Annotated in this window: 104 protein-coding genes, 1 other RNA gene and 1 pseudogene (2 of these 106 cut by a window edge); 55 read left to right on the top strand and 51 right to left on the bottom strand. The window is 31.8% G+C overall.

Annotated elements, in window-relative coordinates:
- The 13 genes from V7P59_RS05475 to V7P59_RS05415 all read left to right on the top strand — a co-directional run.
- On the top strand, positions 1-2,139 hold the 3' portion of the coding sequence (locus V7P59_RS05475; protein ID WP_333809146.1) for a hypothetical protein. Its footprint begins 39 nt before the window's first position; 2,139 of the gene's 2,178 nt are visible here — the last part of the coding sequence; its start codon lies beyond the left edge, outside the window; the stop codon is at positions 2,137-2,139.
- Positions 2,140-2,186: 47 nt separating this feature from the next.
- Positions 2,187-3,269, top strand: coding sequence for an XkdF-like putative serine protease domain-containing protein (locus V7P59_RS05470; protein ID WP_333809145.1), 1,083 nt, complete (start codon positions 2,187-2,189; stop codon positions 3,267-3,269).
- Between the two features lie 2 nt (positions 3,270-3,271).
- Positions 3,272-3,790, top strand: a complete 519-nt coding sequence (locus V7P59_RS05465) for a hypothetical protein (protein WP_333809144.1) — start codon at positions 3,272-3,274, stop codon at positions 3,788-3,790.
- 39 nt (positions 3,791-3,829) lie between these two features.
- A complete protein-coding gene (locus tag V7P59_RS05460) occupies positions 3,830-4,729 on the top strand; it encodes a hypothetical protein (protein ID WP_333809143.1) in 900 nt (299 codons plus the stop codon).
- Positions 4,730-4,799: 70 nt separating this feature from the next.
- On the top strand, positions 4,800-5,345 hold the full coding sequence (locus V7P59_RS05455; protein WP_333809142.1) for a hypothetical protein: 546 nt from the start codon (positions 4,800-4,802) through the stop codon (positions 5,343-5,345).
- 14 nt (positions 5,346-5,359) lie between these two features.
- Positions 5,360-5,560 carry a hypothetical protein gene (locus V7P59_RS05450; RefSeq protein WP_333809141.1) on the top strand — a complete coding sequence of 67 codons (201 nt, stop codon included), beginning with the start codon at positions 5,360-5,362 and terminating at the stop codon, positions 5,558-5,560.
- A gap of 93 nt (positions 5,561-5,653) precedes the next feature.
- A complete protein-coding gene (locus tag V7P59_RS05445) occupies positions 5,654-5,980 on the top strand; it encodes a hypothetical protein (protein ID WP_333809140.1) in 327 nt (108 codons plus the stop codon).
- Positions 5,980-7,089: a hypothetical protein gene (locus tag V7P59_RS05440; RefSeq protein ID WP_333809139.1), complete on the top strand. Its 1,110-nt coding sequence runs from the start codon at positions 5,980-5,982 to the stop codon at positions 7,087-7,089. Before V7P59_RS05445 ends, V7P59_RS05440 begins: the two co-directional genes overlap by 1 nt.
- Positions 7,089-7,574, top strand: coding sequence for a DUF6712 family protein (locus V7P59_RS05435; RefSeq protein WP_333809138.1), 486 nt, complete (start codon positions 7,089-7,091; stop codon positions 7,572-7,574). Before V7P59_RS05440 ends, V7P59_RS05435 begins: the two co-directional genes overlap by 1 nt.
- A gap of 118 nt (positions 7,575-7,692) precedes the next feature.
- On the top strand, positions 7,693-9,213 hold the full coding sequence (locus V7P59_RS05430) for a hypothetical protein (protein WP_333809137.1): 1,521 nt from the start codon (positions 7,693-7,695) through the stop codon (positions 9,211-9,213).
- Positions 9,213-9,464: a hypothetical protein gene (locus tag V7P59_RS05425; protein WP_333809136.1), complete on the top strand. Its 252-nt coding sequence runs from the start codon at positions 9,213-9,215 to the stop codon at positions 9,462-9,464. The genes V7P59_RS05430 and V7P59_RS05425 overlap by 1 nt, the downstream gene beginning before the upstream one ends.
- Positions 9,465-9,467: 3 nt before the next feature.
- Complete coding sequence (locus V7P59_RS05420) at positions 9,468-9,653, top strand: hypothetical protein (protein ID WP_333809135.1); 186 nt, start codon at positions 9,468-9,470, stop codon at positions 9,651-9,653.
- A 46-nt stretch (positions 9,654-9,699) separates the two neighbouring features.
- Positions 9,700-9,882 carry a hypothetical protein gene (locus V7P59_RS05415; protein ID WP_333809134.1) on the top strand — a complete coding sequence of 61 codons (183 nt, stop codon included), beginning with the start codon at positions 9,700-9,702 and terminating at the stop codon, positions 9,880-9,882.
- A 24-nt stretch (positions 9,883-9,906) separates the two neighbouring features.
- Here the strand turns inward: V7P59_RS05415 and V7P59_RS05410 are convergent, their stop codons facing one another.
- Positions 9,907-10,224: a hypothetical protein gene (locus V7P59_RS05410; protein WP_333809133.1), complete on the bottom strand. Its 318-nt coding sequence runs from the start codon at positions 10,222-10,224 to the stop codon at positions 9,907-9,909.
- 193 nt (positions 10,225-10,417) lie between these two features.
- On the opposite strand from V7P59_RS05410, the gene V7P59_RS05405 reads away from it, so the two are divergent.
- Entirely contained in the window at positions 10,418-11,071 is a 654-nt protein-coding gene (locus V7P59_RS05405; RefSeq protein ID WP_333809132.1) for a hypothetical protein, read from the top strand.
- Here V7P59_RS05405 and V7P59_RS05400 read toward each other — a convergent pair whose 3' ends face one another.
- On the bottom strand, positions 11,072-12,904 hold the full coding sequence (locus tag V7P59_RS05400; RefSeq protein WP_333809131.1) for a site-specific integrase: 1,833 nt from the start codon (positions 12,902-12,904) through the stop codon (positions 11,072-11,074). It lies immediately after the preceding gene.
- 129 nt (positions 12,905-13,033) lie between these two features.
- On the opposite strand from V7P59_RS05400, the pseudogene V7P59_RS05395 reads away from it, so the two are divergent.
- A pseudogene (locus V7P59_RS05395) lies at positions 13,034-13,984 on the top strand (YifB family Mg chelatase-like AAA ATPase); the annotation flags it as partial.
- Between the two features lie 45 nt (positions 13,985-14,029).
- Here the strand turns inward: V7P59_RS05395 and V7P59_RS05390 are convergent.
- The 3 genes from V7P59_RS05390 to panB are packed head-to-tail and all read right to left on the bottom strand — an operon-like array spanning position 14,030 to position 16,911.
- Positions 14,030-15,382 (bottom strand): hypothetical protein, encoded by a 1,353-nt coding sequence (locus V7P59_RS05390; RefSeq protein ID WP_333809130.1) that lies wholly within the window; start codon positions 15,380-15,382, stop codon positions 14,030-14,032.
- Positions 15,383-15,394: 12 nt separating this feature from the next.
- The gene (locus tag V7P59_RS05385; RefSeq protein ID WP_333809129.1) at positions 15,395-16,090 is read right to left on the bottom strand and encodes an RluA family pseudouridine synthase; all 696 of its coding nucleotides are present in this window, start codon (positions 16,088-16,090) and stop codon (positions 15,395-15,397) included.
- Positions 16,091-16,092: 2 nt separating this feature from the next.
- Complete coding sequence (gene panB, locus V7P59_RS05380; protein WP_333809128.1) at positions 16,093-16,911, bottom strand: 3-methyl-2-oxobutanoate hydroxymethyltransferase; 819 nt, start codon at positions 16,909-16,911, stop codon at positions 16,093-16,095.
- A 128-nt stretch (positions 16,912-17,039) separates the two neighbouring features.
- Here panB and nhaD point away from each other — a divergent pair, with 128 nt between their 5' ends.
- The 3 genes from nhaD to V7P59_RS05365 are packed head-to-tail and all read left to right on the top strand — an operon-like array spanning position 17,040 to position 19,823.
- The gene (nhaD, locus tag V7P59_RS05375) at positions 17,040-18,326 is read left to right on the top strand and encodes a sodium:proton antiporter NhaD (RefSeq protein ID WP_333809127.1); all 1,287 of its coding nucleotides are present in this window, start codon (positions 17,040-17,042) and stop codon (positions 18,324-18,326) included.
- A gap of 11 nt (positions 18,327-18,337) precedes the next feature.
- The gene (locus V7P59_RS05370; RefSeq protein ID WP_333809126.1) at positions 18,338-18,772 is read left to right on the top strand and encodes a nuclear transport factor 2 family protein; all 435 of its coding nucleotides are present in this window, start codon (positions 18,338-18,340) and stop codon (positions 18,770-18,772) included.
- Positions 18,773-18,779: 7 nt separating this feature from the next.
- Positions 18,780-19,823 (top strand): porin, encoded by a 1,044-nt coding sequence (locus tag V7P59_RS05365; RefSeq protein WP_333809125.1) that lies wholly within the window; start codon positions 18,780-18,782, stop codon positions 19,821-19,823.
- Here the strand turns inward: V7P59_RS05365 and V7P59_RS05360 are convergent.
- Positions 19,798-20,178 carry a ribosomal maturation YjgA family protein gene (locus V7P59_RS05360; protein ID WP_333809124.1) on the bottom strand — a complete coding sequence of 127 codons (381 nt, stop codon included), beginning with the start codon at positions 20,176-20,178 and terminating at the stop codon, positions 19,798-19,800. The genes V7P59_RS05365 and V7P59_RS05360 overlap by 26 nt on opposite strands.
- A complete protein-coding gene (locus tag V7P59_RS05355) occupies positions 20,178-21,593 on the bottom strand; it encodes an L-serine ammonia-lyase (protein ID WP_333809123.1) in 1,416 nt (471 codons plus the stop codon). Before V7P59_RS05355 ends, V7P59_RS05360 begins: the two co-directional genes overlap by 1 nt.
- 142 nt (positions 21,594-21,735) lie before the next feature.
- Here V7P59_RS05355 and V7P59_RS05350 point away from each other — a divergent pair, with 142 nt between their 5' ends.
- The 3 genes from V7P59_RS05350 (at position 21,736) to V7P59_RS05340 (ending at position 25,427) form a co-directional block, all read left to right on the top strand.
- Positions 21,736-22,635 (top strand): EamA family transporter, encoded by a 900-nt coding sequence (locus V7P59_RS05350; RefSeq protein WP_333809122.1) that lies wholly within the window; start codon positions 21,736-21,738, stop codon positions 22,633-22,635.
- A gap of 144 nt (positions 22,636-22,779) precedes the next feature.
- Positions 22,780-24,666: a molecular chaperone DnaK gene (gene dnaK, locus V7P59_RS05345; RefSeq protein ID WP_333809121.1), complete on the top strand. Its 1,887-nt coding sequence runs from the start codon at positions 22,780-22,782 to the stop codon at positions 24,664-24,666.
- Between the two features lie 125 nt (positions 24,667-24,791).
- Positions 24,792-25,427 carry a hypothetical protein gene (locus V7P59_RS05340; RefSeq protein ID WP_333809120.1) on the top strand — a complete coding sequence of 212 codons (636 nt, stop codon included), beginning with the start codon at positions 24,792-24,794 and terminating at the stop codon, positions 25,425-25,427.
- 58 nt (positions 25,428-25,485) lie between these two features.
- On the opposite strand, the gene V7P59_RS05335 is transcribed toward V7P59_RS05340, so the two are convergent.
- A complete protein-coding gene (locus V7P59_RS05335; protein WP_333809119.1) occupies positions 25,486-27,921 on the bottom strand; it encodes a zinc-dependent metalloprotease in 2,436 nt (811 codons plus the stop codon).
- A gap of 278 nt (positions 27,922-28,199) precedes the next feature.
- Here V7P59_RS05335 and V7P59_RS05330 point away from each other — a divergent pair, with 278 nt between their 5' ends.
- The 3 genes from V7P59_RS05330 (at position 28,200) to V7P59_RS05320 (ending at position 30,128) form a co-directional block, all read left to right on the top strand.
- Positions 28,200-29,150, top strand: a complete 951-nt coding sequence (locus V7P59_RS05330) for an NAD(P)H-dependent flavin oxidoreductase (RefSeq protein WP_333809118.1) — start codon at positions 28,200-28,202, stop codon at positions 29,148-29,150.
- Between the two features lie 34 nt (positions 29,151-29,184).
- Entirely contained in the window at positions 29,185-29,574 is a 390-nt protein-coding gene (locus V7P59_RS05325) for a hypothetical protein (protein WP_333809117.1), read from the top strand.
- Positions 29,575-29,657: 83 nt separating this feature from the next.
- Complete coding sequence (locus V7P59_RS05320; RefSeq protein WP_333809116.1) at positions 29,658-30,128, top strand: hypothetical protein; 471 nt, start codon at positions 29,658-29,660, stop codon at positions 30,126-30,128.
- 49 nt (positions 30,129-30,177) lie between these two features.
- On the opposite strand, the gene V7P59_RS05315 is transcribed toward V7P59_RS05320, so the two are convergent.
- On the bottom strand, positions 30,178-31,221 hold the full coding sequence (locus V7P59_RS05315) for a glutaminyl-peptide cyclotransferase (RefSeq protein ID WP_333809115.1): 1,044 nt from the start codon (positions 31,219-31,221) through the stop codon (positions 30,178-30,180).
- An 88-nt stretch (positions 31,222-31,309) separates the two neighbouring features.
- Between V7P59_RS05315 and ffs the strand changes: the two genes are divergently transcribed.
- From ffs to fsa, 5 genes are all read left to right on the top strand, one after another.
- An RNA gene (gene ffs, locus V7P59_RS05310) (signal recognition particle sRNA small type) lies at positions 31,310-31,407 on the top strand.
- A gap of 68 nt (positions 31,408-31,475) precedes the next feature.
- Positions 31,476-32,474, top strand: a complete 999-nt coding sequence (locus V7P59_RS05305) for an enolase C-terminal domain-like protein (RefSeq protein ID WP_333809114.1) — start codon at positions 31,476-31,478, stop codon at positions 32,472-32,474.
- A 37-nt stretch (positions 32,475-32,511) separates the two neighbouring features.
- The gene (locus V7P59_RS05300; protein ID WP_333809113.1) at positions 32,512-33,315 is read left to right on the top strand and encodes an SDR family oxidoreductase; all 804 of its coding nucleotides are present in this window, start codon (positions 32,512-32,514) and stop codon (positions 33,313-33,315) included.
- A 36-nt stretch (positions 33,316-33,351) separates the two neighbouring features.
- Complete coding sequence (locus V7P59_RS05295) at positions 33,352-33,852, top strand: hypothetical protein (RefSeq protein WP_333809112.1); 501 nt, start codon at positions 33,352-33,354, stop codon at positions 33,850-33,852.
- A 135-nt stretch (positions 33,853-33,987) separates the two neighbouring features.
- Positions 33,988-34,644 (top strand): fructose-6-phosphate aldolase, encoded by a 657-nt coding sequence (gene fsa, locus V7P59_RS05290; RefSeq protein WP_194096922.1) that lies wholly within the window; start codon positions 33,988-33,990, stop codon positions 34,642-34,644.
- Positions 34,645-34,706: 62 nt separating this feature from the next.
- Here fsa and V7P59_RS05285 read toward each other — a convergent pair whose 3' ends face one another.
- A complete protein-coding gene (locus V7P59_RS05285; protein ID WP_333809111.1) occupies positions 34,707-36,110 on the bottom strand; it encodes a TlpA family protein disulfide reductase in 1,404 nt (467 codons plus the stop codon).
- Between the two features lie 156 nt (positions 36,111-36,266).
- Here V7P59_RS05285 and V7P59_RS05280 point away from each other — a divergent pair, with 156 nt between their 5' ends.
- The 6 genes from V7P59_RS05280 to V7P59_RS05255 all read left to right on the top strand — a co-directional run bounded on the left by V7P59_RS05280 (position 36,267) and on the right by V7P59_RS05255 (position 41,601).
- Positions 36,267-37,886 carry an ABC-F family ATP-binding cassette domain-containing protein gene (locus V7P59_RS05280; protein WP_333809110.1) on the top strand — a complete coding sequence of 540 codons (1,620 nt, stop codon included), beginning with the start codon at positions 36,267-36,269 and terminating at the stop codon, positions 37,884-37,886.
- A gap of 94 nt (positions 37,887-37,980) precedes the next feature.
- Positions 37,981-38,520: a bifunctional pyr operon transcriptional regulator/uracil phosphoribosyltransferase PyrR gene (gene pyrR / locus V7P59_RS05275; protein ID WP_333809109.1), complete on the top strand. Its 540-nt coding sequence runs from the start codon at positions 37,981-37,983 to the stop codon at positions 38,518-38,520.
- 44 nt (positions 38,521-38,564) lie between these two features.
- The gene (locus tag V7P59_RS05270) at positions 38,565-39,494 is read left to right on the top strand and encodes an aspartate carbamoyltransferase catalytic subunit (protein ID WP_194096931.1); all 930 of its coding nucleotides are present in this window, start codon (positions 38,565-38,567) and stop codon (positions 39,492-39,494) included.
- A gap of 30 nt (positions 39,495-39,524) precedes the next feature.
- Positions 39,525-39,857 (top strand): ribonuclease Z, encoded by a 333-nt coding sequence (locus V7P59_RS05265; RefSeq protein ID WP_333809108.1) that lies wholly within the window; start codon positions 39,525-39,527, stop codon positions 39,855-39,857.
- A 73-nt stretch (positions 39,858-39,930) separates the two neighbouring features.
- A complete protein-coding gene (locus V7P59_RS05260; RefSeq protein WP_333809107.1) occupies positions 39,931-40,836 on the top strand; it encodes a ribonuclease Z in 906 nt (301 codons plus the stop codon).
- Between the two features lie 108 nt (positions 40,837-40,944).
- Positions 40,945-41,601, top strand: coding sequence for an HAD family hydrolase (locus V7P59_RS05255; protein ID WP_333809106.1), 657 nt, complete (start codon positions 40,945-40,947; stop codon positions 41,599-41,601).
- Here the strand turns inward: V7P59_RS05255 and V7P59_RS05250 are convergent.
- The 4 genes from V7P59_RS05250 to V7P59_RS05235 all read right to left on the bottom strand — a co-directional run bounded on the left by V7P59_RS05250 (position 41,598) and on the right by V7P59_RS05235 (position 45,683).
- The gene (locus V7P59_RS05250; protein WP_333809105.1) at positions 41,598-43,058 is read right to left on the bottom strand and encodes a cryptochrome/deoxyribodipyrimidine photo-lyase family protein; all 1,461 of its coding nucleotides are present in this window, start codon (positions 43,056-43,058) and stop codon (positions 41,598-41,600) included. The genes V7P59_RS05255 and V7P59_RS05250 overlap by 4 nt on opposite strands.
- A gap of 58 nt (positions 43,059-43,116) precedes the next feature.
- Complete coding sequence (locus V7P59_RS05245; protein ID WP_333809104.1) at positions 43,117-44,403, bottom strand: cryptochrome/photolyase family protein; 1,287 nt, start codon at positions 44,401-44,403, stop codon at positions 43,117-43,119.
- A 77-nt stretch (positions 44,404-44,480) separates the two neighbouring features.
- Positions 44,481-45,179 carry an SDR family NAD(P)-dependent oxidoreductase gene (locus tag V7P59_RS05240; RefSeq protein WP_333809103.1) on the bottom strand — a complete coding sequence of 233 codons (699 nt, stop codon included), beginning with the start codon at positions 45,177-45,179 and terminating at the stop codon, positions 44,481-44,483.
- Positions 45,180-45,218: 39 nt separating this feature from the next.
- Complete coding sequence (locus V7P59_RS05235) at positions 45,219-45,683, bottom strand: SRPBCC family protein (protein ID WP_333809102.1); 465 nt, start codon at positions 45,681-45,683, stop codon at positions 45,219-45,221.
- Between the two features lie 134 nt (positions 45,684-45,817).
- On the opposite strand from V7P59_RS05235, the gene V7P59_RS05230 reads away from it, so the two are divergent.
- Positions 45,818-46,669, top strand: a complete 852-nt coding sequence (locus V7P59_RS05230) for a DUF2911 domain-containing protein (RefSeq protein ID WP_333809101.1) — start codon at positions 45,818-45,820, stop codon at positions 46,667-46,669.
- Positions 46,670-46,714: 45 nt separating this feature from the next.
- On the opposite strand, the gene V7P59_RS05225 is transcribed toward V7P59_RS05230, so the two are convergent.
- From V7P59_RS05225 to V7P59_RS05195, 7 genes are all read right to left on the bottom strand, one after another.
- Positions 46,715-48,400: a sodium:solute symporter gene (locus tag V7P59_RS05225; RefSeq protein ID WP_333809100.1), complete on the bottom strand. Its 1,686-nt coding sequence runs from the start codon at positions 48,398-48,400 to the stop codon at positions 46,715-46,717.
- A 112-nt stretch (positions 48,401-48,512) separates the two neighbouring features.
- On the bottom strand, positions 48,513-50,960 hold the full coding sequence (locus V7P59_RS05220) for a PIG-L family deacetylase (RefSeq protein ID WP_333809099.1): 2,448 nt from the start codon (positions 50,958-50,960) through the stop codon (positions 48,513-48,515).
- 84 nt (positions 50,961-51,044) lie between these two features.
- Positions 51,045-51,581, bottom strand: coding sequence for a mechanosensitive ion channel domain-containing protein (locus tag V7P59_RS05215; RefSeq protein ID WP_333809098.1), 537 nt, complete (start codon positions 51,579-51,581; stop codon positions 51,045-51,047).
- Positions 51,565-52,158, bottom strand: a complete 594-nt coding sequence (locus V7P59_RS05210) for a Maf-like protein (protein WP_333809097.1) — start codon at positions 52,156-52,158, stop codon at positions 51,565-51,567. Before V7P59_RS05210 ends, V7P59_RS05215 begins: the two co-directional genes overlap by 17 nt.
- Positions 52,151-53,068 (bottom strand): geranylgeranylglycerol-phosphate geranylgeranyltransferase, encoded by a 918-nt coding sequence (locus V7P59_RS05205; protein ID WP_333809096.1) that lies wholly within the window; start codon positions 53,066-53,068, stop codon positions 52,151-52,153. The genes V7P59_RS05210 and V7P59_RS05205 overlap by 8 nt, the downstream gene beginning before the upstream one ends.
- A 219-nt stretch (positions 53,069-53,287) precedes the next feature.
- Positions 53,288-53,815 (bottom strand): KdsC family phosphatase, encoded by a 528-nt coding sequence (locus tag V7P59_RS05200; protein WP_333809095.1) that lies wholly within the window; start codon positions 53,813-53,815, stop codon positions 53,288-53,290.
- Positions 53,799-54,557, bottom strand: coding sequence for a Rossmann-like and DUF2520 domain-containing protein (locus tag V7P59_RS05195; RefSeq protein WP_333809094.1), 759 nt, complete (start codon positions 54,555-54,557; stop codon positions 53,799-53,801). The genes V7P59_RS05200 and V7P59_RS05195 overlap by 17 nt, the downstream gene beginning before the upstream one ends.
- A gap of 147 nt (positions 54,558-54,704) precedes the next feature.
- On the opposite strand from V7P59_RS05195, the gene V7P59_RS05190 reads away from it, so the two are divergent.
- On the top strand, positions 54,705-57,062 hold the full coding sequence (locus tag V7P59_RS05190; RefSeq protein WP_333809093.1) for a DUF7619 domain-containing protein: 2,358 nt from the start codon (positions 54,705-54,707) through the stop codon (positions 57,060-57,062).
- An 80-nt stretch (positions 57,063-57,142) separates the two neighbouring features.
- On the opposite strand, the gene pheT is transcribed toward V7P59_RS05190, so the two are convergent.
- Positions 57,143-59,572 carry a phenylalanine--tRNA ligase subunit beta gene (gene pheT, locus V7P59_RS05185; protein ID WP_333809092.1) on the bottom strand — a complete coding sequence of 810 codons (2,430 nt, stop codon included), beginning with the start codon at positions 59,570-59,572 and terminating at the stop codon, positions 57,143-57,145.
- Between the two features lie 267 nt (positions 59,573-59,839).
- Between pheT and V7P59_RS05180 the strand changes: the two genes are divergently transcribed.
- On the top strand, positions 59,840-61,345 hold the full coding sequence (locus tag V7P59_RS05180; RefSeq protein ID WP_333809091.1) for an aldehyde dehydrogenase family protein: 1,506 nt from the start codon (positions 59,840-59,842) through the stop codon (positions 61,343-61,345).
- A 76-nt stretch (positions 61,346-61,421) separates the two neighbouring features.
- Positions 61,422-61,802: a DUF779 domain-containing protein gene (locus tag V7P59_RS05175; protein WP_333809090.1), complete on the top strand. Its 381-nt coding sequence runs from the start codon at positions 61,422-61,424 to the stop codon at positions 61,800-61,802.
- 1 nt (position 61,803) lies between these two features.
- Here the strand turns inward: V7P59_RS05175 and V7P59_RS05170 are convergent, their stop codons facing one another.
- From V7P59_RS05170 to V7P59_RS05130, 9 genes are all read right to left on the bottom strand, one after another.
- Positions 61,804-62,364 (bottom strand): hypothetical protein, encoded by a 561-nt coding sequence (locus V7P59_RS05170; RefSeq protein WP_333809089.1) that lies wholly within the window; start codon positions 62,362-62,364, stop codon positions 61,804-61,806.
- Between the two features lie 3 nt (positions 62,365-62,367).
- Positions 62,368-63,291, bottom strand: coding sequence for an AraC family transcriptional regulator (locus tag V7P59_RS05165; RefSeq protein WP_333809088.1), 924 nt, complete (start codon positions 63,289-63,291; stop codon positions 62,368-62,370).
- Positions 63,292-63,355: 64 nt separating this feature from the next.
- Positions 63,356-64,369, bottom strand: coding sequence for a proline iminopeptidase-family hydrolase (locus tag V7P59_RS05160; protein WP_333809087.1), 1,014 nt, complete (start codon positions 64,367-64,369; stop codon positions 63,356-63,358).
- Complete coding sequence (locus V7P59_RS05155) at positions 64,366-64,851, bottom strand: hypothetical protein (protein ID WP_333809086.1); 486 nt, start codon at positions 64,849-64,851, stop codon at positions 64,366-64,368. The genes V7P59_RS05160 and V7P59_RS05155 overlap by 4 nt, the downstream gene beginning before the upstream one ends.
- Positions 64,852-64,905: 54 nt before the next feature.
- Entirely contained in the window at positions 64,906-65,769 is an 864-nt protein-coding gene (locus V7P59_RS05150; RefSeq protein ID WP_333809085.1) for a bestrophin family protein, read from the bottom strand.
- 89 nt (positions 65,770-65,858) lie between these two features.
- Positions 65,859-67,163: a TolC family protein gene (locus tag V7P59_RS05145; RefSeq protein ID WP_333809084.1), complete on the bottom strand. Its 1,305-nt coding sequence runs from the start codon at positions 67,161-67,163 to the stop codon at positions 65,859-65,861.
- Positions 67,164-67,166: 3 nt separating this feature from the next.
- Positions 67,167-70,253 (bottom strand): efflux RND transporter permease subunit, encoded by a 3,087-nt coding sequence (locus V7P59_RS05140; RefSeq protein ID WP_333809083.1) that lies wholly within the window; start codon positions 70,251-70,253, stop codon positions 67,167-67,169.
- A gap of 37 nt (positions 70,254-70,290) precedes the next feature.
- The gene (locus tag V7P59_RS05135) at positions 70,291-71,349 is read right to left on the bottom strand and encodes an efflux RND transporter periplasmic adaptor subunit (protein ID WP_333809082.1); all 1,059 of its coding nucleotides are present in this window, start codon (positions 71,347-71,349) and stop codon (positions 70,291-70,293) included.
- Between the two features lie 162 nt (positions 71,350-71,511).
- Entirely contained in the window at positions 71,512-74,052 is a 2,541-nt protein-coding gene (locus V7P59_RS05130; protein WP_333809081.1) for a DUF559 domain-containing protein, read from the bottom strand.
- A 180-nt stretch (positions 74,053-74,232) separates the two neighbouring features.
- Here V7P59_RS05130 and V7P59_RS05125 point away from each other — a divergent pair, with 180 nt between their 5' ends.
- Positions 74,233-76,311, top strand: coding sequence for a M1 family metallopeptidase (locus V7P59_RS05125; protein ID WP_333809080.1), 2,079 nt, complete (start codon positions 74,233-74,235; stop codon positions 76,309-76,311).
- Between the two features lie 32 nt (positions 76,312-76,343).
- Here V7P59_RS05125 and V7P59_RS05120 read toward each other — a convergent pair whose 3' ends face one another.
- A complete protein-coding gene (locus V7P59_RS05120) occupies positions 76,344-76,868 on the bottom strand; it encodes a DUF7935 family protein (protein WP_333809079.1) in 525 nt (174 codons plus the stop codon).
- A 307-nt stretch (positions 76,869-77,175) separates the two neighbouring features.
- On the opposite strand from V7P59_RS05120, the gene V7P59_RS05115 reads away from it, so the two are divergent.
- Both V7P59_RS05115 and V7P59_RS05110 read left to right on the top strand, forming a co-directional pair.
- Positions 77,176-79,503, top strand: a complete 2,328-nt coding sequence (locus tag V7P59_RS05115; protein WP_333809201.1) for an ATP-dependent helicase — start codon at positions 77,176-77,178, stop codon at positions 79,501-79,503.
- Positions 79,504-79,557: 54 nt separating this feature from the next.
- Entirely contained in the window at positions 79,558-80,178 is a 621-nt protein-coding gene (locus V7P59_RS05110) for an L-threonylcarbamoyladenylate synthase (RefSeq protein ID WP_333809078.1), read from the top strand.
- Between the two features lie 50 nt (positions 80,179-80,228).
- Here V7P59_RS05110 and V7P59_RS05105 read toward each other — a convergent pair whose 3' ends face one another.
- The 3 genes from V7P59_RS05105 to V7P59_RS05095 form a co-directional block, all read right to left on the bottom strand.
- Entirely contained in the window at positions 80,229-81,065 is an 837-nt protein-coding gene (locus V7P59_RS05105; protein ID WP_333809077.1) for an OmpA/MotB family protein, read from the bottom strand.
- A 70-nt stretch (positions 81,066-81,135) separates the two neighbouring features.
- Positions 81,136-82,131, bottom strand: coding sequence for a glycosyltransferase family 2 protein (locus V7P59_RS05100; protein WP_333809076.1), 996 nt, complete (start codon positions 82,129-82,131; stop codon positions 81,136-81,138).
- 88 nt (positions 82,132-82,219) lie between these two features.
- Entirely contained in the window at positions 82,220-82,663 is a 444-nt protein-coding gene (locus V7P59_RS05095) for a type I restriction enzyme HsdR N-terminal domain-containing protein (protein WP_333809075.1), read from the bottom strand.
- A 62-nt stretch (positions 82,664-82,725) separates the two neighbouring features.
- Between V7P59_RS05095 and holA the strand changes: the two genes are divergently transcribed.
- The 4 genes from holA (at position 82,726) to V7P59_RS05075 (ending at position 88,041) form a co-directional block, all read left to right on the top strand.
- Positions 82,726-83,730, top strand: a complete 1,005-nt coding sequence (gene holA / locus V7P59_RS05090) for a DNA polymerase III subunit delta (protein WP_333809074.1) — start codon at positions 82,726-82,728, stop codon at positions 83,728-83,730.
- A 79-nt stretch (positions 83,731-83,809) separates the two neighbouring features.
- A complete protein-coding gene (locus V7P59_RS05085) occupies positions 83,810-83,992 on the top strand; it encodes a CAL67264 family membrane protein (RefSeq protein WP_133606598.1) in 183 nt (60 codons plus the stop codon).
- A gap of 77 nt (positions 83,993-84,069) precedes the next feature.
- Positions 84,070-85,761 carry an energy-dependent translational throttle protein EttA gene (gene ettA, locus V7P59_RS05080; protein WP_333809073.1) on the top strand — a complete coding sequence of 564 codons (1,692 nt, stop codon included), beginning with the start codon at positions 84,070-84,072 and terminating at the stop codon, positions 85,759-85,761.
- Between the two features lie 81 nt (positions 85,762-85,842).
- Positions 85,843-88,041 carry an ATP-binding response regulator gene (locus tag V7P59_RS05075; protein WP_333809072.1) on the top strand — a complete coding sequence of 733 codons (2,199 nt, stop codon included), beginning with the start codon at positions 85,843-85,845 and terminating at the stop codon, positions 88,039-88,041.
- 11 nt (positions 88,042-88,052) lie between these two features.
- On the opposite strand, the gene V7P59_RS05070 is transcribed toward V7P59_RS05075, so the two are convergent.
- Together V7P59_RS05070 and V7P59_RS05065 are read right to left on the bottom strand one after the other, a co-directional pair.
- Positions 88,053-89,306, bottom strand: a complete 1,254-nt coding sequence (locus tag V7P59_RS05070; protein ID WP_333809071.1) for a DEAD/DEAH box helicase — start codon at positions 89,304-89,306, stop codon at positions 88,053-88,055.
- Between the two features lie 71 nt (positions 89,307-89,377).
- Positions 89,378-90,409, bottom strand: a complete 1,032-nt coding sequence (locus V7P59_RS05065; RefSeq protein ID WP_333809070.1) for a formimidoylglutamase — start codon at positions 90,407-90,409, stop codon at positions 89,378-89,380.
- A gap of 119 nt (positions 90,410-90,528) precedes the next feature.
- On the opposite strand from V7P59_RS05065, the gene V7P59_RS05060 reads away from it, so the two are divergent.
- Complete coding sequence (locus V7P59_RS05060; RefSeq protein ID WP_333809069.1) at positions 90,529-91,407, top strand: hypothetical protein; 879 nt, start codon at positions 90,529-90,531, stop codon at positions 91,405-91,407.
- 57 nt (positions 91,408-91,464) lie between these two features.
- On the opposite strand, the gene crcB is transcribed toward V7P59_RS05060, so the two are convergent.
- Together crcB and hutI are read right to left on the bottom strand one after the other, a co-directional pair.
- Positions 91,465-91,842, bottom strand: a complete 378-nt coding sequence (gene crcB, locus V7P59_RS05055; RefSeq protein ID WP_333809068.1) for a fluoride efflux transporter CrcB — start codon at positions 91,840-91,842, stop codon at positions 91,465-91,467.
- A 1-nt stretch (position 91,843) separates the two neighbouring features.
- Complete coding sequence (hutI, locus tag V7P59_RS05050) at positions 91,844-93,079, bottom strand: imidazolonepropionase (protein WP_333809067.1); 1,236 nt, start codon at positions 93,077-93,079, stop codon at positions 91,844-91,846.
- A gap of 72 nt (positions 93,080-93,151) precedes the next feature.
- On the opposite strand from hutI, the gene corA reads away from it, so the two are divergent.
- Complete coding sequence (gene corA, locus V7P59_RS05045) at positions 93,152-94,222, top strand: magnesium/cobalt transporter CorA (RefSeq protein WP_333809066.1); 1,071 nt, start codon at positions 93,152-93,154, stop codon at positions 94,220-94,222.
- On the opposite strand, the gene fumC is transcribed toward corA, so the two are convergent.
- Positions 94,219-95,604 (bottom strand): class II fumarate hydratase, encoded by a 1,386-nt coding sequence (fumC, locus tag V7P59_RS05040; RefSeq protein ID WP_333809065.1) that lies wholly within the window; start codon positions 95,602-95,604, stop codon positions 94,219-94,221. The genes corA and fumC overlap by 4 nt on opposite strands.
- A gap of 128 nt (positions 95,605-95,732) precedes the next feature.
- Between fumC and V7P59_RS05035 the strand changes: the two genes are divergently transcribed.
- Positions 95,733-95,903 carry a hypothetical protein gene (locus tag V7P59_RS05035; RefSeq protein WP_008258162.1) on the top strand — a complete coding sequence of 57 codons (171 nt, stop codon included), beginning with the start codon at positions 95,733-95,735 and terminating at the stop codon, positions 95,901-95,903.
- 72 nt (positions 95,904-95,975) lie between these two features.
- Here V7P59_RS05035 and V7P59_RS05030 read toward each other — a convergent pair whose 3' ends face one another.
- Together V7P59_RS05030 and arsC are read right to left on the bottom strand one after the other, a co-directional pair.
- Entirely contained in the window at positions 95,976-98,426 is a 2,451-nt protein-coding gene (locus tag V7P59_RS05030; RefSeq protein WP_333809064.1) for an outer membrane beta-barrel family protein, read from the bottom strand.
- A gap of 75 nt (positions 98,427-98,501) precedes the next feature.
- Positions 98,502-98,843 (bottom strand): arsenate reductase (glutaredoxin), encoded by a 342-nt coding sequence (gene arsC, locus V7P59_RS05025; RefSeq protein WP_333809063.1) that lies wholly within the window; start codon positions 98,841-98,843, stop codon positions 98,502-98,504.
- A gap of 65 nt (positions 98,844-98,908) precedes the next feature.
- Here arsC and V7P59_RS05020 point away from each other — a divergent pair, with 65 nt between their 5' ends.
- Positions 98,909-99,835: a CPBP family intramembrane glutamic endopeptidase gene (locus tag V7P59_RS05020; protein WP_333809062.1), complete on the top strand. Its 927-nt coding sequence runs from the start codon at positions 98,909-98,911 to the stop codon at positions 99,833-99,835.
- Positions 99,819-100,874, top strand: coding sequence for an AMP-binding protein (locus V7P59_RS05015; RefSeq protein WP_333809061.1), 1,056 nt, complete (start codon positions 99,819-99,821; stop codon positions 100,872-100,874). Before V7P59_RS05020 ends, V7P59_RS05015 begins: the two co-directional genes overlap by 17 nt.
- Before the next feature lie 83 nt (positions 100,875-100,957).
- Here V7P59_RS05015 and V7P59_RS05010 read toward each other — a convergent pair whose 3' ends face one another.
- The 6 genes from V7P59_RS05010 to prfB all read right to left on the bottom strand — a co-directional run bounded on the left by V7P59_RS05010 (position 100,958) and on the right by prfB (position 108,867).
- Entirely contained in the window at positions 100,958-101,380 is a 423-nt protein-coding gene (locus tag V7P59_RS05010) for a DoxX family protein (protein ID WP_333809060.1), read from the bottom strand.
- A gap of 100 nt (positions 101,381-101,480) precedes the next feature.
- Entirely contained in the window at positions 101,481-103,100 is a 1,620-nt protein-coding gene (locus V7P59_RS05005) for a M1 family metallopeptidase (RefSeq protein WP_333809059.1), read from the bottom strand.
- A 70-nt stretch (positions 103,101-103,170) separates the two neighbouring features.
- Positions 103,171-104,838, bottom strand: coding sequence for an RluA family pseudouridine synthase (locus V7P59_RS05000; protein ID WP_333809058.1), 1,668 nt, complete (start codon positions 104,836-104,838; stop codon positions 103,171-103,173).
- A 70-nt stretch (positions 104,839-104,908) separates the two neighbouring features.
- Entirely contained in the window at positions 104,909-106,552 is a 1,644-nt protein-coding gene (locus V7P59_RS04995; RefSeq protein ID WP_333809057.1) for an acyl-CoA carboxylase subunit beta, read from the bottom strand.
- A 94-nt stretch (positions 106,553-106,646) separates the two neighbouring features.
- Positions 106,647-107,645, bottom strand: coding sequence for a UDP-3-O-(3-hydroxymyristoyl)glucosamine N-acyltransferase (gene lpxD, locus V7P59_RS04990; RefSeq protein WP_333809056.1), 999 nt, complete (start codon positions 107,643-107,645; stop codon positions 106,647-106,649).
- Positions 107,646-107,771: 126 nt separating this feature from the next.
- Positions 107,772-108,867 (bottom strand): peptide chain release factor 2 gene (prfB, locus tag V7P59_RS04985; protein ID WP_333809055.1). Its coding sequence is split into 2 segments (ribosomal slippage): positions 107,772-108,803 and positions 108,805-108,867, totalling 1,095 coding nucleotides; the frame shifts between segments, so codons are not numbered across the junction.
- 165 nt (positions 108,868-109,032) lie between these two features.
- On the opposite strand from prfB, the gene V7P59_RS04980 reads away from it, so the two are divergent.
- Both V7P59_RS04980 and V7P59_RS04975 read left to right on the top strand, forming a co-directional pair.
- Positions 109,033-110,058 carry a threonine aldolase family protein gene (locus V7P59_RS04980; RefSeq protein ID WP_333809054.1) on the top strand — a complete coding sequence of 342 codons (1,026 nt, stop codon included), beginning with the start codon at positions 109,033-109,035 and terminating at the stop codon, positions 110,056-110,058.
- An 86-nt stretch (positions 110,059-110,144) separates the two neighbouring features.
- Positions 110,145-110,918, top strand: a complete 774-nt coding sequence (locus tag V7P59_RS04975) for a sulfite exporter TauE/SafE family protein (RefSeq protein WP_333809053.1) — start codon at positions 110,145-110,147, stop codon at positions 110,916-110,918.
- Here the strand turns inward: V7P59_RS04975 and V7P59_RS04970 are convergent.
- On the bottom strand, positions 110,911-111,234 hold the full coding sequence (locus tag V7P59_RS04970) for a YbaB/EbfC family nucleoid-associated protein (RefSeq protein ID WP_333809052.1): 324 nt from the start codon (positions 111,232-111,234) through the stop codon (positions 110,911-110,913). The two genes, V7P59_RS04975 and V7P59_RS04970, sit on opposite strands and share 8 nt — an antisense overlap.
- Positions 111,235-111,374: 140 nt before the next feature.
- On the opposite strand from V7P59_RS04970, the gene V7P59_RS04965 reads away from it, so the two are divergent.
- Together V7P59_RS04965 and V7P59_RS04960 are read left to right on the top strand one after the other, a co-directional pair.
- Positions 111,375-113,435: a S9 family peptidase gene (locus V7P59_RS04965; protein ID WP_333809051.1), complete on the top strand. Its 2,061-nt coding sequence runs from the start codon at positions 111,375-111,377 to the stop codon at positions 113,433-113,435.
- 138 nt (positions 113,436-113,573) lie between these two features.
- Entirely contained in the window at positions 113,574-114,614 is a 1,041-nt protein-coding gene (locus V7P59_RS04960; RefSeq protein WP_333809050.1) for a PLP-dependent cysteine synthase family protein, read from the top strand.
- Positions 114,615-114,663: 49 nt separating this feature from the next.
- Here V7P59_RS04960 and V7P59_RS04955 read toward each other — a convergent pair whose 3' ends face one another.
- On the bottom strand, positions 114,664-115,113 hold the full coding sequence (locus V7P59_RS04955; RefSeq protein WP_333809049.1) for an SRPBCC family protein: 450 nt from the start codon (positions 115,111-115,113) through the stop codon (positions 114,664-114,666).
- Positions 115,114-115,195: 82 nt separating this feature from the next.
- Positions 115,196-115,343: the 3' end of a hypothetical protein gene (locus V7P59_RS04950; RefSeq protein ID WP_333809048.1), read on the bottom strand. Its footprint extends 383 nt past the window's final position; the window shows 148 of its 531 coding nt (coding positions 384-531); its start codon lies beyond the right edge, outside the window — the gene reads right to left on this strand; the stop codon is at positions 115,196-115,198.

The raw sequence follows: 115,343 nt of genomic DNA, 5'->3' as shown, positions 1-115,343 counted from the left end.
GCGGACAAAGCAGCACAAGGAATATCAAACATAAAAAAAGACCTCAGAGAAGCTAATATGGCTTTGATTGAGGCGCAAACTACATTTGGGGATTACTCACAAGAAGCAGTTAATGCTGCTAAAAAAGTAGCAGAGTTAAAAGATAGAATTCAAGAAGCTAGAGAAACTGCTGCATTATTCGACCCCGGCCAAAAATTTCAAGCATTTACAGGAGCATTAAACGCAGTAGCAGGTGGATTTTCAGTTGTTACTGGTGCAATGGGTGCATTAGGTACTGAATCAAAAGAAGTAGAAGAAATGCTTCTTAAAGTGAATTCAGCAATGGCGCTTACAACAGGTTTAAGTGCAGTTGCTGATTCAGCTAAAGATTTCAAAAGATTAGGGTCAATTGCATCATCATCATTTTCTTCAATACAAACTGCTGCAAAATCAGCTTTTACAGGTATTAAAGGTGGTATTGCTGCTACTGGTATCGGTATTTTTTTAATTGCATTAGGTGCAATTGTAGCTAACTGGGATGATATAAAAAAATCCGTAACGAGTGCATTTCCTGCATTAAATAATATTGGTAACGTATTTAATAAGATTAAAGAAATAGCATTTGGTGCAGGTGAAGTAATTAAGTCTTATGTATTAGCTCCATTCAAAGCATTAGGTAAAGTATTCCAAGGAGATTTTAAGGGAGCTTTCAATGAGATGAAGAACGGGTATAATGTCGTTGGTAATTATGAAAGGGGTGCCGCAAAAGAGAGACAAGCTCAAGCTGATGATGCAGCAAGAATAAAGTTAGAAAAACAAATTGCTGCAAATGAAAAGTCTCTAGAAGTTCAAAAAGCAGCAGGTAAAGATACTTACAATGCAGAGTTAGCAATCTTAAAACAGAAGCAAAAACTTTATAAAGATGATAAAGAAAAGTTGGCGGAAGTTCAACAAGATATACTTGTATTAACAGCACAACACAATAAGAAGTTAGCAGATGAAAAAAAAGCTGCTACTGATAAAGCCAATGCAAAAGCAGAAGCTCAAAGACAAAAAGATGAAGCAGAGAGAAAAGCTAATGAAGAAGCAAGGATAAATGCAATTAAAACACTTAATCAACAAGTTGAAGATTTAGAAGATGATACTGCTCAAAAGAAGTTAAAAAGACAAAAAGATAGAGAATGGGCAGAAATTGAATCATTAAAAGATAAAACTGATGATGAAATAAAAATACTTACAGAAGCACATGAAAAGAAATTCAAATTACTTAAAGATGCTTTAGACAAAGAAGAAAAAGCAAAGGATGAAAAAGAGAAGAAAGAACTACAAGCTCAATTAGATAAAACCGAAAAGGAAATTCAAAGTGAGATAGATAGGACTAAACAAAAGAGAACTCTTAATGATGCTCATAACCTTGAAGAGCTAAATGCAATATATGCTCAATTACAAGCTGAATTAGATGCTAAACAAGAAGCTTTAGTTAAAGAGTTTCAACAGAAACAAGAAGCTGACTTAAAAGCTTATGAAGCAGAATATGGTAAAGATGCAGGTTACTATGCTCTAAAAGAAGAACAAGGTAAACAGTTACAAGATTTAGTTACTGCGCAAGGTCAGGAGGATGTAAACTTAAAACAACAATTCTCTGAAGCAAAGGGAAAGATTGATGATTTAGAAGAAGAAAAGCAAAAGAAAAAAGTTGCTGCTATTGGACAAACTTTAGCAACTGCTGCTCAACTATTAGGAGAGCATACTCTTGCAGGTAAAGCACTTGCTATTGCTGCTACAACTATAGATACATTTCAATCTTCTGTTTCAGCATATAAAGGTATGGTGGCTGCTATACCGGGTCCAGTTGGTGTAGCTGCCGGTGCTGTTGCTGCTGCTGCGGCAGTTGCTACAGGTTTAGCTACTGTTAAGAAGATTGTTTCTGTTAAAGTACCCGCTAAGGGTGGTGGGGGGGCTTCTCCAGCCGGTGTACCATCAGCACCACCAAGACCAAGTGTATCATTCACAAATACACCACAAACACAAGTTGCAGACTCTATTAATGAAGCAGCTCAAAACAGGAATTCTCAACCTGTGAGAGCTTATGTAGTATCAGGTGATGTTACTACAGCACAATCACTTGATAGAAATAGAATAAGCAGTGCAACATTCTAATTTGATTCTTAAACCAATCAAATAATAAAAATCAGATTATATAATATATGGAAAAGAAACTACCACGTTTTGAGCTTCTATTTGATGAGGAATCAATGGAAGGAGTTTATGGAGTTTCATTAGTATCTGACCCTGCAATTCAAATACAGGCAGTGAAATTTTCAAAAGAGCAAATAGAACTATCAAAAGAACAGATAGATGTATTGCTTTCTAAAGGAGAACAAATTGATACTAAAGAATGGCTTTTAATTGATGAAAAAGTAGTTGAAGATGAAAGTGTTTATGCTCTTGATTTATCAGCAATAACTCCAACTGATGGTGATTCAATTCAAGATAATGAGATATTCAAAATTAGGTACAGTTATGCACCTAAATCTACATCGAAAAACAGTAGAGATTTTTGTGTATCGATGATAAATGCTAATGCTGTTTATAGAAAAGAGGATTTAGTTAGTTCAAATGCTAATAAAGGTTTTGGTGCAGGTGGTTCTGATACTTACAACATATTTCTTTATAAAGGTGGTGTTAACTGCAAACATTATTGGCAGCGTAATATTTACTTGAAAAGAAACAACAAAGAAATGACTTTGTTTGAAGCTCTTCAATACATAGGTAAACTTGATAAAGAGAATCAAAAGAAAGTAAAGTTTGAACAAAATCCTGATGAAGTAAGACAGGTAGCATCAGCAGATAATAACTATTGGAAATTATCTACTGAGTTAAGAGATATTAAGATGAGTTCAGAGGAAAAAAGGATTTTAACAAGTCCAGTTTTATTACCTGAACAAGATATATATAGAAATTTTGATGGTCAAGAGTGCAATGTTTATTTCAGTGCAGAAACTATTGAAAGATTACAACAAAATTTCTTCAAAAATCACTATCAAACTAACTCAACATTTGAACACAAAGAATTATTAGAAGGTGTTTACTTTTTTGAAAGTTGGGTAGTAAAAGACCCGAAAAATGACAAAGCAAATTCATTAGGGTTTAATGTTCCAGTGGGAACTTGGATGATGTCTATGAAAGTAGAAAATCAACAAATATGGGATGAATATGTAAAGACTGGTAAAATCACAGGTTTTAGTATTGATTCAAGATTAGGTGTTGATACAAAAAAGAAAATATAAAGATGAAAAGAAGCTATTCAAAAGTTAAGGAAATAGTAATGAAACAAATTCTTTTAGCAGGTGAGTTAAATGAATTTAAGATTGATGAAAACTTAACTGTTTATGCAGATTCATTAGAGCAAGATATGGTTGTATTTGATGTAGATAACAATCCATATTCTAATCAAGAATTCACATTTGAAGGTAAAGTTTATAAAACTGGTGATTCAGGTGAAATTGTTTCTATTGAAGATGTAGAAGCAGAAGATACAGCAGATGTAGAATCAACTGATGTACAAGCAACAGAAGCGACTACACAAGATGCTCCAAATGCTGAATTAGAAGCAGCTAACAAAAGAATTGATGAATTGGAAGTTGAAAATCAAGCATTAAAAGCTGAGTTAGAAACTTTGAAACAAGAGGCAGTTCAGTTAGCGTCTCAACCACAAACACAAGGTATTAATTTATCAAATATCTCAACTGAAGAAGTTGAAAAACCAAAAACAACTCTTGGTGTAATCAGAGAAGTTTTAAGTAAATAATAGTTTAACTATTAAAAAAAAATAATATGAAAAATATAAATGGCAACAACTGTAAACATTACAAACAGCTTCAAGGGTACAGACAAAAAAGAGTTATTCCTTGAAATTTACAAACAAGCAGACACCTTAAATAAAAACTTAATTACTGTTTCAACAGGTGTAATTGGTTCTTACTACTTACCAACTTTATCATTCTCACCAGAAATGAGATTAGTTAGTGGTTGTGGGTGGAATCCAACAGGAACAGCAACATTAGCTGAGAAAGAAATCATAGTTAAAAAATATGAGTTCTCTTCTGAATTATGTAAAGAACAATTCTACAAAACATTCCAAGCACAAAATGAAGGTTTATTTTCAGCACACGCTGAAGTACCTCAAACAATTGAAGAAGCATTTCTTTCTTTAATGATTAGTGCAATCGGTGAAAAAATCGACTATGAAATTTGGCAAGGTGCAGGAACAACTCACTCTTTTAGTGGTTTAATTCCTCAATTCGTTGCTGATTCAACAGTACAAAAAGTAGCAGGTGCTACAGCAATTTCAGTTTCAAATGTTACTGCTGAAATGTCAAAATTAGATGATTTAGTTATTCCTGAATTAGATGGTGCTAATGACCTTGTATGGGTTGTATCTAGAAATGTAGCTAAAGCATACAAAAAAGCTCAAAACTCAATGGGTATTAATACTACTGTTGGTGATAAAGAACTTGACTATATGGGTACAAGATTAGAAGTAGTTAATGGTTTACCTAACAACTTTATGGCAGTATATGAAGTTAAGAATCTACACTTAGCTTGTGGTATTGGTAGAGAAGAAGAAGAAATCAGAGTTACTGATTCTGATGCTGTAAACTTTGATGGAATCCTTAAATATCAAGCTAAACTTTTAGCAGCAGTAGGTTATGTTGATGGTTCAAGAATCGCAATCTACAAAGGATAAAAAATAGAATAGTAGAGGTGGTATATGAACTATACCACCAAACTATTCAGAAAAAATAATTAACTAAAAAATGGCATTATGTGAAAGCATTAATAAATCAAGAAATGTTCATTGTAATACAGGTTTCTCAGGGGTTCAAGCTGTTGGTTTTCTACCTAAAATAAATGGTGGTTTAACTTTAACTGCCGGAGATGTTTTTGAAGGAACAGGTATGACAGGCTCAGTATATAAATTCTTCTTAAAGAATGATGCAAATACTTACTCTGAGGAAATTGCAGCAGATGAAAATACAGGAACTGTTGTTTACAATGGAACTTTAACACTTACATTACCTGTATTAGATAGAGAAACAAGAGACCAAGTAAAATTACTTGCAATGGGTCAATCACACGTTTTTATTGAAATGTATGATGGTAAAAAATTACTAATGGGAGCTGAGTTTGGTGCATCATTAACAGGTGGTACAATTGCTACTGGTGGTGCTAGAACTGATATGAGTGGTTATACTTTAACTCTTACTTCAAAAGAAAGACGTCCTATAGTATTTGTTGGAGCAACAGGTTCAACAATTTACAATTCAGCAATCAACTTAACTGGTATGATTACACCACAATAAAATAATTAATAGTAATGACTGGATACTATGAAATAAAGAATTTTACAATAGACATAAATGATAAAATCATTGAAAAACAAATGATTGTTTTCTTTGATTTAGAAGGTAAAGAATTGACAAGAGAAATATTCATTAACAGTGATGAGTTTATTTTTGATGAAAATAGCCAATTGAGATTCATTAGAATTTATGATAATATAGATAAGATAAAGTAAATCTTTTGAAAACCCCCTTTTAATTAAAAGGGGGTTTTCTTTTTTTAATATATACTAAATAAATCAAACCAATAAAAACTGATTATATAATATATGAAGGTGATAGTAAAACATAACGATAAGTATTATTTAGAAGTGATTCCAAGGTTCTACTTTGTCAATAATCTAAATGTAATTATTCGTGAACCTATCACTAATGAAATTGCTTCAATTGAAACAGAAGCAATAATTGAAAGTGGTCTAATCTCGATTGATTTGAAAGACTTTATACCATCAAATGATGTCAAGTACTCAGTAGTAGTTAAACATCTAACCAATGATTCAGAAATGATAATTTGGAATGGTCAAGCACTCTATACTGAAAAGGATAGACAGGATTATTCACTGAATAATTCAGATGAAAATAAGCTAAGGTTTTAATGCAAATAGATGTAATAAACTTAAATAATTATGTATTACCAAATGTAGTAGTAAATGTAGGAACAAAGTTCATTTTGAACGGTGATAACAATTCTTTCTTCAAATACATAGAAGAAAGATATAATGGTTCACCAACCAACGCAGGTATAATAAAATCTTATGTTAATTATATCATAGGTCAAGGACTTTCAGACAGATCCGGAATTAATGTAAATAAATATATTTCTAAAACTGATTTAAGATTAATATGTAATGACTTCAAATTATATGGTCAATATGCAGTTCAGGTAATTTGGTCACAAGGTTCTAAAATACTAAAAGAAGAACCAAAACCACTATTAATAAAACATATTCCAGTTAACAAAATTGGTTTTAATCAGGATAGAATGGGTAACATAGATGGTTACTGGTATTCATTCGACTGGGAAAATAAAGCAAGATATAAACCACAGTTATTTCAAAAATTCGATGGTATCTATAAAGACAATCCTATTGAGATTTTCTATGTAAAAAGTATTTCAAGTCAACCATATTTTGCAACCCCTGATTACTTATCAGGATTGCAATATGCTCATTTAGAAGAAGAACTTTCTAATGCAGCAATTAACCACGTTTTGAATGGATTTTCTGCAGGTAAAATTATAAATGTAATTGGCGGTTCAAATCCATCAGAGGAACTTAAAGAAGAGTATAGAAGACAAATTCTCTCAAAACTTACAGGTTCAAATAACACAAATAAAGCAATTATATCATACTCAAATGGTATAGAAGGTGGTGAGATTAAAGTTGAAAATCTTGAGCCGACACAATATGATGAAATATTTACAAACTTCACTGAATTAGCTGAAAGAAAAATATTCGCAGCTCACTCAGTTACAAACCCAATTCTTTTTGGTATTCGTGATGGTTCTGGATTAGGTTCAAATAAAGATGAAATGATACAAGCATTAAAAACATTATATCAGTCTAATATCAATCCAATGAGAGAAGTAATTATTGATGGATTAGAATATGTATTAAAATTCATAGAACCTAATATTCAATTAGAGTTTAAGGACTTTGAAGATTTAATAGTTGATTCAACTACACAAAATAATCCAGTACAATAATGAATGATTTATTACTTATAAGAACAGGAACTAACCTAATGAATAGATTAACTGTTATTAATGGGAATGTTGATGTTGATAAACTATTACCATCAATATGGACAGCTCAAATAACAGATATTAAAAGAATACTTTCTACTGATTTATACAACAAAATTCTTGCTGATTTTGATAATGATTCTTTAGATGGTGAGTACTTAAAAATATATGATGAATATGTATCACCGATGTTAATATTCTATTCAACTTCTGACTTTATAATGAAGAACTCAATTATAGTAGGTAATGGTGGTAATTTCAAACACAAACCTGATAATGGTGAAATAGCTGATTATAAAGAAGTAGATAGATTATCAAAATATTATCGAGAAATGGGCGCACATTTTGAAATTGGGTTTTATGAGTATATGAAAAATATAACATTACCTGAATATAAAAGAGATTGTGTCGATATAAACACATTCAAATTACCCTGGTATTTATAATGAAAGAAGAAGTTAAAACTAGAAAGTCTAAAATAAAAAAAGACTTAATAATTAAGCTTTTACAATTTGTAAAAGATAAAGATGATTCAAAGGAATCAAAGAAAAAATAATAATATGAATGGAAATTATCAATGTTAGTTATCCTAATGATGGGTTAGGTGATAAGCTAAGAGATTCAATGGTTAAAGTAAATGACAATTTTAATGAGTTATTAGGTTTAATAAATTCATTAGATTTAAGTATATCAGGTATTACTGGATTAGATGATGCTCTTAACACAATTAGCGCATCAATTACTGGATTACAATCTCAAATAAATACTCTAGATAGTAATCATACTACTGATATATCAACAATTAATTCTAATGTAATTACAATAAATTCAAGCATTGCAACTATCAATGATTCAATAGCTGATATTATAAACCAATTAGAACCACTTTTAGAATACAATGAACCTGAAACACTTCAAACAGTTACAAATAGAGGAATGACTACAAGTAATTCAATTACTATAGGGGGAATGAAAATATATGACAGTGTTGCAGATTTTTATAGTGAAATATCTGTTAATGATGGAGTATTTAGTGTTGACGCTTATCAAGGTAGACTGCTTAATTGTGAATATGGTTATTTTTACTTTAAGAATACTGATGGTTATCTATCAAATATTAGTAACGCTTCTTTAACTTCTAATAGATTATATACTTTACCAAATAAGTCAGGAACATTTGCACTATTAGATGATATTGTTGCACCTACTTTACAATCGACTTTATTGGATTCAAATTTAGGTACAAGATTAACACCAATTAGTTCTACTATAAATGGATTTAATTTGAATAAGTCAGTAAATGGTTCAGTTGGATTTGTAGTTAAAAATACTGATGGTACTGGTAATGGGGCAATTGCATCAGTTAGTGTAGGAGGTACAGGTTCATACTATGAAAATGGTTTATCATTAACCTATTATGGTGGTGGATATTATATACCTTCATTAAGAAAAACAGGTGGTTTATATTCTACACAAGATTTCAATTTCTTGAATGTGAACAATTCAAAAATAGACTTCAAAACAGGTACTACAATATCTGATGTTACTTCAAAATTTTCTATCTCAGGTGGTGGTACAGTTTCAATAGGTGTTACACCTTTAACTGACAACTCAGTAGTAAAAGGATTAGCAAGAAAATCTAATGGTGATTTAGTTGAATTTGATAGAACCTGTTTCTTTACACAGGTTTTTATGCATGGTAGTGTTTCACCATTAGATAATACAACTTATTATATTGGTAATTTTCCTGATTTATCACCCAATACATCTAATTCAATAACTCGAAGAATTCATTCACAAGGTAAAGGTTATGTTAGTTCAGTTTCAATAGCTATAAATATTGGTGGTACAATTGGTTCAACTGAAAATTCAACTTTTGAATTACATAATTTAACTCAAGAGACTTTTGTAAAAATTACAAGTCAAGCAGTTCATAATACAGATAGTCTTATTCTTTATACATTATCATCAAACTTAAATGTAAAAGAGGAAGATGAATTACAAATTAGATGGATTACTCCAGCTTGGGTTACTAATCCAACTACAGTTAGACAGAGATTTACAATAAAAATTAATATAGTTTAATGGATGCTCAAATAGTATATTGGATAGGTGGTATTTTAATTTCAATAATTGGTTATTTTCTAAAAACTACAATGGAAGATTTGAAAAAAGTAAAAGAAATGACAATAGAGAATAAATCAAAAATTGACTTAGTTGATAATAATCATAGTCATTTGAATGATAGATTTGATTTGTTATATGATGCTGTAAAAGATTTGACTTCTGAGATAAAGAATCTGTCAAAAGAATTGTCAAAAAAAAAAGATATTTAATGAATGAAGCGAGTATATAAAGAGGGTTTAATTACAACACTTTTAGGTGTTTTTATCATTGTATTTGCAGGTCTGATGATTTATCAAGGTAAATCTACTGTAAGTGAAATGAGTGGTTGGTTAGCAACAGGACTACTTTTTTTAAGAAGTAAAGATTCTTTAATTGGAATTCCAAAAAATGATGAATAATATAATGAATAAAGCAAATAAGAGTTGTGATTTATTTAATATAAAAATGTGGGAGTTAGAACTTCTTTTAGAACCATGGGAACTTGGAGCTTTATTAAGAAATGAGAAGAAAAGTTTTGAAGTGGATGTTATGTTAGATAATATGTTAGAATATTATGTTGAAGAAGAAAAGTATGATTATGCAATAATAATTAGAGATGAAATTAATAGAAGAAAGAAATTAAAATAACCACTTATAAAAGTGGTTATTTCTTTATTGAGCTTTATAATTTTCTGTCTCGTAATAGAAAGGATTATTATCTATCATTGTTGCATAATCAACCTGCCATCTATTAGTACCACACTCTTCTTTGTATGTAGAACCATCAGAATTTAGTCTATAACCACTCGATACCCAAGTAGTATCATAAGGAGTTCCTTCATAAGTAGTATGTACTCTATATCTAGTGATTAAACAATCACACATATTTACAGGTGTTGGAGTAGGTTCTTCTGATACTGGTGAATCATCATTTGAGCAAGAAATAAAGATTGTTGATAATAAGGCAAGGGTTAAAATTTTTGTTTTCATAAGTTTTGTTTTTTATTGTTATTTATTAATGTTTCAAGTTCATTTTTAGAAAGTATGGATTTTTTAAGGCAACCTAAGGAATTCCGCTTAACCCACCTAATTAAACCGATTCCACCTACTTTTCTATAAAAAATCCACTCTTGTAAAAAAGTGTTTTCAGGAGATTATATATACAGAAAATAAAAAGTTTAGTATGTATAAAAAGAAAAACACAAAGCAGTTTAATTATGATTCAGAGTGGGGTACTTATTGGGAATTTGAGACTATACCATTTATAGAAAACTATTTCAATAAAGTTTTAGAACCAAAGGGTAAAAAGTTAATTTTCTTAAATGAGAATATGAGTAGAAAGGTATCAGAGCTTAAAGAATGGGATATGAAATATGCGATTATAGACACTTTCACCAATCAGATATTAAAGACTATCACTTTTGAAATTAAAGCTGATAAATACGATAAAACAGGTAATTTGATTTTTGAAAAAACTTGTAGTAAAAAACTAAGTGGTGTCTTTGCTACCAAAGCTGATTACTTTGTTTACTATTTACCAAGATATACTAATGATAATTTCTACTTAGTAAAGCCAAAAGACCTAATAAATCTGATTAATGAAAAATTCTCAAGTTGTATTAATTATGGTGGTGGAGATGGTGGTAGAGTAGTATCTTACTTGGTAAGTAAGAATACATTTGATGAAGAATATACAAGCAATAAATCCTGTAAACTTCTAACCTGTAATCTTGAAATACCAAGTAAGTTTGGTGTCAATAAGTTTGAAGAAAAAAAATGCTATACCTACTACTCAGAGGGTAAAATGAAGAAATATGATGATGATTTAGATTTCTAACTATAAGTTATCCATATAATCAACAATCTCTTTATTCAAGTTATCTACTCTCTTACCTGTAAACTTTGATACATACCCTTGTGTGGTTGATAAATGTTTATGACCAAGTGAGGTCATTAAATCAAATAAGTTTAAGTTAACACCTATCTCTATCATCAAAGATGTGTATGAATGTCTTGCAAGGTGTGATGTCAATGGTTTGTTGATTTTACACTGTTCACCAACTACTTTTAATAGTCTATTGTAATAAACTCTTTTACCAACGAATTTTGAATATTGAAGCTTACTCATTGAATAAAAATCATCATCTATATCTGTAAAATCATTATCATCTAACAAAGGAAATACAAATGATTTTTTAGTGTCTTTATGACTACTTAAATACTCTACAATATCCTTGAATAGTATGTAGTTTTTTGTTTTATATTCATTTGATGCTTCCTTAATTTTTTTGTTTTCATCAAGTATTTTACTTCTCAAAACTTCAACTAATGATTCAAGATAATTTATTTTTTTATCAGTCGAGATAAGTGAATTTAGTTCTTGTTCAAACTTCACTGAATCACTGATTTTAACTTTCTTACTAAGTTCTAGTTTTCTACTTTCAATAATCTTCAATACTTCATTAACTGAAACGTAATATTCAATATGATTATTTTCTAACCTTTTAGCTTTTGACTTATTAGTTCTTGGAATAATAGTAGTACTATCTTTAACAACTATTGACTTAAAATCTAATTTGAACTCAGTTATCAAATCAGAATCAATCTCAACCCCAAATGCTACATCATCAATATCATTATTGGTTTTATAGTGCGAAAGTCCAGACCTTAATGCTCCAATTCTGCTATACCACATTGAACTATATGGATAAAGTAAATGCTCAGGTAATTTATCAACCGGAACATACTTCAATAAGTAATCCATTGTATTGAAGTTCACCATTAAATCAATGAATGATTTTACTTTAACCATTCTCTTTTTTATTCTAATCTGTTCATCTGAAATATAGAAATCCTGCCACCTTAAAGTAATTAAATCAGATACACGTATTCCTTGAGAAAACAACTGAAATAGAAAAAAGTTTCTAACATCTTCAATAGGTAAGTGATTTGAATATTTTGGAGTGTTTAGAACTGATAAGTCAGGTAATGGAATTCCAAACTTCTTACCACTTCTATAAACTTCATTCAGTGGAGTACTTATGATTTTCTTCAAATCTTCTTTGTTTAATACATCAATATCAGTCTCTATGAGTTCATTCTTAATTAAATCAAATGGATTGACCTCATAAGTATAAATCTTTTCTTTATCTGCTTTTGAAGTAAATGCTTTAAGTGCTTTGAACTTATAGAATATAGAATTGTTTTTATTCTTTCTAACCTGAATCATATACTTTTTTAACCCTTCTAAATATTCTTGAGTAATCTCAGAAAACTTTACATCAGATACATTGAACTTATAATTATTGTAGTCAATAATAAGATTCTTTAAGTTTTGATATTTCTCTTTAGTGCCAATATTACCAGTTACATTATCTTCAATTACCTTAGTCATAAAATCAACAAAGGATTTCTTATCATCATTTAGAAACTTAATCTTATTACCTTTCTTTTTTGCTTGGTCTAGTTTAGATTCAATTTCATCATTATATCTTTTGTGGTCAACAAAAGATGCTCTCATTCTTTGAGTATTTGGATTGAAATGTTTTTTTTCAACTGGTTCAAGCGGTAAACTTTTTAATACTGTCTTACCTGCAATTCTTGATGATAATCTAATATAACCTAATTTATCACCTGACTTCTTTGCTTTCCAAATTACCTTAACGCTCATAAATTTATTTTTATTGGTGTCTTAAAAGTGTCTTACTTTTTTTGTAAAGATATATGTTTTTACTGAAAAATGAAATATGTAAAGTCTTGTAAATAAAGGTATTTATCAACAGGTGTTATTTATTAATTCGATGTCAAAGGTCAGGAAGGTATAAAAAGATGTATGGAGATTGCGGCTGCAGGTGGTCATAATATTATTTTAATTGGACCTCCAGGTTCAGGAAAAACTATGTTAGCTAAACGCTTGCCAAGTATTTTACCTCCTATGACGATGCGGGAAGCATTAGAAACCACTAAAATTCATTCTGTTGCTGGTAAGACAAAAGATGTCGGTTTGATGGCACAACGTCCCTTTAGAAGTCCGCATCATACGGCTAGTTCCGTTTCCTTAGTTGGTGGAGGAAGTTATCCACAACCTGGAGAAATTTCATTAGCACACAACGGTGTTTTATTTTTAGATGAACTTCCCGAATTCAAACGCGAAGTTTTAGAAGTTATGCGTCAACCATTAGAAGATAGAGAAGTAACGATTTCTCGTGCTAAATTTACGATAACTTATCCATCTTCATTTATGTTAGTAGCAAGTATGAACCCGAGCCCAGGTGGTTATTTTAATGATCCCAATGCGCCTGTTAGTTCTACTCCTCAAGAAATGCAACGCTATTTAAGTAAAATTTCTGGACCTTTATTAGATAGAATTGATATTCATATTGAAGTTACACCCGTTCCGTTTGAAAAATTGACTGAAACTCGTAAAGCAGAAAGTAGTGCAGCAATAAGGGAAAGAGTAACAAAAGCAAGACAAATTCAATCGTGCCGTTTTGAAAATTTAGAACATATTCATTATAATGCCCAAATGAGTAGCAAATTGATTCGTGAATTTTGTGTTTTAGATGAGGTTTCACTTCAGTTACTTAAAACTGCTATGGAACGTTTGAATTTATCCGCTAGAGCTTATGATAGAATTTTAAAAGTTTCAAGAACGATTGCGGATTTGGAGAATTCAGAGAATATACAATCGCATCATATTGCAGAAGCCATTCAGTATAGAAGTTTGGATAGGGAAGGGTGGTTAGGATAAAAATAAAAGCGCCCAAATATTAGTAATTGGGCGCTTCTTCATTTTTTATATTCCAAATCTAAGTCCTAAGTATAAATCAGCTTGTTTTCCGCTATCAGCTAAAGCGGTGAATACGCTATTAGAACCAATGAAAAATCCAGCTAATCTAAAACCAATTCCACTGGTGAAGCCTGAAATTTCATTAGATGCTAATGGAGCATAAGCTTCAAACCATTTGGCAGAAAATCTCGGAATTAAAGTATAGGAATTTTGAGTCGTAATGAAGTCACTTTTACTATCGTCACTTACTTTTTGATTGATACTTGCCGTAACAAACCATTTTTTGGTTAATCTAACATCAGCATAAGCATTAATTACAGTTGGTAATTTTACGCTATAATCAGCTGTACTCGAGGTAGATTGAAAATAAGCTGAGTTTGCAGGATCATTTAATATAGCTTCAATTTCCGTTAAACTTTCAGCATTTTCAAATTGATTCAAATCTAAACTTTCAAAATTATCAACATTTAATATATAGTTTTTACTTAAGTTATTGTCAGATTTAAACGTCATTGAACCTATATTTTTTACTGAAAGTCCAGTATTTAATCTGTAACTACTTGCATCATTCTCGTCTTTCCATCTATAGTTTACCGCTAAATCAGCTGCAAAACCATTAATACCTTGAGAGAAAAATTCATTGTAATTTCCTTGATCGTTATAATCATTTGCTAAAACGCCAGCATAAGCAATATTAATATTAGCAGAAGCATTTACTAAAGAAATATCACCAAAGTTATTTACAATTGTACCATTCAAATTAGTAGCAGAAAAGTTTGCATATGCACCTGGAAATAACAAACGCAAGTTAGTTCCTACATTTACTTTATGTTTAGGTAAATCAATTATATTTCTTGCAATTGTAAAATCTAATTCGCCCCAAGTTGTAGCATTTAAACGTTGATTATCATTTGAGGAAATTTCAGTTTGAGAAAAGAAATTACTCAAGTTTCCATTTTGAATAGCATCTCCTAATCTTGAATCAACATTGATTACATTGGCTTTTATATTGGCAACTGAACTAATTCCAAATCCCCATTTTTGATATTTAAAAGCAAATGATGGACCAAGAATTTGGCTATCTAATCTTAAATTTACAGTTTCATTACCTTCAAATATTTTTTCTTCTAAATTGTCTCCACTAACTAAATCACTGAATGTTAATTTGTTATTTGCCATTCCAATGGAAAAGTTGAATGCATTAATTTCAAATTTAGTATTCATATTTGCTAATTCAGCAGGATTATTAGTTGCGTTAAGTAAACCGCCTCTTTTTGAAGTAGAAATACCACTAAAATGTTCTTGTGAGAATAAGAAAGTTGAAGAAAGCAATGATAATGAGAGAATTAAATTTTTCATAGGGTATAGTTTTTAAAGTGAATTCCAAATAGCATCTTTAGGTGTACTCGCATTAAAAATAAGAATTTCTTTTGACACAGGATGAGTTAGAACTAATTTTTTTGCATGTAAATGAATGCCACCATCAGGATTACTTCTGTCAAATCCATATTTTAAATCACCTTTAATTGGGCAACCAATGGCTTGAAGTTGCGCTCTAATTTGATGGTGTCTTCCCGTATGCAAATCAATTTCTAACACAAAATAATGGTCTAATTTTTTTATGATTTGATAACTTAAACTAGCTTTTTTACTTTCGGGAACTTCTTTTAAATGAGCTTTTGAAGTATTATTTTTAGTATTTCGTTTTAAGAAATGAACTAGCGTATCTTTTTCTTTGGGAGGACAATTTTTAACTATTGCCCAATATGTTTTTTGTGTTTCTCTATTTTTAAAAGTCTCATTCAAACGAGTTAAAGCTTTTGAAGTTTTAGCAAAAACCACTATTCCAGTTGTGGGTCGATCTAAGCGATGTACTACACCTAAGAAAACGTCTCCAGGTTTATTGTATTTTTCTTTAATGTATTCTTTAACTACATCAGAAAGGGGTTTGTCTCCAGTTTTATCGCCCTGAACAATATCGCCAACACGTTTATTGATGACAATAATGTGATTGTCTTCGTGAAGAATTTGAAGGTTGTCTTTTGTAGAAATTTCTTTAGTAGACACAATTAATATTGTTCGTTTGCATTAGGGAAATCTTGCGATTTTACATCCGTAACATATTGTCCGATGGCCTGAGTCATTTGCTCATATAAATTCAAATAACGACGTAAGAATCGAGGGCTAAATTCATTATTCATCCCTAACATGTCATGAATTACTAAAACCTGACCATCAACACCGCTACCAGCACCAATTCCAATGACAGGAATGGAAATGCTTTTTGCTACTTTTTCTGCTAATTTAGCAGGAATTTTTTCTAATACTAATGAAAAACAGCCTAATCTTTCTAGCATTTTTGCATCTTCAATTAGTTTTTCAGCTTCTGCATCTTCTTTTGCTCTAACGGTGTAAGTCCCAAATTTATAAATAGATTGTGGAGTTAATCCTAAATGCCCCATAACAGGAATTCCGGCATTTAATATCTTTTTAATAGAATCTTTAATTTCGCTTCCCCCTTCTAACTTAACTGCGTGCCCACCACTTTCTTTCATAATTCGAATAGCAGAACGTAAAGCTTCTTTAGAATCTGATTGGTAACTTCCGAAAGGTAAATCTACTACCACTAAAGCTCTCTCACATGCTCTTACCACACTTGATGCGTGATAAATCATTTGGTCTAATGTAATAGGAAGTGTTGTTTCATGTCCAGCCATAACATTACTCGCAGAATCACCTACTAAAATAACATCAACACCAGCTGAATCAACAATTTTTGCCATTGTAAAATCGTAAGAAGTTAACATAGAGATTTTCTCTCCATTTTCTTTCATATCGATTAATGTTCTTGTGGTAATTCGTTTGTAATCCTTTTTAGCTACTGACATGTTTTTTTGTATTTAAAAAGCAAAGGTAATAAATGTTATTTGCTTTTTATAAATCAAAAAAATATTTATCAAATATTAAATTAATGTTAAATTAATGTTTTAATTTAGTGGCGTTAAAATTTAAAATAATGATACCAACACTGCTGCTTGTTGCTTTAATAGGCTATTTACTTGTAATTTTTGAATCTCCAATACGAATTAATAAAACAATTACGGCAATTTTAACAGGAGCATTATGTTGGGTAGTTTTGGCAGTCTTTCACACAGGAGAACATCATGAAGTTTCTGAAAAATTAATTGCTTATTTTGGTGAAATTTCGGGCTTGTTAATTTTTCTTCTTGGAGCAATGACAATTGTTGAATTAATTGATTTACACAAAGGGTTTACTGTTATTACACACCGTATTAGAACAAAATCTGTTTTAAGATTGCTTTGGATTGTGGGTATAGTTACTTTCGTATTGTCGGCACTGCTTGATAATTTAGCTACAGCAATTATTATGATTACACTATTAAAAAAGTTAATGCCTAAAGGAGAGATTCGAATGACATTAGCAGGAATAGTAGTAATTGCGGCAAATGCTGGAGGTGCTTTTAGTCCAATAGGAGATGTTACTACTACCTTATTATGGATTGGAGGACAAGTAAGTGCGCTAGGAATTGTTACCATACTTTTATTTCCTTCAATTATGGTGTTATTGGTTCCTTTGATAATTGCAAGTTACAGAATGAGAGGTTTTGCTGTTTTAAGAGCCCAAATTTCTATGGCAGATGCTATAAGAGAGGAAAAGATGAAAGGAAGTTTGAGTGTTTTTTTAGCAGGTGTCTTCGGATTAGTTATGGTACCAGTTATAAAAACAATTACAGGTTTGCCGCCTTTCATAGGAGTCTTAATTTCTTTAGCTTTTGTTTCCCTTGTGTCGATAAATTATCATAGAAATAAACCTCAAGAAGAAAAAGACAGATACTCAGTTGCTTCTGCGTTAACTAAAGTTGATGTAAGTTCTATTTTATATTTCATGGGAATTCTATTGATGGTTTTTGCCCTTCAAGAGGCTTCGATTCTTTCAAAAATGGCACAGTTTTTAGATGAAAATTTACCTAATACAAATGCTATGATTGTTGCAATAGGAGTGTTATCTTCTATTGTAGATAACGGAAGTTTAGTAGCAGCAACTCAAGGAATGTTTTCATTAGCAGATTTTCCTATGGATCATTCATTGTGGGAGTTCATTGCTTTGTGTGCAGGTACTGGTGGTAGTATGTTAATAATAGGTTCTGCTGCTGGTGTTGCTATAATGGAAAAAGAAAAAATAACTTTTATGTGGTATTTAAAAAAAATTACACCACTAGCAATAGCAGGTTATATAGCTGGAATTGTAACGTATTTAGTAATTGGGCTACTAATTCATTAAAATTAGAAACAATGAAAAAAATACTATTCTTTATTGCGTTAGGATTTGTAAATCTTATTTCGGCTCAAGAAACTAATCCTAAAAAAGTGGTGGATGATTTTTTTACGGCTTTTCATGCCAAAGATACCGTTGCTTTAAAACAAATTTGTCATCCCGAAATTGTAATGCGAACTATTGCTAATACAAAGGAAGGTAATAAATTAGTTGCCGACAAGTTTGACGATTTCTTAAAATCAATAGCTACAATTCCTGCCAATTTGAAGATTTTTGAAAAGCTTATTGATTATAAAGTTGAAATTGATGGTAATTTGGCTCATGTATGGACACCGTATGAATTTTACATCAATGATAAGCTAAGTCATATAGGTGCTAATGCTTTTACCTTGTATAACGATAATGGAAAATGGCAAATTATTCATTTAATTGATACAAGAAGAAAGAAATAAACCTTAAATGAGATTTTTTTTAATTCTAATATTATTTCCATTTGTTCATTTTTCTCAAGAAAAAGATTCTTTAAAAATTAAAGTTTCTGGTTTTTTAGAAACGTATTATTCTTATGATTTTAGCAATCCAACTACCGATGCTAAACTTCCATTTACTTATAATTACAACCGTCATAACGAGTTTAATGTAAACAATGGATTAATTCGTACCCAATTAGAATATGGTAAGACCTATGCGTCAATTGCAGTACACGCAGGAACTTATGTGGACGATAATTATGCTACTGAAGATATTAAATTATTTAGCGAAGCCTATGTAGGGATGTATTTGAATGATAACAAAAAATCATCAATTGAAGTTGGAATTATGCCCAGTTATATCGGATTTGAATCGGCAATAACCGCTACTAATTTGACTTTAACGCGTTCTATTTTGGCAGAGAATTCACCTTATTTTATGACCGGAATCAAATATAAGTATGAACCAAATGACAAATGGAGTTTTTCAGGGTTAGTAACTAACGGTTGGCAACGCATTCACAAACCACAAAAAGATGTTGCTCCAGCTTTAGGAACTCAAATTGTATACAAACCTTCAGAAAAAACTACATTGAATTGGAGTACTTTTATTGGAAAAGAGTTTTATGGAACCGAATTAGCGATGCGTTATTTTAGTAATTTATATTGGGATAATACTTGGAATTCAAAATGGCGTACAATTTTAGGATTTGATTTTGGAATTCAAGATAGCGCTACTTCAAATGATGAACATTTGTATTGGATGAGTCCAGTTTTAATTGCGCAATATTCGATTAATTCCAAATGGCAAACTGCAGTTAGATTTGAATACTATCAAGATGAAGATAATGTGATTATTGCCACTTCAGATGCATTTAAAACATCTGGTGCTTCTGTAAATTTTGATTATTTGCCCAATACGAAACTAAAATTAAGAACTGAAGCTCGCTATTTCGATTCTAAATATCCTATTTTCTTTGATAATAAATCAAATAATTTTTTCGTTACTACGAGTTTGAGTTTTGAGTTTTAATGAACTTCCAATCGATTAGAAAAGCTAGTAAAGTTCCAATTACATAGCAAAGTAAATCCAACCAAAGAAAACCTTGTCCCAAAATATAATGGCCTAAAGTGGTTTTACGAATGGCAATTAACCATTCAATTTGTACTAATTGTAAAAATTCGATTCCAAAACAAAAAAGTAGAGAGAATAGGAGTGAAGTTGATTTTTCCGATTTTATAATTAAAAATCGAAATCCGAAATAAGTTAAAACCGCATATAAAACATCTCCAATAAACAGAGGTATAATAGTTACTTTTCTTGAAAGAATTCCAAGAATCATAACCAATAAAATAATGATAAAATAATTGAGTCGATTGCTTTTCATTAACAATCTGCCATATTTACTGCAACCGCTAAACCACCTTCAGAAGTTTCTTTGTATTTCGAATTCATGTCTTTAGCGGTTTGCCACATGGTATTTACCACTTTGTCTAATGGTACTTTAGCATGTAAAGCATCAGTTTCTAACGCTAATTCGGCTGCATTGATGGCTTTAATTGCACCCATGGTGTTTCTTTCAATACATGGAATTTGAACTAAACCACCAATTGGATCACAAGTTAATCCTAAATGATGTTCCATAGCAATTTCAGCTGCCATCGTAACTTGAGCTGGAGTTCCTCCCATTAATTCACACAAAGCCGCTGCTGCCATAGCACTTGAAACTCCAATTTCTGCCTGACAACCGCCCATTGCTGCTGAAATAGTGGCTCCTTTTTTGAAGATAGAGCCAATTTCTCCTGCAACCATTAAAAATTGTTTGATTTCTTTTTCTCCTGCTTCGTGATTTTCGATTACTAGATAATACATTAAAACAGCTGGAATAACTCCCGCACTTCCATTAGTTGGAGCAGTAACCACACGACCCAACGAAGCGTTTACTTCATTCACTGCTAAGGCAAAACAACTTACCCATTTTAAAATCTGACGAAATTTAACTTCGGTTTGTCTGATGATTTGCAACCAAGAATAGGGATCTTCATAAGGTAATACACCAATTAAATTTTTGTGCATATCATAAGCTCTTCGCTTTACATTTAAACCTCCTGGCAGAATTCCTTCTGAATGACAACCAATATACATGCATTCTAACATCGTATCCCAAATACGAAGCAATTCATTGTGAATTTCTTCTTCACTACGCATGGTTTTCTCGTTTTCATAAACGATTTCAGATATTTTCTTGTTTTCGGAAGCACAAAAAGCTAAAAGATCGTCTGCTTTTTCCACAGGAAATGGGAAAGTATGTAAAATTTCTTCTTTATGATGGTCTTCTTTTTCTTTTACTACAAATCCACCACCAATAGAATAATAGGTTTCGGAATAGGTTTCAGTATCGGTTTTAGCTGTAAAAGTTAACCCGTTAGCATGAAAAGGTAAAAAGTTTCTATTGAAAACAATATCGGTTTCAAAGCAAAATGGGATGATAATTTCATTACCTAGGAAAATTTCTTTCTTATTCTTGATAGCTGAAATAATCACATCAATACTTTCAACAGGAATATACTCTGGGTCAGCACCGCTCAAACCTAACATTACTGCTAAATCTGTTGCATGACCTTTTCCAGTTAATGATAACGAACCATACAAATCTACTTTGACACCAATTATGTTATCAATTAGGTTGCGATTGCGCAGTTCTTTTAAAAATTGTTCGGCAGCTCGCCATGGCCCAAGGGTGTGAGAACTCGAAGGTCCAACACCAATCTTTAACATATCAAAAACAGAAATACATTCCATACCTAAAAATAAATTTAACCTTAGCAAATATAGTGAAATTATGCAACACGAATGAAAGCTGAATTGTTATATATCATTTGAATTAATAACATAAAATTAGGATTCGATTCTTTATTTTTTTGTTCATTTGCATAAAAAAATAATGCCTGTAAATAAATTCTTTTTATCTGCTTTATCAGCTTTTATCATTTGGGGATTTTTTAGTTTAGCTTTAAAACCTTTAACAGATTATCCTTCTTTAGATATCTTATTCTTTAGAGTTTTCATTGCTACGGCTTTCTTATTGATAATCAATTTGTTCTTTAGAAAAGCGGTTGTGGTAGAAGCGAAGAAAACATTTAAAGAACTTTCAAAGAAAAAACAAAAATCAGCAATAGTTATGACGGTTGTTGGTGGACTTTTATTAGTCTTGAATTGGTTTTTATTTATCTATGCAGTGAATCATGTGAGTTTGCAATCCGCTTCGTTTGCCTATATTATTTGTCCAATTTTGACAACTGTCTTAGCTTTTATTTTGTTGAAAGAAAAAATCGATATTTGGCAATGGATTGCAGTAGGATTGTGCGTCATTAGTTGTATAATTTTATCCTATGGAAATTTAAAAGATTTAATTTATAGTGTAATTATTGCCTTGAGTTTTGGTTTTTATTTAGTTTCCCAAAGAAAGAATAGTGATTTTGATAAATTCTTAATTTTAACTATTCAAATGGTGATTTCTTCGATTATACTGTTACCGTTTTATCCTAGTTATGGTGGAGCAGTTCCAACCGAATTTTTGTTTTATTCTTTGCTTTTAATCATTGTAATCGTCTTCACGATTATTCCTTTATTCCTTAATCTGTATGCGTTAAAAGGATTAAATTCTTCAACTGTTGGCATCTTAATGTACACCAATCCATTGATTCATTTCTTTTTAGCGATTTTTTATTTTAAAGAATCAGTTTCTGTTGCCCAAGTTATTTCTTATTCTTTAATTTTAATTTCAATAGTAGTTTTTAACATGACTGCTTTTAAAAATTTACGACATAATAACGTTAGATAAATACAATAAAACGTCATTTTGTCAGTATGTTGCGCCTGACAAAAGAGGTTTTCTGTCAATTTTCTTATTTTTTTGTAATGGCACAATCATTGAATTATAGTCACCGAGTTTAAAATTGAAATTTAAAATCTAACAAGTATAAAAATGAGCAAAATTATTGGAATCGACTTAGGAACAACCAACTCATGTGTGGCTGTTATGGAAGGTGGAGAACCTGTTGTAATTGCAAACGCAGAAGGTAAAAGAACTACACCATCTGTAATTGCTTTTGTGGAAGGTGGCGAAATTAAAGTTGGAGATCCGGCAAAAAGACAAGCAGTAACTAATCCTACAAAAACGATTGCTTCTGTAAAACGTTTCATGGGTAATAAGTATTCTGAAAGTGCAAAAGAAGCTTCAACTGTAGCTTACAAAGTGGTAAAAGGAGACAACGATACACCTCGTGTTGATATCGATGGTCGTTTATATACCCCACAAGAATTGTCTGCAATGACACTTCAAAAAATGAAAAAAACAGCTGAAGATTATTTAGGTCACTCTGTTTCTGAAGCAGTTATTACTGTTCCAGCATACTTTAACGATGCACAACGTCAAGCTACAAAAGAAGCGGGTGAAATTGCAGGTTTAAAAGTAATGCGTATTATCAATGAGCCTACTGCGGCAGCTTTGGCTTATGGATTAGACAAACAAGGTAAAGACCAAAAAATTGCAGTTTATGATTTAGGAGGTGGTACTTTTGATATTTCTATCTTAGAATTAGGAGATGGAGTTTTCGAAGTATTATCTACAAACGGAGATACACACTTAGGAGGAGATGATTTCGACCAAGTAATTATCGATTGGTTAGCTAACGAATTCAATGCTGCAGAAGGTGTTGATTTACGTAAAGACCCAATGGCTTTACAACGTTTAAAAGAAGCAGCTGAGAAAGCTAAAATTGAATTATCAGCTTCTACTCAAACAGAAATCAACTTACCATACGTTACGGCTACAGCTTCTGGACCTAAACACTTAGTACAAACGTTAACAAGAGCTAAATTTGAGCAATTAGCAGAATCTTTAGTAAAACGTTCAATGGAGCCAGTGGCTAAAGCGTTAAAAGATGCTGGTTTATCAGTTTCTGATATTGACGAAGTAATCTTAGTAGGTGGTTCAACACGTATCCCAGTTATTCAAGAGCAAGTAGAGAAATTCTTTGGTAAAAAACCATCAAAAGGTGTAAATCCTGATGAAGTTGTAGCAATTGGAGCTGCTATTCAAGGTGGAGTTTTAACAGGAGATGTTAAAGATGTATTGTTATTAGATGTTACGCCACTTTCGTTAGGTATTGAAACTATGGGAAGTGTGATGACAAAATTAATTGAAGCAAATACTACTATCCCAACAAGAAAATCGCAAGTTTTCTCAACAGCTGCAGATAACCAACCATCGGTAGAAATCCATGTGTTACAAGGAGAAAGACCAATGGCAAATGATAACAAAACAATTGGTCGTTTCCATTTAGATGGTATTCCACCAGCACCAAGAGGAGTTCCTCAAATTGAAGTAACTTTCGATATCGATGCTAACGGTATTATCAAAGTTTCTGCTACAGATAAAGGAACTGGAAAATCGCATGATATTCGTATCGAAGCGTCTTCAGGATTAACTCCAGAAGAAATCGAAAGAATGAAAAAAGATGCTGAAATGAATGCTGAAGCAGACCGTTTAGCAAAAGAAAAAGCAGATAAATTAAACGAAGCTGATTCTATGATTTTCCAAACAGAGAAACAATTAGGTGAGTTTGGAGATAAATTATCTGACGCAAATAAAGGAGCTATTGAAAGCGCTTTAACTGAATTAAAAGCAGCTTACGAAACAAAAGATATTGCAACTATTACTCCTGCTTTAGAGAAAATCAATGAAGCATGGAAAAATGCATCAGAAGAAATGTACAAAGCACAAGCTGAAGGTGGTGCTACACAAGCGGAACCTCAAGCAAATGCTACCGGAGATCAAACTCAAGATGTAGATTTCGAAGAAGTGAAATAAAGTAAAAGGTACAAGTGTTAAGTACATAGACTAAACCGAATCAATTTTGATTCGGTTTTTTTATTTAACACGGTTCACATTGTTTTTTTTGTATATTAGGAACTTAATTTAACAACCTAACTATTATGAAAAAACTATTTTTACTTCTTGTTTTATTAGTATCAACTGCAGGAATGGCACAAAAAACTAAAGCAAAACCCGCAGCAAAAGCAACACCAAAAAATGTAGTACTAGCTACTTCTGACAATGTTTCAGCAGAAATTATTTCTGAAAAATCAGGAAAAAGACTTGTATTATTTGTAAAATCAGAAGGAAAAATAGATACTTTAGAAGTTAAAAATCTTGAAAAATCAGATTTTAAACCTACAACAATCACACTAAAAAATTTTACAACTCAAGGGAAAAAATTCTATCATTTGAATTGGACAGAAGAGATAAAAATTGATACCAAGATAAAAAAAGAAAATGGAGTAGTAGTTGAAGACCAGCTTTGGGATACCGAGACTAAAACATTGTTAATAGGAAATTCATACAAGTCATCTCATATTAAAGAAACTGTTTTTCTAGATGCAAATAAAACGGCTTCTCATGATGTTGAAAAAAATAGAAACGAAGGTTTTGAATTTACTTTAAACGCCGATGGAAGTTTTAATTTAAAAACTAAAACTCAAAATAGTACTTATGTATATAATACAGCAACAAGTAAGTATGAAATTAAAAGTGCCCCAAAAACAGCACCTGCCACAAAAAAGAAAAAGTAATATTTATGTAAACAAAAAGGGATAACATTATGTTATCCCTTTTATTTTGAACCCTTATTTATTTTGGTTTCATAGCGTTTTCAATACGCGCTACTAAATCATTTAAGTGGAATTTAGTTAATCGATCAGATGAACTAGCTTGCTTTAATTGATTTTTCAATTCATTTAATTGACCTCTAGCAATTGAAGGAATATCAGTATCTGCTAAAACAATTCTTCTGCCATTAAAGAAAGTTACATTTGTTTTCTCGGTTGACATTGTTTCAATTAATTTAGAAACAAACAATTTCTGTAAATTTCTGCGGTAAATATCAATAGGAGCATTTGTTTTTATTTCAGAGAAAATGCCGTTTCTTAAATCACTCATTAATTCATCTACGGAATAATTAACTTTATTTTGAGAAGAAGTTTCTAATAAACGAACTAATCTATCTCCAGATAATAAGCTTGATAGAGTACCATCCTGAATTGATTTTACAGCTTCAACACCGTTTTCAGGTCTAATTTTAGATAAAATATTTTGATCTAATAGCCATTTTGGTGTTTTGAATAATTGTTCATTTAAAAACGCTACTGCATCATTTTGTATTGTAGAAGGAACTACTTCATATATGTTACCTTCCATATCATATGTTTTTGGTGTTTCATAGATTCCTCCAACATTTTTAGTAACATGACCCATGTAACGTCTATATTGCCCAGTTAAAGAATTGTATAATCCATTTAATTCTTCATAATCTTCACCATTCTCTTTACTCCATTCAATTAAGTTAGGTAAAATGCGTTTTAGATTTTTGATTCCATATTCTGATGCTTTCATTGCATTGTCACCTAAATCTTCCGTTTGATATCTTGGATCATATGGATTTGTTTCAGTACCAAACCATAAACGACGATTTTTATAAGCTTCTTTTGTCATTTCATTTAACAATGCTTTCTCTTCTTTTTCGTCTTTTGCACCGTTGAAATAAGAATAACCCCATTTAATAGCCCACTTGTCATAATCTCCAATTCTAGGAAATAAATCTGTTACTCCATCTTCTGGTTGCGCTACATAATTAAAACGAGCATAATCCATAATAGAAGAAGTATGACCATTTTTTTTCTGGAATTCTTTATCGCGAAGTTTTTCAACTGGTGTTGCATAACTAGCTCCCATGTTATGACGAAGTCCTAGTGTATGACCCACTTCATGAGCTGCCACAAAACGAATTAATTCGCCCATTAGTTTATCGTCAAACTTTTTATTTCTTGCTTTTGGATCTACTGCAGCAGTTTGGATTAAATACCAATCACGTAATAAACTCATAATGTTGTGATACCATCCAATATGACTTTCCATGATTTCTCCAGTTCTTGGATCGTGAACATTTGGTCCGTACGCATTTTGAATTTCCGCAGCAAAATAACGTAATACCGAAAAACGAGCATCTTCTAAACTCATTGTTGGGTCGTTTTCTGGCCAATATTCACCGCGAATAGCGTTTTTCCATCCAGCAAATTCAAAAGCTTCTTGCCAATCATCAATACCTTGCTTGATAAAAGGTTTCCATTTATCTGGAGTAGCAGGATCTAAATAATATACAATTGGTTTTTTAGGCTCGATAAGTTCACCACGTTTTTGTCTTTCAGCATCTTCCGCATTTTTAGGTTCTAAACGCCATCTTACCGCAAAAATATCGGTTTCTGCTTTATGAGAATCTTCTTCAAAAACATCATATCCATTTGCAAAATATCCAACTCTTTTATCAAAAGCACGTTTACGCATTGGATTTTCTGGAAGTAAAATAAAAGATGTGTTTAATTCCATTGTTACCACACCAGCATCTAATCCTGCAGGTAAATCAACTCCAATTTTTGGCATTGGATTTCTGGAAAGTTGTGGAGCAATTGTTGAAAAAGTTTTAGTAGTTCTAATTTCGGTATTAATTGGGAAACTTTTTATGAATTGAATAAACGATTTGTCTTTTTGAAAAGCTTGAATACTCAATAATTGCTTATTTATCGAATTTAAAGAGAACGTTTGTAAATCAGAATCAAACGCTGCTGTCATATCAATTACACTTGCGATATTGTTTTTACCTGATGCATCTTTTTTATAAGCCAATACATCATAAATTCCAATAATAGGATCGGCACTTGAATTTTTTACTGATTTTGTGATTGGTTTGTCTTCATCTGGTGTCATAATTACATAAGTAATAGAACGCAAGATAATGGTATTGTTTTGACCTTTCTCAAAACGTACTACCTGACGATTTACTTCTTCACCACCAAAAATTCCACCACCAGCTGGTGTTCTAGAATATCTAGTAATGGTCATAATTTCTTTTCCAATTAAAGAATCTGAAATTTCAAAAAGGTATTTTTCACCTACTTTATGAACATCAATAAGTCCATTTTGTGTTACAGCAGTTGAATCAATTACTTTTTTATAAGGTTTAGGTTCTTTTTTCCCATCTGGTTTCTTAGCATCTGTAGCTACGGTTTCCATTTTGGGTTTGTTTGTTACTTTCTTTTTGCTCTTTGTGGCACTGCAAGAAAATAGAAATAGTACCAAAATACTACTTAGGAGTGTCAGTTTGTTTTTCATTATTTATGTTAGTTTGTCCAAATTTATTTGAAATCAGTATTTTTTCTTACTATATTAAGTTTTTATTAAGAATTTTAACATTTTAATTCTTAGTCAATTATCTTAATTTGACTTAATTTTATTTTATATGCACGCATAGTATTTATTTTTTTGTATATTTGATTTTAAATTCAATACTAATGGAAAAACAATCGCTGACTTCGCTTTTACAAATTACACATCCCATTATTATGGCTCCAATGTTTTTGGTGTCGAATACTAAAATGGTTATAGAGGGGATGAAAAGTGGTGTAGCAGGATGTATTCCAGCATTGAATTATAGAACTTTAGACGAATTGAAAACGGCTATTCACGAATTAAAAGTTGCAAAAGTTTCAGGAGGAAGTTTTGGTTTTAATTTAATTGTAAATAAATCAAACGTAAAATATAAAGAGCAATTACGAGTTTTGTGTGATGAAGGTGTGGATTTTATTATTACATCTTTAGGCTCGCCAGAAGAAACTATCAAGGAAGCGCATAAAGTTGGAATTAAAGTTTTTTGTGATGTTACCGATTTAGCTTTCGCCAAAAAAGTAGAAAGTTTAGGTGCTGATGCTTTAATTGCGGTAAACAATCAAGCGGGAGGACACAGAGGCAATATTGATCCAGAAACTTTGATCAAACAATTAAATGAAAATACTTCATTACCCGTAATTTCAGCAGGTGGAGTAGGTAATAAAGCTGATTTAGATAGAATGTTAAGTTATGGAGCAGTTGGAGTTTCTGTTGGAAGTCCGTTTATTGCATCAAATGAAGCAAATGTATCTCAAGAATACAAACAAGCTTGTGTAGATTATGGCGCGAAAGATATTGTAATGACGGAAAGAATTTCAGGAACACCTTGTACAGTTATCAATACGCCTTATGTTCAAAAAGTAGGAACCAAACAAACTTGGTTAGAAACTTTATTAAACAAAAATAAAAGTCTAAAAAAATGGGTTAAAATGATTCGTTTTTATATTGGAATGAAAGCTACTGAAAAAGCGGCAACACAAGTAACCTATAAAACCGTTTGGGTGGCAGGACCAAGTATTGAAGATACAAAAGCTATTTTGCCCGTTGCTGCAATTGTAGCTAAACTAGTTAACTAGTCAATTTATATATACATTTGTAAAAATAATTCCAATGAAAAGAGTCGCTCATTATATCATAACTTCATTAACCGTTTTAATTTTCGGTTATCTGTTGTTGCATAGTAATGATACTTCGACTATTTCTCAACCTCTAAAAAAGGAATCTACAAAAGAAATTTCGCTTCATTTTAATCAAGGAAAAATTGATTTTAATCAGGAAGGAATTCAAAAAGAATCCTTATCATTAAAAACGAATCAAAATTATTCGGGTTCAAGTGAAATTATTAGAAAGCAAATTCCTTCTTTTTTATTACCAACTTCTGTAATTCAATTGGAGTTATTCAATAAAAATAGTTTCGAAGTTTTCTTTGTAAAAAAGAACCTTTTATATCTGTTTTTCAATACATCTAGAATCATATTTCCGTTTCATTATTTCTGGTAAAATTTATTTTAAGTTTCGCTAATCCCTTGTAAATATTATACCTGGGAAATTTTATTATGCACATAATTTAAAATAAATTCAAAATGGATACTACCAACACTATTATAGGAATCGTATTTTTTTCATTAATTGTTATTCCTATTTTCATTATCAATAATAATATTAGAAAAAGAAAAAATCAATTATTAAACACGTTAAACGAATTATTATCTGACAAAAACACTAAGTTTTTAGATACCGATTTTTGGTCAAACAATTCAGGAATTGGATTAAAAGGTGATATTTTAGCTTTCTTTAGAAAAGGTGAAGAAGCCCAAGTTAATGAGGTTGTTGATTTAAGAGAAGTTAAAAAATGTGCTTTAGTTCAATTTGATAAACATGGAAACGTTCCAAAAAACAACCACGAAATCAACAAGCTAGCATTGTATTTAACTTTAGATAATCATAAAGAGATCAATTTAATTTTCTTTCATGCTGATGCTAAAAATTTCATCATCGGAGAAGAATTTAGAATTGCAAAAAAATGGTTTGATATTATTACAAGTAAAATCTAAAAGTAAAAAAGCCTCAGAAATGAGGCTTTTTTTTGTATTTCGAGTAAAATTATTCAACTACAATTTCAAATGTTTTATCCCAATTTTTACCTGTTACAAAATACGTTTTCGTTGCAGGATTGTAAGCAATTCCATTTAAAACATCTATTTCTGCATGTTTTGTAACTTTTGTTTTTAATTCGCTTAGATTAATAATAGCTTCGATAGAACCATTCTTAGGATTTATAATAGCAATAGCATCTTTTTGATACACATTTGCCCATATTTTTCCATTAATCCATTCCATTTCATTAACGGCTTCAATTTTAGCACCGTTTGTATATACATTAATGAAATCTTCAACTTTTAAAGTTTCAGGATTTAAAATATAAATTCTTTCAGTTCCATCACTCATATAAAGTTTTTCACCATCATTCGTAATTCCCCATCCATCCATTTCGTAAGGAAATGTTTTTTCTAATTTAAAAGTTTTGGCATCGTAAACAAATCCTGTTTTTTCTTTCCAAGTTAATTGATAAATTTTATCTTTCAAAACCGTAATTCCTTCACCAAAAAACTTGTCTTCTAACTTAATTTGTTCGGTTACTTTCCCAGTTTTATAATCGGTTTTTCTTAAAGTAGATTCTTTGTATTGTCCCGTTCCTTCTAATAAAACACCATTGTAGAATTCAAATCCTTGTGTGTAAGCATTAATGTCATGCGGATATGTATTGACAATTTTATAATTCAAAATCTTTGGTTCTGCACTCGCATAAATAGAAAATCCAGAGGTAATGTCAATATTTTTTCCTTCAAAGTAAACTAATGCTTTAATTGTTTGGTTACCCAATTTCTGATTACTCAATGCAAAAGGTAATTTTTCGTTTCCTTTTACCGAACCAATTTTAACTTCGTTAATGTAGTAAACAACTGAATCAATCGTTTTATTTTCTTTGTTTTGTAAGACCAAATCAATACTTTCTTCTAGCTTAAGAATTGGTTTTATAGTAGGATTTTCAATCGAAAATAAATTTTTTAATGCATTTTCATCTTCTTTACATGACGTAGAAATTACGCCTAAAACTATGAAAGCGAATAGCTTAACTTTTAACATGGTTGAAATATTTAATAAGGTAAATATACAATGATTTTTTATACTCACAATTGCCTTGCAAAAATATAAAAAGGTTGTATATTTGCACCGGCAAGTCCTACACGACCAGCTCCTGCAGACTCCTCCAGGGTGGGAACACAGCAAAGGTATGTGGTTGTAGCGGTGCGATGTAGGTCGCTTGCCATTTTTTATTTCTCTTGAATTGTGGTCCCGATTGTTCGGGATTTTTTATTTTTACACCAATTCTAATTCCTATGCAAATATCTTGGCAAATTGTTCGCTTACAACTAAAAGAAACGTTTTCAATTAGTTATGGAAGTTACTCGTTTAGAGAAGCCTTAATTGTTTCGCTTTCCAATTACGGAAAAATAGGCTTTGGAGAATGCACAGCCATTGATTATTACGGAATTAATTTATCCGATTTCACTAAGAAATTAGTCGAAATTCAAACTCAAATTGAAAAACAATCTATAAAGCATCCTTCCGAATTTTATACGTTTTTGGAAAATTTACAATTGCATTCTTTTTTACGTTCGGCTTTAGATTGTGCTTATTGGGATTTATTTGGAAAGTTAGAAAACAAAAGTTTCATGGAATTAAATTCTATTGAAGTAACACAATTGCCAGAGTCTTCTATCACAATAAGTGTGGCATCCATTGAAGAGCAACTGCAAAAAATAGCAAAATCCGATTGGAATAAATTCAAGATAAAATGGAATCATTACGATGGGAAAGCGTTGGATTTATTACTGAATTGTGAAAAAGAAATTGCTTTAGATGCTAACGGAAGTTTCTCAATTTCTGAATGTCAACAACTGGAAGAAAATCCGTCATCAGCTCAATTTACTTACATTGAACAACCGATGAAAATCGGATTTTCAAATTATTCACATTTGAATGCTTCCAAATTTGCGAATTGGATGGCTGATGAAGATTGCCAAGAACAAACCAAACTTTCCGATTTAAAATCACATTATAAAACCATCAATATCAAATTAGTCAAAACGGGTGGATTGACTCCAGCTTTACAATTAATTAAAGAAGCACGAGCAAACGATTTCAAAATCATGATAGGTTGCATGACCGAATCTACCGTAGGAATTTCTGCTGGAGCAGTTTTGGTTCCGTTAGTGGATTATGTCGATTTAGATGGCGCGAATTTAATTGCTAACGACATCGCTTTTGGAAGCGCCATCGAAAAAGGAAAAGTGTTGCTTTCAGAGAAAGTTGGGTTAGGAATTTCCTTGAAATAATTTAAAGCCGTATTTTCGCACTATAATTCACACTAAAATGAGTAAAGTAGTATTAATTACAGGTGGTTCATCAGGAATTGGGAAATCAATTGGCGAGTTTTTGCAACAGAAAGGTTTTGTGGTATATGGTACAAGCCGAAATCCTGAAAAAATCACGAATTCGATATTTCCATTAGTAGCTTTGGATGTTCGCGATAAGCAAAGTATTGTTAATTGTGTTACCGAAGTGATTCAAAAATCAGGACGATTGGATATTGTAATTAATAATGCTGGTGTTGGAATAACTGGTCCTATTGAAGAAATTCCAACAGAAGAAATCCGAAATAATTTTGAGACGAATTTATTTGGACCAATCGAAGTGATGAAAGCGGTTTTACCTCAAATGCGAGAACAAAAATCGGGTTTGATTATTAATATTACTTCTATTGCTGGCTATATGGGATTGCCTTATCGTGGGATTTACTCGGCTTCAAAAGGCGCATTAGAATTAATTACCGAAGCGTTGCGAATGGAAGTAAAATCATTTGGAATCCAAATTACAAATGTAGCTCCAGGCGATTTTGCTACCAATATTGCTGCAGGGCGTTATCATGCTCCAGTTATCAAAGGTTCGGCCTACGAAGTTCCTTATGGAAACACCTTAAAAGAGATGGATTCGCACGTAGAAAGCGGTAGTAACCCAAACGAAATGGCAGAAGCAATTTTTTCTATTATCCAAACAAAAAATCCTAAAGTGCATTATAAAGTTGGAGCTTTTTTACAGAAATTCTCTATTGTTTTAAAACGTATTTTGCCTGATACGATGTATGAAAAAATGTTGATGAAGCATTATAAGTTGTAGTTCATTAAGTTTATTTCAAATTTAAGGTATTCAAAAATGGAAGATAGATTTTTATGTCCGAATTGTCAAGAAGTAGAATATTTTTTTGATGGCGAAAAATTAAGATGTCCAAAGTGTAATCAAAACGATTTTGAATCTGCTTTACATCAAAGTGAAGGAAATATAGAATATCAAAAACTCTCAAAATTAAGCAACCCTTTTTTCGAATTAGTTTTTGGTGAAATATACGATTGTGATGTTATTTATAATGGTAAAATTGAAAAAACAGCTATTGTTCCAATAAATTCAAATCCAAAATTCAATCAATTGTTTTTTCTTTTTGATATAAATTATTGTGAACAAAATAATCCTAAGATTGTTGAGACTTTAAAGAAAAAAACTTTTTCAGAGCTTTGGGATTTAGATATAAAGCACAAATTATTTGATAAATTTGATTGTTCAATAATTATAGGTTCAACAAGTGATGAAAATTCAATTATGAGTTATGATGGTTGGATTTTTAAAAATTTTCAAAAAAAGAATCAATATAACTTCTAAATCTATTTACGTTTAAACTTTTGAACTTGTCCTTGCCCTTGAATATGGAATTTTTTATTCGTACTTTTGTCAACACAATTAATCCTGAGCTTGTCGAAGGACAAAACAACACACAATACTTTAAAATTTAAAAAAATGAAATTTTTTATTGACACAGCTAATTTAGAGCAAATTAAAGAAGCACAAGAATTAGGAATTTTAGATGGAGTTACTACAAACCCATCGTTAATGGCTAAAGAAGGCATTACAGGAAAAAACAATATCCTAAAACATTACGTAGACATTTGTAACATTGTTGACGGTGATGTAAGTGCAGAAGTAAATGCAATGGATTTAGAAGGTATGATTAGAGAAGGTGAGGAGTTAGCTGACTTACACGAACAAATCGTTGTGAAATTACCTATGACTAAAGAAGGTGTTAAAGCTTGTAAATATTTCTCTGATAAAGGAATTAAAACAAATGTTACTTTAGTATTCTCAGCTGGTCAAGCTTTATTAGCGGCTAAAGCTGGTGCTACTTATGTTTCTCCTTTCTTAGGAAGATTAGATGATATTTCAACTGACGGATTAAATTTAATTGAAGAAATTAGAGATATCTATGATAACTATGGTTTTGAAACGCAAATTTTAGCAGCTTCAGTGCGTCATACCATGCATGTTGTAAATTGTGCTAAAATTGGTGCAGATGTTATGACAGGACCTTTATCATCAATTACTGGATTATTGAAACATCCATTAACAGATATCGGAATCGCTCAGTTTATTGCAGATTACGAAAAAGGAAATAAATAATTTTTCAAGTATATAAAAAAAGCGTTCTGATTAGAACGCTTTTTTTATGATTATAATTTATTTTATTTCAAATTCTGTTCAAAATTCACATCAAACAAATTGGCAAACCCGTTTTTAATAGTTCCATCTGCATTTAAGATGATAATTCTGTGAATTTTTGTAATTACCCATTGTTTTCTGATAGTTTCAAAGTCTACAGCATGAAGTTCTTTTGCACCTTTGAAATTATATTTTCTCATGGCATTTTCCCAATTGATTTTAGAATCATTCACATTCACTGCCACAAATTCATACTCTGGATATTTGGCTCTTAAATCATTAATTTTCTTGTGTGAAGCTACAAAATGGGATTCTGCATGACTAGTCCAAAAGAATAAAATAGTTGGTTTTTTTATGATGTTATTAATATCAACAGGTTGGTTTGCAGTATCAATCAAATCGATTTTAGGTAAACGATTACCCACTTTCAAATTCTGAACCGAATTGTATATTTCTGTAATTTCTTTTTTGTTTTTATCGTCAGTAGTTAATTGTAAGTAACGCTCAATAAACTTCTGATTGTTGTACATATTTTGGTCTTGTAGCAAATACATCATTGCCACGTTATTCAATACAACGTTTTTGACTTTTTGATTTTTAATTAAAGTATCGGTAATATTTAACTTTTCAATATTGTTTTCTAACGAATTTTCATTTAAGTCCAGATGATCTTTTTGTAAAGAAACGTTATTCAACATTACACTTACATATTTAATAAATGGAGAATAATTCGTTAATAATGCATTTTCAAAATCAACATCCTTTCTATGTTCGTAATAATTTGATGGTAATTTAGTTCTAATATTTTCACCAGTTCTAAATTGGTGAGCATAAGGATAAATCTCTTTTTTTGTAATGTGATGAAAATTTAAGCAAGCTTTAGCCACTACATCAAAGTTTTCATCCCAACCAATTTCAGCTTTGCGTTTTAAATAAAATGATTTACGAATGGCAAAACTTGAGTCAATATTTTTAATAAAGCTTTTTACATCCTTATCAAAATTGTCATACATTTTATCTTTGTCGGCTTCATTTTTCAAATACAATTCCATTAAGAAATTATTTTTCTCATCGCCACGACCACAAAAAACAACTGAGTTATCAAAATCAAATGTATTTACTCTGACCATCAAACTATCATTTTTATCAAAGTACACATATTGATATTCAGGATTGTGCTTAAAGGTATATAATCCGGGAGCTAATGAATCAAATTTATGCATGAAACGATTGTTTTTATCTAAATAAATCGTATCAATAACTTCATCGTCTTTTAAAAACAATACAAATTTTTCTTGAGGATTCAAGATTTCTCCACCAAAATATGCCACGTAATCATCTTCTTTAAAGACCTTTTTACATGAAGTCAAAGTTGAGAAAAGGGCGATAGATAGGGGTAAAAAATATTTAATGTAATTTTTAATCATGCATTTGATTATTAATTCAGAAACAAATGTATCAGATATATTCAAATCTAGTTGTTAATGTACAGTTAAAATAAACCTATATTAATTCTAAATTAAAGTGTTCAAAAATCTACTATTTTTAGTACTTTTGCAACAATTTTAATAAAAAAATATAAAATGTTAACAGTTTCAAACTTATCGGTTCAATTTGGAAAACGAGTTTTATTCGATGAAGTAAATACCACTTTCACTCAAGGAAATTGCTACGGAATCATTGGAGCCAATGGTGCTGGGAAATCTACTTTCATGAAAATTATAGCTGGCGAAATGGAGCCTACCTCTGGTAGAGTTATTCTTGAACCAGGAAAGCGTATGTCGGTTTTAAACCAAAATCACAATTTATTTGACGAATATACAGTTTTAGATACTGTAATGATGGGAAATAAAGTATTACATGCAATTAAGGCGGAAATGGATGCTTTATATGCTGATTATACAGATGAAAATGCCAATAGAATAGGAGAGTTACAATTACAGTTTGACGAAATGAACGGTTGGAATGCAGAGAGTGATGCTGCAACTATGTTATCAAACTTAGGAATTGGTCCAGAGTATCATTACACTATGATGGCTGATTTGGATGGTAAACTTAAAGTTCGTGTGTTATTAGCGCAAGCATTATTTGGAAATCCAGATGTATTGATAATGGATGAGCCTACTAATGACTTAGATTTTGAAACCATTGGTTGGTTAGAGAATTTCTTAGCTAATTATGAAAATACCGTTTTAGTAGTTTCTCACGACCGTCACTTTTTAGATGCCGTTTGTACCCACATTTCAGATATCGATTTTGGAAAAATTACCCATTATTCAGGAAATTATACATTTTGGTACGAGTCTTCACAATTAGCGGCTCGTCAGAAAGCACAACAAAATAAGAAGGCTGAAGAGAAAAAAGCAGAATTAGAAGAGTTTATCCGTCGTTTTAGCGCTAACGTTGCCAAATCGAAACAAGCAACTTCTCGTAAAAAAATGATTGAAAAATTAAATTTAGACGAGATTAAACCTTCTAGCAGAAGATATCCAGCCATCATTTTTGAAACCGAAAGAGAAGCCGGAGATCAAATTTTAAATATACAAAACTTAGCAGCTTCAGTAGAAGGTGAAACCTTGTTTAAAAATGTAGATTTAAACATGGCTAAAGGGGATAAGATTGTTGTTTTCTCAAAAGATTCAAGAGCTACAACTGCTTTTTATGAAATTTTGAACAATAAAATGACTCCTGATGCTGGTACATTTGATTGGGGTATTACCACTACACAATCGTATTTGCCAGTAGATAATCATGAATTTTTTGACGGTGTAGATTTGAATTTAGTGGATTGGTTACGTCAATGGGCAAAAACTGAAGAAGAGCGTGATGAAGTTTATGTTCGTGGATTCTTAGGAAAAATGATTTTCTCAGGAGAAGAAGCCTTAAAAAAATGTAATGTATTATCTGGAGGAGAAAAAGTACGTTGTATGTTGTCTCGTATGATGATGATTAGAGCTAACGTTTTAATGCTAGATGAACCAACGAATCACTTAGACCTTGAGTCAATTACGGCTTTCAATAACTCGTTGAAGAATTTTAAAGGTTCAGTTTTATTTACAACACATGACCACGAGTTTGCGCAAACAGTTGCTAACAGAATCTTAGAGTTAACTCCAAACGGTGCTATTGACAGATACATGACATTTGATGAATATCTAGAAGATGACAAAATCAAAGAATTAAGAAAAAAAATGTATTCTTAACATCAATCCCGTTGCTATTTTTAGTAACGGGATTTTTTTTACAATACGATTGCTATTAGAAATATAAATTCTAAATTTGTACAAACAACACACTATGAGTCAAAAAGTTTTGCTCACTTCAAAAGAAGTACACATTATCTTACACCGATTAGCTTGTCAACTAATTGAAAATCATTTAGATTTCTCCAATACTGTTTTAGTAGGATTACAACCAAGAGGTAAATATTTAGCGGAAAGAATTAAACAAATTCTGGAATCGGACTATAATATTTCTAATATTCAATTGGGATTTTTAGATATTACTTTCTTTCGCGATGATTTCAGAAGAGGCGAAAAACCTTTGGAAGCTAACAAAACCCAGATAAATTTCTTAGTTGAAGATAAAAAAGTAGTCTTTATCGATGACGTTTTATATACCGGAAGAAGCATCAATGCGGCTTTAACTGCAATACAATCTTTCGGAAGACCATCAGAAGTAGAACTTTTAACACTTATCGATAGAAGATTCAGCCGACATTTACCAATTCAACCTGATTATAGAGGAAGACAAGTGGATGCCATAAACAATGAAAAAGTAATTGTAAAATGGCAAGAAAACGATGGAGAAGATGCCGTTTATTTGGTAACAAAATAATTTAACAATAAACACTAACTACAAACAACAAACAACCAAAATAAATGAAAGAATTATCAGTAAATCATTTAATCGGAATAAAATATATTACCAAACAAGATATTGATTTAATTTTCGAAACGGCCGACCATTTCAAAGAAGTTATCAATCGACCTATCAAAAAAGTGCCGTCTTTGCGAGATGTTACCATTGCCAATATTTTCTTTGAGAACAGTACTAGAACCAAATTATCTTTCGAATTAGCTCAAAAAAGACTTTCAGCAGATGTGATTAGTTTTTCGGCAGCGCAATCTTCGGTTAAAAAAGGAGAAACTTTGATTGATACCGTAAACAACATTTTATCTATGAAAGTAGATATGGTGGTGATGCGTCACAGTAGCCCAGGAGCGGCTCATTTTTTGTCGCAGAATATTGGAGCAAGTGTTGTAAATGCTGGAGATGGAGCTCACGAACATCCAACGCAAGCCTTATTAGATAGTTTTACGATTAGAGAAAAACTAGGCGATGTTGGTGGTAAGAAAATCGTAATCGTAGGCGATATTTTACACTCAAGAGTAGCGTTATCCAATATTTTCGCACTTCAAATGCAAGGAGCAGAAGTAAAAGTATGCGGACCAAAAACATTAATTCCTAAATACATTGAATCTCTTGGTGTAACAGTGGAACCAAATCTTCGTAAAGCTTTAGAATGGGCAGATGTAGCGAATATGTTACGTGTTCAAAACGAACGCTTAGATGTGAGTTATTTCCCTACGACTAGAGAATACACCCAACAATACGGTGTTACCAAAGAATTATTAGATTCACTAAACAAAGAAATCGTAATCATGCACCCAGGACCAATCAACAGAGGAGTGGAGATTACTTCTGATGTTGCCGATTCACAACAATCGGTGATTTTGGAGCAAGTAGAAAATGGAGTTGCCGTTCGTATGGCAGTGATTTATTTATTGGCAAGTAAGATTAAAAATTAGTATCTTAGCATAAAATCAGAAATTCAACAAATGAAAGTCGATCAAAAAGGACATACTACTATCATTAAAGATACACAAAATAATGTAGAGGCTTTTGTGGAAAAGTTAACTAATGAATATCATGCGTTTCAAAATCAAAACTTGATTTTAGATGTATCGCAAGATAAAGCCATTTCGAATGCCGATTTGTCTCATTTCAAAGAATTAGCTAAAACGCATAAAAAAGCTAAAAAATCAATGATTGTGGTAACTGATTCAGTTGATTTTAATAAAGTTCCTAGTTATTTAAACGTAGTTCCTTCTGTCTTAGAAGCCCACGATATGATTGAAATGGACGAAATTGAACGCGATTTAGGATTTTAATGATGGATGCTGGGTGATGGAAGTTTGAAGAAAAACTTGAAACCTGAAACTTGAAACCTGAAACTTTTTAACCTTGAAACTACAAATACTCGGTTGTTACGCAGCCACTCCACGAACCATAACGAATCCCACCTCACAAGTTTTAGACATAAAAAATCATATGTTTTTAATCGATTGTGGTGAAGGAACGCAAGTGCAATTGCGCAAGCATAAAATCAAGTTTTCTCGCATTAATCATATTTTTATTTCGCATTTACATGGCGATCATTTTTATGGACTAATCGGTTTGATTTCGACTTTTATGTTGTTAAATCGAGAAAACGATTTACATATTTATGGTCCAAAAGGAATCAAAGAAATTATTTTATTACAATTGCGAGCCTCGGGTTCGTTTACGGGTTATAATTTGTATTTTCACGAATTAGAATCGAAAGAAAGCGAGGTCATTTTTGAAGACGAAACCGTAATTGTAAAAACGATTCCATTAAATCATCGTGTTTATACGAATGGATTTTTATTTCAAGAAAAGTTAGGAAAACGCCATTTGAATATCGAAGCGGTTGCAAAATACAAAATCGAAAAAGTGTATTTCGATAAAATCAAATCAGGTGGTAATGTAACTTTAGATTCAGGTGAAGTGATTGCCAATGAATTGCTTTCGTTTCCGCCAGATGCGCCTATGAGTTATGCGTTTTGTAGCGATACTTTGTATGATGAATCTATCGTTCCGATTATCAAAGATGTTGATGTGTTGTATCACGAATCTACTTTCTTAGATTCTGAAATGCAATACACCGAAAAAACCAAACACGCAACAGCAAAAGAAGCTGCTAAAATTGCAAAATTAGCCAATGCTAAAAATTTAATTCTAGGACATTATTCTACACGTTACGGTTCTATTGAACCTTTTAAAACAGAAGCACAAACTATTTTTGAAAATGTGCTTTTGGCGGATGATGGTAGAGAATTTGAATTCTAATTTCCAATGATATAAGAAGTAGGAACACTGATTGGAGAAATTTTAAAAATTATAATGATTTTTTAAATCTGTGTTCCAAAAAAAAGTTTAGATTTTAAAGATTAAAAAATGATACAAACTGTAATCTTCGATATGGATGGCGTAATTGTAGATACCGAACCGGTACATCATTTTGCGTATTACCAACATTTTAAAGAATTAAGCATCGAAGTTTCAGATGAAATGTATCGTTCATTTACGGGTAATTCTACTCGAAATATTTTTCAGAAATTAAAATCACAATTCGATTTGCAGGAAGATGTAGAAGATTTAATCTTAAGAAAACGCCATTTGTTTAATGAAGCTTTTGATTTGAAAGAAGATTTGTATTTGATTGAAGGTGTAGAAGAATTAATCAAAGATTTACATTCAAATGGAATGCAGTTGATTGTAGCTTCTTCGGCTTCAAATGTTACAATTAACAGAGTATTCAATCGTTTTAATTTGCATCAATATTTTACACATATTGTATCAGGTGAAGATTTTCCGAAGTCAAAACCGCATCCAGCTATTTTTGAACATGCTGCGAGTTTATCAGTTGCGCCAAAAGAAAATTGCATTGTAATTGAAGACAGCACAAACGGAATTCAAGCCGCAGTTTCAGCAGGAATTTTCTGCGTTGGTTACGATAGTTTTCATTCTAAAGACCAAGATTTATCCAAAGCAAATATCATTATTCGAAATTTCAACGAATTAAATTTTGAGAAAGTGCGTGATTTGAACTAACTCATTTCTTGATCGTGCAGCGTATGTTTCGCTAAAATGCGCTTACTATCTTTTTTAACTGATTCATTTTTTCGCATCGACCAAAAGAAATCGCTCGAAAACTTTCTGGCTTCTTCCAAGTTTACAATAGGATTCGGATAATCTCTTCCCAATTCAAATCCATACAGCATAGATTCAATTGGTGTTAATTTCCAAGGTTCGTGAATAAATTCTGCTGGAATATTCGCTAATTCTGGCACCCATTTTTTGATGAAATTTCCATCCTCATCATGTTCGTATGAATTTTTAACCGGATTATAAACTCGCAACGTATTTATTCCTGTTACTCCAGCTTGCATCTGAATTTGAGGATAGTGAATCCCAGGTTCAAAATCTAAAAATTGTTGGGCTAAATGCGGACTACAATTTTGCCAAGGTTGGAACAAATGGTGCGTGTAAAATGACACAACTAAAGCACGCATTCTAAAATTCAAATAACCCGTTGTATTCAAACACCGCATACAAGCATCAACTAACGGAACACCTGTTTTTCCGTTTACCCAAGCCTTATGATATTTTTCATTAATTCTTTGATTCAAATTGCGATAACCTTTATTTACAGCGATAAATTCCATCGAACATTCCATTTCAAACTTTTGTATGAAATGGGCTTGCCAACGTAATCGAGAAGCAAAATTAGAAATCTGACGCTTGAATTTTCCTTGCTGATGCAATTCCCAAGCTTTGGTATACACTTGTCTAACCGATAAATTTCCCCAAGCAATATAAGGCGATAAACGACTACAACCTTTTCTGGCTAGTTCAGGTTTTGAAATGTGACTGCTGTAATTTTGAACGCGTTCTTCAAAAAAAGATTTCATATAGCGTAAAGCCGTTGGAACACCACCTTTCTGAAAATTCGGATTATGAACTGTTTTTATGGATGGAATTTCGAAATGATTTTCTAGTTCTTCAATCTCAATATACTTGACAAAACTTCTTGATGTAGGCTGAAACGGAAGACAATCTTTATCCATAAAATCATACCAATCTTCTTTCCAAGTCTTTCGGTTTTTGATGCCACGAATAACACCATTTGTGATGTATTCGTTCCAAATAATTCCTTTACTTTTTAATAGTTTAGCTACTGCTAAATCTCTATCAAAAGTTAATTTAATTCCAGTTTCTTGATGCGAGTAAACAGTAGTGATAGTAATAAGTTGGGATAATTTTTCAAAAATATCAACTGCTTCGCCTTGAACAATTAAGATTTGAGTGTGATATTTTAAAAGTTCTTTTTGCAAAGCTTCTAAAGATTGTTTTATAAAATCAAAATGACGTTGACTGTAATGATAATCTTTCATCAACGAAGGTTCAAAAATGTAAAGCAATAATGTCTTCCCAGAAGTCGATAAGGCTTCATGTAAGGCTTCATGATCGTGCAAACGCAAATCTCTCTTGAACCAAACAATTTTCATTTTAATAGGTTTGTGGTTTATTGTTAGTAGTTTATTGTTTTAACAAACTTTAAATTAATTAACCAACAGCTTCTTTGTAGACTTTGAGACATTTTTCACGTGCTTCTTTATGGTCTACGATAGGTTTTGGATAATATTGAGTTTCTAATTCAGGAACCCATTTTTTGATGTATTTTAAGTCTTTATCAAACTTTTTGATTTGCTCTGTTGGGTTGAAAATTCGGAAATAGGGAGCAGCATCAACACCAGAACCAGCAGCCCATTGCCAATTTCCAACGTTACTCGCCATTTCATAATCTAAAAGGTTTTTAGCAAAATAAGCTTCGCCCCAACGCCAATCGATTAGTAAATGTTTGCATAGAAAACTGGCTACAATCATACGAACACGGTTATGCATGTGACCCGTTTTATTTAATTCACGCATTCCAGCATCAACAAAAGGATAGCCAGTTTTTCCTTGACACCATTTTTTGAATTTTTCTTCATTATTTTCCCATTGAATAGAGTCATATTTTTCTTTGAAACTTTTGTTAGATGTATACGGAAAATGCCATAAAATTTGCATGAAAAATTCGCGCCAAATCAATTCGTTCCAAAAGGTTTCGTTCTTTTCAGCAATAGCTTTTCCAATCATTTTTCGAATGGAAACTGCTCCAAATCTGAGATAAATTCCCAAATAAGAAGTTTTATTCATAGCTGGAAAATTTCGAGTAGCTTCGTAATTCTGAATTAAACTTTCCGAAACATCATAAGGCGTGACTTTAATTTCAGATTTTTCAAAACCAATGTCAGTCAACGATAAAAAAGGGTAGGAGTGTTTCATAATCTTATTCAATTTTTCTTCGGATGGATAATGAACTAATTTTATTTTCTTAAAATTCTCTTTCCATTTTTTCGAATATGGTGTGTAGACAACATAAGGACTTCCATCGTCTTTCACCACTTCACTTTTTTCAAAAATTACTTGATCTTTGGAAGTTAAAAATGAAATTCCATTAGAAACAAACAACTGATTTATTTCCTTGTCACGCATGCGAGCATAAGGTTCGTAATCGTGATTGGTATAAACTGAAGTAATTTTATTTTCGGAAATTAGTTTTTCGAAAATTTCAATGGGTTTACCATGAAAAACCGCTAATGATTTTCCGTGTTTCTTTAATTCCGATTGAATTTTCTCTAATTGTTCGTGTATAAAACTAACACGAGCATCATTTTTTGGTAATTGCGATAGAATGTTTTCATCAAAAATAAAAATAGGTAAGACTTCTTCATTATTATTTAAAGCATGAAAAAATCCCACATTGTCATCTATTCTTAAATCGCGTCTAAACCAAAAAATGTTCATGTTTGTTTATTTGTTTAAAGTTTCAAGTTTCAGGTTTCAAGTTTTAGGTTTGATTTTTAAACTTGAAATTGAACTAGTTATCCGTTTACTAATAATGTTGACATTCCACCATCTACATGGAAAATTTGTCCCGAAATCCAACTGCTTTTATCACTTAATAAAAAAGTTGCCATTTGTGCACTGTCTTCTGGTTTTCCAAATCGTTTTAATGGATGGCGCTCGGCTGATTTTTCTTGTTTTGTTTCGTTATTCAAGAATTTATCGGCTAATGGCGTATCCGTTAATGATGGCGCAATTACATTTACTCTGATTTTTGGTGCATATTCTGCTGCTAATGCTTTTGCAAAACCTTCAATCGCACCTTTTGAAGCGGCAACACTAGTGTGAAATGGCATTCCCATCGTTGCGGCAACACTACTAAATGCTACGATGCTCGCTTGTTCTGATGCTAATAGATTAGGCAAAACAGATTGAATAACTTTAACCAAACTTAGGAAATTAATTTGTAAATCGGTTTCAAAAGCCTCTGGTTTTAGTCCTTTGAAAGGCCTTAAGTTGATGCTTCCCGGACAATATACCAAGCCATCAATTACAGCAGGTAATTTAGAAGTATCAATGGTATCAGTAGTTGCATCAAATGCAATATGAGTTGCGTTAACATCGGCTAAATTTTCGTTACTTCTTGAAGCGATGTAGACATTATTTTCAAATTGTAATTCTTTCGCTATGGCTAATCCAATTCCGTAAGAACCGCCAATTAATAGTATATTTTTCATGGTATTTACTTTTTATTAGAGACGCGATAAATCGCTTCTTTACTCAAACTCTCCGAACAATTCGATTAATTTTTTTCTTCGGTACTCAAAAATTTCATTCAATTTTGGTTTAACTAAAATAGGATGAACTAGTTGTCCTAAGATTCCCATAGGTACTTTATAATCTACAATATCTTCCATTTCTACACCACCAGGAATTTCTTTGATAAAATGTTTGTGATGCCATAAAGCATAAGGACCAAAACGTTGTTCGTCTACAAAATACTGTTTGTCTACCACGTGAGTTATTTCTGTAACCCATTTAGTTGGAATTCCTAAAACTGGTGTTACAATATATTGAATAATTTGTCCTGGAAACATGGGTCTGTCAGCTCCTGAAAGAACTTTAAATCCCATGTAGTCGGGAGTAATTAATTGTAGGTTTTTAGGGTCAGATAAAAGTTCCCACGCTTTATCTATACTAATTGGTAAATTTTGTTTGGTATGTAATCGGTAAATTTTCATTTTCTTATTTTTGGTAAAATTACAAATTTGTTTAAACTTTTTAAATTTTAATTAAACAAAGTTTAATCATTTAAGTATAAATTAACATTTGATTTCCTTACAATTTGTAAATTTGAAAATCAAAAACTAAACCTATGAGAAAAATTATTGTCATGTTGGCTGTAGTACTAGCCAATTTCGTTGTGGAAGCGCAAGTTAAAACGCCTCAATCAAGTCCTTTAGCTAAAGTTGAACAAGTGGTAGGATTAACTACAGTTCAAGTAGAATATTCACGTCCGAGTGCTAAAGGAAGAACTGTTTATGGAGATTTAGTTCCATTTGGGAAAATGTGGAGAACAGGAGCTAATGCAAATACCACTATTTCATTTAGTGAAGATGTTAAAATTGGAGGAAAAGACTTAAAGAAAGGAAAATATGCTTTATTCACAACTCCAAAAGCAGATAGCTGGGATATAATTTTTTATTCTGATACAAACAATTGGGGCTTGCCAGAAAAATGGGATGACGCTAAAGTTGCATTAAAGATTACGGTTAAACCTGAAACATTAGCAAAACCAGTAGAATCTTTATCGATTTTCTTGAATAATTTAACTAATGATTCTGGTGTTATTGAGTTAGCATGGGAAAGAACCATGGTGACTATTCCATTTACGGTTCCTACTCAAGAAATGGCTATGAAAAGTATAGAGAAAACGTTAGCAGGTCCTTCTGCTTCTGATTATTTTTCTTCTGCTCAATATTATTATCAATCAAATGGAGATTTAAATAAAGCTCTAACATGGGTTAATTTAGCTGTAACTAATTCTCCAAAAGGTCAAGATGTTCCTTTTTGGTATTTGAGATTAAAATCGTTAATCCAAGCTAAAATGGGTGATAAGAAAGGTGCTATTGCTACTGCTAAAGAATCTTTAGCTTTATCTGTGAAAGCAGGTAATGCAGATTATGAAAAGATGAACAAAGACAGCATTGCTGAATGGTCAAAATAAAATTTTAAAATTAACTAAAAAGTCCCGAATAATTTCGGGACTTTTTTATATATCTACTTTGTTAAATACTTTTTGAAGTACTAGTGATAAGCCAATAGTTAAAAGCGCTCCAATGAAATTCAACCATAAATACCCAACAATATCTAAGTAAAAAATATAGAAAATAGTTAATTGACTAATGCATGCTGCAATAAAAACTGCTTTTCCTTTTACGTAGTTAATGTAGAATCCAATTAAGAAAATACCTAAAACGGTTCCGTAGAATATAGAACCAATGATGTTAACCAATTGAATTAAGTTTTCAAATAACGAACTTATACAAGCAAAACCAATAGCCACAATTCCCCAAAAAAATGTAAAATATTGTGTTGCATAAACATATTGTTTGTCTGATTTAACTTTTACATTTCGTTTGTAAATATCAATGGCAGATGTGGCTGCCAAAGAATTTAATCCTGAAGCACTTGAAGACATGGCTGCACTGAAAATTACCGCTAACAATAATCCTAAAAGACCTTTAGGCAAGTAATTTAAAATGAAATAAAGAAAAACATAGTCTTTATCATTAGTTTCGGTTTTGCCATCAACTTTAGAAATTACTTTTTTAGCGTCTTCTCTTAAATCTTTTTCCTTAAGTGAAAGCGCTACCATTTGTTTTTTTAGTATTGGATTATCATACTCATTATGTTTTAGTTGCTCAATGTAAATTTGATTAACAATTTTTTTATCGGTGTTGATTTGGGTTAACTTTTGTTCTAAATGTTCATAATCGGTTTTGTATTCTGAAGCTTTTACTTTTTCAACATTAGTTGGGTTAAAATGTAATGGAGCATCATTAAATTGAAAGAAAACAAATACCAAAACTCCGGTTAAAAGAATAAAAAACTGCATCGGGACTTTTAAAATTCCGTTCATGATTAATCCCATTTGACTTTCTTTTACTGATTTTCCAGATAAATAACGGCCTACTTGTGATTGATCTGTTCCAAAATAGGACAGCATTAGGAAAAATCCACCAGTAATACCGCTCCAAAAAGTATAGCGTGTTTCAGGATTGTAAGAGAAATCTAGAATATTCATTTTACCATTAGCACCGGCTATATGAAGTACATTAGAGAAATCCACTTCATGAGGTAGATTTGTTAATATGTAAAAGAAAATGATAAACATTCCCGACATAATGACAAACATTTGTTGTTTTTGTGTAACGTTTACAGCTTTGGTTCCTCCTGTAACAGTATAAACTATTACCAAAATTCCAATGATAATATTTAACAAATTAAGATTCCAACCTAATAATGCTGATAAAATAATAGATGGAGCATAAATCGTAATTCCCGTTCCTAATCCCCTTTGAATTAAGAATAAAATGGCAGCTAGTGTTCGCGTTTGAATATTAAATCGTTGTTCTAAATATTCGTAAGCTGTGAAGACTTTTAATCGATGATAAATAGGTATAAATGTATACGCAATAACAATCATTGCTAATGGAAGTCCAAAATAAAACTGCACGAAGCCCATTCCGTCATGATAAGCTTGGCCTGGTGTAGATAAAAAAGTTATGGCACTGGCTTGAGTTGCCATAACAGAAATTCCAACAGTGAACCAAGGTGTTTGATTATTATCTAAAAGATAATCTTCAACATTGGCGCTGCCTTTGGTTTTCATTACACCATAAACAACAATAAAAAATAGGGTAGTGGATAATACAATCCAATCTAAAATTTCCATATTAGGTGTAGATTTCCATTATTAAATAGAAAATAAGTATATAGATAGCATTTAGTATTAAAACAATGCTATAACTTTTTTTCCATTGATGTTTATTTTTGTTCATATTTCTTTATTTATCTAAAGCTATCAAATTGGCAAATATTCTATAAGCTCCACTTACACCTTCTGGTAATTCTCTGAAGAAACTTAAACCAGTATAAATATAATTTCCTTTTCCATGTTTAGCAATTACTAAGCCACCAGTTTTACTTGGTTCTCCTTCATCATTTGATGCTAAAATAGGAATAAATTCGTTACTCCACTTGTTAGGATAGTATAATCCTTGTTCTTGAACCCAACCCTCGAAATCTTTTTCAGTAATTTTATTGGGTTGATTGAGTACTTTATGATTGGGTTGTAAAAAGGTAACTTTTGCTTTTTCATCGGTTACACGATCTCTTGATAACTCAAGATTGTAAGGCGCTATCTCTTTAGTAACCAAATTATTCGTTGTGTTATATTGAACAATTAAATTACCACCATTGGCTACATAATTAAACAATATTTTGTTTTTATATTTCAGTTCATCAATAACATTAAATGCTCTAATTCCAAGAATTACAGCATCAAACGGTTTTAAATTATCAGGGGTTATTTCGCCTGCATTCAAATTTGTAATCTGAAATCCTAAGTTTTCTAAATTTTTGTTTACTTCATCTCCAGCCCCCATGATATAGCCGATATTTTTTCCTTTTGTTGCAATATCTAATTTTACAACTTTTGATGTTGATGTTACTAAAATTGTTTGTTTTGGAATATGGGGGTATTGAATGGTTATCAACTCTTTATCTAAAATTCCGTTTGAAGTGGTAATTTGGGCAACCAATTTTGATGTGATTTCAGCTTTTGTTGGATATATCTTAAAGGTGAATTTACGTTCTTCATTTTTAGCATCAATTGTAAAGGGAATTTCTTTAGGTTCCATCTTCCAATCTTGAGGAATTGCTAATGACAATTTTCCAGAAGCGTTTGCTTTATGAGCTTTAACTTTTACAGTTATTTCTTTAGGTTGAGTGGAGTTGAATATGATTACTTTTGGCTCGATTGTAGCGGTAAATTCTGGTAAAATCGTAAAAGGAACATACGTTTCGCCATCATCAGGATTGTTGAATTTATAGCAAATGTTCTTTACGAATTCGATTGTTTTTCCTTCGATTTCAATAGTAAAAATAACAGGAAATGAAGTTGAAATTTCGGGTAAAATGCGAATGGATTTATCAGAAACACGATACATTCCATCGGTTTGTTGTTCTTTTAACCAAAACAAATTAGAATAGTCAACCGCATTTCCAACTACAACATCTTTGTATTGAAAACTTACTTTTTCGTTATTTTTTAAAGGTTTATTCTGCGTTTGATTTTTGATATTCAAAGCATTAACAGAAATCAATTTCACATTCGATTGACTGCGATTGATTACTTCAAGTTGTAGATTAAATTTACTGTCTTTTGTAATTGTCTCTGTATCAGCAATAGCTTCCATAAACAAACCGCTACAAGCTTCAATAATTTTGATAATTTGGGTTGATTTGATTTCTCTCCAATGTGTATCTTCTAATTTCTGAATCAAGTCATACGCTTTTATCAAGTTAGGAATATGAACGGATGGATTTCCAAAGTTGAAATTCTTTTCTATTTCATATAAAATTTTACCAATTTCATTTCCTCCCTTAACTCGATTCCAAGAAGTATCGATGCCTTCAAAAAGATTAGTATTGCTTGGTAAATCACCTTTTAGTAATTCTAAATATTCGATTTCATCGCCTCGTGTTCCCAAAGTTCCAAAACCTTGGCATTTGTGTTGGCTTCTACTTAATGCGGCAATTTCATTGTTGCTTTTTCCTTTTAACGGATAAAAGACATTGGAATTAATGGCAAGTAATTTTGATTTATCAGCAGCATCAAACGCTTCCTGACTTCCATAAAACCACCAAGAAGTATTGAAAAAGATGCGTTTTGGTTGGTATTTTACTAAATCATATGCTTCCAAACTTAACATAGCAGAAGCAGTATGATGTCCGTGCGTAGTCCCAGGTGTGTTGTGAGCAAAACGATTTATAACAATATCAGGGCGAAACGTTTCCATTACTTGAATAACGTCTTCCATAACTTCGTTTTTGTTCCAAATGGCAAAGGTTTCATTCGGTTCTTTTGAAAAGCCAAAGTCGTTAGCACGTGTAAAAAATTGTTCGCCTCCATCAATTCTTCTTGCTGCTAATAATTCTTGAGTTCTTATTGCTCCCAGTTTTTCTCGTAATTCAGTTCCAATTAAATTTTGTCCACCATCGCCTCGCGTTAACGATAAGTAAGCGGTTTGTGCATGATAATGATTAGAAAAATAGGTAATAAGTTTTGTGTTTTCATCATCTGGATGAGCGGCAACATACAATACTTTTCCTAAGAAATTCAGTTTTTGAACTTGCTCATATATTTCGACCGCATTTAATTTTTGTGGTGTTTGAGCCCAAATTGTAAAGGAAATAAAAAATATAATAATTGAAGTTATGCTTCGATTCATTGCTATTGTTTTGTTTCAAAAATAAGGAAATAAAAAAAAGGAAGTTTTAATAGCTTCCTTTTTAACAGTTTTTTATAGGTTGATTTAATCAAAAAATTCTTTTTCTTCAATTGTTTTATAAATAACTGAAATTCCTTTTTGCATTAATAAATTATTAGGATATGTAATCATTTCTCCATCACTTGTTTTAAGCACAATATAAAAAGCTTTGATATCATCAATTTCACCTTCTACAGGAACATCTTTGTCTAAAATTTTAATTCTATCCCCAATTTTAAACGGATACGAAAAAAAGATAATTATTCCCGCAGTTATGTTACTTAGAATTGACCATTGGGCAAAGGAAGCAACACCTACAACTGCAAAAACCGAAGAAATGAAAAGTAAAATTTGATCTTTTTTAACTCCCCAAATAATGGTAATAGAAATCAAGGCTAAAATTCCAAGCAGTAAATTAATGTATTTGATAATTAGATTAGTACGATGTTCTAAAACTTCGTTTAATCGGGCAAAACGTTTTACAACTTTAGCAATACTAATTCGTAAAGCTATGTAAACTATAAAAACTACTAGAGTTGCAATTTCTTCGTGTAAATACGGATTATCAATTAGTTTCAGCATAGTTCATTAATTTTTGAAATAACATTTCTGTGGGTAAACCTACAACATTTGTATAGGAACCTTCAATTTTTGAAATTCCGATTAATCCAATCCAATCTTGAATTCCGTAGCTTCCTGCTTTATCAAATGGTTTATAATTCTCTAAATAATATCGAATGGCTTCATCTGATAATTCACTAAAAGTCACTTTAGTTACACAATGAAAAACTTCTGTTTTTTCTGTCGATTTCAAACAAACTGAAGTGATTACTTCATGTGTTTTATTGGCTAATTCTTGCAACATGGTAAATGCCTCAGAATAGTTTTTTGGTTTGCCTAAAGCTTTTCCGTTTAACCAAACAATTGTATCGCTAGTAACTAAAATATCGTTTTCTTTTAGTTCGTTTTCAAATGCATTTGCTTTTAATTCGGCTAAAAAATTTGTTATTTGTTCTGCTTGTAAATGTTCAGGATAAATTTCTTCAATTTCTTTTAATCGAATGGTATAATGTAAATCCATTTCCTTGAAGAATTGCTGTCTTCTTGGCGAACCCGATGCCAGAATGATATTAATTCTATTTAATTTTTCTTTAAGCATGTTTCAAATTGAATACAATTAGAGCAATCGAAATAATTCCGAAGAACAACACTAATTTTAAAACCAAACTTAAATGATGAAACTCATTTTTTTGTTTAGCATTAAGTAATTTTACCCCAAAATAAATTAACGGTCCTACAATTAAAATCATAGTGTAATACACCACATAGTCTAATTCAAATAGGTTTACTTTTAAATAATAAGCTAAAATTGCAATTGCAACAAGCGTTAAGGTTCCTACAATAATTTTAGTTTTTTGAATTCCAATTGCTATGGGTAAAGTATTGATTCCAGTTTGATAATCACCATCTATATCTTCCATGTCTTTAACCATTTCACGAATTAAATTAATGATAAAAGCAAAAATAGCATAATCGATTAGAATGCTAAAAATTTCGCCCATTCTGCTTCTATTTGCTTCATCAGTTGCTGGAAAAACATCGAATAACGCAATGATTATAATACTTATTGAAAGGAGTAATGCTACTACAATATTTCCTAAAACAGGAATTTGTTTCAAATTGGTAGCATACACATACAATAAAGTAGCCACTAAAATAAACATGGATGCAAAAGTAGGTTTGTAAATTACATTCGAAAGATAAAATCCAATTCCAACCCCCACAATAGTTAAACCAATGTACCAATTATATGCTACTGATTCTGAAATGGAAACCCCTACTACACGATTTTGTGGTTTTGCAATTTCATCTGTATCTTGATCCATTATATTATTAATGACATAGCCACCCGCTGCGATACAAACAGTTGAAATGATTAACAAAATGTAATTAAAATCAGTTAAGGCTAAATAGATATTTGATTCTTTTAAAAATAAAAAGCGAAATACCAATTGCATAAAGGCAAGCATCAATAAATTTTGGTATCGAATTAATTTTAAGTATTTCATGTTTGTTTTTTTTGTTTCAAGTTTTTAGGTTTCAGTTTTTTTGGAACACAGATTAAAGAAATTTTTTAAATCTCTTATGAACTTTTATTGAAGTAAAATATAACTTAAATTTTACTTATATGTTTTAATTTTTGTTTCAAGTTTTTACACACAGTTTAACAGAGTAGGTTTGGCGTGCTTTGCGAAAATTCTTTGCGCCCTTTGCGTTAAAATAAACTTTTAATCAAACTTTGCATCAAAATGTTCCATCCATTTTCCTTGTACTTTCATCACTTGTTCGATGACATCACGAACGGCTCCTCTTCCGCCTTCTATGTGCGAAATATACTTAGAGATGCCTTTGATTTCAGGAACTGCGTTTTGTGGACATGTTGGTAATCCTACTAATTTCATTACATGATAATCAGGAATATCGTCACCCATATATAACACGTTTTCTGGTTGGATATTATAAATATCGGTAAATTCTTTGAACGTTTCTACTTTATCAGAAACACCAAGATGAATATCAGTAATCCCCAAATTTCTCAAACGAACACGAACTCCTTCGTTACTTCCGCCTGATATAATACAAACAGTGTAGCCATTTTCGACAGCGGCTTTCATGGCATAACCATCTCTAATATTCATGTTGCGAAGCATTTCGCCTGTTGGGGTTACGTGAATGGTTCCGTCGGTTAACACACCATCTACGTCGAAGATGAAAGTGGTTATTTGGTTCATGAGTTCTTTATAACTTTTTGACATGTTGTATCGATTGTGTAAGTAATTGATATAGGTTTTTATATTCTGGATTTTCTAAGAAATCTAAATGTTTTTCAATGGTTTTGGTGTCATTTCGCAATGCTGGACCTGTTTGTGCTTCTTTTGGAGAAAGTTCCAGGATTTTATGAGCTGTTTCCTGAATTAACGGATGCAACACTTCAAAAGGCACCTTGTTTTCATCGCAAATTTCATTTCCAATTTGGTACAAATGATTCACAAAATTACAAACAAAAACAGCTGCTACATGCAAACTTTTGCGTTGTTCCGAAGTAATTCTAACTACTTTTTGTGAAATGCAATTGCCTAATTTCTCTAAAAGTTCATAATCGGTTTCATTTTCAGCTTCTAAACAAATCGGAATAGGAGTGAAGTCGATTTCTTTTCCTTTTGTAAAGGTTTGAAGCGGATAAAAAACACCTTTTCTATTTTTATCATTCAAAACCGAGATATTTGACGAACCCGAAGTATGCACCACCAAACGATTTTGAAAAGGTAACTGTGATGAAACTTCTGCAATTGCATTATCCGAAACGGAAATAATATATAAATCTGCTTCCGTAATTTTTTGATAATCAGATGTAATTTTTTCTTCAGGGAGTAAATGCGATAAATGACTTGGATTACGAGCAAAGGCTTGTACCAAATCAACTTCTTTACTTTGTAACAACACCTGAATTAAGTGTTGCGCCACATTTCCTGAACCTATTAAAACTACTTTTATCATGGGGTAAAAATAGTGAATTTTAAATTCACTTTATTGAAAAATAGGACAGGTTTGTGAAACCAATTAATTATATTTTTTTAACGCAACCTTTTCATGAAAAAGTAATCTTATGAGAAAGAATCTTTATATTTACTAAAAATACATTGTATGAAAAAAATCTACATCATTATCGTTATATTTTGTTTTAGCTTTTTAAATGCTCAGATAGTCAATATTCCTGATTCAAATTTTAAAGCTAAATTATTGTCTGCTAATCCAAATAATACAATAGCTGCTACTCAAATTTCTGTTTTAGGAAACCCTTTAACTCATAATATAGTTGATGTAAATGGAGATGGAGAAATTCAAATTTCAGAAGCACAAGCAATTTTGTATCTTAATGTTAGTGATTCTAATATTAGTAATCTAACTGGAATTGAGCAATTTTCAAGTTTAATCACATTATATTGTAGTAGTAATCAATTGCAAAACATTAACCTTTCTCAAAATACAGCATTAAAAAACTTTAATTGTTCAAATAATCTTTTAACCAATTTAGATATTTCTGTAAATCAACAGTTAATAAATTTTAATTGTTCAAATAATCTACTTTCGAATTTAAATATTTCTCAAAATACAAATTTGGAAAATTTAAATTGTTCTTTTAATCTGTTGTCAAGTTTAAATGTTTCTCAAAATATAGCTTTAAAATCGATTAGATGCGAGAATAATCAATTGTCAAACATTAATATTGCTCAAAATTCTATTTTAGAGAATTTTAGATGTAATAACAATCAATTGACAAGTTTAGATGTTTCTCAAAACAATCTATTGAACAGCCTGATATGCAATAATAATCAAATTACAAATTTAGATGTGTCTAATTTACAATACTTATGGTCACTTTGGTGTAACAATAATCAATTGACTAGTTTAGATGTATCCAATAATAATAATTTAAGTTTATTACTTTGTCATACCAACAATTTATCTATTTTAAATATCAAAAATGGCAATACAGTTGAATTTGATTTTTCTAATTTAAGTTTTGATTCCAATCCTAATTTAGAATATATCTGTGCAGATGAGGAAGATGTTTTTTATGTAAATCAAAGAATAATTAGTTATGGTTATTCTTCAACATGTCATGTTAATTCCTATTGTTCATTTACCCCTGGTGGAGAATTTTTTGAAGTAGTAGGAAATGCAAAATTTGATATTAATAATAATGGTTGTGATGTTACAGATATTAATTGTCATAATTTAAGATTTAATATATCTAATTCATTTGTAAATGGTTCAATTATTACTGATGTAACAGGAAATTATTACATTCCAGTTCAAGCAGGAAATCACACGATAACTCCAAATCTTGAAAATCCTAGCTATTTCAATGTTTCACCAACTAGTTTTACAGCAAATTTCCCAACACAGACTAGTCCATTAAATCAAAATTTCTGTGTAACTGCTAATGGTGTTAAACATGATGTTGAAGTTGTACTGATTCCTACAGTTCCTGCACGTCCAGGTTTTGACGCTACTTATAAATTGGTTTATCGTAACAAAGGAAATCAAGTGGAGAATGGAAGCATATCTTTAACTTTTGATGATGCAAGATTAGATTATGTTTCTTCAAATCCAGTTTATTATAGTTCAGCTGTAAATAATTTCACATGGAATTATAGTAATTTACAGCCATTTGAAACAAGAGAAATTGCAGTAGTTTTAAATGTTAATTCTCCAATGGAAACACCACCGGTTAATAATGGAGATGTTCTGAATTACGCAACATCAATAACCACTACAAATACAGACGAAACTCCGATGGATAATTATTTCTTTTTTGAACAAATTGTTGTTGGTTCCTACGATCCAAATGATAAAACATGTTTACAAGGAGTAAGCGAAGATGTAATGATTATTGGAGATTACGTACATTATGTCATTCGTTTTGAAAACACAGGAACATATCCTGCTGAGAATATAGTTGTAAAAGATATGATTGACATGAATAAATTTGATATTGCAACTTTAGTTCCACTAAAAAGTAGTCATGACTTTTTTACAAGAATTAATGGAAACAAAGTAGAATTCATTTTTGAAAATATCAACTTAGATTTCAATGATGCAACGAATGATGGGTATGTAGTGTTTAAAATTAAAACAAAACCTACTTTAATTGTTGGTGATACTTTTTCAAATAATGCTAACATTTATTTTGATTATAATTTTCCAATCACAACAAATACTTATACTACAACTATTACAGCTCTAAGTAATCAAAATTTTGATTTTGGTACTTATTTTACTTTATATCCAAATCCAACAAAAGATGTTTTGAATATTCAAAGCAAACAAAATGTAGCTATTAATTCTGTTGAAATATATAATCAATTAGGACAAATTGTTATGGCGACTACAAATGCAATTAATTTAATTGATGTTGCTAATTTAGCTTCTGGAAGCTATTTTGTAAAGGTAAATACAGAAAAGGGTAGTGCTAATATGAAATTTATGAAAGAATAGCTTTTACAAGAGTAATACATAAAACTAAAAACTCCCGATTCATTTGAATCGAGAGTTTTTTTTATACTGTAAACTGAATACTAGCGTAAGCTAGCTCCTAACTGACTTTCAAAATTACCTTGTAACTTACTCATAATTTTATCAATTTGAGTATCGGTAAGTGTTTTAGAATCATCTTGTAAAATGAAACTCACAGCATACGATTTTTTACCTTCAGGTAAGTTATTTCCTTGGTAAACGTCGAATAAGTTTATCTCTTTTAGCAACCCTTTTTCCGTTTGTTTAGCGATGTTATAGATTTGTTCGAATTTCACGTTTTCATCTAATAATAAGGCTAAATCTCTGCGAACTTCTGGATATTTTGGAATATCAGTGAATTTAATTTTCGTAGAAACGTATTTTTGAATCTTATCCCAAGCAAAATCAGCATACAATACTTCTTGCTTGATATCAAAATATTTTAAAATTGATTTTTTAACAGTACCGAATTCCACAATTACTTCTTTTCCAACAGCTAAAGCTAATCCTTCAGCGAAAACATCATTTTCGAAAGGTAATGAAGACACTTTTTTATCCAATCCTAAACGACTTAAAATGGTATTGATATATCCTTTGAATAAGAAGAAATCTGATTTTAATTGTGGATTTGTCCAACTTTCATTTTGTCTATTTCCAGTTACTAATAAGGTTAAATGCTTGTTTTCATCATAACCTCCTGGCATTTTGTGATAACTCTTTCCAAATTCAAAGAATTTTAAATCGCTTCTTTTTCTGTTTATGTTGAAAGAAACCGCTTCTAATCCAGAGAATAATAACGATTGACGCATTGCTGATAAATCGCTACTCAACGGATTTAACATCATCACGTTGAATTCATCTTTCAAGTCTTCTGACAGTTTTACGTAATCTGGCGTAGTTAAAGAATTTGCCATCATTTCGTTGAAACCTAATGAACACAATTGGTTCGCAATGATATTTTGTACTTTATATTCTTCCGTTCTTGATGAATTGGCTGTGGTAGCATTCACTTTAGAAGGAATTTTAATATTGTTATATCCGTAAACACGTAAAATTTCTTCGATAACATCAATTTCTCGAGTTACATCTACACGATAAGAAGGAATTGTTAATCCTAAACCTGCTTCTGTGATACTATTAACTTTGATATCTAATGAAGCTAAAATCTTCTTAATTGTCTCAGGCTTAATTTCTTCTCCAATTATTTTATTCACTTTATTGAAATGAATAAACACACTGAAATCTTCAATCTTTTTAGGATAAATATCAATAATATCCGAAGTAATTTCGCCACCCGCTACTTCTTGAATTAATAAAGCAGCACGTTTTAAAGCGTATTCTGTAATACTTGGATCGATTCCTCTTTCAAAACGGAAAGAAGCATCGGTACTTAATGTATGTCTTTTAGCTGTTTTTCTAACCGAAACAGGATTAAAATAAGCACTTTCTAAGAAAATAGCCTGTGTTTTTTCAGAAACTCCAGAAGTTTTTCCACCGAAAACACCAGCAATGCACATTGGGCCGCTTTCGTCGCAAATCATTAAATCTTCTTCGTGTAATGTACGTTCGATATCATCTAACGTAACAAATTTAGTTCCTGCCGAAACTGTTTTTACTATTACTTTATTTCCTTTTATTTGAGCTGCATCAAAAGCGTGTAAAGGTTGACCTAATTCATGTAAAACGTAATTCGTAACGTCAACAATATTGTTTTTTGGAGTTAAGCCAATCGCCTTCAAACGGTTTTGCAACCAAGCGGGAGAAGGTTTTACTATAACTCCTGAAATAGTAACACCGCAATATCTTGGAGCTAATTTTTCATTTTCTACTTTAACATCGATTTTTAACGTACGTTTTTCTACTTTAAATTTACTTACCGATGGCGTAATTAATTCCGATGAAGTTCCTTTTTGTAACAATCCTGCACGTAAATCACGAGCAACACCCATATGCGACATAGCATCGGCACGGTTAGGGGTTAATCCGATTTCGAATACTTCATCTGTTTCAATTTCAAAAACTTTTGAAGCTGGTGTCCCAGGTTTTAAATCTTCGTTTAAAATCATAATTCCGTCATGACTCTCGCCTAAGCCTAATTCGTCTTCAGCGCAAATCATTCCATGACTTTCTTGTCCGCGGATTTTTCCTTTTTTAATTTCGAATGCGTTTCCTTCTTTATCAAATAACTTGGTTCCAATAGTTGCCACAGGAACTTTTTGTCCCGCTGCCACGTTTGGAGCACCACAAACAATTTGAACAGGTGCGTTTCCATCACCTAAATCAACCGTTGTGATTTTTAGTTTGTCAGCATCAGGATGTTTTTCGCATGTTAACACATGACCAATGACAACACCTTGTAAACCTCCTTTTAAACTTTCGTATTTGTCAACGCCTTCAACTTCTAAACCTAAGTCGGTAAGAATGTCGGCAATTTCTTCAGATTTTAAATCGGTTTTAATGAATTGTTTTAACCAATTGTATGATATACGCATTTTGTATCGAATTTTAAACGGCAAAGATACTTTATAAAATTAGAATTTAGAAATTAGAATTTAGAAATTTTGAACAGCCTTTTGGTGATAAGTTTGAAAGGGAATATTGTTAATTCGATAAATAATTGAGTAAAAAATTAATAAAAATGTAATTTTTAGACGTTAAAATTGAGCCAGTATCAGTTTTGTGCTATTAAATGAAATAATTGTGCTATTCTGAAATAAGAATTGAATCTAAATTTGATAAACAAACCTAAAATCAAAATTATGAGTAATTTAATTCAAAGACCACAACTAAAAGAAAAGTACGATAATTACATTAACGGAAAATGGACAGCGCCTTCAACAGGACAATATTTCGAAGTACTTTCACCAGTAGATGGTAAATTAATGGCAAAAGCAGCGCATTCGGCTAAAATGGATGTTGAAATGGCTGTTAATGCTGCAGATGAAGCTTTCAAAACATTCAGTCAAACTTCGGCTACAGAAAGAAGTATTATGTTGAATAAAATAGCGGATAGAATTGAAGCTAATTTAGAATACATTGCTGCGGTTGAAACTTTAGATAACGGGAAAGCGATCAGAGAAACAATGGCTGCGGATATTCCGTTAGCAATTGACCACTTTAGATATTTTGCTAGTGTAATTCGTGCTGAAGAAGGTTCGATTACCGAATTAGATAAAGATACGGTATCCATCATTGTACATGAACCAATTGGAGTTGTAGCTCAGATTATTCCTTGGAACTTCCCAATTTTAATGGCCGTTTGGAAATTAGCACCAGCTTTAGCAGCAGGAAACTGTGTAGTGTTGAAACCTGCAGAAAGCACACCAATTTCAATTATGGTGTTAATGGAACTAATCGGAGATTTGATTCCAGCAGGAGTTGTTAATGTTATCAATGGTTTTGGAGCGGAGTTAGGAAGGACTTTGGTAACCAATCCAAAAGTATGTAAAGCAGCATTTACAGGTTCGACTGCTACTGGTAGAATGGTAATGCAATATGCAACTGAAAATATTATTCCAGTTACGTTAGAATTAGGTGGAAAATCACCAAATATTTTCTTCCCGTCAGTTATGGATGCCGATGATGAATTTTTAGATAAAGCATTAGAAGGAGTTGCCCTTTTTGCCCTAAATCAAGGAGAAGTTTGTACGTGTCCATCTAGATTGTTAATTCATGAATCGATTTACGATAAATTCATTGAAAGAGTATTAGAACGCGTTAAAGCAATTAAAACAGGAAATCCATTAGATCCAACGGTTATGATGGGAGCTCAAGCTTCTCAAATCCAAAAAGATAAAATTCTTTCCTACATTAAATTAGGTAAAGAAGAAGGTGCCGAATTATTATGCGGTGGCGATGTGAATCATTTAGGTGGCGATTTAGAAGGAGGATATTACATTCAACCTACGTTATTCAAAGGACACAACAAAATGCGTATTTTCCAAGAAGAGATTTTCGGTCCAGTGTTAGCTGTTACAACTTTCAAAACTACTGAGGAAGCTTTAGAAATTGCAAACGATACCATGTACGGTTTAGGAGCAGGCGTTTGGACTCGAGATGCACATGAATTATATCAAGTTCCAAGAGCTATTCAAGCAGGTCGTGTTTGGGTAAACCAATATCATGCTTATCCAGCTGGAGCGCCATTTGGAGGTTACAAACAATCAGGAATTGGTAGAGAAAATCACAAAATGATGTTAGATCATTATCGTCAAACTAAAAACCTGTTGATTTCTTATAACAAAAACAAATTAGGTTTCTTTTAGTAGATAATTTTTAATTTAAAGTCGCGATTCATGATTAATGTTATTTTGGACTCGCGACTTTTTTTATTTGTAAACTATGGAAAAAATAAAACGAATAGAAGCTACCGAAAAAGCAATGGAATTAATCAAAATGCTATCGGATAAGTTTGGTGATTTGATGTTTTATCAAGCAGGTGGTTGTTGCGAAGGAACACAACCGCAATGTTTTGAAAAGGGCGGATTTTATCTACGTTATGGCGATGTTTGTATTGGAACTATTCAAGAATTTGAATTTTGGGTGGACAAAGATTTATTCGAATATTGGAAGCATGCTCATTTTACGCTAGATGTAACCGATGGAATAGGAGCAGGCGGATTTTCATTGGAAACACCATACGGAAAAACATTCAAAGTAAATTACAGATTATTTACCGAAGAAGAAGCTCAGAATTTAGAGGAAATTAGGTTGAATGAGTAAATCAACTAATCCATCCTTCTATAATTTTCACAAATTCCCATTTTCCATTTTTAAATTCATATAAATTCATACTTCCACCTAGATAGAAGCTATATGAAATAATTGCTTTGTCAAAAGTTTCATTGAAAATTGGGGGAGAAAAACTAAACCAACCTTTTGGGCAAATTTTTGTTAATTCGTTTAATTTATCAAAACCTTTATATTTTTTTAAAAGAGAAAATAATTCTTCTTTTTTCAAAATTTTGTAGTTCTTATTTAAGGATTCATCAAGAGTATAAAACTTGCTTAATTCATTTGAATTTTTTAGAAAAGCATCATTGATATTTAACTCATTTACAATGATTTTTTTATAATCTCTTTTTGGATTGTCTGCTGATAGTGTTTGAATTGTAGATTCGTTATTATCAGGTTCTATGATACAACTACATTCACTTTCATTATTAACCAATATTTGGTTAATTAGTTCATTTGACTTTTCTTGATATGCTGTAAGTTTGTCTTCTTTTGTACAGCTTAATAAAGTTGTAAATAATGCTATTAGAATAATATTTTTTAAACTCATAAATTACCCATTATAATTCATCAACTGATATTGTTTTGGTGTAACCCCTTCGTATTTTTTGAATAATCTAATAAAGTAATTGCAGTCTTCAAAACCGGTAGCATACGAAACTTCATTCACTTGAATGTTGGGATTGCTCAATAGTTTTTTGGCGTATTTTATCTTTTCATTCAAGATATACTCAATCGGGCTCATACCTAATTCTCTTTTGAAATAGCGATAAAATGAAGTCGTACTCATACACGCTTTATCGCTCAAATCTTTCAAATTGATGGTTTCTCGGATATTATTTTTGATGTATTCAATCGCAGGTGTAATAGGACTATTGCTATCGATAAATTTTTCGTTTTCAAACCGTTTGGTGGTTTGTGTTTGAATGATTCGGATAATCAATTCTTGAAGCGTTAAATCGGCAAGAGCATCTTTGGTTAGGGAATTGCCCATGCATTCCTTAATTAGTTTGTTGATGGTTCCTGCTAATTCTACATTGTTGTAAAAGAAATAATTTTCGTGGTCTAATTTCCACAAATTGTTTTTTCCTTCTTTTGGATATTTTTCGTTTAAAAAGTCCAAGGTATTCGTAATAATCTGATTATCGATTGCCAAAGCGATACATTGTGTAGGATTCTCCTTTGAAGCTTCTGGAAAATCGATTTTCATTTCGGCATTGGAAGGCACAATTACGGTTTCGCCGGGTAAATATTCAAAACTTGGGTCCTCAAATAAGTGCATTACTTTTTTACCTCGCAACATACTTGTAACCACCAAATCATTAAACTTCAACGGAACTAGATCCGATTTTTGATAAGTTTCAAAAATATTCAATTCGCAATGGTCTAAAGAGAAAATGGTGCGATTTTCCACCAAAGTCTTTAACGACTTTTCGTGGGTTAAAGCAGGAGTAAAAAGTAACGCTTTGTTTGCCATTCTAAAATTTCAATATAGAAAAACTAAGATATAAAAAAAGCAACTACTAAGAGTTGCTTTTGGTTTATTTTTTCAAAAACGATATTAATCCGTTAAAATAGGTCTTTTGATCATCGTAAAATGCCATGTGGCTTCCTTTTGGACAGAATAAATACGAGCCATTTGGTAAGATTTTCGAAATTTCTTCCATGTGTTTTGGATCCATCGTATCATATTTTGCACCGATTACTAATGTTGGGATTTTTACGTTTTTCAAATCAGCTTTTCTATCCCAATTTTCTAATTTTCCTGAAATACCAAATTCACTAGGACCTTGCATGGTTACATAAAGTGACTGATTCATCTTAGCAAACGAACGATTTACCGGTTCTGGCCAATCTTTTGCTGGGAAACGAAGAATGTGTTTTTCATAGAAATTCGGAAGTAATAATTCCATATATCTTGGATTGGAAAAGTCTTTATTTGCTTCTATTTTCATCAATTCTGCCAATACTTCTGGATTCATTTGTTTGCTTAATACTTCATTTGCGTATTTATCATATTCAGGGCAACTTGCCATCATGTTCGAAATGATTAAGCTTTTCATGTTGTTTTGATATTTCAAGCTGTATTCCATTGCTAAAATGCCGCCCCACGAATGTCCTAACAAATAGAAATTGGTGTTGTCTAACTTTAAAGCTTTACGAACTTGCTCTACTTCTTCAACATATCTTGCTAAATCCCACATCGAAGTATCGTTTGGATTATCGGCATTTCCACAACCTAATTGGTCGTAATAAATGAACTCGATGCCTTCTGCTGGTAAGAAGTTTTCAAAACATTCAAAATATTCGTGTGTAGCGCCTGGACCGCCATTTAAAAGCAATACTTTAATTTTTGGATTGTTCCCAATGCGCTTCGTCCAAACATTAAAAGTACCTTTTGGAGTTGTAATGGGAATCACTTTTACACCACCATTTTGAATACTATCAGAAGATTGTGCAAAATACTCGTTTTGAGTAGCTACGGTTTCTTGTTTACAGCTTGTGAATAAAGCTATGGTTAAGAGTAGAAGTGTTGTGTGGAATAGGTTTTTCATGGTTGGATTTTAAGTTTTAATATTTGTTTTCCAAAAATAGAACTATTAAATTCTATTCTGTCATCATAATCTATAGATTCTGTTGGTGGGTCAACTGGGACTTTATCAATTGTTTCTCCTTTCAAATTCGTACATTCTACATACAAATCATCAAAAATTAAAATTACATTATTTCTTCTTTCAATATATGGCAATTGAGTTGCATCTACATTTCTTATTATACTTTTGTTTTTCAAGTCAAAAACACACCATTCAATATTTCCACTATAAAATAACAAGTTCGTTTCTGGAATAAATAAGAAATTATCTTCATCAATTATGCTATTTTTTGTAAGCTCAAACTTTATTGTGATTTTAAGCTCATTAATTTCAAAAAATAAAACAGATGATTTTATGATATTTTCATTAGGATATTTTTTTTCAATAAAAATAATATCAAAATCTTCAGATGGAATATTATGATTATAATTTTTGACTTCCATTTTTATTATGATTTTTACATTATTATTTCAAATATACCAAAATTTCTCCAAACCCTACAAAATCTCTTCAACGTGTTTCTTAATATTCGAAGCTATTTTAGTCATAGGCAAATCGTTAGCGTCGTTGCCAAATGGGTCTTCGATTTCTTCGGCGATTAATTCTAAACTCGCTAAAACATAAAAGATGAAAATCACTACTGGAATTACGTAGTACCCTAAACTAAAAACAAATCCAAAAGGTAAGGTCATCACAAAAAAGAAGATGAATTTTTTGATAAACGAACTGTAAGAGTAGGGAATAGGCGTATTTTTAATCCGTTCGCAAGCGCCACAAATATCAGTAAACGATTGTAATTCGGAATTGATGATGTAAAATTGGTCACCTGTAATTTTTCCTGATTTGTACAAATCATTCGCTTTTTGAAACAACATTTTTGCCACTTGATTGGGACGATGCTTTTGATGATCGATTTCCAAATCTAAACCATCAAATAACATTTTGCTTAATTCCTCACTTAATAAATGTTTGGAAAGCACAGAAGCATAAGCTGGAATTACTTTTCTGTAAAAATTTCTATCGTTTTCATCAGACAAATAAGCAGAAAGTTTTAAGGCTAAATTTCGACTATTGTTTACTAAAGATCCCCATTGTTTTCGACCTTCCCACCAACGGTCATAAGCGGTGTTGGTTCGGTAAGCTAATAATAACGATAACACAAAACCTACAGTAGTGTGCATTAAATTCAGGTTTTTTACATGACTAGTTTCAGAAAGTTTCCAATATTCGAGTTCCAAATAGGCAATTCCTGCAGCATAAAATCCAATTAAAAACATCATTGGAATCAACTGACGAAATGTATCCGATTCGTGAAAACGGAAAATAAATGTAATCCAGTCTTTTGGGTTGTATTGAACCATATTTTAGTGATTAGTGAAAAGTGATTAGCGAAAAGCTGAGTTTCGAATTCACAGTTTCACAATTAAACATTTTAACAAATCTAAAAATATTAATTCAATTTTAAAGTCCCAGCTAATTCTTTTAAGTTGATTTCTGAAAGCTTGGTTACATATTGTGCATTCGAATAACGAACGGCAGCTTCTACAAAGTTTTGTTGTGCTGTTCTGAATTCAATCGTAGTTATGGTTCCAATTTTGAATTTAGCTAACGTAATATCTAAGTTTTGTTTGGCGATTTCTAGGTTTTTTTCTTCTACTTTTACCAACTCTAAATTGGTTTGATAACTCGCATAAAACGAAGCTAATTGTGATGTTAACGACAATTTTTGTTGTTCTAAAAGTAATCCGGCATTTTCTACTTGGTATTTTGCTACTTTTTCGTTTCTGTTTTGAAGAAAACCATTAAAAATAGGCATTGTAGCCGTAACACCATACACAAAACCTTGTCCAGATGATTGTGTGATAAATCCTAAAGAAGCTTCTGAACGGGTAAAGTTATAACCAGAAGTAATGCGAACCGTTGGATAACGATTACCTTTGATTTGTTTTAAATTCAAATCGGCTACTTTTTTAGACAAAATTTGCGCTTGCAATTGTGGATTTTGTTTTTCGGCTGTAGATTTTAATTCGTTGAAATCTAAATTTTGTTCGAATGTAACTTCGTTAGCGACTTTAAAATCAGTCTGAATATCACGAACTAATAATTCATTAAGTCTTATTTTACTGATTTTAATAATTTCTTTTTGTCTTAATTGCAAACTTAAATCACTATTCAAATCTACTTGTGCATTTAAAACTTCTAATTTTGAAGCTTTTCCTATACTAAATCGATTTTGAGCAGTTGTCAATCTTTGGTTTGAAATCACAATTGCCGTATCAATCGAAGCTAGAACTTGCTGTTGTTGTACCAAATCGAAATACGTGGTGTAAACATCACTAATTCGGGTTAGAATAGCAGCTTGCAATTCCGCTTTTCCTTGTTGTTCTAAAATATTTAATTGCTCTTTTCGGGCAAACATACTTAAACCGTCGAAAATTGTCCAATCTAAACCAACACCATACGTTAAATTCATGTTCTTGGCATTGTCTAATTTTCTTTCGGTTCCATCAGCCTGAGTTTGTGTGGTATTCAATTGGCTGTTATTGTTAGTAAAATTCGCATTCAACGAAGGTAACATACCAGCATTAGCTAGGTTGTTGTTGGTAGCATCAATTTTGGAATTATTTTCAGCGATTTTAATATCGTAATTGTTTTCCAAAGCTATTTTTACGGCATCTTCTAGCGTGAGCAGTTCTTGTGCTTGCGTTGAAAATCCGATGATTAGAAATGCTAATGTTATATATAAATTTCGCATAGTTTATTTCTCTAAAGCATCTAAATTATCAAATTCTGGTCGGTGTTTTTTGGCTCTTGACCACATTAAATAAATCGAAGGAATTACAAACAAAGTTAAGATTAATGAAAACAATGTTCCACCTACAATTACAACTCCCATTCCCATTCTACTCGTTGAAGCCGCACCTAATGATAAAGCAATTGGTAATGCACCTAGAGCAATGGCTAAACTGGTCATTAAAATGGGGCGTAAACGTGCTTCTGAAGCTTCTAAAATGGCGTCGTATTTCGATTTTCCTTGTTCTCGAAGTTGGTTGGCAAATTCGACTATCAGAATTCCGTTTTTGGTAACAAGTCCAATTAACATTACCGTTCCGATTTGACTAAAAATATTCCAAGTTTGTCCAAATAGCCATAGCGAGAATAATGCTCCAGCTACCGCCATTGGTACAGTTAAAATGATAATAAACGGGTCAATAAAACTTTCAAACTGAGCGGCTAAAATCAAATAAATTAACAATAACGCCAATCCGAATGCGAAAGAAGTATTGGAACTACTTTCAACAAAATCTCGCGATTCACCACCTAAATCGGTTGTAAAGGTATCATCTAATACTTTTGCTTTAATTTCATCCATCGCATTAATTCCGTCAATCATACTTTTTCCTGGGGCTAAACCTGCAGAAACAGTCGCCGACATGTAGCGATTGTTATGGAATAATTGGGGTGGATTACTTTGTTCTTCAACCTCAACCACGTTGTCTAATTGGATTAATTCGCCCGCTTTGTTTTTTACAAACATCGAAGTTAAATCCAATGGAGCATCTCTATCTTTTTCATCAAATTGTCCAATGATTTGATATTGTTTTCCATTTTGCATGAAATAACCAAAACGTTGTCCACTTAATGATAGTTGCAAGGTTTGCGCCACATCTAAAACGGAAATTCCTAAGCTTTCAGCTTTTTCACGATTAATCGTTACGTTAATTTCCGGTTTATTGAATTTCAAATTCACATCTACATTAGAGAAAGTTTCATTTTTATTGGCTTCTTCCATGAATTGTGGAATTTTTTCTCTTAATTTTTCAAAATTTGGAGCTTGAATGATGTATTGAATTGGTAATCCACCACGTCGGTTTACTGAAATCGTAGGTTGCTCCGAAACGTTTACTTTTGCTTGTGGATATTTTTTGGTCCATTTGGTTAAATCATCCACAATTTCTTTTTGTGATTTTTCACGTTCACTTGGATCTACCAGTGCTAAACGAACTCTTCCTGCATTTACTGAAGAAGATAAGAATCCAGGCGAAGTAATTACCAATGCTACTTTTTTCTCTGGAATAGAATCATTAATCAATTTCGACAAGTCGTCCATAAATCGATCGGTGTATTCGTAAGTTGCACCTTCAGGTGTAGTTACACTTACAATTCCTAAACTTCTATCGTCATAAGGAGCGGTTTCTTTTGGAAGTATGGCAAAGAATAACACAATTAATCCCAAACAAATAATGATGATGGGAAAACTCAACCATTTTCTTTTTAAGAAATTAGTTAATGCGTTTGCATATCCTGTATTTAGATTTACAAAAAATGGCTCAGTAAATTCATAGAATTTGGTTTTCTTTTGTTCGCCACCTTTCATCAAATACGCATTCAGCATTGGTGTTAAAGTCAACGATACAAAGGCGGAAATCAATACGGCTGCACCTATGACGACACCAAACTCTCGGAACAAGCGTCCAACAAAACCTTCTAAGAAAATAATAGGTAAGAAAACGGCTGCTAGTGTTACTGAAATAGAAATTACGGCAAAGAAAATCTCATTCGAACCTTTGATAGCGGCTTCGATGGGCGACATGCCTTCTTCGACTTTTTTGAAGATGTTTTCGGTTACTACAATTCCGTCATCCACCACTAATCCTGTCGCTAAAACGATGGCTAATAACGTTAATACGTTGATAGAAAAGCCACATAAATACATGATAAAAAATGTAGCAATCAACGAAACAGGTATATCAATTAAAGGTCGGAATGCGATGGACCAATCTCTAAAGAATAAGAAGATAATGATAATTACCAAAACTACTGAAATGGCTAGTGTTTCTGCAACTTCAACTACCGATTTTTTAATAAATACAGTATTGTCTAGGGCAATATCTAATTTGATGTCGCTTGGTAAGTCTTTCTTTAATTTGTCAACTTCTGCATAAAATTGTTCCGCAATTTCTAAATAATTGGTTCCTGGTTGCGGAATAATTGCCACAGCTACCATTGGATTACCTGATTCAGTAAACTTAGTTTCTAAATTTTCAGCTGCTAAAACAGCATAACCTATGTCGCTTAAACGAACGGTTTTATTCGCATCAGCTACAATAATGATATCGTTGAATTCCTTTTCTGTAGATAAATTTCCAAGGGTTTTCACCATTAATTCGGTATTAGCGCCGGTTAATTTCCCCGAAGGTAATTCTACATTTTGTTTGTTTAAAGCATTCCGAACATCTGCTACTGTAATTCCGTACGAATTCAATTTAATTGGATCCATCCAAATACGCATTGAATAACGTTTTTGTCCCCAAATTTGAACGCTACTTACTCCTGGTATCGTTTGTAATCTTTCTGAAATAACATTTTCGGCATAATCACTTAATTCTAAAGCATTTCTTGATTGACTTTGAACGGTCATCGAAATAATCGCATCTGAGTCGGCATCTGCTTTAGCTACTACTGGAGGCGCATCAATATCTTGTGGCAAGCTTCTAACGGCTTGTGATACTTTATCACGTACATCGTTAGCGGCTTCTTCTAGGTTTTTTTCTAATTTGAATTCGACCGTAATATTACTTGAACCTTGATTACTTGATGAAGTTATATTTCGAATACCATCAATAGAATTAATGGCTTTTTCAAGGGGTTCGGTAATTTGCGATTCAATAATTTCAGCATTAGCTCCTGTGTAATTGGTTCTAACGTTAATAACCGCAGGATCAATCGAAGGAAATTCGCGAACGCCTAAATAACTAAATCCTAAAATACCAAAAAGTATAATCAGTAAATTGATTACAATGGTAAATACGGGTCTTTTTATACTTAAAGTAGATAAACTCATTTTAAATTTGAAGTTTGAAATTAGAATTTAGAAAAGCTTATTTTACTTTTACTTTTATATCAGCTTCGTCTTTTAAAGCCATAACTCCTGAAGTTAAAATTGTATCCCCTGATTTTACACCTTGTGTAACGATTACATTTTTATCTGTTCGGGCAACAGTTTCGATTTTTACTTCTTTTGCTTTTCCGTTGTTGGCAATATAAACCACTTTTCCATTTTGAATAGGAACAACTGCTTCCGAAGGAATTTCAATAGCTCCTTTGATATTTTTTAAAGGAAGTTCTACAGTAGCAAATGTTCCGGCTATTAATTTTCCATTAGAATTTTCAGCAATAGCTCTGATTTTTAAAGTTCGAGTGGAAGTTTCGATTTCAGGCTCAATGGCATAAATTTTAGCAGTAAACTTTTCAGGATTATTTGGAATCGTAAACTGAATAGAAGTATTGTTTTCAACTTCTGAAGCATATTTTTCAGGAATTGAGAAACTAATTTTTACTTGACTTGAGCTTACTAATTTGGTAATCAGCGTAGATGGAGTTACATACGTTCCCGGAGAAATGTTACGTAAACCAATTTTTCCAGAAAATGGAGCCCGAATAGTTGTTTTTGCAATTTGTGCTTGAATCAATTGCGTTTGCGCTTTTAAACTTCTGTATTCTGCACTAGCAATATCAAATTCTTCTTGAGAGATGGCTTCTTTTTGTAATAATAGTTTAGCTCTTCTTTCATTCTCAGCTGCAAGTCCTTGTTTTGTTGTGGCTTGTGATAATTGGGCGCGAAGTTCAATATCATTTACTTTTAATAAAACCTGACCTTTACTAACATTTGTTCCTTCTGTAAAATAAATTTTTTCTACAATTCCCGAAACTTCGCTTCTTATCTCTATGCTTTCATTGGCTTCTATAGAACCAGAAAGTGAAATAGTATTTGCAAAATTAGTTTCCGAAACTACAATAGCATCCACCATCATTGGCGGTTTTTTGTCTCCTTTACTACCACTTTTTTGAGATTCTTCGCTATTTTTTGTAATTCGATATCCAATTAAACCAACAAGTGTTAAGGTAATTAGCGTGATGCTTATCGTTTTTATTTTCATTTTAATAAAGCTAAACTAAGATTTTACTACAAAGCTAAGTCTTACAGAATAATTTATCTAAAAACTTACCATTTATTTAACACAGTTGTAGATACAAATGTTTGAAAAGTTTAAAAGTTTAGTTGTTTAAAAGTTTAAAAGGGGAAAGGTTTTAAAAAAGAACTAACTAATATAGTTCCAAATCGTTTTCTTTTTGCTTAATTCGATAAAAACTTCACGCAGTTTTGTGTGTTCAGGTTTTTCCATCGGTGCATCATCTTTTAAAAGTTTTATTGCGTGATGTCTTGCTAATTGTAAAATGTCTTTGTCTTTTACTAAATCGGCAATTTGAAGATTTAATACACCACTTTGTTGCTTACCCATTATGTCACCAGGGCCACGTAATTTTAAATCGACTTCCGAAATTTCGAAACCATCATTAGTACGAACCATCGTTTCCATTCGGATTTTGCTATCGTTACTGAGTTTATGTCCTGTCATTAAGATACAATAACTTTGTTCAGCGCCACGACCAACACGACCACGTAACTGATGCAATTGTGATAAACCAAAACGTTCTGCACTTTCAATAACCATTACAGAAGCGTTTGGAACATTCACACCAACTTCAATCACAGTTGTAGCTACCATGATGTTGGTTTTTCCTTCCGCAAAACGACGCATTTCTTCATCTTTATCGGCGGGTTTCATTTTCCCGTGAACGATGGAGATAGAATATTGAGGTAATGGGAAATCTCTAGAAATGCTTTCATAACCATCCATCAAATCCTTATAATCCATTTTTTCTGATTCTTGAATTAACGGATACACGATATACACTTGACGACCTTTAGCAATTTCATCTTTCAAGAATTTCCAAACTTTCAATCGGTTCGAATCGTAACGATGAACGGTTTGAATCGGTTTTCTTCCTGGTGGCAATTCATCAATTACTGAAATATCCAAGTCACCATACAAACTCATCGCTAATGTTCTAGGAATAGGAGTAGCGGTCATAACGAGAACGTGAGGTGGAATTGCCCCACCAACCTCCCCAGAAGGGAGGCTTTCCAAGATTGTGGTTATTTTTTTTAGTGTATTTTCAGTATTATTAATTACTTCTTCATTAGTAAAACGAATTACTTTAAAACCAATTTCATTTAGTATTTGAGTACGTAATTCGTCGGCTTCTCTTTGTTCTAAAGTATTGTGATAACCACCGTCAACTTCAATTATTAGATTTTTTTCTAAACAAATAAAGTCCGCAATAAAAATATCTATAACATGTTGTCTTCTAAATTTATACTTTAGATTTTTATTTCTTAAACATTCCCAAAGAACAATTTCTGCTTGGGTGCTATTTTTTTTATTTTCCTTTTTAAGGTCTTTTAAAAGCGCATAGGTTGAAGGACGTGCTGTTTGGTATTTCTGTATTACACGTTCCGTTTCCCCTCTTTTGGAGGGGTTAGGGGAGGCTTTTCCCCACAGTTTAGAACGTTGTTCCACACCAAATCTGTGTTGCTCATCAATAATCGCTAGGCCTAAATTATGAAATTGAACCTTGTCTTCTAACAAAGCATGAGTTCCAATTAAAATATCTAAACTTCCATTTTCAAGTTCTTCGTGGATGATTTTTCTATCTGAAGTTTTAGTTGAACCAGTTAATATTTTTATATTGATATTCAGTTCTTTTGCTAATTCAGTAATTCCGTTAAAATGTTGATTGGCTAAAATTTCGGTTGGCGCCATTAAGCAACTTTGAAAACCATTATCTTTTGCCAAGAGCATACACATTAAAGCCACAATAGTTTTACCTGAACCTACGTCGCCTTGGAGTAAACGATTCATTTGGGCGTTGCTTCCTAAGTCGTTTCGGATTTCCTTTAATACGCGTTTTTGTGCATTGGTTAAATCGAAAGGCAAGTGATTTTTATAGAAATTATTGAAGTTTTCACCCACTTTTTCAAAAGGCATTCCTTTGATTTTGTGCTTGCGAATGAGATTTTTTGTTATCAATTGCAATTGGATGAAAAACAACTCTTCAAACTTTAATCGGAATTGCGCTTTTGCTAATAAATCTTGACTTTTCGGAAAGTGAATATTGAATAAAGCTGTATTTTTTGGAATTAATTTTAATTCATCTAAAAGATAACTAGGTAAGTTTTCTGAAAATAAAGCTTGTGTTTCCACAAACAATTGTTGCACCATTTTATTGATGACTTTGTTTGAAATTCCTTTGTTGGCTAATTTTTCAGTACTTGGATAAACCGGTTGCATTGCCGAACGCAGACTGGCTTTGTGTTCTTCTAACAATTCCATTTCAGGATGTGCCATGTTGTAAGTAGCACCAAATTGCGTTACTTTTCCAAAAATCACATAAGGAACATTAATTTTTAGACTTTCTCGAATCCATTTTTGCCCTTGAAACCAAACTAATTCCATTTGACCATTTTCATCAACAAAAGTGGCTACTAATCTCGATTTTCCTTTTCCTTGTTCAACCGTTTTGATATTGATTATTTTTCCAACAATTTGAACCTCGGAATTACTGTTTTGTAGTTCGTTTATCTTGTAATAACGCGTTCTATCGATGTAACGATTGGGAAATAGATTCAGTAAATCTGCATATTTATGAATACCCAACTCCTTGCGCAATAAATCGCCACGCTGCGGACCAACGCCTTTGAGATATTCTATGGGAGTTTCGAGTAAATTCAAATTCAAGTGCAATTACAAGTTCAAAATTCAATTTTTGAAACACCGATTCAAGAAATTTTAAAAATTTATCCAATTACTTCAATCTGTGTTCCAAATGCAAAAGCGAAGATAGTTTATAATTTGTTAATTTAAAAAAGAGAGAATTTGAAAATGTTTATATTCGTACTTTATTAAAATCTATTTAAGATGTTTCGTATCCTTTTAGCCTTGTTTTTTATAAATGTATCTTTTGCTCAACAAATTGATAAAGTTGATTTTATAAAATGTGATGCTTTGGTTGCCCCAAATCATTTTGAAAAATCAATTTCAGGAACTATTACTTATGAGTTTAAAGTAAAGAAAGTAATCGATACCATAAAGATTGATGCTAAAAACATGGAGTTTTCTGAAGTAGTCATTAATGGTAAATCAGTAAAATTCAAAAATTCAGGAAAAACATTGGATTTGTTTGAAGGTTTTAAAAAAGGAAAAAACAAACTGACTTTCAGTTATTCTGCAAAACCAAAGCAAACGCTTTATTTTACGGGTCAAGATGAGAATTTACAAATTTGGACACAAGGTCAAGGACGTTACACGAGTCATTGGTTACCAAGTTTTGATGATGTAAACGAAAAGGTAATTTTTAATTTGTCAGTAATTTTTAGAAAAAATAGAGTCATTGTTTCTAATGGATTAGAAGGCTTTTTTTCTAATACATATCATATTGCATTTGATGGACATGGTACTGAAAAATTAGTACATTATCAAATGCAAAAACCGATGTCTTCTTACCTGGTAATGCTAGCCATTGGAAATTTTGAAAAACAAACTACAAAAACTAAATCAGAAACGCCATTAGAATTTTATTTGGATAAAAACGATGTTTCAAAATTTGAACCAACGTATCGTTATTCTAAAGAAATGTTTGATTATTTGGAGCAAGAAATAGGAGTGAAGTATCCTTGGGGCATTTACCGTCAAGTTCCCGTTCGTGATTTTTTGTATGCGGGAATGGAGAATACTACTTCTACGATTTTTGCTCAAGATTTTGTAGTTGATGAAATAGGTTTTAACGATAGAAATTATGTAAATGTCAACGCTCATGAATTAGCACATCAATGGTTTGGCGATTTAATTACGGCACAATCAGGAAAACATCATTGGTTGCAAGAAGGGTTTGCTACTTATTATGCTTTATTGGCAGAACGTCATTTGTTTGGCGATGATTATTTCTACGAAGAATTAAACGATTACGCAGAACAATTAAAACGCGCTTCTAAAACAGATACCATTCCTGTAATGAATGAAAAGGCGAGTTCTTTATCATTTTATAAAAAAGGGGCTTGGGCATTACATGTGATGCGTGAAGATATTGGAGCAAAGAATTTTCAAAAAGCGGTTAAAAAGTATTTGAAGAAATACCAATACAAAAACGTTAATACCGATGATTTTTTGAAAATTATAAAACAGGTTTCGGGTTATGATGTGGAGAATTTCAAAAAGGTTTGGCTAGAAAAGCCAGGATTTGAAATGGAAATAGCTCAAAAATATCTTTCTAAAAATAAATTCATTCAAGACTATTTTGCTTTGAAGAAAAGTAAAAAATCATTGGGTGAATTAACAGAAATTTTAAAATCAGATGCCTACTACCCAATTAAACAATATATTGTTTATCAAACAAAAAACGTTCCTTTCGAAGAACGAAAAGTAATTTTAGAAACTGCTTTAGCCACAAATGATATTTTAGTTCGAAGAGCCGTTGCAGAATCAACACCTGTAATTCCAGAAGCTTTTAAATTGCAATATGAAACGTTGTTGAATGACAATTCGTATCAAACTAAAGAAACAGCATTAACCAATCTATGGAAAAACTTTCCAGATGACCGTTTGCGTTATTTAGAACAAACCAAAGAAATCTTTGGAAATAATGATAAAAGTTTCCGCTTGACTTGGCTAGCTTTAGCGATGAATACGGAAAAACTGCCAGAACAAGTGAAAGTTAGTTCATACAATCAATTATTAGAATTCGCATCTGAAAATTATGAGAGTTCAGTAAGACAAAACGCTTTAGAGTTACTATTACAACTAAACCCAAATGATGAAAAAATAATTGAATTACTTTTCAAAGCAACGGTGCATCATAAATGGCAGTTTACCAAGTTTGGAAGAGATAATGTTAGAAGATTACTCAAAAATCAAGAATACAGAACAATAGTTGAAAAATTAGCGACAACTTCGGATGAAACTATGAAGGAGTTGTACTTGAAATTTTTAAATGAGAAATAAAAAAATCCCGAGTTGTAACTCGGGATTTGTATTTAAAATACTCTTTTCAATTCTTCTTTCAAATAACTAATAGCAATAGTACTTGGAGCTTCGGTTTCTGTCATTTCTAACATTACAGCTTCTCTCAATTTATCAGCATTAGTAATATCTTCTCTTGCCGCATTTTTACGAATAATTTGAACCGTACTGTTTTTTGCTTTCAAAACGATATCCCAAGTTTCTGCAGTCAAATAAATTTGTTGGGTTAAATTGTGTTCGTATTCGGTTTGAATGTGATGCACCAATAACGTAGCATAATCGTCTTTTGATTGACCAATAGGTGCCACACGAAGTAACAATTGCGATGGATTAATTCGCTCTAAAAATAAAACCATACGCTCATACGCTTGCAAACGAATTGGTAAGGCTTGTTTTTGATTTTCTCTTAACAATTCAAATTTACGCTTGCTTTCTTCACTGTTGTAGAATTTTTGCATCATTACAAAAGCTACACCGCCTGTAATAAAAGCAGGTAAAGTGTAAGCTGCAATTTCTAATAATTTATCTTCGATGGTCATTTTTTAATAGATTTAAATATGTCGCAAATTAAGATTAAAATTATTAAAATTCAAATAGGTTTAGAAACACAGATTTGAGAAATTAAAGAAATGGTTAAAATCAAATCTTAAATTCAAAAAGGAGTTGCTCAATTTTTCTATGTTATCTATGTTAAGTAAAACGACTAAAATCCACACAAAGTAAATCTATTGTGTCTATGTGTTTAAATATTTATTTCTCTTGAACCACAAAATAAAAACTTGTAAAAACACTTACCAAAGTGTATTTTTGTAAATTAGTTAAAAGTTATCGAATCCTATGAATGAAATGCAGCGATATATTAGTCAATTGAATGAAGCACAACAACTTCCGGTTTTACAAAAAGACGGACCTATGATTGTGATTGCTGGTGCAGGTTCTGGAAAAACCCGTGTACTAACAGTTCGTATTGCTAACTTGATGAGTCAAGGTGTTGATGCATTTAATATTTTGGCGTTAACGTTTACCAATAAGGCTGCACGTGAAATGAAAAAGCGTATTGCTGATATCGTTGGAAATAATGAAGCTAAAAATCTTTGGATGGGAACTTTCCACTCTGTTTTTGCTAAGATTTTACGTATTGAAGCAGAAAAACTAGGTTATCCTTCTAACTTTACTATTTACGACACGCAAGACTCGGTGCGATTGATAGGTGCTATTATCAAAGAAATGCAATTGGATAAAGACATTTACAAACCAAAGCAAATTTTAGGTAGAATTTCATCATACAAAAACTCATTAATTACCGTAAAAGCGTATTTCAATAATCCCGAATTACAAGAAGCCGATGCGATGAGTAAAAAACCGCGTATGGGGGAAATTTATCAACAATATGTTGAGCGTTGTTTTAAATCGGGTGCGATGGATTTTGATGATTTACTATTGAAAACCAACGAATTATTGAATCGTTTTCCTGATGTATTAGCGAAATATCAAGATAGATTTCGATATATTTTGGTGGATGAGTATCAAGATACGAATCATTCGCAGTATTTGATAGTTCGTGCGTTATCGGATAGATTCCAAAATATCTGTGTGGTAGGAGATGATGCGCAAAGTATTTATGCCTTCCGAGGAGCAAACATCAACAATATTTTAAATTTCCAGAAAGATTACGACAATGTACAAATGTATCGTTTGGAGCAAAATTATCGCTCTAGCCGCAACATTGTAGAAGCAGCTAATAATGTAATCGATAAAAATAAAACCAAATTAGATAAGGTGGTTTGGACCGCCAATGAGCACGGACCTAAGATTAAAGTCCACCGTAGTTTGACCGATGGTGAAGAAGGACGTTTTGTAGCTTCCACTATTTTCGAACAAAAGATGCAAAACCAAATGCACAATGGTCAGTTTGCTATTTTGTATCGAACTAATGCGCAATCTCGTGCTATGGAAGACGCTTTGCGTAAACGCGATATTCCTTACCGAATTTACGGAGGATTATCGTTTTATCAACGCAAGGAGATCAAAGATGTTTTGGCTTATTTACGTTTGGTAATTAATCCAAAAGATGAAGAAGCTTTGGTACGAGTTATCAATTATCCTGCCAGAGGTATTGGAGATTCTACAGTAGAGAAATTAACGGTAGCGGCTAATCATTACAAGCGTTCTATTTTTGAAGTAATGGAACACATCGATAAGATTGATTTGAAACTGAATTCGGGTACAAAAGCCAAGTTGAATGATTTCGTTACCATGATTAAAAGTTTTCAGGTTATTAATGAAAATCAGGATGCGTTTTATTTAACCGATCATATTACGAAGAAAACAGGTTTAGTTCAAGAATTAAAGAAAGACGGAACGCCAGAAGGAATTGCTCGTATTGAAAATATAGAAGAATTATTAAACGGTATAAAAGACTTTACCGAAGGTCAAAAAGAGGTCGATGGTGCTAGAGGTTCGCTTGCCGAATTTTTAGAAGATGTTGCTTTGGCTACCGATTTAGATAAAGATACCGGAGATGACGATAGAGTAGCGCTAATGACAATCCACCTAGCAAAAGGATTAGAATTTCCGCATGTGTTTATTGTAGGATTAGAAGAAGATTTATTTCCAAGTGCAATGAGTTTGAATACTCGAAGCGAATTAGAAGAAGAACGTCGTTTGTTTTACGTAGCTTTAACAAGAGCCGAACATCAAGCGTATTTAACCTATGCGCAATCGCGTTACCGTTGGGGAAAATTAGTGGATAGTGAACCATCGCGTTTTATTGAAGAAATTGATGACCAATATCTGGAATATTTAAATCCGGTAGATACGGGTTATCGTTACAAACCTTTAATGGATGTCGATGTTTTTGGAGATATTGATAAATCGAAACTACGATTAGCTAAACCAAAAGCAGGAACACCACCAGCTTATTTAACGCAAGATCAACCAAGTCCAACGGCAAATATTAGACGTTTGAAACCTGTTTCAAGTAATTCAGGAGGATCTAATTCGGTTGATGCCAATTTAACTGTTGGAAATATCGTAATGCACGAGCGCTTTGGAAAAGGACAAATCGTAAACATAGAAGGAATTGGAGCCGATAAAAAAGCTGAGATTCGCTTTGATGTTGGAGGATTAAAGAAGTTGTTACTGAGATTTGCGAAGTTGGAGGTGATTGGGTAAACGTTTTTAAGTTTTTAGATTAACTTGAAACTTGAAACAACATTAAAGAATATTATGTCAGAAATTATAAAAATATACGAAGATAAACCCAGCGAAGCTGCTATTAAAAAAGTGGTTGAGGTTTTAAAAAATGGAGGTTTAGTTATTTATCCAACGGATACAGTTTACGGTTTAGGTTGTGATATTACCAATTCTCGTGCCCTTGAGAAAATTGCTAAAATCAAAGGAATTAAGTTAGAAAAAGCCAATTTTTCATTCGTTTGTTCGGATTTGAGTAATCTTTCTGATTATGTGAAACAAATTGATACTTCTACATTTAAAATCTTAAAACGTGCTTTACCTGGACCTTACACGTTTATTTTACCGGGAAATAACGATTTACCAAAAGAATTCAGAAAAAAGAAAACAGTTGGTATTCGTGTTCCAGATAATAACATTGCTCGTGAAATTGTAAAACTACTTGGAAATCCAATTGTTTCAACATCTATTCACGATGAAGATGAGGTAATCGAATATTCAACTGATCCAGAATTGATTTTTGAAAAATGGCAAAATAAAGTTGATTTGGTTATTGATGGTGGTTATGGAGACAATGTGGCTTCCACTATTATTGATTTAACAGGCTATGAACCTGAAGTTATTCGTGAAGGAAAAGGAAGTTTGGATGTATTATAAATAAAAAACGCTTTCTATTGAAAGCGTTTTTTTTATGATTATGTTGATTATTATTTACCACTTAAGTTTTTCATTTCCTTTTCTAACATATCGTAGAATTGGTCAATTTTTGGCATAATGATAATACGAGTTCTTCTATTTTTTGAACGGTTTGCTGGAGAATCGTTATCCACTAAAGGAATATAAGAACTTCTACCCGCTGGAATCAATTGTTTTGGATTTACTCCTAAGTCTTTTTGTAAAACTCTTACGATGGAAGTTGCTCTTTTTACTGATAAATCCCAGTTGTCTAATAAAACGGCATTTTTGATAGGCACATTATCAGTATGACCTTCTACCATACATTCAAAATCTGGTTTGCTGTTGATTACTTTAGCCACTTTCGCTAAAACACCTTTTGCTCTATCGCTAACTTCGTAACTTCCAGATTTGAAAAGTAAGTTATCAGCTATTGAAATCATAACCACACCTTTTTCCACATTGATATTAATGTCTGGATCATCGATTCCTACTTCACGTTTTAAACTTGTAACTAAAGCTAAAGTTACACTGTCTTTTTTAGTTAAAGCATCTTGTAAACGTGTGATTTTTAAATCTTTCTCTTTTAAACTTTCTAATGATTTTTCAAGATTTTCAGCTCCTTTAGTAGTTAAAGTAGTTAAATTACCCATGTTATTGATTAAATCCGTGTTGTTTTTCTTAAGGAAATCAACCTGACTGGCTAAGGCTTCTTTTTCAGTTAAACAAGTGTTTAGCTTAACTGTTGCTGTATTCAATAAATCTTGAATTTCTTTGTTTTTGGCTTCTAAGGCAGCGATTTTCTTTTTCGAGCCACAAGAAGTGAAAGTTAATGCGGCTAACGTGGCAACTAAAAATACTCTTTTCATAATGGTTTGAATTTTTTACAAAATTAAATAGAAATTGTTAAAAAATAGCTTTTTTAAACCTAAACTATTGTTAAAACAACTTCTCAAAAACCTTGCCATTCTTGATGAAGTAATGATAAACTGTACTATTTATTTTGTAATAATTCGATTTCTGAATCGCATTTCTTTTCTTATAAAATTGATATGCAACACCATAAAAAGCAAAATGAGCTTTAATAATGGCAACACAATGTTTGAATTTTCCTTTCAAAATAAATTGAATTCCTGCTAAACCATCCAAGCATAATCGCATAAAAACAATTTGAAATAATTGATTTTTTGGCAAATTTTTAGTTAACATTAGAAGGGAATTTCTGAAATTCAGAAAAGTCTTTCTAGGATTTCCTTCGTTTAATGTTGCCCCACCCACGTGATAAACGATCGATTTTGAGGTGTATTTTGCTTTATAGCCTAAGTTGAATGCTCTCCAACACAAATCAATTTCTTCTTGATGAGCAAAAAAATCATCATCAAAACCGTTTAATTTGCGATATACTTCTTTTCGAATAAAGAAGCATGCTCCTGTTGCCCAAAAAATTTCGATCTCATCATCATATTGATTTAAGTCTTCTTCAACGGTATCGAAAATTCGTCCACGACAAAACGGATAACCAAATTTATCAATGAAACCACCAGCGCCTCCAGCATATTCAAAATGGGTTTTCTTTTTGAAATCTAATAATTTGGGTTGAATAATTGCAGTTTCAGGTTCGGTTTCAAAAATATTTAAAATAGGAGCAAGCCAATTTTCAGTCACTTCAATATCCGAATTTACTAAAGCATAATATTCTTCTTCAACAAACTTCAACGCTTCATTGTAACCTTTAGCAAATCCAAAATTCCCTGTGTTTTGAATGATTTTTATTGAAGGGAATTGATTTTGAATCACTTCAATTGAAACATCAGTTGAAGCATTATCGGCTACATAAATAGTAGCTTCATCAGAAAATGCAATTACCGAAGGCAAAAACTGTTCTAACAATTTGGCTCCGTTCCAATTTAATATGACTACAGCTATTTTTTTCAAGTGATTTTTTGTTTCAGGTTTATTTTGTTTCAAGTTTCAAGTTGCTTGGAGTTTCAAATAAATATAATCATCCAGCTTCCAGCTTCCATCATTTATATTCAGGAAGTTCTTTCAAGAAAACATATTTTTCATTCTCAAAATCCATTTGGCAAAAATAATGATTTAGTCCGTTTGTAACCATTAAATATTTCGCTTTCAAAACTAAATTATAACGCGCAATTTGGTCAAAAGTTTGTTGGGAAATGGAAACTTCTGGTGCTTTGCATTCGATTAGTAAAAATATTTCGCCATTGGGTTGAAAAACAACACCATCATATCGTTTACTTAAATCGTTAATCTTGATTAATTTCTCAACACTAATATACGATTTCGGATACTTTTTATCTTGTAACAAAAATTGAACTACGTGTTGACGCACCCATTCCTCTGGTGTAAGAAGAATAAATTTTTTTCTAATTTCATCAAAAATAGACACTTTATTTTCACTATTTTTGAACCGAAAGGAATACGTTGGAAAATTCAGATTTTGCATAGTTCAAAATTAGTTAAATATTACAAACTGCCAACTTTTTACTGAACACTGAATACTAAATTATGGATGAAGTAATTCAAATTACAAAAGATATAAAAGCCGGAAACATCAAACCCATTTATTTTTTCATGGGAGAAGAGCCGTATTATATTGATAAATTGACCGAATTTATTGAGCAAAATGTGTTGCAAGAACATGAACGCGATTTTAATCAAACTATTTTATATGGTAGGGATGTTTCTATGGAAGATGTAATTGGAACTGCTAAACGTTTTCCTATGATGGCTGACCGACAAGTTGTGGTAGTTAGAGAAGCTCAAGAATTATCAAGAACTATTGATAAATTAGAAGCTTATGCCGAAAATCCGCAATCGACTACAGTTTTAGTTTTTGCTTATAAATATAAAACATTGGATAAACGCAAAAAAATAACCAAAGTTTTAGATAAAACGGGTGTAATTTATGAAAGTAAGAAGTTGTACGAAAATCAAGTTGGGGATTGGATTAAGCGTGTTTTATCAGGACAAGGTTACAATATCGAACCTAAAGCAGCTGCAATTCTAGTAGAATTTTTAGGAACTGATTTATCCAAAATCAACAATGAATTAGAAAAATTAAAGATCATTTTACCAAAAGGACATACGTTTACACCAAAAGATATTGAGGAAAATATTGGTTTTAGTAAAGATTACAACAACTTTGAATTGCGAAAAGCATTAGGCGAAAAAGATCAATTGAAAGCCTACAAAATCATAGATCATTTTTCCCAAAACCCTAAGGATAATCCGTTGGTAGTTACTACTGGATTAGTGTTTGGTTTCTTTTCACAATTGTTGCAATATCACGGATTAAAAGATAAATCGCAATTCAATGCGGCTAAAGTTTTAAAAGTTAGTCCTTATTTTATCAAAGATTATGAAGTAGCCTTCCGAAATTACCCTATGAAAAAAGTAAGTGCTATTGTTGCTGCTTTACGTGATATTGATGTAAAAAGTAAAGGCGTTGGTGCAGCTTCTGTATCACAACATGATTTATTGAAAGAAATGTTGATTAAAATTTTTAATTAGATACGGTTAAAAGATAGAATCTAATATTTCTTATATTTGCAACCCCTAAAATTTCAACATAAATTTAATTACAAACAAAATGGGAATGAATAAAAATACAATTTTGGCTTGGGCAACTTTCATTATGATTTTAATGGGATTATTATTAATAGGCTTGGGGATTTATCGTTATGCAGATGTTGCTGGATGGGGATTTGCAGCTGTTGGAGTTGGTTTTTTTGCCATTGCTTGGGTTTTTAATGCCTTGAAAGGTAGAGTGTAGGTTAGTATACATCCCAAAATTTCGGGAATAGTAATAAGTATTCAGTTTTTTCAAAATTCTTAATTCATAATTTTAATATGTCAGACGATAAGAAAGTCATTTTCTCCATGCAAAAAGTAAGCAAAGCTTACCAAGGAAGTGATAAACAAGTTCTAAAAAACATCTATTTGAGTTTCTTTTACGGAGCTAAAATTGGTATTTTAGGTTTAAACGGCTCAGGAAAATCTTCTTTATTAAAGATTATTGCTGGCGTTGATAAAAATTACCAAGGTGATGTTGTTTTTGCTCCAGGATATACTGTGGGTTATTTAGAGCAAGAACCAAAATTAGACGAAACTAAAACGGTAATTGAAGTAGTTCGTGAAGGAGCTGCAGAAATCTTCGCTTTATTGGAAGAATTTAATAAAATAAATGACGATTTTGGTTTGCCAGAAGTTTATGAAGATGCAGATAAAATGCAAAAACTAATGGATCGTCAAGCAGAATTACAAGATAGAATTGATGCTTGTGGTGCTTGGGAAATTGATAATAAATTAGAAATTGCAATGGATGCACTCCGCACACCAGAAGCGGATACACCTATTGCAGTATTATCAGGTGGAGAAAAACGCCGTGTGGCTTTATGTCGATTATTATTACAACAACCTGATGTATTACTATTAGATGAGCCAACTAACCACTTGGATGCAGAATCAGTACTTTGGTTAGAGCAACATTTACAACAATATGCTGGAACAGTAATTGCAGTAACGCACGACCGTTATTTCTTAGATAACGTAGCAGGTTGGATTTTGGAACTAGATAGAGGAGAAGGTATTCCGTGGAAAGGAAATTATTCTTCTTGGTTAGATCAAAAAGCAAAACGTTTAGAACAAGAAGAAAAAGTAGCTTCAAAACGTAGAAAAACATTAGAACGTGAGTTGGATTGGGTGCGTCAAGGAGCAAAAGGACGTCAAACAAAACAAAAAGCGCGTTTGCAGAATTACGATAAATTATTGAACGAAGACCAAAAAGAATTGGATGAGAAATTAGAAATCTATATTCCAAATGGACCTCGTTTAGGTACAAATGTTATTGAAGCTAAACATGTTGCAAAAGCATTTGGCGATAAATTATTATATGATGATTTGAATTTTGTTTTACCTCAAGCGGGAATCGTTGGAATTATTGGCCCAAATGGTGCTGGTAAATCAACCATTTTCAGAATGATTATGGGAGAAGAAACTCCAGATGCTGGTTCCTTTACAATTGGTGATACAGTTAAAATCGCCTATGTAGATCAAACTCATGCAAATATCGACGTAAACAAATCGATTTGGGAAAACTTCTGCGATGGTCAAGAATTGATTATGATGGGCGGAAGACAAGTAAATTCGAGAGCCTATTTATCTCGTTTTAACTTTGGTGGAAGTGATCAAAACAAAAAAGTAGCTACGTTATCAGGTGGTGAAAGAAACAGACTTCACTTAGCTATGACTTTAAAAGAAGAAGGAAACGTATTGTTGCTAGATGAGCCAACCAATGACTTGGACGTTAATACATTACGTGCTTTAGAGGAAGGTTTAGAAAACTTTGCTGGTTGTGCGGTAATCATTTCGCATGATAGATGGTTTTTAGACCGAGTTTGTACACACATTTTAGCTTTTGAAGGCGATTCTCAAGTATATTTCTTTGAAGGAAGTTTCTCGGAATATGAAGAAAATAAGAAAAAACGTTTAGGGAAGGATGTAGTTCCAACTCGAATCAAATACAAAAAGCTTACTAGATAAACATTTGTTAAAAAATCCTGATTTAGTCAGGATTTTTTTTTACTTTAGTAATTCTTAAAATTAAACTTTTAAAACCATTAGATGATAACTTTCAAGCGTTTTTATTTTGTTTTATTTTTCTGTATTAGTTCTATTTTAGGAGTAGCTCAGTCAACGAATTCTACAAATAAAGAAGCAAAAGAATTATTAAAAAAAGCGGGACAAAGTTTCCTAAAACTTGATACCAAAAAATCACTCGATTTTGCCCAAAAGGCTCTAGTAATTGCTGTTGAAAATGATAATGATTTGTTAGCCGCAAAAGCCTACAATATCATTGGGTTAAATTTTGAAGAATTTACCGATTACAAACAAGCAATTGAATATTACAATAAAGGTTTAGTTTTAGCTAATAAAGTTAATAACGATACGGTTAAAGGTTGGTTAAACAATAACTTAGGGAATGTATATTGTTATCGTAAAATAGATTTTCTTAAAGGAATTAAACATTATAAAGAAGGTTTAAAATATTCAATTAAACATAATGATGAATACGAAATTATGTTTTCAAAGTTGAATATTGGTAGTGCATATTTTGCGGTGGAAGACTTTAGCAATGGTATTCAATATTTTAATGATGTTAAAGATTACATTGATAAAGGGGATGATATTGAGGCCAAAATATCATTAAATTCTAATTTTGGGTTATATTATAATCATTTAAATAACGATAAAAAAGCAGAAGAATATTACTTAAAAGCGGTTCATTATTGCGAACAAAACGATATTGAGTTAATAAAATCAAATGCTTGTGATGTTTATCATGATATTTCCAGTTTCTATTATAAAATAAAAAATTTCGAAAAAGCTCATTTTTATCTTTTAAAACATGATGAGTTACAAGATAAAATTTACAGTGAAGAAAGAGTAAACGATGTAAAAGTCGGTGGATTACGAATAGAACGAGATGAAATCAATAGAAAAATTGAGCAGATTCAAAAGGAAAAAGAAATACAACAACAAAAATTAGAATCCAACCGCATATTTGTTATTCTGTTAGGAATCATCTTTTTTGTCTTGCTATTATTGCTACTTTCTTTAATTAGAAATAATAAAATCAAAGCAAAAGCAAATCAAGATTTAAAAGAAGCTAATGCTGCTTTGCTTGATGCAAAAGAAAAAGCGGAAGAAGCTTCACAGTTAAAAACACAATTCATTTCTACTATCAGTCACGAGTTGCGAACACCACTTTATGGAGTTGTTGGAATAACCGATATTATTTTAGAAGAACACAAAGAATTAAAAAATAGTCCGCATTTAAAATCGTTAAAATTTTCTGCTAAATATTTATTGTCATTAGTAAATGATATTTTAAAAGTTTATAAAATTGAAGAAAATCAAGTAATTCTAGAAGATATGGTATTTAATATCTACGATGAATTAACTGTTATTAAAGATTCACTCCATTTCTTGGCAATTAAAAACAATAACCAAATTCACATTGAAGTTGATAATTCAATACCAGATGTTTTAGTAGGAGATAAAATTCGATTATCTCAAATTTTTATTAATTTAATGAGTAACTCACTTAAGTTTACTGAAAATGGTATTGTAAATGTTAAGGCTACTTTGATTGAAAAAATTGATACTAAATGCTATTTGAAGTTTCAAGTTATAGACAACGGAATTGGAATAGCCAAAGAAGATCAAAATAAAGTTTTTGAGAAATTTGTTCAAGTATATCGCAAAGAAGACGATTATCAAGGAACAGGTTTAGGGTTAACGATAGTGAAAAAATTAGTCGAATTGTTTAATGGAACTATACAATTAGAAAGCGAAGAAGGAAAAGGGACAACAATCACTTTTACTTTACCATTAGAGTCAGATGTTACAAAAGCGAAATCAATAATTAATAATTTTGATGTAGACCTTTCCATAAGAAAAGAATACAAAATTTTAGTAGTTGAGGATAATAAAATTAACCAAGTAGTGACTAAAAAATTATTAGAAAACAATCATTTCAAGTGCAATATTGTTGACGATGGTTATGCTGCTTTAGAATTAATAAGTAAAACTCATTTTGATGCCATCTTAATGGATATTAATATGCCTATTATCAATGGTTTTGAAACCTCAAAATTAATGAGACAAAAAGGAATTCAAACACCAATTATTGCAGTAACTGCTTTTGATAAACAAGATATTGAAGAAAAAATCATCGATGCACAAATAGATGAAGTAATTGTGAAACCGTTTGAAAGCCATAAATTATTTGAAACTATTAAACGATTAGTTGATAAATAAAAAACGTTGGTTTAGTACCAACGTTTTTTGTTTTTCTTAGATGCATCAGATTTTCTTGATTTTGAATTGGGATTCATCTTATTTTTATTTCTTAAATTGGGTTTTGCATCTGGATTTTTAACTTCGTTTTTCCATTCATATGGATGATCTGTGATTACTTTGACTTTCATTCGGATTAATTTTTCGATGTCTTGCCAATATGTTTTTTCGTCTTTTCCACAGAATGAAATTGCTAAACCAGAATTTCCAGCACGACCTGTTCGACCAATTCGGTGTACATACGTTTCTGAAATATTTGGAATATCAAAGTTAATTACAAACGGAAGTTGCTCAATATCAATTCCTCTTGCCGCAATATCGGTTGCAACCAAAATATCAATTTCTTTGTTCTTGAATTGCTCTAAAACACGTTGGCGTGCATTTTGCGATTTATCTCCATGAATTGCTTCTGCTTTGATATCTGCTTTTTTCAACACTTTTACAATGTTGTCTGCTCCGTGTTTGGTTCTTGTAAATACTAAAGCATTACTAATATTTTCCTCTAAAATAAGTTGTTTTAACAACAAACGTTTTTCGTCTTTATTTACAAAATATACTTTTTGCGATACATTTTCAGCCGTACTCGAAATGGGTGTAACCGAAATATATTTTGGTCTGGTTAAGAAAATATCCGCTAATTCTCTAATTGCTAAAGGCATTGTTGCAGAGAATAATAATGTTTGGCGGTTTTCAGGAGTTAATTTGATGATTTTCTTAACATCATTAATAAATCCCATATCCAACATTTGATCCGCTTCATCTAATACCAAATGATGCATGTGATTCAAATCGATGAAACCTTGTTTGTGTAAATCTAAAAAACGACCTGGAGTTGCAATTAAAACATCAACACCCATTTTTAGTTCATTTACTTGTGGAACCTGATTTACGCCTCCAAAAATCACAAGAGATTTTACATTGGTATATTTTCCATAAGTTTTAAAACTTTCGTCAATTTGAATGGCTAATTCTCTTGTTGGCGTAACTACTAAAGTTCGAATATGTTTTGTTTTTTTTGCCGAACCTACAATTCGATGAATTAAGTTTAAAATTGGAATTGCAAAAGCACCTGTTTTTCCAGTTCCGGTTTGCGCGCAAGCTACTAAATCTTGTCCAGCTAATATTTCAGGAATCGCTTGCTCTTGAATAGGAGTAGGGTTAGTATAACCTTCTTCTTCTAAAGCTTGTTGTATATTATTGAATAATTTTAATTCGTTAAATGTCATAAATAGTAAATTTTCCCATCAAATAGGTTTGATAAGGTTACAAAGATAGTGTTATTTTAGGCAAATTGGTTTTATCCCATTTTTGCTTTCATGAAATCAGTGATTAGCGAAGCTATTAACTTACCCGTTAAATGATTGTTTTTTGAATCATCTAGTGCAGGCGCTCCTTCGCAAATATGAAAGTAAGAAGCATTTTGATGTTTTCCGAAAAAGTAAGTAAAATGACGAGCTCTATCTACACTAAAACCACTTAAAGTCATAGCGCTTGAAGGAATATTTGGAATTGCATCTAAATCTAATTCTACTCCAAACGGCTCGTTTTTAATAAAATTAAGTGCGTTTTCTAATTCGGTTTCGAAGATTTTTTCACGTTTTACTTCAACTTCTTCATAAGTAACATATTTTACTCTTGAAGTAAGTTCTTTCAAAGTATTAAAAACGCTTTTTGAAACGAAGTTTTCGTGTAAACCAAAAACAAAATATTTCTTTAAAAATCCGTCTTCAAAAGCGTAACTAAATCCGTTTCCAGAATGTCTTCCTTCCAAGATTCTAAAATCGGTATGAGCGTCAAAATTTATAGCATTTACGGGTTTTCCTTTAGCTAGAGCCAAACCTTTGATGTTTCCGTAAGCATTATTATGTCCGCCACCCACAATAATTGGAATTTTTCCTGCTGAACATATTTGATGAATAATATGCGATACTTCAATATCAATTTTTTCTACTAGTTTGAAAAGTTCTTTCCGGTTTTCTTTGCTTGAAAGGTCTAAGTTTTTCGCTTTTTCCATTTCTTCTGTTACATTGAGTTGCCCCAGAACAATCAGATTACTTCCTTTACAAAACTTATTATGTTGAATATTGGCCAAACTTTGAAGCGCACTTTCGTATGCAGTAGCAGCTCCAGGACGACCTAGATTTGCTCGCACACCAATATCTTCAGGGATTCCAAACAATACAAATTTTGCTTCACTATTGGTTATGAAATCTAATACATCGACATCTTTTGGGATGGTAATTATCTTTTCGCCAAATTTAACTTCACCACTTCTGTGATTGGTTATTTTGGCTAGTTCATTTTGGCTTAAAAGTGTAATATTTTCCATATAAAAATCAATATTGTAAACCAAAAATACTATTTTAAAATAAATTTCGTTTATAATTTAGAAAATACTTTAAAAATTGTATTTTTGAGTTAATTTTATAATAACCCAACAACCAAAAAATGGAAAATAAATCAAACAATTCTGGATTAAAAGCCGCAATCGTAGTTTTAGTATTACTCTTATTAGGGAGTGTAGGCTATATTTTTAAACTAAATTCTGACAACAAAGAAGAAGTTGAACAAGTAACAACGGAGAAAAACACTCTTGCTGAAGAGTTAAAAGCAAAAATTGCTGAGTATGATGCAATGATTGCTGATAATACGGCACTGAAAGACGAATTACAAGCCGAACAAGCTAAAATGGTAGCCTTATTAGAACAAGTTGAAAAATCAAAAGGTGACGCAGCTGCTATGGCAAAGTATAAAAATGAATATATCCGTTTAAAAAGAGAGATGGATAATTTAGTAGCTGAAAATAAAGCGTTAAAAGAACAGAATGTTGCTTTAACATCTAGTTTAGATAGTACTAAAGTGGTTTTATCAGATGCGAAAAAGTTCAATGATACTTTACTAACTCAAAACGAGAGTTTAACAAAAACAGTTGAAAAAGGAACTAAATTAGCAGTATTGAATTTGAAAGTTTTAGCTGTAAAACAAAGAAGTTCTGGAAAAGAAATTGAAACCGATAAAGCTAGTAGAGCTGATAAATTAAAAGTAAGCTTTTTAATTGCTGAAAATCAAATTGCTAAAACTGGAGCGAGAGAATACTATGTTCAAATCATCGATAGTAAAAATAATATTTTAGGTGAAAAGAAAACCATTCCTGCTGGTGACAAGACTTTAACATACAGTTTTGTTTCAACAGTAAAATATGAGAATAAAACAGTTCAAGTTAATGAAGAAGTGGCTGGTAAAGATTTTGCAAAAGGAACTTACTTTGTAAATGTATTCGACAAAAATGCGGAATTAGTTTCTAAAACAAGTTTCGAGTTGAGATAATTTCATTTAAAAGATCAAGAAAGTCCAATGAGAGTAATTTCATTGGACTTTTTTATTTTATAAATATTTTGCTAAATAGTTCCCTATACCAACAGCGGTAATGGTTAATACAATAGAACTAATAATATATAGATATGCCATAAACTGTTGGTTAGTCTGAAGCAAATTGTAGTTTTCTAAAGCAAAGCTAGAAAATGTTGTAAATCCACCACAAAAACCAACAATTAATAAAAACTTCAAAGGATGATTTTCAGGAAAATATTTTCCTAAATAACCAATTAATAATCCGATAATTAAACTTCCTATAACATTAACTAAAAATGTACTTAAAGGAAACGAACTTTGAAAATACTTTGTTGTTATCCAATGGGTTACATACCGAAAAATGCTTCCAATTGCACCACCAATACCAACTAATAAAATTGTTTTTAGCATATTATATAAATTTACCTTCAATCATTACTTTATCAATTAAGTTTGTTCCAAAAGCGTAAGGCAATTGGTAATAACTCATAATTGGTTTTGTGATAATAAGATTGGCTTTTTTTCCTTTTGTGATACTTCCGTGAGTTTCCGAAATTCCCATTGCATAAGCACCATTTATAGTTGCTGCATTGATTGCTTCTTCAGGCGTCATTTTCATTTTAATACAAGCCGTTGCCACTACAAAATTCATATTTCCAGATGGTGTAGTGCCAGGATTATAATCAGTTGCTAAAGCTAAAGGTAAACCAGCATTCATCATTTTTCGCGCCGGTGTATACGGAATGCTAATAAAATAAGAACAGCTAGGTAAAGCTACGGGTATTGTTTTACTATTTTTCAACACTTCAATATCTTCATCAGTTACGATTTCTAAATGGTCGACTGATAAAGCATCATTTTCAACACAGGCTTTGATTCCCTCAATAGCGGTAAATTGGTTCACGTGAATTTTGGGTTCTAAACCATATTTTCTTCCTGCTTCCATTATTTTAATGGTCTCTTCAACTGAAAAATATCCAGTTTCTAAAAATGCATCAATGTAATCCGCTAAATTTTCTGAAGCAATTTTTGGTAACATTTCATTGATAATCAAATTGATATAATCCGAATGATTTTCTTTGTATTCCATTGGAAATGCATGAGCACCAAGAAATGTAGCTTTTATCGCAATCGGATAATTTTCTTTTAAGCGTTTGATTACGCGCAACATTTTCAATTCGCCTTCTACAGTTAATCCGTAACCTGATTTGATTTCAACAGCACCAGTTCCTTGTTGCATGACTTCTTCTAAACGCAATTTTGATTGCTCATAAATTTCGTCCTCTGAGGTTTCGTTTAGTTTTTTGGCTGAATTTAATATTCCACCACCACGATTGGCTATTTCTTCGTATGATAAACCGTTAATTCTATCCACAAATTCCTGAATTCGATTTCCTGCATACACAATATGTGTATGACTATCTACCCATGTTGGTAAAATAACTTGTCCAGTAGCATCAATTATTTCAACGTCTGAAAGATTTGGACAATTTTCCATAGAACCAAAATCAGCGATAAAATTATTTTCTATTAAAAGAAAGGCATTATCAATTTTAGGTAAAACAGCCATTTCTTTTCCCGAAACCTTATTAATAGGATTTTCTCTAACTTGTAATAATTCTTTTATATTGATGAACAACGTGTACATTTGGAATATTTTTTTCAGTAAAAATACTTCTCATTTTTAAAAACTCCTATCTTTATATAAAATTTGTTTGTTTTGAGAAAAATAAAATATAAAAAAGGTCGAAAAGTTCAGCCAAGTACGCTAGAATATACAGGTATTCATAAAGATACACCTACTGAAATTCAATTATTTGTATATAATTCAGAAGACTTGACAGAAATAAAACAAATAAGTTCAAGTAAAATTCCTGATGCAATTGAACCATCAAAAGTGAATTGGTTAAATGTTCACGGTTTGAATGAACCTGAGAAAATTGCGACGATTGGAAATTATTTTGGAGCTGATCAATTTATTATCAGTGATATTTTGAATACCACTAAAAGAACAAAATTAGAAGAATATCATAGTTTGCTTTTTTTTAATGTAAAATCGTTGTTGCCCATAAAAGATTCTGATTCTATTGGTTATGAGCAGATTAGTTTTATTTTGAAAGATAATATTTTACTTTCGTTTCAAGAAAAAAGAAGTGATTTCTTTACGCATATTAGAGAACGAATTAGAACTAATTCAGGAATTGTTCGTACCAAGAAAGCTGATTATTTGTTGTATTTATTACTTGATGCAATAATTGAAAATTTTTATATAACAATTGAAACGGAAGAAGATAGAGTAGATGATATTATTAATTTATCAAAAACGAGTACCAAACCAGAAGTTTTAGAATTAATTGAAAAACATAGAGATAATTTTAGTTTTTTAAAACGTTCTATTATTCCATTACGCGATTCTTTATATTCGATAAAGAGTATGAAAGATGATGATGTGTTTAATGATATTCAACAGGAAAATTATACTTTCTTTTCAAGATTGCATCAAAAGTGTTTAGAATTATTAGAGCAAATTGAATCGGATTTAATAACATTAGAAAGTGCCTCGAGTTATTTTTTTTCAGCACAAAATCATAAAATGAACGAAGTGATGAAATCGCTAACTGTGGTTTCGATGTTTTTCTTGCCTTTAACTTTTATAGTTGGTGTTTATGGGATGAATTTTAAATACTTCCCTGAACTAGAGTGGGAAAATGGCTATTTTATTATTTGGGGTATAATGATTATTGTGGTAGTTTTTATGTTTGTTTATTTTAAAATTAAAAAGTGGTTTTAAATCATATTTTTAGGATTTACCCATTGGTCAAAATCATCCTCAGTTACATAACCTAAACGAATAGCTTCTTCTTTCAAAGTTGTTCCATTTCTATGAGCTTGTTGTGCAATTTCTGCTGCTTTATAATAACCAATTTTTGAATTTAAAGCGGTTACTAACATGAGCGAATTAGAAACCAATTCCTCAATTCTTTTTATATTTGGTTCAATTCCTTTTGCACAATTCAGATTAAAAGAATTTATGGCATCTCCTAATAATTGGGCTGATTGCAGAAAATTGGCAATAATCATTGGTTTAAATACATTTAATTCAAAATGACCTTGTGTAGCGCCAATGGTAATAGCAACATCATTTCCCATTACTTGAGCACAAACCATAGTTAGCGCTTCACATTGAGTGGGATTTACCTTTCCAGGCATAATTGATGAACCAGGTTCGTTTTCTGGTAATAAGAGTTCTCCAATACCAGAACGAGGACCCGAAGCCAATAATCTAATATCGTTTGCTATTTTATTTAATGTTATGGCAATTTGTTTTAAAACAGCATGACTTTCCACTAAAGCATTGTGCATAGATAACGCTTCAAATTTGTTTGGAGCTGTTTTAAACGTGTAACCCGTAAATTCAGAAATGTATGAAGCAACTAGGGTATCAAATTTTTTAGGAGCATTCAAACCTGTTCCTACAGCTGTTCCTCCTAAAGCCAATTCAGATAAATTTTCTAACGATTTTTCAAGATTGGAAATTCCATAATTTAAAGACGCTTGATAACCTGAAAATTCTTGACCTAAGGTTAGGGGAGTTGCATCCATCAAATGGGTTCTACCCATTTTGATTATTTCGTTAAATGCTAGGGTTTTTTCTTGAAATGTTTTTTCTAAAGCTTTTAAAGAAGGCAATGTGTTTTCAGTTATTATTTTATAAGCCGCAATGTGCATAGCTGTGGGAAATGTATCATTTGACGATTGTGATTGATTAACATCGTCATTGGCTTTTAAAACGGGATTATCTTTTCCTATTTCTTTTCCAGCTAGTATTTGAGCTCTATTAGCAATAACTTCATTTACGTTCATATTGGTTTGTGTGCCAGACCCCGTTTGCCAAATCACCAAAGGAAATTGATTTATATGTTGATTTTCTAAAATTTCATCACATACTTTAGCGATTAAATCTCTTTTTTCAGTGGAAAGCATCTTTAAATCCGCATTAGTATATGCTGCCGCTTTCTTTAATATAGCAAATGCTTCTATAATTTCATTTGGCATAGAAGCTTCATCACCAATTTTGAAATTGTTTCTAGAACGTTCTGTTTGTGCTCCCCAAAGTTTATCTGCTGGAACTTTTACTTCACCTAAAGTATCTTTTTCAATTCGGTAATTCATGATTATTTGCTTTAATATTTTAAAATTACGGATTTATCTTTTGCCATTGAAATATTTCGTTAATAATATTGTTCAAAATAAATATTACTATTATCTTTGACGTGAATTCATTAATTCCGGAAAATATTATGTTTGAATTTCAACAGTACCTAGGTTTTTTACTTTTCTTAACCATATTAACTATCGGTTTTTGGTTGATGATATTCTTAGTAGGATTTGTTCACTATTGGTTGGGCGGAGCTATCATGGAATTGATTAAAGAGAAAAGAGCTAAAAGACAAGCCGAATTAGAAGGATAAATTTCTTTTAATTTTAAAATAAAAAAGTCCCGATAAATCGGGACTTTTTTTATGCATATTGTGTAGAAATAATTATGGTCTTCCCATAAAATCTCCATCACTGCCGTTATCTTCTCTACGTGGTTGTCTTTCTTTTTCGTTTTTCTGTTTGTTAAAACGGTAAGTAAACGTAAGCATAATTTGTCTTACTCTCCATTGCATTTCGCTATAAGAGCTTACTACATTTGGAATATTGGTTTCCATAATTCTTTTTCTAGAATTGAAAACATCGCTTATATTTAAAGAAATACTTCCTTTATCTTTTAAAACATCTTTACTAAAAGCTAAGTTCATTGAAGCCACACCTAATGATTTTCCTTGTGCATTGGTTTGTGGTGCGTTGTAAGTAGCATTAGTTTGCCAATCAATTTTGTAAGGTAATGTTATTTTAGATGAAATTCTTGAAAACCAAGTTAACGCTACATTATCAAAATTTTGGTTAACAGTATTTCCAATATAATCTACATAGCTGTAATTTCCTTGGGTTTCGTTTCTAAATAAATTAAAGTTACCGTTTAATCTCCACCACTTGTATGGGGTGTAATTTAAGTTAAATTCAAAACCTGTTCTATATTCTTTTGATAAGTTTATAGGTGTACTTAAAATTACTGGAACACCTTCTACAAACAATCCAGATTCTTTTCTAATAAATTGGAAAGCATCATTTGTTACATTAATATAAGCTGAAGTATTGAAAGTTAATTTTTTCCATCTTTTTAAATAACCTAAATCAATAGCATCAGTATAAGACGGATCTAAATCGGGATTTCCTTGAAAGATATTAATGTTACTTGATAATGAAGAAACAGGATTTAAAAAACGACCTCTTGGACGGTTAATTCTTTTACTGTAACTTAAACTAACTGAACTCGATTCAGAAAACTCATAATTGAAAGTAGCCGATGGAAATAAATTATTGTACTTTTTGGTATTGTAATTATTTAAAGATAAAGAATTTACTTCGATATGACTATCTTCAAAACGTAAACCAAAGAAGTAAGAGAATTTATTAATCTTCGAGCCATATTGTGTATACAAAGCATTTACATTTTCAATATACTCTAAAGTATTTGAAAAGTTAGAAACTGGAGTTACCACAAAATCTGTTAAGTTCTTTAAAAAATTTCCTCTATAACCTGCTTCAAATCGACCATTTTTACCAATTGGTAATACATAATCGGATTGAATTAAGTTTCTTTGTTGGGTATTCTTATTACTTGTTTCTTGAGTGAACAAAGAAGCAGGGTTTCCTAAAACTTGATCATAAATAGAAGCATATTCATTTTCTCTATTTTGTGAAGTAGCAAAATCAACAGTTAATTTATGATCGTCTTTTTTGAATTTTTTAGTAAAATTTGATGAATACTCAATACTAAATTCGTCACTTTTTTGATCATTTAAACGATTTCTAACAAAAGTAGGATTGTTTGAAGCATCAAAATTATAAAAGAAAACATTATCTGGGTTTTTCCCATTGTTTTCTCTGAAAGTTAGTGCATTCGTCCAAGTTAATGATTTTGATAAATTTAAATCGATACCAAAATTTGCATTATACCCTTCACTCAATCTATCATTCTTTCTTCTTTCTTTAATAAAACGACTTGTTGAACCATCAGAATTAAAATATTCTGCATCAACCATTGAGTTACCTGGATTATTTCTATAATTATAACCTATGTTAGAAAATAAATTATAATCATCACTTTTCTTGTTTAAGTTGATGCTTGTTCCATATGTTTCTGGATCACCTGCATTCACCATTACAGATCCATTTACTCCATTCGCCTTACCTTTTCTTAGGATAATGTTGATGATACCACCACCACCTTCTGCATCATAACGAGCTGATGGATTAGTAATAACTTCTACTTTTTCTACTGCGTCTGCAGGTAATAGTTTTAAAGCATCAGCAATATTAATACCAGCTAAACCAGACGGTTTTCCATCGATTAATATTTTTACATTTTCATTTCCTCTTAAAGCTACCGTTCCTTCAGCATCAACAGTAACAGATGGTACGTTGTCTAAAACATCGCTAACGGTTCCACCTTTCACCATCATATCTTTACCCACGTTGTAAACTCGCTTGTCAAGTTTAATTTCAACTGTAGATTTTTCCGCAATTACTTCCACTTCATTCAATTGGGCTACATCGGCTTGCATTTGAATGGTTCCTAAGTTTGTATCAGCATTAAATACTTTTTGAGGAATTATTACATTTTTAAACGAAATGAATTCGGCTCTAACATTGTAATTTCCAGCTGTTACTTCAAATTTAAAGTTACCATTTTCATCGGTAATTCCACCTGAAAGTTGTTTTGTTGTGCTGTTTTCGAATACAATTGTAGCGTATTCTAGAGGAAGATTAGTTCCTTTTTCAATTACTTTACCAGTAATAGTAATTTTTTTACTTTCTGGACGTTGAGCAAATGTAGTTATACTTAAAAATAACGTTAGTGCAACAATAAGAATTTTTTTGTTCATAATATGTTTTTGCAAATAAGACTGCAAAAGTAACTTTTGGTTTAGCCTTACTTTCCTAAATCTTTGTTAAAACTACTAGAGAATTTCGTTAATCTTTTCTTTTGGTCTTGCAATGATTGCCTTATCGCCATTAACAACAATTGGTCGCTCAATTAATTTAGGGTTTTCAAGCATTGCGTCAACAATTTGAGCATCAGTTAACTCTTTTCCTTTATAGTTTTCAATCCAGATACTTTCTTTAGTTCTAACAAGCTCAATAGGTTTGATATTTAATTTTTTAATTACCATTTCCAATTCTTCTTTGGTAAAAGGTTTATCAAAATATTTTCTGGTTTTAAAAGGTTTATTTAGAAGTTCAATTTCGCACAAACCTTCTCTCGATTTTGTACAACGTGGATTATGGTAAATAGTTATCATATTTTCTTTTTTACAAAGAAATAAAAAATAGTACTTTAGTAGCAAACTTAAGAACCGTAAAAATTATGTATATCGAACAATTAAAATCTAAAAAAATAAATTTATTATCCTATATTCCATTACCGCTGGGTTTCATTTTATTGATGCTTGTCAACTTTTTAATGTCAGATGGTGTAGATACTAATGAAGTTATTCAGCAAACTATCAAGATGATAGGAGTTAATTTGACTTTTGTAGCGCTCGTAGGACCATTAGCATTTGGCTTACTCATTGTTCTTTTTTGGGTAAAATTTGTACAAGGTCAAACCCTTACTAGTTTAACGACCTCAAGAGCTAAAGTAGATTGGAAGCGTATTTTTTTCTCTTTTTTCTTGTGGGGAAGTATCACTACTGTAATGATTTTGGCTCTTTATTATAGCCAACCCGAAAATTTTGTATGGAATTTTAAACCTGAAAAGTTTTTTATTTTTTTAATTCTCGCAGTGATTTTAATTCCAATGCAAACAAGTTTTGAAGAATATCTTTTTAGAGCGCATATGATGCAAGGAATTGGCTTAGCAACCAACAGTAGAATGATTCCTTTGATTGTAACTTCGGTTTTATTTGGATTAATGCACATTGCAAACCCGGAAGTAGGAAAAATAGGTTACATTATTATGTTGTATTACATAGGAACTGGTTTTTTCTTAGGAATTATTACATTAATGGATGAAGGACTAGAATTAGCTCTTGGATTTCATGCTGCAAATAATTTGGTTGGAGCTTTACTATTAACTGCAGATTGGACAGCATTTCAAACCAATTCCATTTTAAAAGATTTATCTGAACCATCAGCAGGATTTGATGTTTTAACACCTGTTTTTATTATATTTCCTATTTTACTTTTTATTTTCTCAAAAGTTTATAAGTGGGAAAACTGGAAAGAGAAATTAACAGGAAAGCTAATAGAAATTAATACAGAAGATAATTTCAAGAATGATACCTTATTATAAAAATATTCATAACCAATTTAAAATTAATGGGTTTCATTTTGATAAAGAAGCATTATTTCAATTAGCTTATAGTTCAATAAAAGAAGGAACTGAATTTGATAAAGATTTAGGTGCTTTTTTATTAGATTGGTTAGATGAAAGCGAAACTATAAAATTAACCACTTCTGGAACTACTGGTGCTCCCAAATTAATTACTATTAGTAAACAAGCCATGGTGCATTCGGCTGTTGCAACAGGTAATTTTTTTAATTTACAACCAAAAGATAAAGCATTACTTTGTTTGTCACCACGTTATATAGCTGGGAAAATGATGATTATTCGTGCTATTATACTTGGGTTAGAACTAGATATTTTAGAGCCTAGTTCACATTTGAATGATTTGCTTCCAAATAAAATATACGATTTTGTAGCAATAGTTCCTTTACAAGCTGAAAATAGTCTAGATAAATTACACCAGTTTAAGAAAATAATTATTGGCGGCGCAAAGGTATCTGATGGTTTGGCTCAGAAGTTAAAAGAGGTTAATTCAGAAATCTATGAAACCTATGGAATGACTGAGACCATTACGCATATTGCTGCAAAAAGAATAGGAGAGAACTACTTTAGAGTTTTAGAACACGTTTCAATTTCTATAGATGAAAGAAGTTGTTTAGTTATAGAAGCGCCATCAATTTCAAATGAACAAATTATAACAAATGATATTGTTGAAATTCTTAATGAAAGTCAATTCAAGTGGTTAGGACGTTATGACAATGTAATTAATAGCGGGGGGATTAAATTATTTCCAGAACAGATTGAAACTAAGCTAGCTTCTAAAATTTCACAAAGATTTTTTATTGCAGGACAACCCGATGCTGTTTTAGGCACAAAAGTAGTTTTGATTATTGAAGGAAATGAACATGAAATTCCGATTTCTGTTTTTAATTCTTTGGATAAATTTGAAAAACCCAAGGAAATCGTTTTTGTCCCAGAATTTGTTGAAACCGAGACCAAAAAAGTAAACCGAATTCAAACATTAAAAAAAATAAAGGTTGTATAAATTCGAAATGAATACATCACTTAAATGAATGGATTATGAAGTGAGCAACGTATTAATGACTATTTTATACAACCTTAAAGATTTTATTTTTCCATTTTTAAATAATAATCGGCAGAATGTTTTCCGCTGCCGTAAAATAAGAAAAATAAACAAACAACAAAAGCAAGAATCGATTGCGTCAGATTTGCTAAATTAAATTCGCCAATAAAATTTATTAAAATTGCACTTATAATTATAGGTAATTGTACCCATATTGACCATCGTGTTAAGAAGCCAATGATAATCATTACTCCTCCTGCCATATGTGCCATTGCAACATAATGAATCAGTAGCATTTCACTGCCAAAATTTCCTAAAGAACTTAAAATTTCATGCAAGTATTTCTTATCAGTTATAAAAGAAACTCCTTTAAGAAAAAGGAAAATACCCAAAGCAATCCTTAATAAATCAATAGGTAAACTAGTGTGTGCATTAGCCCATTTATTTAACTCTCTTATTGTAGCCATACATAAACGGATTTAATATTACATACTGCTAATTTACTAAAAATTAGCTAATTATGTTTTGTTTTAAGTCTTTTTTTTAAAGCCAAATAAAAAAAGAAGGCTAGTTGCCTTCTTTGATTTTAACATAAAACTGATTGTCATAAATTTGGAAACTCTTTTTATTGATTTTTTTCAGTTTAATTTTTTGTTCTTTTACAGTGGGGTTTAATCTTATTTTTTTACCTTCAAAGTCAATGTCTATTGGCATATTAAAGTCTTCATTTGTATTTTCCCATGAATAATGTAAATAATCTCCTTTTATTTTATAAACAAAAACAGGAACTTTATTAGTGTACAAATATTGTCTAAATACTGGTGTTAAATCGATTCCAGTTGCTTTATTAAAGTAATCAATTACAGTATCCGATGTAATGATTTTCTTTTTAAATGTTTCTGAATAATTATAAAGTATTTTCCACCATTTTTCATCATTTCCAACAATATGTCTTATGGTATTTAACATCAAAGAACCTTTGTAATACATATCGCCCGATCCTTCATTATTAACACCATATTGTCCGATAATAGGCTTATCATTTCTAACATTTTTGGCTTGACCGTTGATGTATTTCATCGCATCATCATAACCTTTAATACATTCAATAAAAACAGTTTCTGAATAAGTTGTGAAACCTTCATGAATCCACATATCCGCAATATCCATACTTGTGATACTATTTCCAAACCATTCATGACCTGTTTCATGTATGGTTATGTAATCAAAAAACATTCCAACGCCTGTGCCAGATAAGTCAAATCCCATATAGCCTTTTTTGTACTTATTCCCATAGGCTACCGCACTTTGATGTTCCATGCCTAAATAAGGTGTTTCTACTAATTTATAGCCATCTTCCCAAAACGGATAACGACCAAATTTTGATTGAAAACATTCCATCATCGGTTTTACTTCCATAAAATGTTCGCGCGCTTTTGCTTCATTTTCTCTTAAAACGTAATAGTCTAAGTCTAAATCAGGCATTTTATCCTGAATGTGAACATAATCAGCAATATTTACCGTTATCGTGTAATTGTTGATAGGATTTTTAACTTCCCAATCCCAACGTGTATAACCATTTTTTAAATCTTGTGATCCTAAAAAACGACCGTTTGACACATTCATCAATCCATTTGGAACCGCTACTTTAATTGAAGCACCATTATCAGGTTCATCACTTTGCGAATCTTTTACCGGATACCACAAACTTGCACCAGTGCCTTGAACAGCAACAGCAATAAAATCTTTTCCGTTACTATCTTTTTTAAAAACAAATCCACCATCCCAAGGCGCATTTCGGGCAATTTTTGGGTTCCCAGAATAGTAAAATCTTAGTTTATGATTGGATTTTGAAGTTAATTTTTCAGGAAAATCGATAAAAACAGCGTCGTTATCTCGAACATATTTTAATTTTTTAGAATTCCAAACAATAGAATCTACTTTCATATTGTCAAATAAATCCAATTGAATTTTTTGTGTTTGAGACACCACATCAAATGTGATTTCATTAAACCCTTTGATGCTTTTTTGTTCGGGATTTATGGTAATATTTAAATCATAACGTTTTACATCATAAGAAGTTCTTTCAAAACGTAAACCACCTTGAAGTGAATCACGACGTGTAAATTGAGCATTGACTTGTTGAATTCCTACTATTGCTAGGATAACTAATAAACTGTTTTTCATGGGCGTTGTTTTCAAAATCTAAATATAAGAGTTTGAAATGGAAAAAATGTTACAAAGTGAGATGAAATTTCTAAAATTCAGCTGCAACGGTTATCTCGAGTTCTTCCTTAGTTAAGGGATGAAAAAACGTCAAACTTTCTGCATGTAAATGCAAACGATTTGCTTTAGAACCATATAAATCATCACCAACAATTGGAGTTTTTAAACCTAATTCGTGCGATGCGTGAACTCTTAATTGATGTGTTCTTCCAGTAATAGGATAGAAATTAACTAATGTTTGATTATTTCTAACTTCTATCTTTTCCCATTTAGTTTGCGCTGGTTTTCCATGTTCGAAGCAAACTAATTGTCGTGGCCTATCATCTAAATCTACTCGTAAAGGCAAATCGATAAAACCTTCATTTTCTTCTAAAACACCTTCTAATAAAGCAATGTAGCGTTTTTTAATAGTTCTTTTAATGAATTGAGATTGCAGTTTCACATACGTTTCTTCGTCTTTTGCAATAAGCATTAAACCGGAAGTTGACATATCTAAACGATGCACAATTAATGGTCCGGTTGCATTTGGATATAATTCTTTTACTCTCTGATAAACCGAATCGGATATCATTTTTCCAGGAACCGATAGAAATTCGGCAGGTTTGTTAATTACGGCCAAAACTTCATCTTCAAAAACTATTTCAATGCTTTTTCCTTCCGCTGGATTTTCTTGAAACGGATTGGCTTCCATCTCTAATCCTTTCAACATGTGCGATAACAAAATCGGTTCGCATTTGCTTTTGCAAGCTGGATAAAATTGTTTGTGTTTGCGAATTTCCGATTTTGGCGATTGTCCCCACCAAAACTCCGCCATAGCAATTGGTTTTAAATTATGTTCGAAAGCGTAATGTAATAATTTTGGAGCGGCACATTCTCCAGCACCAGCAGGCGGATTATTATTGAAGATTTCACCAATACTTTTTCGATCTCCAAACTGATTCAAAAAGGAATATTCAGCAAAAAGTTTTTGCTGCAGAGCGCCCGATTTTTGTCGGCGTTCTTCTTTTAATTGATTGATTTCATCCAAAAGCAAATTGACGTTTTTTTGAGCGTTTTCAATTTGAAAATTCCAATATTTCGTCATTTTTTTGAGTAAAATACTCTCTTTTTTGCTTTCTTCTGAAAGTTCGAATTCTAATTGTTCAATTTCAGATGAAGATAAATTGGAGAATGAATTACGCTTTTCATCGCGTTCCAATTTCAATCTTTTGATTTTATCTTTCTGATTTTGAATATCGGTAGAAGCTTCAGTTTTAGTTTTTTCTAATTGATTTTTTTTGGTTCGAAGTTCATTTGAATTTTCTAAAATTTCAATTTGACGATTGATGGCGTTTAAAACTTCTTCTTCTTTTCTGAAAAAGCTATCTTCATGCAACATATCAAAAATTGTTGGAACAAAATAGGGGTGATGATTCACACCTGCTAATTTTCCAGAAAATGCCCATAAATAGCCAAGTTCACCTTCTTGATTCTTACAAACTAAAACCCCAAACATTTTTCCAATTACTAAACCTTCTTGATTTTCATCTAACCCGAAATTATGTTCAAAATCGGTTTGCATCTCCAAATAGGATTGCAATTCATTAGCAGCAATAATGCTCAATTCATGCGGTTCGTAATAAAAAGGAAACGTGAATTTTTCAGGTAAAGCAATACCTGAAATGTTGGTTTTGAATGTTTGGAAGATTGTTTTTTTCATAAAAAATCCACGAATGCACAAATATAAACATTCGTGTACTCGTGGTTATTAAGTTTTAAAATTTTATTTATTATACCTGAATCACACCTAAATTAAACGGTTTTTCAATGGGAGCGTGGTTAGCTGCTTCAATTCCCATTGAAATCCAAGTTCTGGTATCTAATGGATCGATGATAGCATCTGTCCATAAACGAGCGGCTGCATAATAAGGAGACACCTGTTTATCGTAACGTGCTTTAATTTTATCAAATAATTCGGCTTCTTTTTCTGGTGTGATTTCTTCACCTTTTGCTTTTAAAGAAGCTGCTTCAATTTGCAATAATACTTTTGCTGCTTGTGCACCACCCATTACGGCTAATTCAGCACTTGGCCAAGCGAAGATTAATCTTGGATCGTATGCTTTTCCACACATTGCATAATTTCCTGCTCCATACGAATTTCCAATAACTACCGTAAATTTTGGTACAACCGAATTAGAAACTGCATTTACCATTTTAGCACCATCTTTAATGATACCGCCATGTTCTGATTTTGAACCTACCATGAATCCAGTTACGTCTTGTAAAAATACTAGTGGAATTTTCTTTTGGTTGCAATTGGCAATAAAACGAGTTGCTTTATCTGCTGAATCCGAGTAGATTACACCGCCAAATTGCATTTCACTAGGTTTCGTTTTAGCTCCAGCAGTTTTTACAATTTTTCTTTGATTCGCAACAATTCCTACAGCCCAACCATCAATTCGTGCATAACCAGTGATTATGGTTTGTCCGTAACCTGCTTTGTATTCATCAAATTCTGAATTGTCTACTAAACGTTTGATGATTTCCATCATATCGTATTGATCCGCGCGCGATTTAGGTAAAATTCCGTAAATATCTTTTGGTTCTAAGGCTGGTTTTTCTGCTTTTACTCGGTTGAAACCTGCTTTTTCATAATCTCCAATTTTACCTACTACCGATTTAATTCGGTCTAAAGCATCTTTATCATCCTTAGCTTTGTAATCTGTAACACCCGAAATTTCGCAGTGCGTTGTTGCTCCACCAAGTGTTTCATTGTCAATACTTTCTCCAATAGCGGCTTTCACTAAATAGCTTCCTGCTAAGAAAATACTTCCGGTTTTATCTACAATTAAAGCTTCATCGCTCATAATAGGTAAATAAGCACCTCCAGCAACGCAACTTCCCATTACAGCTGCGATTTGGGTAATTCCCATGCTGCTCATGATGGCATTATTTCTAAAAATTCTTCCGAAATGTTCTTTATCAGGAAAAATTTCATCCTGCATTGGTAAATAAACACCAGCAGAATCTACTAGATATATAATTGGTAATCTATTTTCGATTGCAATTTCTTGTGCTCTTAAATTCTTTTTTCCGGTAATTGGAAACCAAGCTCCTGCTTTTACAGTAGCATCATTCGCTACAACAATACATTGCTTACCCGAAATGTAACCCATTTTAACCACTACACCACCAGAAGGACAACCTCCGTGTTCCTCGTACATTCCGTCGCCTACAAAAGCACCAATTTCAATGCTCTTAGCTTTTTCATCTAAAAGATAATCAATACGTTCACGAGCGGTCATTTTGCCTTCAGCGTGTAATTTTTCGATACGTTTTTGTCCACCACCTAATTTAACTTTGGCAAAACGTGATTTTAAATCAGAAAGTAAAAGTTTGTTATGATCTTCGTTTTTATTGAAATTAATGTCCATTTGGGTTTTTGTTGTTTATTGGTTGGCTAAAATACGAAATCCATCTGAAAAATAAATTCTTTAGATGGATTTAGTCTTATTTTTTAACGAATGTTTATTTTTTAGAATCGTTTACCATTCTTTTTAAAATAGCCCATTGTCTCAAAGCGTCTTTAGCATCGATAGCAGGATAACCTAATAGTGTTTTTCCTGCTTCTACATCGCCAGTAACACCAGAACCAGCACCAATAATAGCCCCATCTCCAATTGTTGTATGGTCTTTAATGGAAGCACTTCCACCAATTATTACACCATTTCCAAGTGTTACCGAACCTGCTAATCCGCTGTTTCCAGCCATAATACAAAACATTCCTAATTTACAATTGTGTCCAATTTGAACTAAATTGTCAATTTTACAACCATCACCAATAATGGTAGAACTAAATTTTCCTCTATCTACACATGAATTTGCACCAATTTCTACTTGGTTACCAATAATAACATTTCCAATTTGTGGAATTTTCACTAATCCTTTCTCAGGATCTGGACGGAAACCAAAACCATCAGCACCAATAGTTGCATTTGGATGTATGATGCAATCATTTCCGATATGGCAACGCTCTCTAATTACAGCTCCAGACCAAATCGTAGTATTTTTACCAATAGTACATTCATCTAAAATAGTCACATTGGGATATAGTGTAGTATTTTCTCCAATGATTACGTTTGGACCCACATAACAATTGGCACCAATTTTTGCCCCGTTTCCAATTTGAGCCGTTTCGTCAATAGTGGCCGTTGGATGAATATTTTTATTAAAAACGGGTGGAGGAGGTGCAAAAATCGACAACACTTGTGACATAGCTAAATCGGCATTTTTTACCTTTATGAAAGCTCTATTTTCTCCCGGTTCAATAGAAATATCATCATTAACAACAGCAACACCCGCTTTTGATGTTGCCCAAAGCTTTTCGTATTTTTTATTTCCTATGAACGAAATTTCGGTTTCTTTTGCTACCTCTAATTGCTCAGGCGCAGTAATTTTTGTTTGAACAGAACCAACGATTGTTCCATTTAGAACTTCATTGATTTCTTCAATTGTAAATTGTTTCATTAGCTAGTTTATTGGTTTTAGTTTTGCCGAATATATAAAAAGATTTTAGTTTTTTTAAATTTTGTATAAAAAAATCCGAATTTCTATAATTGAAATTCGGATTTTTAAGATTTTGATGTATTTGAATTATTCCTCTTTTTGTCCCATCATCATTAAATAGGCTTTTAAGAAATTATCGATATCACCGTTCATAATGCCTTCAACATCACTAGATTCATATCCTGAGCGAACGTCTTTGACTAATTTATAAGGATGCATAACATAATTACGAATTTGCGAACCCCATTCGATTTTCATTTTTCCTGCTTCAATGTCGGCTCTTTGTGCTAATCGTTTGTTTAATTCGATTTCGTATAACTGCGATTTCAACATTTGCATCGCACGTTGGCGGTTGTCTTGTTGTGAACGCGTTTCGGAACATTGAATTTGAATTCCGGTTGGTTTGTGAAACAATTGTACTTTGGTTTCTACCTTGTTTACGTTTTGTCCACCTGCACCGCTCGAACGAGAAGTGATAATTTCAATATCTGCAGGATTTATTTCTACTTCAATAGAATCATCTACCAAAGGATACACATAAACCGAAGCAAAAGACGTATGACGTTTTGCATTACTATCAAAAGGAGAAATACGAACCAAACGATGCACACCATTTTCACCTTTTAAATAACCAAAAGCAAATTCGCCTTCAAATTCTAAGGTTACGGTTTTAATTCCGGCAACATCGCCTTCTTGAAAGTTTAATTCTTTGATTTTGTAACCTTGTTTTTCACCCCACATTAAATACATTCGCATTAACATGGAAGCCCAATCACAACTTTCGGTTCCACCAGCACCTGCGGTAATTTGTAAAACAGCACTCATGCTATCTCCTTCGTCGGAAAGCATATTGCGGAACTCTAAATCTTCAATGTGATGTAAGGTTTTTTGATATTGCTCTTCGACTTCTTCCTCGGTTACATCGCCTTCTTTGAAGAAATCCATCATAATTTGAAGTTCCTCGGAAAGTTCAACCCCTTTATCATAATCTTCTACCCATTTCTTTTTTGAACGTAGGTTTCTAATAATGATTTCGGCTTCTTTGGCATTGTTCCAAAAGTCGGGAGCGAAGGTTTTTTCTTCTTCGTTAGTTATTTCGATGATTTTGGCATCGATGTCAAAGATACCTCCTTAACGCACCAAGGCGATCAATAATATCTCTGACTTGTTCTGTATTTATCATAAATATTGTAGTTTTGTTTTGAAATGGGATGCCATAGCCCCGATAGTAACGACATCTTTTCTAAACCTGACAGGTTTCAAAAACCTGTCAGGTTTAGAAAAATATAGTGGATAGCGGGAATTAGCTCCTAAAAATTTTATCAAAAATAAGGTATCTGATTGATATATGGAAATAAATTTAGTTAGTGATACGGTAACGAAGCCTTCTATGGAGATGTTAAACGCAATGTTTAATGCCAAAGTAGGCGATGATGTATATAAACAAGACCCAACAGTTAATGAGTTAGAGGAAACTTTAGCGGATTTATTTGGGATGGAAGCTGCTTTGTTTTTTCCTTCGGGAACAATGGCAAATCAAACGGCGATTAAGTTACATACGCAACCAGGTGAGCAGGTAATTTGCGATAAATACTCGCACATTTATCATTATGAAGGGGGAGGAGCATCATTTAATAGTGGCGTTTCATGTTGTTTAGTTGATGGAAATAGAGGAATGATTACGGCTGATTTGGTTAAAAACGGAATAAACGATCCTGAATTTTACCATACGCCTTTAACTTCATTAGTGAGTATTGAAAATACAACCAATAAAGGCGGTGGCGCTTGTTATGATTTACAACCTTTACAAGAAATTAAGCAAGTTTGCATCGACCATAATTTGAAATATCATTTAGATGGTGCGCGTTTGTGGAATGCTTTAGTAGCAAAAAAGCAACATCCAAAACAGTTTGGGGAATTGTTTGATACGATTTCAGTTTGTTTATCGAAAGGATTAGGTGCTCCTGTTGGTTCGGTTTTGCTGGGAAGTAAAGAAGACATGCACCGAGCTTTGCGAATTAGAAAGATTTTTGGTGGAAATATGCGTCAATCAGGATATTTGGCAGCAGCTGGATTATTTGCGTTACAGAATAACATCAGTCGTTTAGAAATTGATCATAGAAGGGCGAAAGAATTAGGTAATTTATTAGAAAAAATGCCTTGGGTTGCTAATGTAGAACCTGTGGAAACCAATATTTTGATTTTTGGCTTACAATCATTTGTAGATGAAAAGCTTTTTATGGAAAAATTAAAGCAAAAAGGAATTGCAATTAGTTCGATGGGACATGGAAAACTTCGCATTGTAACACATTTGGATTACAAAGAAGTTATGCATGAATATGTAATGGAAGTGTTTTCTAAATTACAATTTTGATTTTTTGGAACACTGATAAAAGAAATTATAACAATTTGTAAAATCAAACTTGAAACCTGAAACCTGAAACCTGAAACAATAATTTTATGGAAATCGTAATCATATCAATAGTAGCTTTTTTAACTGCCATTTTAACCTTTTTCTCTGGTTTTGGATTGGGAACTTTATTAACTCCTGTTTTTATGTTGTTCTTTCCAGTTGATATTGCGATAGGTTTATGTGGATTGGTTCATTTTGCTAATAATTTATTCAAGTTTTTCTTGGTAGGGAAACACGCCAACAAAGAAGTTTTACTAAAATTTGGAATTCCAGCGATTTTTGCGGCTATGATTGGTTCGTGGTTGTTGTTGCAAATTTCGGATTTACAACCTTTGTTTAGTTATTCGCTTTTTGGTAAAGAGTGGGATGTTTTGCCAATAAAATTCATAATAGCTATTTTATTAGTGATTTTTGCGCTTTTAGATTTGATTCCGTATTTAAATAAATTAGAGTTTGGTAAAGATAAATTGCCTTTAGGTGGAATTTTAAGCGGATTTTTCGGTGGACTTTCGGGACATCAAGGTGCTTTGCGAAGTGCGTTTTTGATTAAAGCTGGTTTATCTAAAGAAAGTTTTATCGCTACAGGAATTGTAGTTTCAATGTTTATCGATTTAACTCGATTGAGTGTTTATGCTTCAAAAATCACTACTTATACTTTGTATGAAAATAAAGTCTTGTTGATTTCAGCAACGCTGTGTGCGATTGCTGGGGCGTATTTGGGTAACCAACTTTTAAAGAAAGTTACCCTAAAATTTCTCCAAGTTTTTGTTGCTGTTTTATTGCTTTTAGTGGCAATTGCTTTAGGAATGGGAATTATTTAAACATATCCATTCCTGGAATATTTGGCATACCTTCTTTGGCTACAGCAGCTAACTCAGTTTCGTTAACGTTTGTTGCTTTTTCGATAGCTTTGTTTAAAACGTTAACCAAATAATCTTCCAGCATTTCTTTGTCTTGAAGTAAATCATCACCTATGGTTATGTTTTTGATTTTTCTGTTTGCTGTTAAAGTAACTTCTAATAAACCATCAGTACTTTTTTCATCAATTAAAACAAAATCTAAACGTTTTTTAGTTTCTTCTACTTTTTGTTGGGTTTCTTTTAATTTCCCCATCATACCCATAATATCTCCAAACATAATTTTTAGTTTTTTTATTTGAGCAAAAATAGTAAATTAGCAGTTAATAATTAGTTTAAAACTTCATGAAAAAAAACATTTATTTCCTATTGGCTTGTGTTATTTTTGTACCTGTTTATAGTCAAAATAAAACAAACAAAATGTCAGAAAAAATTGTTCCGCCAGTTGCTAAAATAGTTCCAAAAACTCTTGAAAAGCACGGACACAAAAGAATAGATAATTACTATTGGTTAAACGAAAGAGAAAATCCAGAAGTTATTGATTATCTAAACCAAGAAAACGAATATTATCAAAAATCTACTGCTCATACTAAACAATTACAAGACGAATTGTTTTTAGAAATGAAAAGTAGAATTAAAGAAGACGATAGTTCTGTTCCTTATTTATACAATGGATATTACTACATTACTCGTTTTGAAAAAGGAAAAGATTACCCGATTTATTCTCGTAAAAAGGGAAGTTTAGAAGCCAAAGAAGAAATTATGTTTGATTGTAACGAAATGGCAAAAGGACATGCTTATTTTAACTTATCAGGATTAAATGTAAGTGAAGATAACAAATGGGTAGCTTTTGGTGTGGATTTAGTTTCAAGAAGACAATATACGATTCAAATTAAAAATCTTGAAACTGGTGAAATTCTTCCAGTGAAATTAGAAAATACTACGGGAGGTTCTACATGGGCAGGGGATAATAAAACCTTGTTTTATACTCGTAAAGACGCTCAAACCTTACGTTCAGATAAAATTTATAAACATACTTTAGGAACAGATGCTAGTGCAGACGTAATGGTTTTTCATGAAAAGGATGATACGTTTAATACATTTGTTTATAAAGAAAAATCAAAAAAGTATTTGGTTATTGGGTCTTCTAGTACGTTGACCTCGGAATATCAAATTTTAGATTCTAAAAATCCGAATGGTAAATTCAAAGTTTTCCAAAAAAGAACACGCGGATTAGAGTATTCGATTTCGCATTACGGAGATAGTTTCTACATAGTTACTAATAAAGATAAAGCAACTAACTTTAAATTAATGAAAACACCAGAAACAGCAACATCAGCTGAAAACTGGAAAGATTTAATTGGACATAGAAAAGACGTTTTATTAGAAGGAATCGAAATTTTCAAAGATTATTTAGTAGTGGAAGAACGTTCCAATGGATTGAATAAAATTAGAATTATGCCATGGAGTGGAAAGGGCGAATATTATTTACCTTTCAATAGTGAGACTTATACGGCTTACACTACTACAAATGTAGATTTTGACACTGAAATTCTTCGTTACGGTTACCAATCAATGGCAACACCATCTTCTGTGATTGATTTTAATATGAGAACTCAAGAGAAAAATGTATTAAAAGAACAAGAAGTATTAGGCGGAAAATTTGATAAAAACAACTACATCGAAGAAAGAGTTTGGGCCACCGCAATTGACGGAACTAAAGTGCCAATTTCGATGGTGTACAGAAAAGGCATTAAAAAAGATGGAAAAAATCCATTATTGTTATATGCTTATGGGTCTTATGGTGCTACTATGGATCCGTATTTTTCATCGACACGTTTGAGTTTATTGGATAGAGGATTTATTTATGCTATTGCTCATATTAGAGGAGGAGAGGACTTAGGACGAGAGTGGTATGAAAACGGAAAACTTTTAAAGAAAATTAACACTTTTACCGATTTTATTGACTGTTCAAAATTTGTAATTGCAGAAAAATATACCTCGCCAGAACATTTATATGCTGAAGGTGGTTCGGCTGGAGGTTTATTAATGGGAGCCATTGTAAACATGAATCCAGAATTGTACAATGGTGTTATTGCGCAAGTTCCTTTCGTGGATGTAATCACAACCATGTTAGACGATACAATACCTTTAACTACGGGTGAATATGACGAGTGGGGAAATCCAAACGAAAAGAAATATTATGATTATATGCTTTCGTATTCGCCTTATGACCAAGTAAAAGCACAAGATTATCCAAATATGTATGTATCTACAGGGCTTCACGATTCGCAAGTGCAATACTGGGAACCAGCAAAATGGGTAGCTAAATTGCGAGTTATGAAAACAAATGACAAACAATTATTTTTAGATACCAATATGGATGCTGGACATGGAGGAGCATCGGGTAGATTTGAAGCATTGAAGGAATTAGCAAAAGAATTTGCTTTTTTACTAGATTTGGAAAAAATTAAGAAGTAGTTAAACTTTTTTTGTTAAATTTGCAAGGTTAAAAAGGTGCCAAATTTGACATTTTTTGAACATTAAATAAGTATAAAATACTTTAAATGCTAGTAATGCATAGTATTTTGGAAACATTAAAACAAACTATATCTTCATATGAAAGAAGAAATAAAAGCCTATAATAGTGTGTTGGATTTAATTGGGAATACACCATTAATCAAACTGAATAAAGTATCAGCAGATTTAACAGGTAATTTCTATGCAAAAGTTGAAGCCTTTAACCCAGGACATTCTACAAAAGACCGCATCGCTTTATATATAATTGAAGAAGCTGAAAAACGAGGCATCCTTAAACCAGGTGATACGATTATTGAGACAACTTCAGGAAATACAGGTTTTAGTTTAGCAATGGTTAGCATCATCAAGGGGTATGATTGTATCTTAGCGGTAAGTTCAAAATCGTCTAAAGATAAGATTGATATGTTGCGTTCGATGGGTGCTAAAGTATATGTTTGTCCAGCTCACGTTTCTGCAGACGATGAACGTTCTTATTACAATGTCGCTAAACGTTTACATGAAGAAACAAAAGGTTCGGTTTATATCAATCAATATTTTAATGATTTGAATATTGATGCACACTACAAAACTACTGGTCCTGAAATTTGGGAACAAACAGGTGGAAAAATCACTCACTTGGTAGCATGTAGTGGAACTGGGGGTACTATTTCGGGGACAGCGCGTTTTTTGAAAGAGAAAAACCCTAATATTAAAGTTTTAGGAGTAGATGCTTTTGGCTCTGTATTGAAAAAATATCACGAAACAAAAGAATTTGACAATGCAGAAATTTATCCATACCGTATTGAAGGATTAGGAAAAAACTTGATTCCAACCGCTACCGATTTTGATATTATTGATAAGTTCATCAAAGTTTCTGATGAAGAAAGTGCTCACACGGCAAGAGAACTAGCAAAGAAAGAAGGTTTGTTTGTGGGTTATACTTCAGGCGCAGCTTTTCAAGCGGTGAAACAATATGCTGAAGAAGGTGAATTTGATGCGAACAGCAATGTAGTTATCATTTTCCCAGATCATGGTTCAAGATACATGAGTAAAGTATTTAGTGATGAATGGATGAACGAGCAAGGTTTCTTTGATTCAGTTAACCAAGAAGAAGCTTTAAAAATTGAAATTATCAAGTAATTGATTTTAAATATAGAAAATCCCAATCGAAAGATTGGGATTTTTATTTTTAGTTATCTGGAATATTTGGTTCTACTAATTTCTTTAGTTTTTCTAGAGATTCTTGCCAACCTAAGTAACACATTTCTGTTGGAATCATTACTGGAATATTTTCTTGCAGTATTTTGATTTCTGTCCCACAAGAAACTTCTTTTAACCAAACCGAAGTTGTCATTTCGCCTGGTAAGTTAGGGTCATCGAAAGTGTCGGTGTATTTTAAAAACTCGTTTGGTTTGATATCTAAATACTTTCCACCAAAAGAATGTCCATTACCCGTTGTAAAGTTGATAAACGACATTTTAAAAACGCCACCAATTTTCACTTCCATATTATGAACTTCACACAAAAAACCATAAGGTGGAATCCACGAAGCCATTGCATTTGCCTCTGTAAATGCACGAAACACCTTTTCAGGTGAAGCCGTTACTACGCGATGTAACGATACAAAATTATCTGCCATATTTTTTTATTACTAATTTACAAAAAAAGGATTGGGTTTTGATTTGTGGGCACGGAATGCAATTCCTCGCTATCGGGGAGTTTTAATAATTTTCTTTGGCTAATTCTTTTAGTTGAGATTTTAAATAATCTTTGTATTTAGTTTGATTTGCAAAAATTAATGTATTGTTTGTTGATAATAATTGTAAAATTAAGAAATCATTTTTTTGATTCACAATGTTGTAGTGTTCA

Source organism: Flavobacterium sp., assembly GCF_036782315.1.
Taxonomy (GTDB): domain Bacteria; phylum Bacteroidota; class Bacteroidia; order Flavobacteriales; family Flavobacteriaceae; genus Flavobacterium.
This window is presented reverse-complemented; position numbering and strand designations above follow the sequence as displayed.

Excerpts from the sequence above, each read along its gene's own strand:
- V7P59_RS05470 (WP_333809145.1), top strand. The coding sequence starts at position 2,187 with ATGGAAAAGAAACTACCACGTTTTGAGCTTCTATTTGATGAGGAATCA.
- V7P59_RS05465 (WP_333809144.1), top strand. The coding sequence starts at position 3,272 with ATGAAAAGAAGCTATTCAAAAGTTAAGGAAATAGTAATGAAACAAATT.
- V7P59_RS05460 (WP_333809143.1), top strand. The coding sequence starts at position 3,830 with ATGGCAACAACTGTAAACATTACAAACAGCTTCAAGGGTACAGACAAA.
- V7P59_RS05455 (WP_333809142.1), top strand. The coding sequence starts at position 4,800 with ATGGCATTATGTGAAAGCATTAATAAATCAAGAAATGTTCATTGTAAT.
- V7P59_RS05450 (WP_333809141.1), top strand. The coding sequence starts at position 5,360 with ATGACTGGATACTATGAAATAAAGAATTTTACAATAGACATAAATGAT.
- V7P59_RS05445 (WP_333809140.1), top strand. The coding sequence starts at position 5,654 with ATGAAGGTGATAGTAAAACATAACGATAAGTATTATTTAGAAGTGATT.
- V7P59_RS05440 (WP_333809139.1), top strand. The coding sequence starts at position 5,980 with ATGCAAATAGATGTAATAAACTTAAATAATTATGTATTACCAAATGTA.
- V7P59_RS05435 (WP_333809138.1), top strand. The coding sequence starts at position 7,089 with ATGAATGATTTATTACTTATAAGAACAGGAACTAACCTAATGAATAGA.
- V7P59_RS05430 (WP_333809137.1), top strand. The coding sequence starts at position 7,693 with ATGGAAATTATCAATGTTAGTTATCCTAATGATGGGTTAGGTGATAAG.
- V7P59_RS05425 (WP_333809136.1), top strand. The coding sequence starts at position 9,213 with ATGGATGCTCAAATAGTATATTGGATAGGTGGTATTTTAATTTCAATA.
- V7P59_RS05420 (WP_333809135.1), top strand. The coding sequence starts at position 9,468 with ATGAAGCGAGTATATAAAGAGGGTTTAATTACAACACTTTTAGGTGTT.
- V7P59_RS05415 (WP_333809134.1), top strand. The coding sequence starts at position 9,700 with ATGTGGGAGTTAGAACTTCTTTTAGAACCATGGGAACTTGGAGCTTTA.
- V7P59_RS05410 (WP_333809133.1), bottom strand. The coding sequence starts at position 10,224 with ATGAAAACAAAAATTTTAACCCTTGCCTTATTATCAACAATCTTTATT.
- V7P59_RS05405 (WP_333809132.1), top strand. The coding sequence starts at position 10,418 with ATGTATAAAAAGAAAAACACAAAGCAGTTTAATTATGATTCAGAGTGG.
- V7P59_RS05400 (WP_333809131.1), bottom strand. The coding sequence starts at position 12,904 with ATGAGCGTTAAGGTAATTTGGAAAGCAAAGAAGTCAGGTGATAAATTA.
- V7P59_RS05390 (WP_333809130.1), bottom strand. The coding sequence starts at position 15,382 with ATGAAAAATTTAATTCTCTCATTATCATTGCTTTCTTCAACTTTCTTA.
- panB (WP_333809128.1), bottom strand. The coding sequence starts at position 16,911 with ATGTCAGTAGCTAAAAAGGATTACAAACGAATTACCACAAGAACATTA.
- nhaD (WP_333809127.1), top strand. The coding sequence starts at position 17,040 with ATGATACCAACACTGCTGCTTGTTGCTTTAATAGGCTATTTACTTGTA.
- V7P59_RS05370 (WP_333809126.1), top strand. The coding sequence starts at position 18,338 with ATGAAAAAAATACTATTCTTTATTGCGTTAGGATTTGTAAATCTTATT.
- V7P59_RS05365 (WP_333809125.1), top strand. The coding sequence starts at position 18,780 with ATGAGATTTTTTTTAATTCTAATATTATTTCCATTTGTTCATTTTTCT.
- V7P59_RS05360 (WP_333809124.1), bottom strand. The coding sequence starts at position 20,178 with ATGAAAAGCAATCGACTCAATTATTTTATCATTATTTTATTGGTTATG.
- V7P59_RS05355 (WP_333809123.1), bottom strand. The coding sequence starts at position 21,593 with ATGGAATGTATTTCTGTTTTTGATATGTTAAAGATTGGTGTTGGACCT.
- V7P59_RS05350 (WP_333809122.1), top strand. The coding sequence starts at position 21,736 with ATGCCTGTAAATAAATTCTTTTTATCTGCTTTATCAGCTTTTATCATT.
- dnaK (WP_333809121.1), top strand. The coding sequence starts at position 22,780 with ATGAGCAAAATTATTGGAATCGACTTAGGAACAACCAACTCATGTGTG.
- V7P59_RS05340 (WP_333809120.1), top strand. The coding sequence starts at position 24,792 with ATGAAAAAACTATTTTTACTTCTTGTTTTATTAGTATCAACTGCAGGA.
- V7P59_RS05335 (WP_333809119.1), bottom strand. The coding sequence starts at position 27,921 with ATGGAAACCGTAGCTACAGATGCTAAGAAACCAGATGGGAAAAAAGAA.
- V7P59_RS05330 (WP_333809118.1), top strand. The coding sequence starts at position 28,200 with ATGGAAAAACAATCGCTGACTTCGCTTTTACAAATTACACATCCCATT.
- V7P59_RS05325 (WP_333809117.1), top strand. The coding sequence starts at position 29,185 with ATGAAAAGAGTCGCTCATTATATCATAACTTCATTAACCGTTTTAATT.
- V7P59_RS05320 (WP_333809116.1), top strand. The coding sequence starts at position 29,658 with ATGGATACTACCAACACTATTATAGGAATCGTATTTTTTTCATTAATT.
- V7P59_RS05315 (WP_333809115.1), bottom strand. The coding sequence starts at position 31,221 with ATGTTAAAAGTTAAGCTATTCGCTTTCATAGTTTTAGGCGTAATTTCT.
- V7P59_RS05305 (WP_333809114.1), top strand. The coding sequence starts at position 31,476 with ATGCAAATATCTTGGCAAATTGTTCGCTTACAACTAAAAGAAACGTTT.
- V7P59_RS05300 (WP_333809113.1), top strand. The coding sequence starts at position 32,512 with ATGAGTAAAGTAGTATTAATTACAGGTGGTTCATCAGGAATTGGGAAA.
- V7P59_RS05295 (WP_333809112.1), top strand. The coding sequence starts at position 33,352 with ATGGAAGATAGATTTTTATGTCCGAATTGTCAAGAAGTAGAATATTTT.
- fsa (WP_194096922.1), top strand. The coding sequence starts at position 33,988 with ATGAAATTTTTTATTGACACAGCTAATTTAGAGCAAATTAAAGAAGCA.
- V7P59_RS05285 (WP_333809111.1), bottom strand. The coding sequence starts at position 36,110 with ATGATTAAAAATTACATTAAATATTTTTTACCCCTATCTATCGCCCTT.
- V7P59_RS05280 (WP_333809110.1), top strand. The coding sequence starts at position 36,267 with ATGTTAACAGTTTCAAACTTATCGGTTCAATTTGGAAAACGAGTTTTA.
- pyrR (WP_333809109.1), top strand. The coding sequence starts at position 37,981 with ATGAGTCAAAAAGTTTTGCTCACTTCAAAAGAAGTACACATTATCTTA.
- V7P59_RS05270 (WP_194096931.1), top strand. The coding sequence starts at position 38,565 with ATGAAAGAATTATCAGTAAATCATTTAATCGGAATAAAATATATTACC.
- V7P59_RS05265 (WP_333809108.1), top strand. The coding sequence starts at position 39,525 with ATGAAAGTCGATCAAAAAGGACATACTACTATCATTAAAGATACACAA.
- V7P59_RS05255 (WP_333809106.1), top strand. The coding sequence starts at position 40,945 with ATGATACAAACTGTAATCTTCGATATGGATGGCGTAATTGTAGATACC.
- V7P59_RS05250 (WP_333809105.1), bottom strand. The coding sequence starts at position 43,058 with ATGAAAATTGTTTGGTTCAAGAGAGATTTGCGTTTGCACGATCATGAA.
- V7P59_RS05245 (WP_333809104.1), bottom strand. The coding sequence starts at position 44,403 with ATGAACATTTTTTGGTTTAGACGCGATTTAAGAATAGATGACAATGTG.
- V7P59_RS05240 (WP_333809103.1), bottom strand. The coding sequence starts at position 45,179 with ATGAAAAATATACTATTAATTGGCGGTTCTTACGGAATTGGATTAGCC.
- V7P59_RS05235 (WP_333809102.1), bottom strand. The coding sequence starts at position 45,683 with ATGAAAATTTACCGATTACATACCAAACAAAATTTACCAATTAGTATA.
- V7P59_RS05230 (WP_333809101.1), top strand. The coding sequence starts at position 45,818 with ATGAGAAAAATTATTGTCATGTTGGCTGTAGTACTAGCCAATTTCGTT.
- V7P59_RS05225 (WP_333809100.1), bottom strand. The coding sequence starts at position 48,400 with ATGGAAATTTTAGATTGGATTGTATTATCCACTACCCTATTTTTTATT.
- V7P59_RS05220 (WP_333809099.1), bottom strand. The coding sequence starts at position 50,960 with ATGAATCGAAGCATAACTTCAATTATTATATTTTTTATTTCCTTTACA.
- V7P59_RS05215 (WP_333809098.1), bottom strand. The coding sequence starts at position 51,581 with ATGCTGAAACTAATTGATAATCCGTATTTACACGAAGAAATTGCAACT.
- V7P59_RS05210 (WP_333809097.1), bottom strand. The coding sequence starts at position 52,158 with ATGCTTAAAGAAAAATTAAATAGAATTAATATCATTCTGGCATCGGGT.
- V7P59_RS05205 (WP_333809096.1), bottom strand. The coding sequence starts at position 53,068 with ATGAAATACTTAAAATTAATTCGATACCAAAATTTATTGATGCTTGCC.
- V7P59_RS05200 (WP_333809095.1), bottom strand. The coding sequence starts at position 53,815 with ATGTCAAAAAGTTATAAAGAACTCATGAACCAAATAACCACTTTCATC.
- V7P59_RS05195 (WP_333809094.1), bottom strand. The coding sequence starts at position 54,557 with ATGATAAAAGTAGTTTTAATAGGTTCAGGAAATGTGGCGCAACACTTA.
- V7P59_RS05190 (WP_333809093.1), top strand. The coding sequence starts at position 54,705 with ATGAAAAAAATCTACATCATTATCGTTATATTTTGTTTTAGCTTTTTA.
- pheT (WP_333809092.1), bottom strand. The coding sequence starts at position 59,572 with ATGCGTATATCATACAATTGGTTAAAACAATTCATTAAAACCGATTTA.
- V7P59_RS05180 (WP_333809091.1), top strand. The coding sequence starts at position 59,840 with ATGAGTAATTTAATTCAAAGACCACAACTAAAAGAAAAGTACGATAAT.
- V7P59_RS05175 (WP_333809090.1), top strand. The coding sequence starts at position 61,422 with ATGGAAAAAATAAAACGAATAGAAGCTACCGAAAAAGCAATGGAATTA.
- V7P59_RS05170 (WP_333809089.1), bottom strand. The coding sequence starts at position 62,364 with ATGAGTTTAAAAAATATTATTCTAATAGCATTATTTACAACTTTATTA.
- V7P59_RS05165 (WP_333809088.1), bottom strand. The coding sequence starts at position 63,291 with ATGGCAAACAAAGCGTTACTTTTTACTCCTGCTTTAACCCACGAAAAG.
- V7P59_RS05160 (WP_333809087.1), bottom strand. The coding sequence starts at position 64,369 with ATGAAAAACCTATTCCACACAACACTTCTACTCTTAACCATAGCTTTA.
- V7P59_RS05155 (WP_333809086.1), bottom strand. The coding sequence starts at position 64,851 with ATGGAAGTCAAAAATTATAATCATAATATTCCATCTGAAGATTTTGAT.
- V7P59_RS05150 (WP_333809085.1), bottom strand. The coding sequence starts at position 65,769 with ATGGTTCAATACAACCCAAAAGACTGGATTACATTTATTTTCCGTTTT.
- V7P59_RS05145 (WP_333809084.1), bottom strand. The coding sequence starts at position 67,163 with ATGCGAAATTTATATATAACATTAGCATTTCTAATCATCGGATTTTCA.
- V7P59_RS05140 (WP_333809083.1), bottom strand. The coding sequence starts at position 70,253 with ATGAGTTTATCTACTTTAAGTATAAAAAGACCCGTATTTACCATTGTA.
- V7P59_RS05135 (WP_333809082.1), bottom strand. The coding sequence starts at position 71,349 with ATGAAAATAAAAACGATAAGCATCACGCTAATTACCTTAACACTTGTT.
- V7P59_RS05125 (WP_333809080.1), top strand. The coding sequence starts at position 74,233 with ATGTTTCGTATCCTTTTAGCCTTGTTTTTTATAAATGTATCTTTTGCT.
- V7P59_RS05120 (WP_333809079.1), bottom strand. The coding sequence starts at position 76,868 with ATGACCATCGAAGATAAATTATTAGAAATTGCAGCTTACACTTTACCT.
- V7P59_RS05115 (WP_333809201.1), top strand. The coding sequence starts at position 77,176 with ATGCAGCGATATATTAGTCAATTGAATGAAGCACAACAACTTCCGGTT.
- V7P59_RS05110 (WP_333809078.1), top strand. The coding sequence starts at position 79,558 with ATGTCAGAAATTATAAAAATATACGAAGATAAACCCAGCGAAGCTGCT.
- V7P59_RS05105 (WP_333809077.1), bottom strand. The coding sequence starts at position 81,065 with ATGAAAAGAGTATTTTTAGTTGCCACGTTAGCCGCATTAACTTTCACT.
- V7P59_RS05095 (WP_333809075.1), bottom strand. The coding sequence starts at position 82,663 with ATGCAAAATCTGAATTTTCCAACGTATTCCTTTCGGTTCAAAAATAGT.
- holA (WP_333809074.1), top strand. The coding sequence starts at position 82,726 with ATGGATGAAGTAATTCAAATTACAAAAGATATAAAAGCCGGAAACATC.
- V7P59_RS05085 (WP_133606598.1), top strand. The coding sequence starts at position 83,810 with ATGGGAATGAATAAAAATACAATTTTGGCTTGGGCAACTTTCATTATG.
- ettA (WP_333809073.1), top strand. The coding sequence starts at position 84,070 with ATGTCAGACGATAAGAAAGTCATTTTCTCCATGCAAAAAGTAAGCAAA.
- V7P59_RS05075 (WP_333809072.1), top strand. The coding sequence starts at position 85,843 with ATGATAACTTTCAAGCGTTTTTATTTTGTTTTATTTTTCTGTATTAGT.
- V7P59_RS05070 (WP_333809071.1), bottom strand. The coding sequence starts at position 89,306 with ATGACATTTAACGAATTAAAATTATTCAATAATATACAACAAGCTTTA.
- V7P59_RS05065 (WP_333809070.1), bottom strand. The coding sequence starts at position 90,409 with ATGGAAAATATTACACTTTTAAGCCAAAATGAACTAGCCAAAATAACC.
- V7P59_RS05060 (WP_333809069.1), top strand. The coding sequence starts at position 90,529 with ATGGAAAATAAATCAAACAATTCTGGATTAAAAGCCGCAATCGTAGTT.
- crcB (WP_333809068.1), bottom strand. The coding sequence starts at position 91,842 with ATGCTAAAAACAATTTTATTAGTTGGTATTGGTGGTGCAATTGGAAGC.
- hutI (WP_333809067.1), bottom strand. The coding sequence starts at position 93,079 with ATGTACACGTTGTTCATCAATATAAAAGAATTATTACAAGTTAGAGAA.
- fumC (WP_333809065.1), bottom strand. The coding sequence starts at position 95,604 with ATGAATTACCGAATTGAAAAAGATACTTTAGGTGAAGTAAAAGTTCCA.
- V7P59_RS05035 (WP_008258162.1), top strand. The coding sequence starts at position 95,733 with ATGTTTGAATTTCAACAGTACCTAGGTTTTTTACTTTTCTTAACCATA.
- V7P59_RS05030 (WP_333809064.1), bottom strand. The coding sequence starts at position 98,426 with ATGAACAAAAAAATTCTTATTGTTGCACTAACGTTATTTTTAAGTATA.
- arsC (WP_333809063.1), bottom strand. The coding sequence starts at position 98,843 with ATGATAACTATTTACCATAATCCACGTTGTACAAAATCGAGAGAAGGT.
- V7P59_RS05020 (WP_333809062.1), top strand. The coding sequence starts at position 98,909 with ATGTATATCGAACAATTAAAATCTAAAAAAATAAATTTATTATCCTAT.
- V7P59_RS05015 (WP_333809061.1), top strand. The coding sequence starts at position 99,819 with ATGATACCTTATTATAAAAATATTCATAACCAATTTAAAATTAATGGG.
- V7P59_RS05010 (WP_333809060.1), bottom strand. The coding sequence starts at position 101,380 with ATGGCTACAATAAGAGAGTTAAATAAATGGGCTAATGCACACACTAGT.
- V7P59_RS05005 (WP_333809059.1), bottom strand. The coding sequence starts at position 103,100 with ATGAAAAACAGTTTATTAGTTATCCTAGCAATAGTAGGAATTCAACAA.
- V7P59_RS05000 (WP_333809058.1), bottom strand. The coding sequence starts at position 104,838 with ATGAAAAAAACAATCTTCCAAACATTCAAAACCAACATTTCAGGTATT.
- V7P59_RS04995 (WP_333809057.1), bottom strand. The coding sequence starts at position 106,552 with ATGGACATTAATTTCAATAAAAACGAAGATCATAACAAACTTTTACTT.
- lpxD (WP_333809056.1), bottom strand. The coding sequence starts at position 107,645 with ATGAAACAATTTACAATTGAAGAAATCAATGAAGTTCTAAATGGAACA.
- V7P59_RS04980 (WP_333809054.1), top strand. The coding sequence starts at position 109,033 with ATGGAAATAAATTTAGTTAGTGATACGGTAACGAAGCCTTCTATGGAG.
- V7P59_RS04975 (WP_333809053.1), top strand. The coding sequence starts at position 110,145 with ATGGAAATCGTAATCATATCAATAGTAGCTTTTTTAACTGCCATTTTA.
- V7P59_RS04970 (WP_333809052.1), bottom strand. The coding sequence starts at position 111,234 with ATGTTTGGAGATATTATGGGTATGATGGGGAAATTAAAAGAAACCCAA.
- V7P59_RS04965 (WP_333809051.1), top strand. The coding sequence starts at position 111,375 with ATGTCAGAAAAAATTGTTCCGCCAGTTGCTAAAATAGTTCCAAAAACT.
- V7P59_RS04960 (WP_333809050.1), top strand. The coding sequence starts at position 113,574 with ATGAAAGAAGAAATAAAAGCCTATAATAGTGTGTTGGATTTAATTGGG.
- V7P59_RS04955 (WP_333809049.1), bottom strand. The coding sequence starts at position 115,113 with ATGGCAGATAATTTTGTATCGTTACATCGCGTAGTAACGGCTTCACCT.